Source organism: Pseudomonas orientalis (genome assembly GCF_001439815.1).
Taxonomy (GTDB): Bacteria; Pseudomonadota; Gammaproteobacteria; order Pseudomonadales; family Pseudomonadaceae; genus Aquipseudomonas; species Aquipseudomonas orientalis.
This window is the reverse complement of record NZ_JYLM01000005.1, coordinates 341,584-453,134: the sequence shown is the minus strand read 5'-3', so window position 1 is coordinate 453,134 and position 111,551 is coordinate 341,584. Positions and strand designations below refer to the sequence as shown.

Genomic DNA, 111,551 nt, shown 5'->3' with positions numbered 1-111,551 from the left:
CCGCCTCAACCTGAAATGCGCTCCAAATGTGGGAGGGGGCTTGCCCCCGATAGCAGTGTGTCAGCCAATACACCTGGTAACTGACACTCCGCCATCGGGGGCAAGTCGAATCGTCGCACCGCCCCTCCCACAGTTTTCCGCGCGGCACATTCAGTCTGCGAACCGCATCTCCCGCGTCTCCCCCATCAACAACCCCTGATTCTGCTCCGTCACCTCCCGGATGTAATCCCACAACAACGTAATCCGCTTCAGCTTGCGCAAGTCCTCCCGGCAATACATCCAGAACTACAGGTAGCAAAGGTCCCACCCAATGATTGCGGGGCCTACTGCCATGAAGACCATTACAACGCTCTATCCTGTTACAAGTGCTGTCACAAGTTTGGCTGTACCTCTCAGGCCCACTACAAGGCTCGCTAAGCCCTATCGCTACAGACGCAATGGAATCTACTATCTGCGCCTCAGAGAGACCGGCAGCACCACTCAAGCCACCTCAGTTTCACTCAAGACCACTGACAGAAAGGCCGCTATGGACGCTTCACGACGACTTGCCGAGACCATCAAGGCATTCCACTTGGATCACCCTGAGGCCACTTGGAGTGAGCTTAGAGAGCATCTGCTTTGGGTCGCTGAGGAACTCTTATCGTCTGCCCATGAGGTTCACTCTCTGCGTGACTGGGGAGACCTGTACGAAGACGTTAGGACCAACCTCTCTGAGATAGCAGCTACGATGCCGCTGAGTGTTAATCAGCACGATCACATAGCCAAGGCGAGACAGGTGATGAGCGCTGCTCAGGAGCGGCTACAGGGCGACTCAGTGCCACTGGTGGAGATCATCAGGGATCTTGAAGGGATGCCAGAGACCAGATTGAAGCACGTCAGTGGCGTGCCTCTGCCTCTATCTGTAATAGCTGCTCCAATGACCTTTGAGGTTCTCTCGGGCCTCTATATGGCGGACCGGGCAGGAGAACAGAAAGCCAGCACTCTCAGTTCCACTAAGTTCACTCATGGCGTCCTGTGTACTGAGTTGGGCGCTTTGGACCTGAGGATGCACACAAGGGCGGATCTTGTGGCCTTGAGGGATAGGCTTGCGACCACACGGAAACCATCAACAGTGAATCAGATGCTGATGAAGCTCTCTGCTGTACTGAATTGGTCGGTTGAGAATGGTCATCTCGAAAAGTCATACGACAAGAAACTCAAGTTCACCAAAGGCACTGAGTCGACCCGTAAGGCGTTCTCTCAGGACCAGATAGGCAGCCTAATGGCCTATGCGAACAAGCTCCCCGAGACGACATGGAAACGCTGGCTGCTGGGCCTTGGCATCATCACTGGTGGTCGACTCAATGAAATCTCTCAGTTGAGCGTGAGCGACATTCAGACCCTTGAGTCAGGCATTGTCGTTATCCACATCAATGAGGTGGGTGAGGGTAAGTCAATCAAGAACAAGCGCAGTGAGAGGCTGGTGCCATTGACTGATGGTGCCTATGGGTTCGACCTTCAAGCGTTCCTACGGTATGTCGAGACCTGCAAAGAGAGCGGAAACGATTCGTTGGCTCAGTTCGGCTATAGATCAGCAGGCGAATGGGTCAACCAGCAGGCCATTCCTCAGGCTCTTGGAGAGTCCTATATCAGGGGCTTGGTGTTCCACTCATTGCGCCACTCGTTGGCTTCCCTCATGCAGGCTAAAGGGGTCCCTACGACCCATGCTCAAGCTGTCATGGGCCACGCTTCAGGAACTATTACCTTTGACACATACGGTTCAGGTGTTCCGGTGGCGGTAATTGCTGAGATGCTCGTTAAAGCCTTCAGCCTAATAAAATAAATCTTGAGGTTCCTCACAATGGAAATAAATACTCCCACGCTCGAACTGAAATTAGATAACGGGAAGACACTGAGCGTAGAAGTGGTTAGCTACCATCTTAAGTTCAACGAAAAGCTGCATGTCGGCGTTACAGGAAAAATACACAAAATCGGAACATTCAAAATAAATAGCTCGGCCTATAAGAGCTGGGGTCCTGTCAAGGCAATAAAATATGCCACTGGTGAATGCTCAGTAGTGACGGGGCATCCTCCTAAAATGACCCTGAGGACCATTACTTACAAGATTAGTCAGGACTTTTAAACACTGGTACGTGGCAGTGATAGTGGGATACCGCTATCCAAACGCGCTCCTACGTGAAATCTAATCCACTCGCTGGGTCCTGGCCTTGCTCCGGGAGCGTAGGAGCGTGGCAGTTAACCTCAAGATTCCTTGAAGTCCCGTGTTTGCTGGTCGAAAGTAGCTGTCGTTAAAAACCCTCACTGTGGCTAACCCACCACACGAGGACCCTTCCAATGACCAGCTACGACCCTGCCCAACACGAGGCCATCACTACCGCATCGCTCGCCATCCCCAAGCGTGGCCGAGGCCGACCAACCAAGGTCATCACCAACCCGTTCCACGGCTTCATCGGGCCGACCACTGACTACGGCCAATATCCTCCCTTCGGCATGGACATCCTCGAGGGCATCGCAAGGCTGGACTGGCACGACCGGCCTATCGGGTCTGGTGGCTCATCCAAGCCTCTGTCCGTGAAGCGCCTTGTAAGCATCCTTGCGGAACTTGAGGTCGTCTCAGCAGCCACCATCATGGCTCAATACAGGCTGGGTCTCCGGCAGGCTCAACGCTACGTGAAGGCCATTGAGCTGGCGATGCCGTACCTTCTTAAAAGTCGCCCCGATGACCTGACCCATGAGATGCAATATGGCTTCCTTAAGACCACCCGTGTCGATGACTGGGAAGACGAACTGGAGCCTCCACGACCTGAGGTTCTCGCCAAGCTGCGCCACGACCTGAGGACGCTGGGAGCCGAGACCACTGATTAAATGCCGCATACTTATAAGAACCATTAGGACCTCTCAACGACCTTGAGCTATCGACCAGCTCATCGACCAGCCTCAGAGGGAGAGGGGTAGTGATGATAATTACCCCTGCCTTTCATTCATCTCATCGACATCTTTAAGGAGACCCAGCATGACCAGCTATCGAGCCACCGATACGCTTACTGAAGACGACCTAATAACCCTGTCTCGTGTCTTCCCCACGCCTTCGCGTCCCCAATTGGTCATCGTTAAGAACCTGCTCAATGACCGCCGTGCCACCTACAGGACCAATGAGAACGGTACGGTCTCCTTTGACGTTGACGCTCTGATCAAAGAGGTCTCCTTTCGAGGCTCCTCAAAGACTGCCGCTCGGGTCTCCGAACTGGTCTCCCTGGGGGTCAGTCTCCAGGCGCTCGCCATGTCCCGCTTGAACATCCCAATGGTCGGCAAGGAGCTGATAACGCTCAGGCTTGAAGGCATTCGTCAAGGTGTCGTTTAAAACCCCTCACTATTGGGACAGACACCTAATCAGATAAAAAAGATTCGTCGCCTATCTTTCTGCTGTAACCGTTAGCTGCTCGCCAGCTCACAACCCGCTGCACCGACCGTCGCCACGGTTGCCCTTTCAGATGCTCTTTCAGGCTTGCCATGTCCTGTGATCAGCATCAGCCACAAACCCAAACCAAGAACCTTTTGATCGACCTTGGAAGATGCCCATGCGGCTCCCTCCTTGCCGTCTTGTCGTGCGTGTCTATGGCGCCAAGGTCGATCAAAGGGTCACCTCATAGGAGATCCAAACCCATGAAAATCGCCATCACCAAAGTCCTGAAGAACGAAGTAACTGTGTCGGGCCAGACCCTCAGTCGCGAGTACGTCGAGAACGTCATGTTGCCCATGCTGGTAGCTCAATGCGGCACCGTTAAGAGCCGCCAATTCCAGATCATCCAAGTGTTCGATGAGGCCGGTCTTTCGCTCAAGGCGATTCCTGATGTCGCCCGTGAGTACCACGGAGACAAGGCCGCAAAGGCATCTGAGCGAGCGCGTCAGCAACGTGAAGCTGATGCCCATGCTGAGCGCTGCCGTGAGTGGACACCTCGTGAGTTGGCCCAGGCTAAAGCCGATAAGGAAGCCCGCGCTGCTGCCATCCGTGAACAGGGTGAACGTGTCCGCGCTGCATCCCGCGGCAACTCCGGCTGGTAACACCGAGCCATCTTTCAATCATCTAATTCAGGAGAACTTCAATGAAACCTAATCAATACGTAGCACCGCATGTAGACACTGTTAAATGGAATATCAACGCCATTGACGATAACAACGCTTCGATCCACTTCCACACCGCCGATGTTCGTTCAGAGACGCTCGCGGCTACTGATCCCTCTGTCTATGTGGAGGCCCTCATTGAGGCCGCTGAGGAATACCTCAATGGTGATGAGTGGCGTGAAGCTGCCATGGAGAAAACTCCCTGTGAGTTCCGTCCCACTGGTGCAGAGGCGACTGGTCAACAGATCATCGTTATGGCTGACCGCACTGTCACCTTCGACCCTCGCAAGAACTGGGATAACCAGACCATCGAGAAAGGCGAAGTGCTGGCCGGGTCGATCATCTTTACGGAGCCAACGGATACCGCTTTGGTCATTAGCCATCGCGTAACCATCCTTGATCACAATCTGATCGCTGGCTTTACTGAAGACTCCTTAGCTCAGACCGCTGACAAGATCCTGCGTGATATTGAGCTGAGTGCTGCTGGCAAGATCGCTGGCATCCTCTCCACTGCCCCAAGCACTGAGGCTATCTCTGAAATCAAGCCAACCGGCAAGCCAGTTGAGATCGCTGAGGACCTCATTGACCTGCTTACAACCCACATCAACCAGACTGTAGGCACCTCGCTGGCTGACTTCGTGGTCCTGCTGCCTGTGTCTCTGGTGGCCGTGCTTGAGCGTGCTGCTCAGCGTGCGGGTGTGGGAGACATTGAGGATCTCATTGGCGCCTCTGTACAGCCTTACAGCGGTACTGACTACGGCCTGTTTCTGTTGCCCAAGATGTTTACCTCTCTGAGCTACCGTGAGAACCGTGAGGGTGACATTTGGAAGATCCAGGCGACACGCAACGGCAATGCCCAAGCGTGGGACATTGAGATTATGACTGTTGTGGACATCGTGGCTAACGGCAAGGTCAAGGTAAAGCTGACTGAAGATGGTCTTCAGACTGAGACGGTAGCCTTCCCGATGATCACCAACTTGAAGCTGTTTACTCCGGTGTCTGGCGTATCCCTCAAGAGCGCCTCTAAGGATCTCGTGGTCGGCGCCTCGTACACAAACATTGCTACCGTTGCCCCTGCGAATGCCACCAATCAAGGCGTAACCTGGGCCACTTCGGACGCTTCTGTGGCCTCTGTGTCTACTGCTGGATCCGTTAAGGGCCTTGAAGTAGGCGAGGCGACCATTACAGCTACAACCGTGGATGGTGGTTTCTCTGCCTCGTATGCGGTGAATGTTACTGCCGCTGCTTAAGAAATCTTGAAGTATGACCCGTAAGACCGGCCCGAGAGGGATCGGCAGGGTCACTGCTATATATCCCCGCCCGTCGCTGGGCAATCAACCAATCCAGTCTTTCTGATAGTGCCTTTCATGCCACGCCGGGTCCCTTTGTCGGGGGCTGGATGCTCGGCTGTGGGTGCGACCTGAAGGGCACTACCAAAAGGAAATCGACACTATGAACGTGAATAACATCGTAACCATGACCACCGTTGAAATCGCTGAATTGACTGGCAAGCGGCACGACAACGTTCTCCGAGATGCCCGAGGGATTGTTGCTCAAGTAGGTGCCCTCAGATCTGAGGAGTCCTCCGTGACTTTCACCGAGGCAACCTATAAGAACAACCAGAACAAAGACCTGCCGATGCTGGTCCTCGACAAGCACCTAACCTTCACCCTCATCACTGGCTATGACACTGGTCTTCGCTACAACGTGGTGGGGCGCTGGATTGAACTGGAGCAAGTCGCTAACCCAACCTTTGCTGCTCAGGCCATCACCGAGACCCTTAAGGATCTACAGAGCCGAGTCAATGCAATGGCCCCTGCCTTCGATGAGCATGTCCGTAAGGGTCGTACAGTTGGTTATAGCTGGCGTGAAGCCTGCCGCCTCGCTGAAATCGACCATCCCGATAAACTTTTAGCCCTGCTGATCGACACGGGGAACGCCCGTAAGACAACCCAAGGGCACACACAGCTTAATCCCAAGTACGAGCAAGCCGGTTTCATCAAGACCCTCAAACCGTCCAATCTGGTCGTATCCAATAATGGCGGACACCTGTTCAAGATCACCCATAAGGGCCTCAATGAGTGGCTCAAGGACAAGGCTGAGAGCATGAACAATGCTGTCAACAAAGCTCAGGACAAGACCGACCGCTGGGGCCGAATCACCAAGTAACCCTCAAGGGGAACCTCATGGACACGCTACACGCTGCCTACTGGGTCTGTGTGGCTGTTCATGTGGCCTTCTGGCTATACGGTCGCTTCAAGGGCCCTTGATGAGAATCTGACAGAAAAATCTGAGACACCACCTCATTGCTTCTACACAGCATGTTCCCCCGTAGGCCCTCGCTCGGGCTTGCACAGGCACCTTCATGGGGCCTTGTCGCGCCTGTGTGCGCCACTGTTAGAACCCATCCGACTGTCACAAGTAGTGTCACAACTGCTGTCACAAGTCGTTGCCAAGATCCTTCTAAGGTCGTTAGGATGAGCTTCCTTTGCTCCCTGTAGACCCTCAGTCTGTGAACAGTAGGACTCGCGTTTCGCCCAGCAATAACGGGCGGTTTAGCTCCGTCACCTCACGGATGTAATCCCACAACAACGTAATCCGCTTCAGCTTGCGCAAGTCCTCCCGGCAATACATCCAGAACTGCCGCGTTATCGCGATCTGCTCCCCCAGCACCGGCAACAGTCGCGGATCCTGCGCCGCCAGAAAGCACGGCAATATCGCCATCGACCGTCCCTGCTGCGCCGCGACGTACTGCGCAATCACACTGGTACTGCGCAAGCTGGCGCTGGCGCCCGGCACCACATTCGCCAGGTACAGCAGCTCCGAGCTGAACGCCAGATCATCCACATAGCTGATGAATGGATGCTCGGCCAAATCCGCCGGGCGTTGGATCGGTGGGTGTTGGTCGAGGTAGTCCTGGGTCGCGTACAGCTGCAGTTTGTAGTCGCACAGCTTGCAGCACACATAAGGCCCATGTTCCGGGCGTTCCAGGGCGATGACGATGTCGGCTTCGCGCTTGGACAGGCTGATGAAATGCGGCAGGGGCAGGATGTCCACCGAGATCGCCGGGTAGGTGTCGACGAAGTGGCTCAGTTGCGGGGTGATGAAGAAGCTGCCGAAACCTTCGGTGCAACCCATGCGCACATGCCCGGACAAGGCCACGCCGGAACCGGAGACTTGCTCGCACGCCATGTGCAAGGTGCTTTCGATGGATTCGGCATAGCCCAGCAAACGCTGGCCCTCGGCGGTGAGGACAAAACCGTTGGTCCGGGATTTTTCGAACAGCAGGGTGCCGAGCGACACTTCCAGTGAGCTGATGCGCCGCGACACGGTGGTGTAGTCCACTGCCAGGCGCTTGGCGGCGACACTGGCCTTACGGGTGCGGGCCACTTCGAGGAAAAACTTCAGGTCATCCCAGTTCAGGGAGCCCAGCGATGTGATGTTTTTTTGCATATTGGACCGGCTTTTATGTGCGTTCTTATTAGAGATTTGCACATCTATACTCCAAAAACAGCCCGAACGCCTGCTTCTTCAAGGCGATTCAACTCCTGCATAACAACAAGATTCCGGAGACCCCATGAACGCATCTGCCGATATTTCCGTTAAACAGGTCAAGTTGCTGATCAATGGCGAGTGGGTCGAGTCCAAGACCACCGAATGGCAAGACATCGTCAATCCGGCCACCCAGCAAGTGCTGGCCAGAGTCCCTTTCGCCACGGCCGATGAGGTCAACGCCGCCATCGACGCCGCCCATCGCGCCTTCCAGACCTGGAAGCTGACGCCGATCGGTGCGCGCATGCGCATCATGCTCAAGCTGCAAGCCTTGATCCGCGAACATTCCAAGCGCATTGCCGTGGTCCTCAGCAACGAGCAGGGCAAGACCATTGCCGATGCCGAGGGCGATATTTTCCGTGGCCTGGAAGTGGTGGAGCACGCCTGTTCCATCGGTACCCTGCAAATGGGCGAGTTCGCCGAGAACGTCGCCGGCGGCGTGGATACCTATACCCTGCGCCAGCCCATCGGCGTGTGTGCCGGCATCACCCCCTTCAACTTCCCGGCCATGATTCCGCTGTGGATGTTCCCGATGGCCATCGCCTGCGGTAACACCTTCGTGCTCAAGCCGTCCGAGCAGGACCCGCTGTCGACGATGCTGCTGGTGGAGCTGGCGCTGGAAGCTGGCGTACCGCCGGGCGTGCTCAACGTGGTGCACGGCGGCAAGGACGTGGTGGATGCGCTGTGCACCCATAAAGACATCAAGGCGGTGTCCTTCGTCGGCTCGACCGCTGTGGGCACGCATGTGTACGACCTGGCCGGCAAGCACGGCAAGCGCGTGCAATCGATGATGGGCGCCAAGAACCACGCCGTGGTGCTGCCGGATGCCAACCGCGAACACACCCTCAATGCCCTGGTCGGCGCCGGTTTCGGCGCGGCGGGCCAGCGCTGCATGGCCACCTCGGTGGTGGTGCTGGTGGGGGCGTCGAAACAATGGCTGCCGGACCTCAAGGCCCTGGCACAAAAGCTCAAGGTCAACGCCGGCAGCGAAGCCGGTACCGACGTGGGCCCGGTGATCTCCAGGCGCGCCAAGACACGCATCCTGGAGCTGATCGAAAGCGGCGTGAAAGAAGGCGCCAAGCTGGAGCTGGACGGCCGCGACATCAAGGTGCCGGGCTTCGAGCAAGGCAACTTTGTCGGCCCGACGCTGTTCTCTGGCGTGACCACCGACATGCGCATCTACACCGAGGAAATCTTCGGCCCGGTGCTGGTGGTGCTGGAGGTCGATACCCTCGATCAAGCCATTGCGCTGGTCAACGCCAACCCGTTCGGCAACGGCACCGGCCTGTTCACCCAGAGCGGCGCGGCGGCGCGCAAGTTCCAGAGCGAAATCGATGTGGGCCAGGTCGGCATCAACATTCCGATCCCGGTGCCGGTGCCGTTCTTCAGCTTCACCGGTTCCCGTGGTTCCAAACTCGGCGATCTCGGCCCGTACGGCAAGCAGGTGGTGCAGTTCTACACCCAGACCAAGACCGTCACCAGCCGCTGGTTCGATGACGACACGGTCAACGATGGCGTCAACACCACCATCAACCTGCGCTGACCTGGGAGACGACCATGAAGATTGCATTTATCGGCCTGGGCAACATGGGCGCGCCCATGGCCCACAACCTGATCAAGGCCGGGCACGCGCTGAACCTGTTCGACCTGAACCAGACCGTACTCAAGGAACTGGCCGAGTTGGGCGGCCACATCAGCGACTCACCGCGTGACGCGGCCCAGGGCGCCGAGCTGGTGATCACCATGCTGCCGGCCGCCGCGCATGTGCGCAGCGTGTGGCTGAATGAAGACGGTGTGCTCGCCGGCATCGGCAACGGCATTCCCGCCGTGGATTGCAGCACGATCGACCCGCAGACCGCCCGTGACGTCGCGGCGGCCGCCGCCAGGCAGGGCGTGGTGATGGCCGACGCCCCGGTGTCCGGTGGCACCGGCGGGGCGCAAGCGGGCACGCTGACCTTCATGGTCGGCGCCACGCCTGAACTGTTCGCCACTCTGCAACCGGTGCTGGCGCAGATGGGCCGCAACATCGTGCACTGCGGCGAGGTGGGCACCGGGCAAATCGCCAAGATCTGCAACAACCTGCTGCTGGGGATCAGCATGGTCGGCGTCAGTGAGGCGATGGCCCTGGGCGATGCCTTGGGTATCGACACCCAGGTGCTGGCCGGGATTATCAACAGCTCAACCGGGCGTTGCTGGAGTTCGGACACCTACAATCCATGGCCGGGCGTGATCGAAACCGCGCCGTCGTCGCGTGGCTATACCGGCGGTTTCGGCGCCGACCTGATGCTCAAGGACCTGGGCCTGGCCACCGAGGCGGCGCGCCAGGCAAAACAGCCGGTGATCCTTGGTGCGGTGGCCCAGCAGTTGTATCAATCGATGAGCCAGCGTGGGGAAGGGGGCAAGGACTTTTCGGCGATTATCAACAGCTATCGCAAGCCTGAATGATGGTGTAGGAGCGAGCTTGCTCGCGAAGAACTCACAGACGCCGCGTGCTTCCAGGAAACACGCGTTAGCGTTGACGTTTTTCGCGAGCAAGCCCGCTCCTACAAACGATATCGGGCGAGCCCGTTCACCGTAGGAAAGCCGCTTGCTGTAGAGATAGCTCAAGCAAACACAAAATACTTACGCACCGTCTCCACCACCTCCCACGTCCCCTTCATCCCCGCCTCCACCACAAAGATATCCCCAGCCCGCAGGTGAATCGGCGCCATGCCTTGCGGGGTGATGATGCAATAGCCTTCCTGGAAGTGGCAGTACTCCCATTTTACGTAGTCCACGTACCACTTGCCCGGCGTGCAGATCCAGGTGCCCATGATCTTGCTGCCGTCCTCGCTGGTGTAGGCGTTGAGGTTGACGGTGTGCGGGTCGCCTTCGAGCTTTTCCCATTTGCAGGCATCCAGGACCGGCAAGGGATGGGTGTCGCGCAGTACGGTGATGGGCTGGGACATGATGACTCCGAGGCAAGGGAAGAAGAGTCGAACCCTATAGCGTCGCTGCGGGGGCTGGTGGTCTGGACTCGACATCGGTATGCCCAGAAGCGCAGGCAAAGACGATGTTATTGGTACGGCGAGGTCAATGTGGGAGGGGGCTTGCTCCCGATGGCGGAGTGTCAGCCAACTTCTGATTGACTGGCCCACTGCTATCGGGGGCAAGCCCCCTCCCACATTGATTGCTAGTGGCCGCATCACTGTGTTCAGAGGTATTTCTGCGCGTAAATTAGGAATTTTCTCGCAGTAACTGCGAAAGAATTCCCTCCTGGCGCCAGAATTCGCAAGAAAATTCACATCCGGCCCTCGTATCATTCACTCAGGAATGAGTGAGAGCCGTGAACATGAACCCGATAACAACGTGGTGGGACATCAGCCCGCCCTTGAGTGCGGCGACCCCGACCTGGCCGGGCGATACGCCGTTCCAGGAAGAGCGCGTGTGGCAGCTCGGGCCGGAGTGCCCGGTGAATGTGGGACGCGTGACCCTGTCGCCGCACACCGGGGCCCATGTGGATGCGCCGCTGCATTACAGCGCCGACGGCGCGCCGATTGGCGAGGTGTCCCTGGACGTCTACATGGGCCCGTGTCGTGTGTTGCACTGCCTCGGCAGCGGCGCCCTGGTGCAGCCGCATCAATTGCAGGGGCGTGTGGATAACTTGCCCGAGCGCGTGCTGCTGCGCACTTATCCACAAGCGCCGCTGACGCAATGGGATTCAGACTTCACCGCCATCGCCCCGCAAACCATCGATCTGCTCGCCAGCCTCGGCGTGCGCCTGATCGGGATCGACACGCCGTCCCTGGACCCGCAACAGTCCAAGACCATGGACTCGCACAACGCCGTGGCGCGCCATGGCATGGCGATCCTCGAAGGCATCGTGCTCGACGACGTACCGGAGGGCGACTATGAACTGATCGCGCTGCCGCTGCGTTTTGCCCACCTGGACGCCAGCCCGGTCCGCGCAATCCTGCGTCCGCTCAAGGAGCCCACGCGATGAGCCAGTGTCCCTTCTCTTCAGACTATAAGCCTGCCGACCACCAACCCGCGGAAGAATGGCACAACGCCGAGCTGAATTTTTCCGAGTCCATGAGCTACGGCGACTACCTGGACCTGGGCAAAGTCCTCAGCGCCCAGCACCCGCTGTCGCCGGACCATAACGAAATGCTGTTCATCATCCAGCACCAGACCTCTGAGCTGTGGATGAAACTGATGCTGCACGAACTCAAGGCCGCCCGCGAACACGTGCGCCTGGGTGAGTTGCCGCCAGCGTTCAAGATGCTGGCGCGGGTTTCGCGGATCTTCGATCAATTGGTGCATGCCTGGGCGGTGCTGGCGACCATGACGCCCTCGGAATACACGGCGATCCGCCCGTTCCTCGGGCAGTCGTCGGGGTTCCAGTCATTCCAGTACCGCGAGATTGAATTCATTCTCGGCAACAAGAGCCCGGCGCTGTTGCGGCCCCATGCCCATCGACCGGAGTTGTTGCAGCAATTGCAGGTGGCGATTGCCACGCCGTCGCTGTATGACGAGGCGATCAACCTGATGGTCAAGGCAGGTCTGGCGATAGACCCTGAACGGGCCGAGCGCGACCCCACGGCGGCAACGGTTCACGATGAATCGGTGGAAGCTGCGTGGCGTGAGGTCTACCGCGATCCGAGCCGTTATTGGGACTTGTATCAGTTAGCCGAGAAGTTCATCGACCTTGAGGATTCGTTCCGTCAGTGGCGTTTTCGGCATGTGACCACGGTGGAGCGGATTATCGGCTTCCAGCCGGGGACTGGTGGTACCGAAGGCGTGGGGTATTTACGCAAGATGCTCGACACGGTGCTGTTCCCCGAGTTGTGGCGGGTGCGTTCCACCCTCTGAACAAAAAAGCCCCGGACTACCGGGGCTGTTCATTTGGAATGCAGTTAAAAATGTGGGAGGGGGCTTGCCCCCGATAGCGGTGGGCCAGTAGCCATATCAGTGGCTGACCCACTGCAATCGGGGGCAAGCCCCCTCCCACATGGGTTACTGCGCTGTCACGACCTTCGCGTTTCGGACGCGCAACCGATACGCCACATAAATAATCCCCACCCACACCGGCATCGCATACACCGACTCACGAATCCCTGGAATCGCCAGCATCACGCTGATGATCATCAGCATGAACGCCAGGCACAGGTAATTGCTGAACGGGAACCAGAAGGTCTTGAACGACGGCGTCACGCCTTGCTCGCCCATGGCCTTGCGGAACTTGATGTGGGTAATGCTGATCAGCGCCCAGTTGATCATCAGCGAGGCAACCACCAGGGCAAACAGCAACTCCAGGGCACTCTGCGGTGCGATGTAGTTGACCACCACGCACAGCATCGTCACCAGCGCCGAAATCGCCAGGGCGCGCAACGGCACGCCCTGCTTGTTGAGCTTCATCAGCGCCTTGGGCGCGTCGCCTTGCTCGGCCAGGCCGAACAGCATGCGGCTGTTGCAGTACACGCCACTGTTGTACACCGACAGCGCCGCGGTCAGCACCACGAAGTTGAGGATGTGCGCAGCGGTGTCATTGCCGATCAGCGAGAAGATCTGCACGAACGGGCTGCCGCTGTAAGGATCGCCCGACGCGCCGAGGGTTTGCAGCAGTTGGTCCCACGGGTACAGCGACAGCAGCACGGTGAGGGCGCCGACGTAGAAAATCAGGATCCGGTACACCACCTGGTTGATCGCCTTCGGGATCACCTTGCGCGGCTCGCTGGCCTCGGCGGCGGTGATACCCACCAGCTCCAGGCCACCGAACGAGAACATGATGAACGCCATCGACATCAACAGCCCCATGCCGCCGTTCGGGAAGAACCCGCCATGGCTCCACAGGTTGCTGACCGATGCCTGCGGTCCGCCGGTGCCGCTGAACAGCAGGTAGCAGCCGAGCACGATCATGCCGACGATTGCCACCACCTTGATGATCGCGAACCAGAATTCGGCTTCACCGAAGAACTTCACGTTCAGGGTGTTGATCAGGTTCACCGCGACAAAGAACACCAGCGCGCTGACCCAGGTCGGGATCTCGGGCCACCAGAACTGGATGTACTTGCCCACGGCCGTCAGTTCGGCCATGCCCACCAGCACGTAAAGCACCCAGTAGTTCCAGCCCGCGAGAAAGCCCGCGTAACCGCCCCAGTACTTGTGCGCAAAGTGGCTGAAGGAGCCGGCCACCGGCTCTTCGACGATCATCTCGCCGAGCTGGCGCATGATCAGGAAGGCGATGAAACCGGCTATCGCATAACCCAGGATCATCGACGGCCCCGCCGACTTGAGCACCCCGGCCGAGCCGAGGAACAGTCCCGTGCCAATCGCCCCTCCCAAGGCGATCAGTTGAATGTGCCGGTTCTTCAGGCCGCGCTTGAGGCCCACCGGGTTTACCATGTCATCCGCCATTAACAGTCCCTTCTACTTGTTTTTCTTAAGGGTGAGTGCAGGCGCATCAGCCCCTCAGAAGTGCTGAGGGTCAGATATTACTCTGCGTAAACTTTTCGTAATACAGCTGAACGCCATCAAGTGCCTGATCCGCCAGCCATTGTTGGATCGATTCGACCATCGGCGGCGGCCCACAGACATACATATCCACCGATCTGTCGCGCAAGCAGGCCAGGTCGAAATGTTCGGTGAGGTAGCCGCGCTTGCCCGTCCATTCTGGTGAGGCGTCGCTGAGGACTTCGGTGTAGCGAAAATCGGCGATTTTCGAGGCGTAGCTGCGGATGCGTGCCGCTTCGCACAAGTCCTCTGCACCGCGCACGCCGTAATAGAGATGCACCGGGTGTTCGCAGCCGTCGGCCGCCAACTGATCGAGCATGCCCAGCAGTGCCGACAACCCGGTGCCACCGGCGACCAGCACCAGCGGTTGGCTGACGTGCCGCAGGTAGAACGCCCCCAGCGGCGCCTCCATCAATACCTCGTCACCCACCTGGCAGCGCTCGCGCAAGTAGTTGCTCATCACTCCGTCGGGCAGCAGGCGCACCAGAAACTGCAACCGATGGCCCGGCAGGTTGGCGAAGGAATAGGAACGCCAGCTGTCAGTGCCGGGTACCGACAACCGCGCATATTGACCGGGCAGAAAATCCAGCGGTGCGTCCACTTGCAACTGCAGGACTGCCGTACTGGCCGACACCACCTGCACCTCGCTCACCGTGCCGCGCACCTGCGCCGGCCCCGGCGCGTTGCACAGGCTTGAATCGAAGTCGAAGTAGAAGGTCGCATCGGACTGCACCCGCGTCTGGCAACTGAGCATTTTGCGCTGTTGCAGGTCGAGGCCGGACAGCGCTTCTTCGTCGACATAGTCCTGGGTGTAAGCGCCGGATTCGCAGCGTCCCTGGCAAGTGCCGCACACGCCTTCGCGACAATCCAGCGGGATCTTGATGCCGTTGCGCAGGGCGGCATCCAGCAGGATTTCATGGGCGCTCACCGGGAAGAACAGGGTCTTGCCGTCGGCAAAACTGAAGGCCACTTTGTGGTTCATTCACATGACTCCGTGATAGGTATGAACCTTGTAGGAGCGAGCTTGCTCGCGAAGAACGTCAACGATGACGCCATCCAGCCTGGATGCACGCGGTGTGCTTGAGTTTTTCGCGAGCAAGCTCGCTCCTACAGGGGAATGCGCCACCGTCACAGGTGGTAGAAATCCAGCACCGAGTTGATGGTGTCGTTGAGCAGCAGCGCGTGCTTGCGGGTGATCAGCCAGCTGTCGCCCGCAGGCTTGAGACGGTAGGTTGCGGGCCCATAAAACTGCTCGGACGTCGCCAGCCGATAGAACAAGGTGTGCCAGTTCAGCTTCACTTCCAGCATGCCGTCGGCCTGTTCGGCAATGCGCACGTTATTGATCAAATGCAGCGTGCGCGGCATTGGCGTGGCCGAAGCCGCCTTGCCGGTGCGCAGGCGGAAGACGCGGTCCTCCAGCCCCGAGCGGTTGGCGTAATAGATCAACGACATTTCGCGCTTGGGGTCCTGGGTGTAGACATGTTCCGAGTCCCATTGCGGCAGGTGGAACTCGCTCTGTGGGTCGAACAGCTGCACATAGGCATCCCAGTCCTGGGCGTCGCACAGTTCGGATTTGCGGTAGAAGAATTGTTCGATCCGGTACTGCAACTGGGCATTCATCACTTCACCTCCCGCAGTTGCAGCGCCTGCCGGTCCAGGCCCTTGAGCAAAAACTGCTGCCAGTTGCGGTGCTGGTTGACGTACAGGCCTTCGTGGGTGAATTCGGTGCCGGTCATGGCGGGCTGGATACCGATGGCTTCGCTGTTCGGCGTCGGCCCGGTCTCCCAGCGATGGCTGCCGCGCGAGATGTCACTCCAGCGCTCCAACCGGCCCTGGAAACCGCGCTGGGCCTCGCGAAACTCCACCAGGTCATCCGGTGTGCCCATGCCTGAGACGTTGAAGAAGTCTTCGAACTGGCGAATACGGTTTTCGCGGTCGGCGGCGGACTCGTTCTTCACCCCCAGGCACTGGCTGATGATTTCGGTCTTGTTCCACGCCAGCGGGCGGATGATGCGCAGTTGCGAACTGATCTGGTCGAGAAAGAACAGGCTGGGGTAGATATTCAGGTTGCGCAGGCGTTGCATCATCCATTCGGCTTTCTGCTGGCCGTGTTCGGCCACCAGGCGCGGCATGATGGTGGCGTAGCCCGAGCGCACGCTGGGGTTGGGCATGTCGCTGAACAACAGGCTGTGGCCGTTGTTGAAGGCAAACCAGCCGTCATCGGTGTTGGCGTCGCCGGCGCCGAGCTTGCTGTAGTCCAGGGTGGTGCCGGCACTTGCGCCATGTTCGCTATTGACCTGCTGGCGATGCTGCACCGTGGCCACGTAGTTGTAGTGCACAGTGCTGACGTGATAACCGTCCAGGCCGTTTTCGTTCTGCAGTTTCCAGTTGCCGTCGTAGGTGTAGGCGGACTTGCCCGGCAGCACTTCCAGCTCGCCGGTGGCCGACTGCGCCACCATCATGTCGAAGAACACTTTGGCGTCACCGAGGAAATCTTCCAGGCTGTCGGTGCCGTTCACGTCGAGGCTGATGAATACAAAACCCTTGTAGCTGTCGATGCGCGCCTTTTTCAGACCGCGCGTGGCTTTGTCGAAACCTTCCGGGTATTCCCCCGGCGCCTTGACCTTCACCAGTCGGCCATCACTTTTGTAACACCAGGCGTGGAACGGGCAAGTGAACGTGGACTGGTTGCCCTTGCCCACGCGGGTTAGGGTGGTGCCGCGATGCTGGCAGGCATTGATCAGCGCGTTGAGCCGACCTTCGCCGTCGCGGGTGATGATCATCGGCTGGCGCCCGGCGCGCATCGTCACGAAATCGTGGTGATTGGCCAATTCGCTTTCGTGGCAGGCGTAGATCCAGTTCTTCTCGAAGATCAGTTCCATCTCCAGATCGAACAGTTCGGGTTCGGTGAACATGTCGCGGGCGATGCGGAACACCTCATCCGCCGGGCGAAAGTCCAGGCAACTGTCGATAAAGGTTTTCCACTGTTCGACGTTTCTTGCACCACTCATGGCAGGCACCTTTTGATCAGGGCTAATCGGTGATGCATTAGAGGCAGCGGGGCAGGGCGCGGGCTATCCGCTTAATGGGGGAAGGCAGGCCGGATAATTGGGCAGCAAATACCCAACCCGGTGCGCGGCGGTGACGGGATGCGCTACTGTCTGGCAGGGCAACGGCCTGAAAAGTCGGCGTCTTATCCACTTAATCGGCAGTTGCTATCCACCTGGTGGCCATTTCGCCGGCGTGGCGCATTACTTGCTGTCCAACCCTGACGACGCGCCGTCAGAGCGCGCAAACGCCTAACCGCCGTGGGTGCACCTGATGAGCAGCCAAACGATTCAACGCTTCGACCTGGAAGGCGCGCGTAGCTGGATGTCCGGCATCTGCGGGCCCCATCGCCTGGCCACCGCCACGCCCGAACGCCTGCGTTTTCACCACAGCGCCAACATGTTCAAGTCCCGCGCGACCACCCTGGGTGTGATCGAATACGGCACTGATGTGACCATCGACATCGAAGATGCCGAGCACTTCAGCAGTTACAGCCTGAGCCTGCCCCTGGTGGGCGAGCAGGAGTTGAGTAAAAACGGCGAACGGCTCAGTTCCAACCGCGACCAGGGCGTCATCATCTCGCCCAACGAGCATCAGGTGCTGGCGATTTCCGGCGACTGCCGCAAGTTGCAGGTGGTGATTACGCGGGCGGCGATGAGTGAGTCACTGGAGAATTTGCTACAGCGCCCCATCGAGGCGCCGTTGCGCTTTGAGTCGGTAATGGACGCGGTGGACGGCGCTTCGGCGTCGTGGTGGCGCATGGCGCGTTACGTCATTGCCGAACTGGAACACGGCAGTGAGTTGTATGAGCAGGCCGCGTTTACCCGTGATCTGGAAAGCTCGTTGATCAAGGGGCTGATCCTGGCCCAGCCGAACAATTATTCCGAAGAGCTGCGCGACGTACTGGGTGTGAAACTGCCCCACTATTTGATCCGCGCACGCCAGTACATTCACGCTAACGCCCGCGAAGCCGTACACCTGGAAGACCTGGAAGCGGCTGCCGGAGTGTCGCGGTTCAAGCTGTTCGATGCCTTTCGCAAATATTTTGCGCTGTCGCCGATGGCTTATCTGAAGAAGTACCGGCTGAGCGCCGTGCGCCAGGAGCTTCTTGAGCTTGGCGCCACACGAACCATCTCCGAGATCGCCCTGGGTTGGGGCTTTACCCATCTGGGGCGGTTTTCGGCGGAGTATCGCAAAGTGTTCGATGAATCCCCCAGCCAAACCTTACAGCGCAAGCGCCTGCGCAGTATTTGAAATAATCAATGGAGATCAAAATGTGGGAGGGGGCTTGCCCCCGATAGCAGTGTGTCAGTCAACACATGCATTGACTGAGCCACAGCAATCGGGGGCAAGCCCCCTCCCACATTGGAATTGCAGTGTATGGACGGTTTCAGATCAGCTCTTCAACCAATTGCAGGCAATGACTGAGCCCCGGCGATTGGTCATTCACTCGCCGGCTGAGGATGATCGGCGAGGTCGCGGTGGCTTCCACGACCGGCGTGTAGCCGATATCCGCCCGGTGCAGCACCTGCACCGACGCCGGCACCAGTGTCACGCCCATGCCGGCGCCCACCAGGCCGATGGCGGTCTGCAACTCGTTGGTCCACTGCGCCACCTTGAGGCTCAAGCCGTGGGCGTCGAACAAGGCGATGACATGGTCGGCATAACTGGGGCGCGGATTGCCGGGGTACAGCACAAAGGGTTCGGCGGCCAACTGGGCGAGGGTGGCGGGGGCGCCCAGCAACGGATGGCCGCTGGGCAGCACCGCCACCAGCCGGTCCTGCACCAGGACACGCTGGACGATGGCTGGGTCGTCGATGCGGATCCGCCCGAAACCCACATCGATGCGCCCGGCCTTGAGCGCCTCGACCTGCTGCAAGGTGGTCATCTCCGACAGCCCCAGTTCCAACTCCAGCGTCACATGGTTGCGCAGGCGCCGAATCAATTCCGGCAGCACGCCGTACAAGGTCGACGGCGCAAAACCGATGCCCAGCCAGGTCTTCTGACCCAGGCCGATGCGCCGGGTGTTGTCGCAGGCTTTACCCAGCTGTTCCAGCAGCACATTGGCGTGTTCATAGAAAAATCGCCCGGCCTCGGTCAGCCGCAGCGGGCGGCCGCGCTCGAGCAGCACCACGCCCAATTCGTCTTCCAATTGCTGGATTTGCCGACTCAACGGCGGCTGGGCGATGTGCAGGCGTTCGGCGGCGCGGGTGAAGTTGAGGGTCTGTCCCAGTACCTGGAAATAGCGCAGGTGACGCAGTTCCATGTTGGCTCCTTTAATACCTTCAAGGTATCGAACCAGACCAATTCTATATTGGAACCTTTCAACCATGGGAAACAGAATCGACGCAAACCTATAAAGAACCCAACGGGTATTGCCATGTCGATTTGCCCCATCGTGTCGATCGAGACGGTCATCGTCGACCTTCCCACCATTCGCCCGCATAAGTTGGCGATGCATACGATGCAACACCAGACCCTGGTGATCATCCGCCTGCGTTGCGCCGATGGCATCGAAGGCCTCGGTGAAGCCACCACCATCGGTGGCCTGAGTTATGGCAACGAAAGCCCCGAGAGCATCAAGGTCAACATTGACCAGCACTTCGCGCCGCTGCTGATCGGCCAGGACGCGAGCAATATCAACGCCGCCATGTTGCGCCTGGAGCGCAGCATTCGCGGCAATACCTTTGCCAAATCGGGCATCGAGAGCGCGTTGCTCGACGCCCTTGGCAAGCGCCTGAAGCTGCCGGTCAGCGAACTGCTCGGCGGCCGTGTGCGCGATGCCTTGCCGGTGGCCTGGACCCTGGCCAGCGGCAACACCGCACAGGACATCGGCGAGGCCGAGAAGATGCTCGACCTGCGCCGCCATCGCCTCTTCAAATTGAAAATCGGCGCCGGTGAGGTCGACAGTGACCTGGCCCACGTGATCGCGATCAAGCGCGCGCTGGGCGAGCGCGCCAGTGTGCGGGTCGACGTCAACCAGGCCTGGGACGAGGCCGTGGCCCTGCGCGCTTGCCGGGTGCTGGCGGACCACGGTATCGACCTGATCGAACAGCCGATCTCGCGCAATAACCGCGGCGGCATGGCGCGGCTGAACCTGTCGAGCCCGGCGCCGATCATGGCCGATGAATCGATTGAATGCGTCGAGGATGCGTTCAACCTGGCCCGCGAAGGCGCGGCCTCGGTGTTCGCCCTCAAGATCGCCAAGAACGGTGGCCCGCGTGCGGTGTTGCGCACGGCGGCGATAGCGCAAGCGGCGGGCATCGGCCTCTACGGCGGCACCATGCTCGAAGGCGGCATCGGCACCCTGGCGTCGGCACACGCCTTTGTCACGCTGGACACGCTGGCGTGGGGCACCGAACTGTTCGGCCCGTTGCTGCTCACCGAAGACATCCTCACCGAGCCGCCGGTGTACCGTGATTTCCACCTGCATGTCTCCGCCGCACCGGGCCTGGGCCTGGCAATCGACGAAGAGCGCCTGGCGTTCCTGCGGCGTGACAACCACTAAGAGGCACCTGCCATGTTGTTCCACGTAAAGATGACCGTGAACCTGCCGCTCGACCTGCCCGCCGAGCGCGCCGCCAGCCTCAAGGCCGAAGAAAAGGCCCTGGCGCAGCGCCTGCAACAGGAAGGTAAATGGCGCCACCTGTGGCGTATCGCCGGGCACTACGCCAACTACAGCGTGTTCGATGTCGAGAGCGTGCAGGCGCTGCACGACCTGCTGATGCAACTGCCGTTGTTTCCCTATATGGCCATCGAAGTGAATGCGCTGTGTCGGCATCCATCGTCGATCCATGCGGACGACCGCTGAGCCTGTTCGCACCCAATAATTACAAGATGAGGATTGCACCATGTCCATTCGACTGTCCCAGACTGCCCACGCCCAGCAGTTTCTCGAAGACGCCAGCGGTCACCGAAGCGAAGGCGGCAACCCGCGCGCCAAGGCGCTGATCTATCGGATCCTGCGCGACACCGTGAACATCATCGAAGACCTGGAAGTGACCCCGCAGGAGTTCTGGACGGCGGTCAACTACCTCAACGAGTTGGGTAAGCACCAGGAAGCCGGCCTGCTCGCCGCCGGGTTGGGCCTGGAGCATTACCTGGACCTGTTGATGGACGCCGCCGACATCGAGGCCGGCAAATCCGGTGGCACGCCGCGCACCATCGAAGGCCCGCTGTATGTGGCCGGTGCACCGTTGTCCACCTACGAAGCGCGCCTGGATGATGGCAGCGACGATGCCGTGCCGCTGTTCATGCGCGGGCAGGTGCGCGACACCCAGGGCAAGCCGTTGGCAGGGGCGATTGTCGATGTGTGGCAGGCCAACACCGGCGGCACGTACTCGTGGTTTGACCCGACGCAATCGGAGTTCAACCTGCGCCGCCGCATCGAGACCGACGCCCAGGGCAACTATCGTTTTCGCAGCATCGTGCCGTCCGGCTACGGCTGCCCGCCGACCGGGCCGACCCAGCAGTTGCTCGACCAGTTGGGGCGCCATGGGCAGCGTCCGGCGCACATTCATTTTTTCATCTCGGCGCCTGGCCATCGGCACCTGACCACCCAGATCAACCTGTCGGATGATCCGTACCTGCACGATGATTTTGCCTATGCCACACGTGATGAGCTGATCGCCGAGATCCGCTTCAGTGACGATCCGCAACTGGCACGGGAGTTTGGCGTGCAGGGGCGGTTTGCGCAGATTGATTTTGACTTTGAGTTGCAGCCCGCCACAGCGCCGATAGAGCAGCAGCGCATGCAGCGAGTGCGAGCCCTGGAAGACTGATCAACGTGGTCAAAAAATGTGGGAGGGGGCTTGCCCCCGATAGCGGTGGATCAGTCAGTAAATAGGTAACTGACCCACTGCAATCGGGGGCAAGCCCCCTCCCACATTTGAATGGTGTTGCAGGTGCTATTTGCGCACCACCAGATCCAGCACCTCGTCCCGATCCTTGATCTTCTGCAACACAATCTCCGAACGTATATCCATCACCCCCGCCGTGCGGTTCAGGTGGTTCACGATAAAGTCCGAAAAATGCTTGAGGTTGCGCGCCTGTACCCGCAGCACATAGTTGCTGGCGCCGGTGATCACATAGGCACTGGCCACCTCCGGCCAACCCTGCACTTTCTTGATGAACGTCTCGTGCCAGTCTTCCACATCCTGGCGCAGGGACAGATGCACGATGGCCTCAAGCTCAATGCCCAATTGCTCGGCATTGAGCACCGCCCGATAGCCGCTGATCACCCCTTCGCTTTCCAGCAGGCGCAAACGGCGCAGGCAGGCCGAGGGCGACAGCGCGACTTTTTCCGCCAGTTCCTGGTTGCTGATACGCCCATCCTGTTGCAGGAAATGCAGGAGGCGCAGGTCGGTGGCGTCAAGAATCATGGTTTGAATAAATCCGCGTGTTTGGGAGTTAAATTCGAATTTCCTACAGCTTAAATAGCGCTTCACCTACCACTTTGCACGAAAATTCTCTAAAACTTCGTTCATTATTTGGTCCATCCTCCCGTATAAAAACCAGGACAGACCATGACCACCCGAAGCCATTGCCAAGCCCTCGACGCCCAGGACCCGCTCGCGCCGTTGCGCGATCAGTTCGCCTTGCCCGAGGGTGTCATCTACCTCGATGGCAATTCCCTCGGCGCACGTCCGCGGGCGGCGTTGGCGCGGGCGCAACAGGTGATCGCCGAAGAATGGGGCAACGGCTTGATTCGCAGCTGGAACAGCGCCGGTTGGGCGGACCTGTCCCTGCGCCTGGGCAACCGCCTGGCACCACTGATCGGCGTCGGCGAGGGCGAAGTGGCGGTCACCGATACCACGTCGATCAACCTGTTCAAGGTGCTCAGCGCGGCGCTGAGCGTACAGCGCGAGCGTGCGCAGACGCGCAAGGTGATCGTCAGCGAAGCGAGCAATTTTCCCACCGATCTCTACATCGCCGAGGGCCTTGCCGAGCTGTTGCAGCAGGGTTACGCGCTGCGGTTGGTCAACAGCCCGGATGAACTGCCCAGCGCCATCGACGAGGATGTGGCCGTAGTAATGCTCACCCACGTCAACTACAAGACCGGCTATATGTACGACATGCACGCACTCACCGCCTTGAGCCATGAGTGCGGCGCGTTGAGCCTCTGGGACCTGGCGCATTCGGCCGGCGCGGTGCCCATCGACCTGAACGCGGCCGGGGCCGATTATGCGATTGGCTGCACCTACAAATACCTCAATGGCGGGCCGGGCTCCCAGGCGTTCGTGTGGGTCAGCCCGGCCTTGGTGGACCTGGTGCGCCAGCCGCTGTCGGGCTGGTTCGGGCATACCCGCCAGTTCGCGATGCAATCGAGCTACGCGCCCAGTGCCGGCATCGCCCGCTACCTGTGCGGCACCCAGCCGATCACCTCGCTGGCCATGGTGGAATGTGGCCTGGAGATATTTGAACAGACCGATATGGCCAGCCTGCGCACCAAATCCCTGGCATTGACCGATCTGTTTATCGAGCGGGTCGAAGCACGCTGCGCCGTCCATGGCTTGAAGCTGATCACCCCGCGTGAACACGCCAGGCGCGGCAGCCATGTGAGTTTCGAACACCCTGAAGGTTACGCGGTGATCCAGGCGCTGATCGCCCGGGGCGTGATCGGTGACTACCGTGAGCCGCGCATCATGCGGTTCGGTTTTACCCCGCTGTACACCCGCTTCACCGACGTGTGGGACGCGGTGGAAATCCTCGGTGACATTCTCGACAACAGCACCTGGGACCAGCCGCAATTCAAGGTGCGCAACAGCGTTACCTGATAGCACCACAAAACCAGTGTGGGAGGGGAGTCAATTAAGGATTTTTGTAGGAGCGAGCTTGCTCGCGAAAAACTCACAGACACCGCGTTCATTCAGGAAGCACGCGTTATCGTTGACATTTTTCGCGAGCAAGCTCGCTCCTACAGAGGGCAAGGTACGCTTGACTGACTGGCATTAGGACTTGCCCCCTCCCACAGGGGATTTGTGACAACAGCAGCAAACACAATAATAAAAGGGGCACGCCACGTGAACACGCCAGAAGACAACGGCTTTGCAGAAATCACCCACCGCGAACTGGGGCTCAGGCGCCAGCTCACGTCCGGGCAAATGAGCATGATCGCCATCGGCGGCGCCATTGGCACCGGCCTGTTCATGGGCAGCGCCTACGCCATTGGCTATGCCGGGCCCAGTGTATTGCTCAGCTACGCCATCGGTGCGTTGATCACCTTGATCCTGATGGGCTGCCTGGCGGAGATGACGGTGGCCCATTCCACTTCCGGCTCTTTTGGCGCCTACGCGGAGTTTTACATCAGCCCGCTGGCCGGGTTCCTGGTGCGTTATGCCTACTGGGCGGCGATTGTGCTGGCCGTCGGGGCCGAGGTGACGGCGGTGGCGATGTACATGAAGTACTGGTTCACCAACGTGCCGGAGTGGGTGTGGATCCTGTCGTTCTCCAGCGTGTTGATCCTGCTCAATGCGATCAGCGTGAAGACGTTCGGCAACTTCGAATACTGGTTTTCCACCATCAAGATCAGCGCGATTGTCGGCTTCATCATCCTGGCGGTGTACGTGGTGTTCGGCTCGGGCAACCCGGCGTATGGCGTGCAGAACTACACTGCCCACGAGGGGTTTTTCCCCCATGGGTTGAGCGGCATGTGGATCGCGGTGATCGTGTCGATCTTCAGCTACTTGAGTGTGGAGATGATCGCAGTGGCTGCCGGTGAAGCGGCCGACCCGGAGCGGGCGGTGAAGAAAGCCTTTCGCGCGACGATTGTGCGTCTGGTGGTGTTCTACCTGCTGACCCTGGCGCTGATGCTTGCCATCGTGCCGTGGAACCAGGCCGGCCAGGCCCAGAGCCCGTTCGTCACGGTGATGCAGACCCTCGGCATTCCCGGCGCCACCGGGGTGATGAACTTCGTGATTCTGATCGCGGCGCTGTCGGCGATGAACAGCCAGCTCTACATCACCACGCGCATGATGTTCAGCCTGTCCCGCGCGGGCTTTGCGCCCAGGTCCATGGGTGCATTGAGCAAGAGCGGCATCCCGCTCAATGCCTTGCTGCTGTCCAGCTCCGGTATTGCATTGGCGACTCTGCTCAACGTGGTGTACCCGCAAAGCGCGTTCACGCTGATGATGGCGATCTCGATGTTCGGGGCGATCTTCACCTGGTTCATGATCTTCCTCACGCACCTGTTTTTCCGGCGCTATCGCAAGCGCCATGGCGGGCCGACGCTGTCCTTCGAGCTGCGCCTGTTTCCATACAGCACACTGCTGGGGCTGGTGCTGATGGGTGCGGTGATGATCACCACGTATTTCACTGACGCGTTCAGGATGACCCTGGTGTTTGGCGTGCCGTTCCTGCTGATCCTGAGCGCGGTGTATTACGGGTTTTTCCGCAAGGGCAGGGCCAAGGCATCGAACAAGGCCCTGGCATAACCCGGCAGGTGTTCGAACGAGCGCGCGCAGAGCAGCAGTCGGCGACAGGCCCAGTCCTCCTTGAGCGGCTGGGCCTTGATGCGATCTTCCTGCGGCCAGCGGTCCAGGGCGGCCTGCGGTACGATGCCCAGGCCCGCACCCCGGGCGACCATGCGAATCACCCCATCGAAACCCTCGGCGCGAATGCGCGTTTGCAGGCGATAGCCTGCGTGCAGGGCCTGTTCCTCCAGGTACACCGCCAGCGCGCTATTGGCTGCCAGGCCTACATGGTCGTATTGCAGGCTGTCGATGAAATTTGCGGTTTTCAGCGGATGGTCGAAGGGCATGATCAGCACCAGCGGGTCGTCGCGAAATGCCAGTGTCTGCAAGCCGTGGGTATCCACTGCATCGGAGATAATTCCGAGGTCCGCCGTGCCTTGGCGCAGGGCCTGGATAATGCGCAGGCTGGGCAACTCCTGCAGGTCGATATCGAGGTTGGGGTGTTCGCGCAGAAAGTCCGCCAGCAGTTCCGGCAGGTATTCGCTCAGCGCGGTGGTATTGCACAGCAGACGCACCTGGCCTTTGACGCCGTTGGCGTATTCCGCCAAGTCTTGTTGCAGGTGCTCGGCCTGTTGCAGCAGCAGGCGGGCGTGACGGCCCAGGGCTTTGCCGGCAGGTGTCGGCGTGACGCCACGGCGGCCACGCTCCAGCAGTTCGATGCCCATCGAAGCTTCCATCGCCCGAATGCGCGCGCTGGCGGCGGCCAGGGATAAATGGCTGCGGGCGGCACCGGCGGTGATGTTGCCGGTGTCGAGGATGTGCAGGTAGAGGCGCAGGTCAATCAGGTCAAAGTGCATGGCTCAAGATTCCCTCAGCCTCATCCAAAACAAGAGGCTGCCTCAGTATATGGCGAATGTTCAACGGCTCGGCAAAACTGCACACTTTCTGCATGATGACTTTCCTGACCTTTTACCAAACCCTCGGCCCCGCCCTGACATTGCTGGTGATCGGTACGTTCCTGCTGGCCGGTACGGTCAAGGGCGTGATTGGCCTCGGCCTGCCCACGGTGGCCATGGGCATGCTCGGCCTGGCTATGTTGCCGGCGCAGGCTGCGGCGTTACTGATCATTCCTTCGACTGTGACCAATCTCTGGCAACTGGCCTTGGGTGGTCACCTGAGCACCTTGCTCAAGCGCCTGTGGCCATTGTTGCTGATGATTGTCCTGGGCGCCGGGCTGGGCACGCTGTGGCTGGGCATGGACGGTGGGCCGTGGGTGGTGCGCGCGTTGGGCGCGGCGTTGCTGGTGTATGCGCTGAGCGGGTTATTTCTGCCGACCTTCAGGGTAGCGCCCCGAACCGAGCGTTGGTTGGGCCCGTTGTGCGGAATGATCACCGGCATCATCACGGCGGCCACCGGCGTGTTCGTGATTCCTGCGGTGCCGTACCTGCAGGCATTGGGCTTGAATCGCGACCAACTGGTGCAGGCGCTGGGGCTGTCGTTCAGCGTGTCGACCCTGGCGTTGGCCGGCGGGCTGGCCTGGCGCGGCGCGCTCGGTGGCGGTGAACTCGGCGCATCGGTGTTGGCGCTGGTGCCGGCGTTGCTGGGGATGTGGTTGGGCCAGGTGGTGCGCCAGCGCATCAGTGCACTGTGGTTCAAGCGAGGATTTTTCAGCGGCATGGCGCTATTGGGAGGCCATTTGTTGCTGAGTGGTCAATAATGAGCCCGAGCCGATAACCAGGACCGCCCGTGAAAGCCCGATCCGATGAACTACAGATCTTTGTCAGCGTGATCGAGTGCGGCTCGATTTCCGCCGCCGCCGAGCAGGTCGGCCAGACGCCGTCGGCGGTCAGCCGCACCTTGTCGCGCCTGGAGGCCAAGCTCGACACCACCCTGATCAATCGCACCACGCGGCGCATGGACCTGACCGAGGAGGGCCGGTACTTCCTTGAGCAGGCCAAGGCGATCCTGGCGCAAATGGAAGAGCTGGAGGAACGACTGTCGTCACGCCGGAAAAAACCGGCCGGGCGGCTGCGGATCAATGCGGCGGTGCCGTTCATGCTGCACGGGATCCTGCCGTACATCGGCGAGTTTCGGGGCCTGTACCCGGATATCCAACTGGAACTGAACAGCGACGACCTGATCATCGACCTGCTGGAGCAAAGCACCGATATCGCCATTCGTATCGGCGCCCTGGCCGACTCCACCCTGCATGCCCGTGCCCTGGGCAGTACGCCGCTGCACATCCTGGCCAGCGCCGAATACCTCAAGCAGCATGGCACGCCGACCACGGTCGCCGAATTGGCCGAGCATACGTTGCTGGGGTTCAGCCACACCGACACCCTCAACCACTGGCCGCTGCGCCATGCCGAAGGCGATCGCTGGCTGATCCAGCCGGGTATTGCCGCGTCCAGCGGTGAAACCGTGCGCCACCTGGCATTGGCGGGGCAGGGCATTTGCTGCCTGTCCAACTTCATGACACACAAAGACATTGAGGCCGGGCACCTGGTGCCACTCCTGGAAACGTTCAACAGCGGCTATCGCCAGCCGATCCATGCGGTGTACTACCGCAACTCGCAACTGGCGTTGCGTATCCAGTGCTTCCTGGACTTTATCCAGGCCAAGCTGGCGCGTTATGCCCGCTGATTCGTGACTGCCGCGCAAGAGTGAATTGGTCAACACGGGGTTATTCGACGCCAGGAGCTGCCTGATACTGGGTTCAACACTTACCCAGTCAGGAGCACTCTCCATGAATGTATTCGTTACCGGCGCAGCCGGTTTTATCGGCGGCTCCATCGCCACCGGTCTGGTCAAGGCCGGTCACGCCGTCACCGGTCTGGTGCGCAGCGCCGAGCAAGCCGCTGAAATGACCGCACTGGGCATCACCCCAGTGATCGGCACCCTCGATGACGCCGCCGTATTGACCAAGCAGGCGCAGCACGCCGATGCGGTGATCAATGCCGCCAGCAGCGACCATCGCGTTGCTGTCGAAACCCTGCTGGCTGCGTTGAAAGGCTCCAACAAGCCATTCCTGCACACCAGCGGTTCGAGCATCGTCGGCGACGCGTCGGGCGGCAAGGCCAGTGATGTCATTTACTTCGAGGACACTCTGCCGCAGCCGACCGCTGACAAGGCCGCTCGGGTGGCAATCGATAACCTGATCCTGGCGGCGGCCAGGGAGGGTGTGAATTCGGCGGTGATCTGTAACACCCTGATCTACGGTCACAGCCTGGGCGTGAAGCGCGACAGCGTGCAATTGCCGCGCTTGCTCAAGCAGGCTCGCAAGAGTGGCGTGGTGCGCCATGTGGGGCCGGGGCAGAACATCTGGTCCAACGTGCATATCGAAGACGTGGTCGCGCTGTACCTGCTGGCGCTGACCAGGAATGTGCCCGGCACGTTCTACTTCGTGGAAAGCGGCGAGGCGGCCTTTATCGACATGACCACGGCGATTGCCCAGGCGCTGAACCTGGGCGAGCCGCAGGACTGGCCGTTGGCCGAGGCTGAAGCCGAGTGGGGGTATGAAATGGCCAACTACGGCCTGGGCTCCAACAGCCGAGTGCGCGGCAAGCATGCCCGTGAACGGCTTGGCTGGGCGCCCAAGCGTACGTCGGTGGTGGAGTGGATTCGCAACGAGATGGTGTGATGTTCGCTTGATACCGAGGTGAAGCTATCGGGGGCAAGCCCCCTCCCACATTTGAACTGTGAATACATTCAAAGTGTGGGAGGGGGCTTGCCCCCGATTGGCCGCGCCTCGGTCCTGAAGGCTAGCCCCGCCCGGCCCAATTCCGTACCATTCCCCGCCTCATCCCCGCAATTCCCTGGTACTCCATGAACCTCACCCGTCTGCGCGCCGACGCCCTGGCCGGTCTCACCACGTCATTTGCATTGCTGCCCGAATGCATCGCCTTCGCCCTGGTGGCCCATCTCAACCCGTTGATGGGGCTTTACGGGGCCTTCATCATCTGCACCCTCACCGCGTTGTTCGGCGGCCGGCCCGGCATGGTGTCCGGTGCGGCCGGCTCCATGGCGGTGGTGATCGTGGCGCTGGTGGTGCAATACGGCGTGGAGTATCTGCTGGCGACAGTACTGCTGGGCGGCTTGATCATGGTCGCGTTCGGCCTGTTGCGCCTGGGCAAGCTGGTGCGCATGGTGCCGCATCCCGTGATGCTGGGGTTCGTCAACGGCCTGGCGATTATCATCGCGCTGGCGCAGTTGGAACACTTCAAACGTGGTGAAACCTGGCTCAGCGGGACAGCGCTGTACGTGATGGCCGCGCTGGTGGCGGTCACCATGGCCATCGTCTACCTGCTGCCACGCCTGACGCGCGCCGTGCCGCCCGCGCTGGTGGCGATCCTCGGTGTGGGCCTGGCGGTATACCTGCTTGACCTGCCCACCCGCACCCTCGGCGATATGGCGCATATCGCGGGCGGCCTGCCGACCTTCGCGCTGCCGCAGATCCCCTGGACCCTGGAAACCCTCGGCATCATCGCGCCCTACGCGTTCCTGATGGCAATGGTCGGCCTGCTGGAAACCCTGCTGACCCTCAACCTCACCGACGAAATCACCGAAACCCGTGGCTACCCCGACCGCGAAAGCGTGGCCCTGGGCGCTGCGAATATGGTCTCGGGCCTGTTCGGCGGCATGGGCGGTTGCGCGATGATCGGGCAAACCGTGATCAACCTCAGTTCCGGCGGGCGCGGGCGATTCTCCGGGGTGTTTGCCGGGGTGATGATCCTGCTGTTCATTCTGTTTCTGTCGCCGCTGATCGAGCGGATTCCGCTGGCGGCGCTGGTGGGAGTGATGTTCGTGGTGTCCCAGCAGACGTTCGCCTGGGCGTCGTTGCGGGTGATCAACAAAGTGCCGCTCAATGACGTGCTGGTGATCATCGCGGTGACGGTCATCACCGTGTTCACCGACCTGGCGACCGCTGTGCTGTGCGGTATCGTTATCGCCGCGCTGAACTTCGCCTGGCAACAGGCGCGTGAGCTGTATGCCGATGAGCACCTGGAAGCTGACGGCAGCAAACTGTATCGCCTGCACGGCACGTTGTTCTTCGCCTCGACCACGCCGTTCCTGAATCAATTCGACCCGGCCAACGACCCGGCCCAGGTGACGCTCGATTGCCGTCACCTGAGCTTTGTCGACTATTCAGCAATTGCCGCGCTGATGACCCTGCGTGAGCGCTACAGCAAAGCGGGCAAGCATCTGCGCGTGCTGCATCTCTCCGAGCGCTGCAAGAAGCTGCTCAAGCGCGCCAGGGTTCAGCACGACTGATCTTGCGCGAGGCTAGGGCCCGACCAGGTCTTCAAGTTCCTGCGCCCGGGTCTGGGTCATGTCCAGCACGCAGCCGGAACCGTTGACCTGATCGATGGTGCCGCCGGTGGCGCTGCCGGCGAAGGCGCAATTGGCGTCACGGTATTTGATCCACAGGCGCTGCAGGTCCTGCAGTTGCTGCTTGCGGTTGCCTTCCTGGGCGGCCAGTGCGGTCTTGTAGGCCTTGTTCAACCGTGCATCCTGCACCTTGGCTTCCTTGACATTGCAGCCGACCATGTCGGCGGTGGTCTGGGCGCCGTCCATGCATTTTGTCAGCGCCGGGTTGTCGGCGGCGGCGGCAGTGCCGCCCACAGCCAGAAGCAGGGCGCCGACGGCGAGTGTGGTGCGAATCATCAGTGTTTGTCCTGGCATCAATGGATGTGCAGTGTATGACTCGACCGCGCTCGTTGAGTTTCCAGCCTTTATCCGAAGGTCATGTAAGAACACCCCCTGAATTTTCATGCGGCGGCGTCGGGCATATCCCACGGCGACAGCGCTTATCCCTGCGCGAAAATTACTTTCATGAAAATTGAAAAATCACCTCGGTAATGATTTATGAGTTTCACAACCAATTCGACGTGACCCTTTCCGAGGAGTACCGCATGGCCGCATCACCGGGCTTCGGGCTGTTGGCATACGCTGCCATCGCCATCATTGCTTTGATCGTGCTGATCGCGCGTTACCGGCTCAACCCGTTTATCGTCATCACCCTGGTGTCCATTGGCCTGGCGCTGATGGCCGGGATGCCGGCGGACACCATCATGGGCTCTTATGAGGCGGGCGTCGGCAAGACCCTGGGGCATATCGCCCTGGTCGTGGCGCTGGGCACCATGCTCGGCAAGATGATGGCCGAGTCCGGTGGCGCGGAGCAGGTGGCCCGTACGTTGATCAACCGTTTCGGCGAGCGCAACGCCCACTGGGCCATGGTCTGCATCGCGTTCCTGGTGGGGCTGCCGCTGTTTTTCGAGGTGGGCTTTGTATTGCTGGTGCCGATCGCCTTCACCGTGGCACGGCGCGTGGGCGTGTCGATCCTGATGGTCGGTCTGCCGATGGTCGCGGGCCTGTCGGTGGTGCACGCGCTGGTGCCGCCGCATCCGGCGGCGATGATGGCGGTGCTGGCGTATAACGCCTCGGTCGGGCAGACCGTGCTGTATGCGATCCTGATCGGCATTCCTACGGCAATCATCGCTGGCCCGGTCTACGCCAAGTTGATCGTGCCGCACATTCACCTGCCAGCGCAAAACCCGCTGGAACGTCAGTTCATCGAGCGCGAACCGCGTACCCGTTTGCCGAGCTTCGCGCTGACCATGGGAACCCTCCTGTTGCCGGTAGTGCTGATGATGATCGGCGGTTGGGCCAATGTGATGTCCACGCCCGGCACCGGCTTCAACCAGTTCCTGTTATTTATCGGCAACTCGGTGATCGCACTGCTGGTGGCGACCCTGGTGAGTTTCTGGACGCTGGGCCTGGCCCAGGGCTTCAACCGTGAGTCGATCCTCAAGTTCACCAATGAATGCCTGGCGCCCACCGCGAGCATCACGCTGCTGGTGGGGGCGGGCGGTGGCTTGAACCGGATCCTGGTGGACGCCGGTGTCACAAACGAAATTCTTGGCCTGGCCCATGCGTTCCAGCTGTCGCCGCTGGTGATGGGCTGGTTGTTCGCCGCGCTGATGCGGATCGCCACGGGCTCGGCCACGGTGGCGATGACCACCGCGTCCGGTGTGGTCGCGCCGGTCGCCCTGGGCCTGGGTTATCCACACCCTGAATTGCTGGTACTGGCGACCGGTGCCGGTTCGGTGATCTTTTCCCACGTCAACGATGGCGGCTTCTGGCTGATCAAGGAATACTTCAATATGACGGTGATCCAGACCTTCAAGACCTGGACCGTGCTGGAAACCCTGATCTCGGTGGTGGCCTTCGGTCTGACCTACGGTCTGTCCTGCCTTTTGTAGCCGGGAGCCGCCATGGACATCCTCTACCAGATCCGCGCCCGCCAGGGTTCCTTCAGCGCCGGCGAAGGGCGTATCGCCAGGCTGATGCTCGAAGACGTGGGCTTTGCCGCGTCGGCCAGTCTGGAAGCGCTGTCGCAACGGGCCGAGGTCAGTACCGCGACCTTGTCGCGCTTTGCCCGCAGTGTCGGTTGTCGCGATTTGCGTGACTTGCGCCTGCAGTTGGCGCAGGCCAGCGGGGTGGGCAGCCGCTTCCTCGACCCGGCGGGGCTGCCGGAACAGTCGGCGTTTCATCGGCAGATTCTCGGTGATATCGAAGCGACGCTGCGCCAGCACCTGTCTGGCTTCAATCAGGACAGCTTTGTCGATGCGGTGAGCCTGCTCGGCAAGGCACGCATGATCCACGCGTTCGGCATGGGCGGCCCGTCGAGCCTGTGCAGCGATGAGTTGCAGGTGCGGCTGGTGCGCCTGGGCTACCCGATTGCGGCCTGCCACGACCCGGTGATGATGCGGGTGACGGCCGCGACCCTGGGGCCGGAGCAGGCGCTTATTGTGTGCTCGCTGACCGGCCTTACTCCCGAGCTGCTGGACGTGGTGACCCTGGCGCGCAACTACGACGCGCGCATTGTCGCCATCACCCTGGCGGATTCCCCTCTGGCCGGGCTGGCGGACGTGCTGCTGCCGCTGCAACCGGCTGAAACCCATTTTATCTACAAACCTACGGCTGCGCGCTACGGCATGCTGCTGGCCATTGACCTGCTGGCCACCGAGCTGGCGCTGGCCATGCCCGACGCCAACCAGGAACGCCTGCGCCGGATCAAACTGGCCCTGGACGATTATCGCGGCGGCCCTGACAGCCTGCCGCTCGGAGACTGAAATGACGTACGACACGCTGATTCGCCAGGCGCTGATCATTGATGGCGGTAACACGCCCGGGTATCTCGCCGATGTTGGCGTGCGCAACGGGCGTATCGAGACGATCGGCGACCTCTCGGCGGCGAGGGCCATGCATGACGTCGACGCCACCGGCTACGTACTGGCGCCGGGTTTTGTCGATGTGCACACCCACGACGACACCGTGGTGATCCGCCATCCACAGATGCTGCCCAAGCTCAGCCAGGGCGTGACCACGGTGATTGTCGGCAACTGTGGTATCAGCGCGTCACCGGTGAGCCTGCGTGGCAATCCGCCCGATCCGATGAACCTGCTGGGCGATGCCGAGGCGTTTGCCTACCCGCGCTTTATTGACTATCGCGCGGCTGTCGAGCGCGCCCACCCCGCGGTCAATGTCGCTGCGCTGATCGGCCACACGGCGCTGCGCAGCAATCATATGGACGACCTGTACCGCACGGCCACCGCCCATGAAATCGCGGCCATGCGCATGCAGTTGCAAGAAAGCCTCGACGCCGGTGCCCTGGGCTTATCCACCGGCCTGGCCTATGCCAGCGCCTTCAATGCAGACACCGATGAGGTGCTGCAACTGAGCGAAGAGCTGACCGCTTATGGCGCGGTGTACGCCACGCACTTGCGCAGTGAGTTCGAGCCGGTATTGGACGCGATGGACGAAGCGTTCCTGATCGGCCGACATGCCAGGGCGCCGGTGATTATTTCTCACCTCAAGTGCGCCGGTGCGGGAAACTGGGGGCGTAGCCCGCACCTGTTGGCGTCGCTTGAAGCGGCGGCGAAAACCCATCCGGTGGGCTGCGACTGCTATCCCTACGCGGCGAGCTCTTCGACGCTGGATCTCAAGCAGGTCACCGACGCGTTTCGCATCACCATCACCTGGTCCACGCCCCATCCTGAAATGGGCGGGCGTGACTTGCAGGACATTGCCGCCGAATGGGGCGTTGCGCTGATGGACGCCGCTCGTCGCCTGCAACCGGCGGGGGCGGTGTATTACGGAATGGATGAGGCGGATGTGCGGCGCATTCTTGCCCATCCGTTGTCGATGGTGGGGTCGGATGGGTTGCCGGAAGATCCGTTTCCTCATCCAAGATTGTGGGGCGCGTTCCCACGGGTGCTGGGACATTTCAGTCGCGATGTCGGATTGTTCCCGCTGCACACTGCAGTGCACAAAATGACCGGGCTCTCGGCGGCGCGCTTCGGCCTGGCTGAACGTGGTGAAATCCGTGAAGGGCATTGGGCCGACCTGGTGTTGTTCGACCCGCAGCGGGTGCGCGACATAGCGGATTTCAAGGCGCCGCAGCGTGCCGCCGAAGGGATCGAGGGCGTGTGGGTCAACGGCGTGTTGAGCTACAGCGAAGGGCAGGCGAACGGCCAACGAGCCGGCCGGTTCCTGGCGCGCAACGGGGATTTGCGTCGGGGTTTTTCACCCCTATAGTGGCTGCTATCAAACATGGAGCGATCACGATGCACCTAGGAAAAGTCACCCCCATCCTGCGGATTTTCGACGAGGCCAAGGCGCTGGAGTTCTATGTCGACTTCCTCGGGTTCAACGTCGACTGGCAGCATCGCTTCGAGCCCCATTTTCCGTTGTACCTGCAGGTGTCGCTGGGAGAGTGCGTGCTGCATTTGTCCGAGCACCATGGCGATGCGTCGCCGGGCGCGGCGGTGCGGATCCAGGCGCAGGGGGTGGATGCGTACCGGCAGCAACTGCAGGCCAAGGACTATCGTTATGCCAAGCCTGAGGTTGAGCAAATGCCTTGGGGCTCGCGGGAGATGAGTATCAAGGACCCGTTTGGGAATCGTGTGGTGTTTGTCGAGGAGGGCGAGGGCTGAGGTAAATCGCAGGCAATAAAAAACCGCCTTGGTAGGGCGGTTTTTTTTGCAATCCAGTTAGTGGCTTTTTTTCACACTCGGAAATGGCTGACCATCTGCTGCAGCTGGCTACCCAGCCGCGCCAGTTCCACGCTCGACTTGGCGGTCTCGTCACTGGCCGTAGCGGTCTGTTCGGACACGTCGCGCACATTCACAATGCTGCGGCTGATCTCTTCGGCCACGGCGCTCTGCTGTTCGGCGGCCGCTGCAATCTGCTGGTTCATCGACTGGATGTTCGACACGGTGCGGGTGATGTTTTCCAGCGACACACCGGCCTTGCGTGTGAGGTCCACGCTGCTGTCGGTGAGGCTGCGGCTGTTGTTCATCACGTTGGCCACTTGCTGGGTGCCGTTCTGCAAACCGGCGACCAGGCCTTCGATTTCCTCGGTGGATTTCTGCGTACGCTGGGCCAGGCCACGCACCTCGTCGGCCACCACGGCGAACCCACGACCGGCTTCACCGGCACGGGCTGCCTCAATTGCCGCGTTGAGGGCCAGCAGGTTGGTCTGTTCGGCCACGGCCTTGATCACGTCCATCACGCTGCCGATCTTGTTGCTCTCTTGTTGCAGGTGGGCCATGGCGTCGGTGGAGCGTGCCACTTCAGCGGCCAGGCGCTCGATCTGGGCGATGGCTTCGGCAACCACTTTATCGCCCGCGCGGGCCTGACCATCGGCTTCGGCGGCGGCCAGAGAAGCCTGTTCGGCGTTGCGCGCCACTTCCTGTACGGTAGCGGTCATTTCATGCATCGCCGTGGCGACCTGGTCGGTCTCGATCTTCTGGCTGTTGACGCCGGCGCTGGTCTGCTCGGTAACGGCTGACAGTTCCTCGGCGGCGCTGGCGATCTGGGTCACGCCGTCACGAATCCCGCTGATCAGTTCACGCAAGGTGGTGCCCATGCGCTGGATGCCTTGTTGCAACACGCCCAGTTCATCGCGACGGGTGACTTGGATGGTGTGGCTCAGGTCGCCGGAGGCAATGCGCTCGACCACAGCCAGGGTGTCTTGCAGCGGACGGGTGATCTGGCGGGTGATGACCCAGGCCGCGATGATGCCCACCAGCAGCGCCAGCAACGTGCTGATCAATTGAAGGCTGCGGGCCTGGGCACTTTCGGCGTCGCGGCGTTCCAGCTGGATGTCGTAGAGCTTGTCGCTGAGGGTGACGATATCGGCGCCTTGGGTGGTCATTTCGGCACGGGCGGTCACGATGTTGGCGTTGGCGGCCTTATAGCTTTGTACGGCGCTGCGATAGGCCCCCAATGCGGTTTCCAGCGAGCCCAGCGCGTTCTGTTGGCTGCTGCCGAAGACGGCGTTGAGTTTCTTCAAGCCGGCGATGGCTTTCTCGATTTGTGCGGCGGCACGGGCTTCGTTTTCTGCATTGACGTTGTTGGTGTAACCACGCACTTCGTAGCGCGCCAGCAGGAACTCTTCCTTGGCATCCGTCACGGCCTGGAACTGTGCGAAACGTTCCGGGCTGTCGGGCATCTGCTGCACGTTGGTGTCCAGTGCATCGATTTGTGCGTTGGCGATGTCGGCTTTGTCGCCCATGACCTGGCGTGCGGCGTTGCCGTTGCGGTAGGCCTCGCGCATTTTGTTCAAGGACTGCTGATAGGCCGTAATGACGGCTTTCTGTTGATTGAGCAGCTTGAGGTTTTCAGGGCTCTTGAAGCTGTCCAGCAGCTTTTGTTGCTGGGCGGCAAAGGCGTCAAGGCTGGTTTGCACGTTCTGCGCCACGGCTTCATCGCCGTTGGCCAGCATATATTGCAGGCGCACGATGCGCAGTTTGGTCAGCGAGGCGTTGAGCTGAGTGATGTCGCTCATCCAGTTGCTGCGGTCGATCAGGCCGCCCAGGCTGGTCCAGCCGGTGAGGGCCAGGATCGAGGTGAGGACAAGCACCAGGCCGAAGCCCAGGCCCAGTTTGAGGTTGACGCTGATGTTACCGAACCAGCTGTTCATCGAATGCTCCGCAAGAGTAATGTCTGTTCGCTGGACGGTGTTGTTGTTGGAGCCAGCCAAAGTGTGTAGCGCTGTATCGGCGGCAGGGCGTGAATCTGAAATGCTTTTCTCGGCGCTGTGACGAAGAGGGGGCTGGTGGGGTAATGGAAGCCGGCGTGCGGGGCTCATCACGGGTCGGACTTGTGTGCTAGTCTGCGGGCCCTTTTAGTTTTGGATGGCGCAGTAAACAGCGTTGTCCTACAGCGGAGCCTTTTCATGTCCGAAGTTAATCTGTCCACCGACGAAACCCGCGTCAGCTACGGTATTGGCCGTCAGTTGGGCGACCAACTGCGCGACAACCCGCCACCGGGCGTAAGCCTGGACGCGATCCTGGCCGGCCTGACCGACGCGTTCGCGGGCAAGCCAAGCCGTGTTGACCAGGAGCAAATGGCGGCCAGCTTCAAAGTGATCCGCGAAATCATGCAAGCCGAAGCCGCTGCCAAGGCTGAGGCCGCCGCTGGCGCGGGCCTGGCATTCCTGGCTGAAAACGCCAAGCGTGACGGCATCACCACACTGGCTTCGGGCCTGCAATTTGAAGTGCTGACGGCCGGTGATGGCGCCAAGCCAACCCGTGAAGATCAAGTGCGCACTCACTACCACGGCACGCTGATCGACGGCACTGTGTTCGACAGCTCCTACGAGCGCGGCCAGCCTGCGGAATTCCCGGTTGGCGGCGTGATCGCCGGCTGGACCGAAGCCCTGCAACTGATGAACGCCGGCAGCAAATGGCGCCTGTACGTGCCGAGCGAACTGGCTTACGGCGCACAAGGCGTTGGTAGCATTCCGCCGCACAGTGTTCTGGTATTCGACGTCGAGCTGCTCGACGTTTTGTAAGACCTGTACCTGTAGGAGCGAGCGTGCTCGCGAAGAACGTCAACGATAACGCGTAAAGCCTGGTTTAACGCGGTGCCTTTGTTATCTTCGCGGGCAAGCTCGCTCCTACATTGGCTGTTGTTTCTCATGGATGGAACTTGCCACTAAGCTCCGTCGCCGGGCGCAACGCCCGGGCATAGCAGAACAGAAACAGATTTCTCACCACTTCCTTCAGCACGCCAGGCTCACTGGAACTCAGGCCGTTCACGTCCAGATCGCCCTGGTCCTGCAATTCATTCAGCGCTTCTTCTTCTAGCACCGCACAGACTTCGCCGGTTTCCCGATGCAGGATCCGCAGGTACGGGTGTGGGCGGTCCAGCCAGGCATCTATCAAATAAGTCATGGTCGTTCTCCTTGATGGGTTTCAATGAGAATAATTCTTATTCGTAGAATAGCAAGTGTCTATTGGCGGTTTGCGATTTTTTGTGTGGGTATTTGAGGCAGATCAACGGGAGGGCGAAGCGCCATCCCGCAACGGACGCGGGATGGATGCAGCCGGTTCAGACCTTGCGCACGAACTCGGACTTGAGCTTCATCGGGCCGATGCCGTCGATCTTGCAGTCGATATCATGGTCGCCGTCGCACAGGCGGATATTCTTGACCTTGGTGCCGACCTTGACCACCAGGGAGGTGCCCTTGACCTTGAGGTCCTTGATCACCGTGATGGTGTCGCCGTCCTGCAGGACGTTGCCTACAGAGTCTTTCTTGACGGTTTCGTCGCCCGCCACTTCGGCCTCGCCATTGGCGGACCATTCATGGGCGCATTCCGGGCAGACCAGTTGGGTGCCGTCTTCGTAGGTGTATTCGGAATTGCATTTCGGGCAGGGTGGCAACGTGCTCACTAAAGCTCCTTAAAGGGCAGGATGGCTAAAAGTCGCACATTATATAGGGTTTTGTGGTCTTGCAGGCTGTATGAAATCCAAATGTGGGAGGGGGCTTGCCCCCGATTGCGGTATGTCAGCCACCTTATACATTGGCTGACCTACTGCTATCGGGGGCTTGCCCCCTCCCACATTGGTCTGTGTTTGCAGGTCTGATTTTAGTGAGTACGGGCGACCGCAAACTCACTCAGCTCAACCAGGGCATCCCGATACTCGCTGGCGGGCAGGGCTTCCAGGCACTTGATCGCACGGGCCACGTAGTCACGCGCCAGTTGCGCGGTGTACTCCAGGGAGCCGGACGCTTCCACGGCGGCACGGATGGCCTCCAGGTCTTCGATCCCGCCTTTCTGGATCGCCTTGCGCACCAGGGCGGCCTGTTCCGGCGTGCCCTCGCGCATGGTGTAGATCAGCGGCAAGGTCGGCTTGCCCTCGGCCAGGTCGTCACCGACGTTCTTGCCCAGGGTCTCGGCGTCGCCCTTGTAGTCGAGCAGGTCGTCCACCAGTTGGAACGCCACGCCCAGGTGGTCGCCAAAGGTGCGCAGGGCTTCGGCCTGTTCGGCGGTGGCGCCACACAGCGCGGCGGCGCTGTGGGTGGAGGCTTCGAAGAGCATCGCGGTTTTGCCGCGAATCACTTCCATATAGGTTTCTTCGGTGGTGCTGGCGTCGCGTACCTTCGACAGTTGCAACACTTCGCCTTCGGCGATGATGCGCGTGGCCTGTGAAAGAATTTTCATCACCGGCATTGAGCCCAGTTCGACCATCATTTCGAACGAGCGCGAGTACAGGAAATCGCCCACCAGCACGCTCGGCGCATTGCCCCACATGGCATTGGCGGTCTCGCGGCCACGGCGCATGCCGGACATGTCGACCACGTCGTCATGCAGCAGGGTGGCGGTGTGCAGGAACTCAATGGTGGCGGCCAGCAGGCGCAGGTCATCGCCTTCGCGGCCCAGGGCCTTGCCGCACAGCAACACTAATAAAGGACGCAGGCGCTTACCGCCGGCCGACGTAATATAGTCGCCAATTTTGGAGACCAGCGGCACTTTAGACGTCAGCTGCTGCTTGATGATGCCGTCGACGGCGCTAAAATCGTCCGCGACCGCGCGGTAGAAAGCTTGGGGTTGCATCAGCGACAGTCGCTCCAGAAGGGTTGCGCGGCATGCTAGGACCCTGACCCCCGGGTGTCAAGGCGCGATGGACGGCCACTTGCAAGGCCTCAATAGCTTGCGTACAATCGCGCACCCTGAACTTCCTGGGCAGCACCTGCCTTACGCAATTGCATTCGGGACGTCCATCCCATGCAGCCATGCCAGCCAATACCTCTTCTTATAAAGCGCTGGGTGAGCAGGATTATCGGAGAAATACCATGTCGTACGCAGTAATTGTTACTGGTGGCAAGCAATACAAAGTCGCCCCAGGTGAATACCTGAAGATCGAAAAACTGGAAATCGCTACTGGCGAATCCGTGACTTTTGATCGCGTTCTGTTGGTCGCCAATGGCGATGACGTGAACATCGGCGCTCCAGTGGTTGCTGGCGCTACCGTTGTGGCTGAAGTGATTTCCCAAGGTCGTCACGATAAAATCCGCATCATCAAGTTCCGTCGTCGTAAGCACCACATGAAGCGTATGGGCCACCGCCAGTGGTACACCGAGATCAAAATCACCGGTATTCAGGCTTAATTTCAGCCTAATTCCTCACTAGGAGAATTGACTCATGGCACACAAAAAAGCTGGTGGTAGTACCCGTAACGGTCGCGACTCAGAAGCCAAACGCCTTGGCGTTAAGATGTATGGCGGCCAGAAAATCATTCCGGGCAACATCATCGTGCGTCAGCGCGGCACCCAATTCCACGCCGGTTACGGTGTAGGCATGGGTAAGGATCACACCCTCTTCGCTAAAATCGAAGGCGTGATCAAGTTCGAAGTAAAGGGCGCGTTCAACCGCCGTTACGTGAGCGTTGTCGCAGCTTAATTGCGAGATCGCTGGAAAAGCCCTGTCTCGCGACGGGGCTTTTTCGTTTGTGGGGTGAGTCTCTTGCAAAGCTGTTTGTGATGGGCTCCGGGGCTGGATTTGCGGTCGCTGATTGAGGTCGCTACGCTCATTTTTGCAAGAGTCTTATGTCTTGGTTTTTTAAGCTCGTCCGTGCGGCGAGAGGCGTTTTGTTATGAAGTTCGTTGATGAAGTTTCCATCCGAGTAAAAGCAGGCGACGGCGGTAACGGTTGCATGAGTTTCCGCCGCGAAAAGTTCATCGAAAACGGTGGCCCCAACGGCGGTGACGGCGGTGACGGCGGTTCCATCTACCTGATGGCCGACGAAAACCTCAACACCCTGGTCGACTACCGTTACACCCGGCACTTCGATGCCGAGCGTGGCTCCAACGGCGGCAGCACCGACTGCACCGGTAAAAAAGGTGAGGACATGGTACTGCGCGTACCGGTCGGCACCACGATCATCGACTCCGCTACCCAGGAAGTCATCGGCGACCTGACCAAGGCCGGCCAGAAGCTGATGGTGGTGCAGGGTGGCTGGCACGGTCTGGGTAACACCCGATTCAAGTCCAGTACCAACCGTGCACCGCGCCAGACCACCCCTGGCAAGCCGGGCGAGCAGCGCGATCTCAAGCTGGAAATGAAAGTTCTCGCCGACGTAGGCCTGCTGGGCCTGCCGAACGCCGGCAAAAGTACCTTCATCCGCTCGGTCTCGGCCGCCAAGCCGAAAGTCGCCGACTACCCGTTCACCACCCTGGTGCCAAACCTGGGCGTGGTCAGCGTCGACCGTTGGAAAAGCTTTGTGATCGCCGACATTCCAGGCCTGATCGAAGGGGCTTCCGACGGCGCCGGCCTGGGGATTCGCTTCCTCAAGCACTTGTCGCGTACCCGTTTGCTGCTGCACCTCGTCGACATGGCACCGCTGGATGACACCAGTGCAGCCGACGCCGCCGAAGTCATCGTCAGCGAGCTGACCAAGTTCAGCCCGGCCCTGGCCGAGCGTGATCGCTGGCTGGTGCTGAACAAGTGCGACCAGATCCTTGAAGAAGAGCACGAAGAGCGCGTCAAGGAAATCGTCGACCGCCTGGAGTGGGAAGGTCCGGTCTACGTGATCTCGGCCATCGCCAAAGAAGGCACCGAACGCCTGACCCGCGACATCATGCGCTACCTCGAAGACCGTGCCGACCGCCTCGCGGCCGACTCGGTATTCAAGGCCGAGCTGGCCGAACTCGATCAGCAGATCGAAGACGAAGCCCGTGCCCAGTTGCAGGCCCTGGACGACCAGCGTGCCCTGCGCCGCAGCGGCGTGAAGTCGGTCCATGACATCGGCGACGATGATTGGGACGAAGAAGACGTGGATGACGAAGACGGTCCGGAAATCATTTACGTGCGTGACTGATTCGTTGCGATAAACTTGAACGCCGCTCCTTTGGAGCGGCGTTTTGGTATCCGGGTATAACGTTATGGGCGGCGCTGGGTCGCGCGGCCCTCACTCTAAGGTTGAAGATGATGCGGAGCAAAGTGACAGGTGCGCAGCGCTGGGTCGTAAAGATCGGCAGCGCGTTGTTGACGGCCGATGGCAAAGGGCTGGATCGCGCGGCCATGAGTGTCTGGGTCGAGCAGATGGTGGCCTTGCATGAGGCCGGTGTCGAGTTGGTGCTGGTGTCGTCCGGTGCGGTTGCCGCCGGGATGAGCCGCCTCGGCTGGACCGCGCGACCCAGCGCGATGCACGAGCTGCAAGCCGCCGCCGCCATCGGCCAGATGGGCCTGGTGCAGGCCTGGGAATCCAGTTTCGCCGAGCACGGCCGCCACACGGCACAGATCCTGCTGACCCACGACGACCTGTCCGACCGCAAGCGCTACCTCAATGCCCGCAGCACCTTGCGCGCATTGGTGGAGCTCAAGGTCATCCCGGTGATCAACGAAAACGACACCGTGGTCACCGATGAGATCCGCTTCGGCGACAACGACACCCTGGCCGCCCTGGTGGCCAACCTGGTGGAAGCCGACCTGCTGGTGATCCTCACCGACCGCGACGGCATGTTCGACGCCGACCCGCGCAACAACCCCGACGCCCAGCTTATTTACGAAGCCCGCGCCGATGACCCGGCGTTGGACGCCGTGGCCGGCAGTGTCGGCGGCGCATTGGGCCGTGGCGGCATGCAGACCAAGTTGCGTGCCGCCCGCCTGGCCGCGCGTTCCGGGGCCCATACCATCATCGTCGGCGGGCGCCTTGCGCGCGTGCTGGACCGTCTCAAGGCCGGGGAGCGCATTGGGACGCTGCTGTCGCCGGAGCGCGGCATGCTGGCGGCGCGCAAGCAGTGGCTGGCCGGGCACCTGCAAACCCGTGGCACCCTGGTACTGGACGCCGGCGCGGTGTCGGCGCTGTCCCAGGGCAACAAGAGCTTGCTGCCGGTAGGCGTCAAGTTGGTGCAGGGCAGCTTCCGCCGAGGTGAGATGGTGGTGTGCGTGGCGCCGGATGGGCGTGAGATCGCTCGCGGACTGGCGAACTACAGTGCCCTGGAAGCGCAAAAGATTATTGGACAATCGTCCGACGCGATTGTCGGACTCTTGGGTTACATGGCCGAGCCGGAACTGGTTCACCGCGACAACCTGATCCTGGTTTAAGCAAAGGAATACACGATGCGTTTAGTGAAGGGATTGCTCGGCCTGCTGCTGGCCATGCCACTGCTGGCCTCGGCCGAAGAAGTCGGCCAGGTGTCGACCGTGTTCAAGTTTGTCGGCCCCAATGACCGGATCGTCGTCGAAGCCTTCGATGACCCCAAGGTCGACGGCGTGACGTGTTACCTGTCGCGCGCCAAGACTGGCGGCGTGAAAGGCGGCCTGGGCCTGGCCGAAGACCGCGCCGAAGCCTCGATCGCCTGCCGCCAGGTCGGCCCGATCCACTTCAAGGGCGAACTCAAGGACGGCGACGAAGTGTTCAAGGAGCGCACCTCGCTGGTGTTCAAGACCATGCAGGTGGTGCGTTTTCTCGACAAGAAGCGCAATACCCTGGTTTACCTGGTCTACAGCGACCGCCTGATCGAAGGCAGCCCGCAGAACGCGGTGACGGCGATTCCAATACTGCCGTGGCCAACCGCTCAGTAACCGGCGGGCGAGTTTTTTAATCGGCATCTATGCTTGCAGGCTTGTGGTCTGTAATCTCGAATGGCTGCAATGCGAAGAACATGGATATCTGGAGTTCGACATGAGTGCTTTCCACGACCTGAAACTCAAAGCGTTGGACGGACAAGAGCTGCCGCTGGCGCCCTTCAAGGGCCACGTCGTGCTGGTGGTCAACGTCGCCTCCAAATGCGGTCTGACCCCGCAATATGCGGCCCTGGAGAACCTCTACCAGCAATACAAGGACCAGGGCTTCACCGTGCTGGGCCTTCCCTGCAATCAATTTGCAGGGCAGGAGCCGGGTACCGAGCAAGAGATTCAGGCGTTCTGCAGCCTCAACTACGGGGTGACGTTCCCGCTTGGCAGCAAGCTTGAGGTGAACGGCCCCGATCGTCATCAGCTGTACCGCCTGCTGGCGGGCGAGGGCGCCGAGTTTCCTGGGGATATCACCTGGAATTTCGAGAAGTTCCTGCTCGGCAAGGATGGCCGTGTACTTGCGCGCTTCTCGCCGCGTACGCCGCCGGAAGATCCTTCGATCATCCAGGCCATCGAAAAAGCCCTGGCCTGAATCCCCTCACTGTAGGAGCGAGCTTGCTCGCGAAAATCGCCAACGGTGACGCGTACTCTGGATTTACGCGCTGCCCTCCGGCTCTTCGCGAGCAAGCTCGCTCCTACAGGTATTCGGTTGCTTTTATCGCCTTAATCACCCAGATCAATAGTGCTACCCAGCGCTGCCTGCCCTCCATATTATCTGCATCATAAATTCAGTCTTTCGTGGAGTGCCCCCATGCCTGTCCAAGCCTTGTTCAAACCTTTCCAGCTCGGTGCACTGCAACTGTCGACCCGCGTGGTCATGGCACCGATGACGCGTTCGTTTTCACCCGGCGGCGTACCCAATTCCAAGGTGATCGAGTACTACCGCCGGCGCGCCGCCGCCGGTGTGGGCCTGATCATCACCGAAGGCACCGTGGTCGGCCATCCAGCCTCCAATGGCTACCCCAACGTGCCGCATTTCTACGGCGAAGCGGCGTTGGCCGGCTGGAAGAAAGTGGTCGAAGCGGTCCACGCCGAAGGCGGCAAGATTGTTCCGCAGTTGTGGCATGTAGGCAGTGTGCGTCGTATCGGGACAGAACCTGACGCCAGCGTGCCAGCCTATGGCCCGATGGAAAAACTCAAGGAGGGCGCCGTAGTCGTCCATGGCATGACCACCCAGGACATCAAGGACGTGATCAATGCCTTCGCCCAGGCGGCCAAGGATGCCCAAAGCATCGGCATGGACGGTGTGGAAATCCACGGCGCCCACGGCTACCTGGTCGACCAGTTCTTCTGGGAAGGCAGCAACCAGCGCACCGACGAATACGGCGGCAGCCTGGCCAATCGCTCGCGCTTCGCCATCGAACTGATCCAGGCCACCCGCGCTGCGGTCGGCCCGGACTTCCCGATCATCTTGCGTTTTTCCCAGTGGAAGCAACAGGACTACACCGCGCGCCTGGTGCAAACCCCCGAGGCGTTGGGCGAATTCCTCAAGCCGTTGTCCGACGCCGGCGTGGATATTTTCCATTGCTCCACGCGCCGGTTCTGGGAGCCGGAGTTCGAAGGTTCCGACCTCAACCTGGCCGGCTGGACCCGCCAGCTTACGGGCAAGCCGACGATTACCGTGGGCAGCGTCGGCCTGGACGGCGAGTTCCTGCAGTTCATGGTCAACACCGACAAAGTCGCACAGCCGGCCAGCCTGGAAAAACTGCTCGAGCGCCTGAATAACGACGAGTTCGATCTGGTCGCCGTGGGCCGTGCGCTGCTGGTGGATCCGGACTGGGCAGTGAAGGTACGTGAAGGCCGAGAGGCCGACATTCTGCCGTTCAGTCGTGAGGCGTTGACGAGCCTGGTGTAAATGGCGGTGCTCCCCGTGAACGTCACGGGGAGCCGGTCTGCAACCTCAGTACTCCAACCCTTTCTTCAGCTCTCGGCTGTGATCGGTCCTTTGCCCGTCCTTACGTGCAGATTGGTCGTAGGTGGGGGGCTCGGCCCTGGACTTGTCCAATATCTGTTGCTGGCGCGTCCACTCCGCCGTCGGCATGTTGACGCCGTTGCGCACACCCATTCCATAAGTTGACATTTTCATTGTCTCCACTGATTTGAAGGACCCGCCAGAGATGGCAGGTATCAATGGTTGGTAGTTCACTGAAAGGCGTTCCTCATTTAAATATCAGGTAATCCTTACCCGACCTTGCACTACCCATTTACGGGAAGGCGTTTCAACGCACGCACGTTTGGACGGGGGTAACCAATTGCTCGCCGCATGCGCCTCGCAGTTGGCTCTCGAATTGCTCGATAATCGCCGGCCACCCTTGGCGACTGGCGTGCTGGCGGGCATTCAAACGCGCACGGCGCAGCGTCTCGCGTTCCTCCAACAGCCAGACGGCCGCATCGCAAAATGCGTTCTCATCCCCGGGCATCGCCAGCACCCCGTTGTAGCCGTGGCGAATATGCTGGGTGGCGGCCGCCTGGTCGTACGCCACCACACCCAGCCCGGAAGCCATGGCTTCCAGCACCACATTGCCGAACGTCTCGGTCAGGCTGGGAAACAGGAACAGATCGCCTGAGGCGTAATGCCGTGCCAGCTCTTCGCCGCGCTGGGCGCCGCAGAACACCGCTTCGGGCAAGTCGCGCTGCAACAGGGCGCGCTGCGGGCCATCGCCGACGATGACCAACTTCAGCCGCCGCGAGGGGTAAGTGCTCTGCAGCGCATCGAAACAGCGTTTAAGCAGCCCGAGGTTCTTCTCCTGGGCGAGGCGTCCTACGTGCAGCACCACAATATCGTCGCTCTCCAAGCCCCAGCTTTCGCGCAGGCTGTAGTCGCGTTTCGCCGGGTGGAACAGTTGGCTGTCCACCCCCCGGGACAGCATCCCGAGACGCTCGAAATGCCGACGCTCCAACTCCAGACGTTGACTCGCGCTGGGAACCAGGGTCAAGGTCGAGCGGTTATGAAACCAGCGCAGGTAATGGGTGACCAGGCGACTCAACAGACTCAAGCCGTACTGGTTCGAATATTGTTGAAAGTTGGTGTGGAAGCCGCTGACCACACTGATGCCCAGACGCCGCGCGGCGCGCAGTGCCGACAGGCCCAACGGCCCCTCGGTGGCGATGTACAACACATCCGGACGCTGGCGGGTCCAGCGTCGCAGCAGTTTGTGCATCGACGATTGGCCCCATTGCAGCCCTGGATATCCCGGCAACGGCCAGCCGCGGCACAGCAGCAACTCATCGTCGCTCGACCGGCTCTGGTCGACACCCTGGCGCGGGCGCACCAGTTCGATTTGATGGCCGCGCGCGCGCAAACCGTCGCACAGGCGGCCAAGCGTGTTGGCCACCCCGTTGATTTCCGGCGGGAAGGTTTCGGTGATCAGGGTGATGTGAAGCGAGGCTGTCGTCATGACCCACAGTGTCGCTGCGGGCCATGTCTTCATTGTGTCACTGGGATGATGGATTTATGACCGGGTCACCCGTTGCCCCGCCATCGCCTCGGCACCTTGTTCCCGCACCCAGAACAACGTGGCCCCGGCGACCGCCGCCGGCATCATCAGCAGGTTGACCACCGGCACCAGCAGCACCAGGTAAACGATGCCGCCAAAGCTTATGCTCTGCCAGCGTTTCTGGCGCAGCCAGGCGAGCATTTCGTTCCAGCCCAGCTTATGGTTGTCGGCCGGGTAGTCGATGTACTGGATCGCCATCATCCACACGCCGAACAGCAGCCACAACGGCGCGGCAATCAGGTTGACCACGGGAATGAACGACAGGATGAACAGGCCGATGGCCCGCGGCAGGAAGTAGCCCAGCTTGCGCATTTCCCGGGCCAGGGTACGCGGGACCATCGCGATCAGCTCGCCCCAGCTGAAAGGCGGGAAGTCGTCGGTGCCGCGTACTACCACTTCGACTTTCTCTGAAAGAAAGCCATTGAACGGTGCAGCGATGATGTTGGCCAGCATGGTGAAGGTGAAAAACACCATCAGCACCACCAGCACCACAAACAGCGGCCAGATCAGGTAATTCAGAAAGCTCAGCCAGCTTGGCAGCGTCGGCATCAGATGGTCGACCCATAGGCTGAACTGATGACCGGCGAAATAGATCAAGCCCACGAACAGCACCAGGTTGATCGCCAGCGGCAGCAATACGAACAGGCGCAGGCCAGGGCTCAACACCAGTTTGAGGCCTTCACGCAGGTACTGCGGGCCGGAAAGAACAGGGGCGGGCATGGAGGACTCCGAGCAAAGGGACGAACGCGCCGACCTTACCGGCTTTGCTTCTTGGGCGAAAGCGGCAACATCAGCAGTAACAAACCGGTCGATCAACCGGGGCGACTGCATAGAGACCTCCTATGAGCTGGATTGTTATTGCGTATTTCCTTAATCTTGCCCCCCTCTATACGCTGCACCCATTATTTTCAGGATCCGCGAGTTCAAGCCTTCCCCAAGTGCTTCGCGGTCCTTTTTTATTCCAGCCGTCTTGTGGTCCGGGCGGTCGATAGGAGTGAGTCATGTCTGATACCCGTCATTCGCGAGTGATTATTCTCGGTTCCGGCCCTGCCGGTTACAGCGCTGCCGTCTACGCTGCCCGGGCCAACCTCAAGCCGCTGCTGATCACCGGCATGCAGGCGGGCGGTCAGTTGACCACCACCACCGAAGTCGACAACTGGCCGGGCGATGTCCATGGCCTGACCGGTCCGGTATTGATGGAGCGTATGAAAGAACACGCCGAGCGCTTTGAAACCGAGATCGTGTTCGACCACATCAACAAGGTCGACTTCTCCAACAAGCCTTACAGCCTGACCGGCGACAGCGGCGTGTACACCTGTGACGCACTGATCATCGCCACCGGCGCCAGCGCCCGTTACCTGGGCCTGCCGTCTGAAGAGGCGTTCATGGGCAAGGGCGTTTCCGCCTGCGCAACGTGCGACGGTTTCTTCTATCGCAACAAGCCGGTGGCTGTGGTCGGCGGCGGCAACACCGCCGTGGAAGAAGCGCTGTACCTGGCCAACATCGCCAGCACCGTGACCCTGGTGCATCGCCGCGAGACCTTCCGCGCCGAGAAGATCCTGATCGACAAGCTGCACGCCCGTGTCGCTGAAGGCAAGATCATCCTCAAGCTCAACGCCACGCTGGACGAAGTCCTGGGTGACAACATGGGCGTGACCGGTGCTCGCCTTAAGAACAACGACGGCAGCTTCGACGAGTTGACAGTCGACGGCGTATTCATCGCCATCGGCCACACTCCGAACACCTCGTTGTTCGAAGGCGTGCTGGAAGCCAAAGACGGCTACCTGGTGGTGCAGGGCGGGCGTGAAGGCAATGCCACCGCGACCAACATCGAAGGTATCTTCGCTGCCGGTGACGTGGCTGACCACGTGTACCGCCAGGCCATCACCTCGGCCGGTGCCGGTTGCATGGCGGCCCTGGATGCCGAGCGTTACCTCGACGGTCTGAAAGACGCCTCGTTCTAAGCAGCACTGCAAAACAAATGTGGGAGGGGGCTTGCCCCCTCCCACATTTTGATTTGTGTGTGACTCAGGATTTGCGCGTCAGTGGCTGTGCGGTGAATTTCACGCCGGCCAGGCCATGGGCGATCAACGCCCGAATATTGCCATGGTCACTGCCTTCAGGTGTCGCCACCACCGAACGGTAGTGTTCGCCAAACGCCAGCAACGCTTCCTGATCGCTCAGCCCTTCCAGCAACGCCAATCCCAGGGTCTTGCACGAACCTTCGTTCTGGCCGGCGGCATTTTCCACCTCGCCGTTGGTGAAGGCTTGCGGCTGGTAGTCATAACCTGCGGCAACAAAGGCCAGGGTATCGGCAAAAACGTGTTCGCCGCTGTTGAGGCTGGCGCGCAGGGTGGTCAGGTCAGTCATGGGGTTTTCCTTGGACAAACGCCGCTTGCTGGTCGACGCTGGCTTCTTTCTGGTAGTGGGCTTTCCACTGCGCGTACGGCATGCCGTACACCACTTCACGGGCGTCATCGAGGCTCAGCTCGATCCGGCGCTCATCGGCCTCGGCCTTGTACCACTTGGACAGGCAGTTGCGGCAGAAGCCGGCCAGGTTCATCAGGTCGATGTTCTGTACATCCTTGCGGCTGTCCAGGTGGGCTACCAGCCGGCGAAAGGCAGCGGCTTCGAGTTCGAGGCGTTGTTGGTCGTTCATAGGGCTCACTTGAGTATCAGCGGCTGGCCGCCAGAGTGATCGAAACCGACTCGGCAAAGCGCAGCGCGTGGGGCTTGTCCACTTCGACTTCGGCATACAGCACCGATTCGTTGCTCATCACCAGGTCCAGCAGCTCCTGGGTCAGGCGTTCGAGCAAGGCAAAACGGTTGCCTTCGACGTGGGCGATGATCGCCTTGGTGATGGTGCGGTAATTCAAGGCATGGTCGATGTCATTGTCGCGCACGGCTTCCTGGGCGGCATACAGGATGGTGAGGTTGATCAGCACATCCTGCTTGTTGAGGATTTCGTCCTCGTTGATGCCGATAAAGGTGCGCAGGCACAGGTCCTTGACCCGGATGCGCGCCATGCCTGGTTGAAGTTGTGGCATTGCTACTTGCTCCGTCCAATCAGTTGCAGGAACTCCATGCGCGTGGTGTTCGACTCGCGGAAGGCGCCGAGCATCACCGAAGTGTTCATGGTTGAATTCTGTTTCTCCACGCCGCGCATCATCATGCACATGTGCCTGGCTTCGATCACCACGGCCACGCCGGCGGCCTGGGTCACGTCCTGGATGGCGTCGGCGATCTGCCGCGTGAGGTTTTCCTGGATCTGCAGGCGCCGGGCGAACATGTCGACGATGCGCGCCAGTTTCGACAGGCCCAGCACCTTGCCGGTCGGAATATAGGCCACATGGGCCTTGCCGATAAAGGGCAGCAAGTGGTGCTCGCACAGCGAGTACAACTCGATGTCCTTGAGGATCACCATCTCGTCATTGTCGGAGGCGAACAATGCGCCGTTGACTATTTCCTGCAGGTTCTGCTCGTAGCCATGACACAGGTACTGCATCGCCTTGGCGGCGCGCTTGGGCGTATCGAGCAGGCCTTCGCGCTCAGGATCTTCACCCAGGCCCTTCAAGATCTCGCGGTAATGGTGGGGCAGGGACAAAGTCATACAACATCCTCACAAACGGCTTACTTGATGTGCCGCCCGCCGTTGACGGTCAGGGTGGTCCCGGTGACATAGGGGTTGTCCAGCAGGTAACGCACGCTCTGGTAGATCACTTGCGGCCCGGGCTCGATGCCCAGGGCCGACTTGGCCAGGACCCTGGCGCGATAGGCCGCGTCGTCGCCTTCATTGAACATCACCATGGCCGGCGCGATACCGTTGACCTTGATCAACGGCGCGAACTGCGCGGCAAACGACAGCGTGAGGCTGTCGAGCCCGGCCTTGGTGGCGCAATAGGCGATGTGCTGACGGCTGCCCTTGCGCACCACATCGTCGCTGATATGCACGATGTCGGCCGGTGTCGAGCGTTGCAGCAGGGGTGAACAATGCAGGTTGATCAGGTACGGCGCAAGCATGTGCACGCTGAACATGTCGATAAAGGCACGGCTTTCGTCGCCCGGGGTTTCTGCAACCCAGGCTGAGGCATTGTGGATGATCGCGCGCAGCGCGTCGGTATGGGTCTTCAGCTCAGCGATGAACGCCAGGATCCCCGCCTCGCTGGAAAAGTCGGCAAACAGGCCGACCGCGCCGCGTTCGCGCAGTTGCTGCACACCTGGGCGTTCGCTGCGGTAGCTGAAGATCACCGGTTGCCCTTCGTCCAGCAGGCGCTCGGCGCAATACAGGCCGACACGCTGGCCGGCACCGGTGATCAGGATCGGGGCGTTGGTTGCAGTCATGGGAGGCTCGAGTCGCTGGCAGATGCAAACTATACCAGCGACCCGCCCCCCTGTACTCAGGCTGCGGCTTCGCCGGCCTTGCGGGGAGGCGTCGGATGCAGCCAGTTCGCCAGTAGATGAGTCGATAACGGGATAAAGAAGTAAACCATCAACGGTGTGAGCGCCAGGGTGCTGACCAGCACCCGGCTGAACAGGTCCAGCTCGCCGAGCAGGGGGGCCAGGCCGAAATTGAACAGCAGCGACACCGGGAAAAACGCCAGCCAGATCGCCACCGCCTGTTTCCAGCGCGGCGGGCGTGCGCCGACGGCGCCGAACCAGCCATCGATGCCGCTGACACGGTGCTCGGACGGGTCGGCAAACAGCTCGCTGCCACGGCTCAGCCAGGCACTGCGCGACGCGGAAAATTCCCAGGCATGCAGGGTCTTTTCATCGGCGAAGCGGAAGATAATCTGGAATTCATCATCATGGGGTGGGGGTGCCAGCACGCCGGAGCCCAGGTAACCGGGAAAGTCCGTGGCCAGTTGCTCGCCTTCGCGCAGCCAGGCCATCAGTTCTTCGTAGCGACCTTTGGCCACACGGCGCGCAACCATCAAGGTGACGGGGGAGGTAGACATTGTGTATCTCCAGATAAACGGGTGCGCTTGACCGGGTAGGCGGCGCACGAGCGCAGCGGCGGGTAGTGCCACTGCGCTGAAAAAACAGGCAAGGATTATTCCTGTTTTGAGAAAATACGCCAGTGACATTGATTCGAAGGCGGCAGGCCTTGAAAAAGACAGGTCTAAATGCGTTTAATGCGGTTCCATTCCTCGTGATTTTTGTCAGAAATAACGTGATTACTGCACCGACTGAAAGCACTTTGCAGGTTGAATCGATTGATTCGGAGCAACTGTTCCCCATTCGGGAAGTCGCGAGATTGACAGGCGTCAATCCGGTCACGCTGCGGGCGTGGGAGCGGCGTTATGGGCTGATCCGGCCCGTGCGCACCGAAAGCGGGCACCGCCTCTACTCCCGAACCGATATCGAGACCATCAATCGTATTCTCGAATGGACTGAACGCGGCGTCGCAGTGAGCAAGGTAGGCAAGCTTCTGGCGCGTGACAGCCAGCAGGCCGACAGGATTCGCGCCGAGCGTGACGCGGTTGAGGACAGCGAATGGCCGCAGTGGCGGGCCCGGCTGATGCAGGCCGTCAGCGCTTTCGACGATCGCCAGCTGGAAAGCGTTTATGGCCAGATTTTCTCTACCTATCCCTTGAGCGTCTCCTTCCAGGACATCCTGATGCCGCTGTGGAACGACCTGCTGCGCCATCAGGGCCGTTTCGGCCAGGCCAGTGAGTGGCTGTTTTTCGACGCTTTCCTGCGTGTGCAGACTTTCCTGCGCCTGCAGGTGGCGAGCGCGTCGCCGGCCCCGCGCGTATTACTCAGCGCCATGCCTGGCGAGTGCCGGAAACTGGAGCTACTGGTGGCGGCGCTGTTGATGAGCAGGCAGGATTTGACCGTGAAGGTGCTCGGCCTGGGCCAGCCGGTCGATGAGTTGACCCTGGTCTGTGAAAAGATGCGCCCCCAGGCATTGATCATGTTCTCCAACCACTCGCACAAGCAGGAACTGGATGCGCGCTTGAACCGCCTGGCATTGACCCTGAACTGCCCGCTGTTTCTGGCAGGCGCTGCATCGGACCTGTTGCAGGCCGATCTGGCCGGTACTTCGATAGGTTGCCTGGGCAGCGAAGGGCGCCAGATGCAGCAGCGTCTGCAGCAGTTTCTCAATGGCGGCCTGGATACCTGATCTCAGGCATGTACTTGCGGATGCACCAAACGATGCTGGTGCAGGATGAACTGGCGCAGACGCTCGATTTCATCCGCGTCACTCTGGTTCAGGCGGTAAGCGAACAATCCCCGGGCGGTTTCCCGCTCCAGCGTGCCGCGCAGCGCGATGCGTTCATAGCCGGACGGGCTGAACCACAACGAAAAGGTTTTCGGCGGTCTGGCTCGGCCACGCCCTTCTACCAGCACACCCTTGAATGACACTTCATGCACCCACAGCGAGCTGGCGTAGCCCTTGCTGTTCTCCAGGGCCACCGGGGCTTCAAGGGCCAGGCGCCACGGGCGAATCATCGGCCCGTCTTCAAAAATACTCGGCACGCCCAACCGAAGATGCACCGCATGAAACTCATCCTCTACCAGATGCAACGGGAAGGTCAGTTGCTGGTTGTCGAACTGTGCCTGGAGGGTAACTTGGTCGTGAGCTGCCAACCGGGTCAGCAGATCGCGAATCTGTGCACCGCCATTTACCGTCAGGCTCGACCACGCGTCCCGCAGATTGAGCTGCGGGTTGTGCTGCATGTTCTGGATAAAATCCAGCTCGTCCTGAGTCAGTAGAGCATCACGGCGCATTGATATGGCTCAAAGGTTGGGCATTAAAAGGCCATTATCGCTCTAAAGAACGCATTTTTTACAGCTTGTTAACGCCGCTCGTTGACTTGAGCGCCGCCAGCTCGGCTTTAAGCTCGGCTACCTCGGCTTCCAACTGTGCCACGCGTTGCTGTGCTTTGACCTGGGTGGTGACGTCTTTTTGCACGCCGACGAAATACGTCTGCTGGTCGGCCGCGTTGTACACCGTCGACAGTGAGAGCTCGTTCCAGAAGTGCGTGCCGTCCTTGCGGTAGTTGCGCAGGATCTCCCGGCAGGCGCCGCCACTGTCGAGCGCCTCGCGGACCGCCATCAGGGCCGGCTGGTCGCGATCACCCGCCTGCAGGAAACGGCAATCCTGATAGAGAATCTCGTCCAGGGTATAGCCGGTCAGCCGTTCGAAAGCCGGATTGACGTAGATCAGCGGCTTCTCTTCGCCCTCGCGTTCGGCAACGACGATGCCGTCGTTGGATGCGTTGACAACCATCTGCAGCAGCTTGGCGTTAATCATGAGCGTTCCATGGCTTGTTTTGACGATGCAAGTTTATGACAAATCCTGAAGGTTGCACGGCTCGCACTGAAACGGTGGTGCAACTGCTAATATCCTACGCTTTCGTTCAATGACAGGATCAGATTGATGAAAGTCGCCATCCTTTCCGGCTCGGTCTACGGCACGGCTGAAGAAGTCGCCCGCCACGCCCAAAGCATTCTTGAAGCAGCGGGTTTTGAGGCCTGGCACAACCCGCGCGCCACGCTGGCGGACGTGCAGGCCTTCGCCCCCGAGGCGTTCCTGGCGGTCACATCGACCACCGGCATGGGCGAGTTGCCCGACAACCTGCAGCCGCTGTATTCGAGTATTCGCGACCAACTGCCCGCCGCCTGGCGCGGCCTGCCCGGTGCGGTCATTGGCCTGGGCGACGCCAGCTACGGCGATACCTTCTGCGGCGGCGGCGAGCAACTGCGCGAACTGTTCGGTGAGTTGGGCGTACGCGAAATGCTGCCGATGCTGCGCCTGGACGCCAGCGAAAGCGTGACTCCGGAAAGCGACGCCGAGCCGTGGCTGGCCAAGTTTGTGACTGCACTGAAGCCGTGACACGTGCGTGCGCTATCTGTGAACGCACTGTCCAGCGTGCTTTTATTGACGGCGCATCTCTGACACCGATTTGTACTATTCTTCTGGCTGACTCGCTCAGTCATCAAGCTGGCTGCGAAGGCAACTCCGCAAGCCAGGGCGTCTGACTAGACTGGCCCATCACTTAAAAAACAATAATAAGTGCGCCAAGGAGGTCAATATCGTGAGCCTAGCCCCGGTTCTATCGCCACAGAATGTCGACGCCAAGTCGATGGTGGCAGCTGTCACAAAAAGTGCCCAAGGTATGGGCGGCGCGCTGGCCTGGCCGGCGCTGCTGCGCACATTGGATCACCAGGATCCTGGGTATAAAAGCTGATGCCACTTGCCGAAATACCGCTCAGCGTCTGGCGCAAGCGCAGCCAGGACTTTGTCTTTCGCGGCCACGCCATTCGTTACTGGGTGGCCGGGCAGGGCGAGCCGCTGCTGCTGATTCATGGCTTTCCCACGGCCAGTTGGGATTGGCATTACCTGTGGCAGCCCCTGGCCCAGCACCATCTGGTGATTGCCTGTGACATGCTCGGCTTTGGCGACTCGGCCAAACCGCTGGATCACGGTTACTGCCTGCTGGAGCAGGCGGACCTGCAGCAGGCGCTGCTCGAGCACCTGCGGGTGACGAAACCGGTGCATGTGCTGGCCCATGACTATGGCGACAGCGTGGCCCAGGAACTCCTGGCCCGGCATTACGAAGGCCGCTTCCAGATGGCCAGTTGTGTGTTTCTCAACGGCGGGCTGTTCCCCGAAACCCATCGCGCAACCCTGGTGCAGAAGTTATTGCTCAGCCCCCTGGGCTGGATGATTGGCCGAGCCTCTGGACGAAGCAGCCTGGCCGGCAGTTTCAACCAGATCTTTGGTCCCCGCACGCGCCCCAGCGAAAGTGCGCTGGATGATTTCTGGAGCCTGATTGAACGCCACGGTGGCCCGCGCATCCTGCACAAACTGATCAGCTATATCCCTCAGCGCCGTCGCCTGCGCGACCGCTGGGTGGCGGCGATGCAACGCGACGACATACCGTTGCGCGTCATCGACGGTGAGGTCGACCCCATTTCCGGCGCGCATATGGTGGAGCGCTACCACCAGCTTGTGCCGCATGCCGATACGGTATCGCTGGCCGGCATCGGCCATTACCCGCAGATCGAGGCGCCGGTCCAAGTGCTCAAGCATTACCAGGCGTTTCGTGAGCGTATTGGTCAGCAGTCGGCGCGTGCGGCCTGTTCCTGAGCCTGGAGCCTACGCCATGCATCATCCCGCTGCCTTATCGAGCACCATTCAGCGTCGGGCGTATTTATTGTGACCAAAGGCGCTGTGCATGACACTCTGGCCATTGCCATTGTCGCCAGAGGAGTTCGGTATGAATCAGTCAGTGCAGTTGCAGGACAAGGTCGTGATCGTCACCGGTGCCGGCGGCGGATTGGGCCGGGCCCATGCGCTGCTGTTCGCCCGGCACGGGGCCAAAGTGCTGGTCAATGACCTCGGTGGTTCGACCCAGGGGGAGGGCGCCAATGCCTCGGCGGCCGACCGGGTAGTGGCCGAAATCCGCGAAGCCGGCGGCATTGCCCAAGCCAATCATGATTCCGTCACCGATGGCGACAAAATCGTACAGAACGCCCTGGACGCATTCGGCCGTATCGACGTGGTGGTGAACAACGCCGGTATTCTGCGCGACAAGACCTTCCACAAAATGGATGACAGCGATTGGGACCTGGTTTACCGGGTGCATGTGGAAGGCGCCTATAAAGTCACGCGCGCCGCCTGGCCGCATCTGCGCGAGCAGGGTTATGGCCGGGTGATCTTCACCGCGTCCACCTCGGGTATCTACGGCAACTTCGGCCAGTCCAACTACGGCATGGCCAAGCTCGGCCTGTATGGCTTGACCCGAACCCTGGCGCTGGAAGGGCGCAAGAACAACATCCTGGTCAACGCGATTGCCCCCACCGGCGGCACGCGCATGACCGAAGGGCTGATCCCGCCGCAGGTGTTCGAGCGCCTCAAGCCGGAACTGGTCAGCCCCCTGGTGGTGTACCTGGGCAGCGAAGCCTGCCAGGAAACCTCGGGCCTGTTCGAGGTGGGCGGCGGCTGGATCGGCAAGACCCGCTGGGAGCGCAGCCTGGGCGTGGGCTTTGATCCCGAAGCGGGCTTTTCGCCGGATGACGTGGCGGCGCACTGGCGGCAAATCTGTGACTTCGAAGGGGCGGCGCACCCCAAGGACACTATCGAGGCGTTGAAGGAGATGATGGCCAACTTGCAGAAGTTCAGCCTCTGATCGTTGCTATAACTTCAGTGAATCTCACGGGGCGTCGACGGCGCCCCGTTTTTATTCCAGGCATAAAAAAGGCCGCTGCACAGGCAGCGGCCGAAGTAAGACGTTGGATCAAGGAGCGATAAATCAACGTCAGTGAACAGGGTTAACAGATTGAAAATAGTCACAATCGGCTGAATTCACGCTTTTCTCCCCAATGCGGGAGCGGGCCGTTTGCCCTGAGAGCGAGGCAAGAATAGTCGGTTGTAACAGAATGAGTAATAGCCGTTCAGGACAAGGACTGTTACCAAAACGACAACAATTGCCCGGCCACCATCGATTCCTCTGATAAGCCGCCATCCATCCAATCCATGACCCGTGCCGAAACCTCGGCCGGCGCGGCCCGTCATCCTTTCGAGCGACAACACGAATACCTCCTTGGTGCGCTTATCGCTCCTCATGGTCGGCAGTAGGGTGGGGCCTTCTGTCACTCACCGGGGAAGACGCATGACAAAAACAACAATGCGCGCCATCTTCACGCCACAGGCGCTGGCCGCTGCGGTTGCCTTGGGCTGCTGTGCCCAGGCACAGGCTGTTTCGTTCAACATTGGCGAGATCGAAGGGCAATTCGATTCCTCGCTGTCGGTCGGTGCGAGCTGGGGCACGCGAGATGCCGACAGAGGCCTGGTCGGCACCGTCAACGGCGGCACGGGTCAGGCGTCCACCGGGGATGACGGGCGGCTGAACTTCAAGAAGGGCGAAACCTTCTCCAAGATCTTCAAGGGCCTGCACGACCTTGAGCTGAAATACGGCGACACCGGTGTGTTCGTGCGCGGCAAGTACTGGTACGACTTCGAGCTCAAGGACGAAGACCGCGAGTTCAAGCCGATCAGTGACCACAACCGCAAGGAAGGCGCCAAATCCAGCGGTGCGCAGATCCTCGATGCGTTCGTCTACCACAACTATTCCCTGGGCGATCTGCCCGGCACCGTGCGCGCCGGCAAGCAGGTGGTCAGTTGGGGCGAAAGCACCTTCATCGGCAACTCCATCAACAGCATCAACCCGATCGATGTGTCGGCGTTCCGTCGTCCAGGTGCCGAGATCAAGGAAGGCTTGATCCCGGTGAACATGCTGTTTGCTTCCCAGAGCCTGACCAATCAACTGACCGTGGAAGGTTTCTACCAGCTGGAATGGGACCAGACCGTGCTGGACAACTGCGGCACCTTCTTCGGCGGTGACGTGGCGGCGGACGGCTGCACCAATAACTACACCGTAGGCAGCCCGGCGATCCGACCGCTGCAACCGGTGGCGGCTGCCTTTGGCCAAGGGTTTGGCGTCACCAATGAAGGCGTGATCGTGCGGCGTGCCGGTGACCGCGATGCGCGCGACTCCGGCCAGTTCGGCGCCGCCCTGCGCTGGCTGGGCGATGACACTGAATACGGCCTGTACTTCATGAACTACCACAGCCGCACGCCAACCGTCGGTACCCTTACCGCCAACACCAACCTGGCCACCCTCGGGCGCATTATTAATACCGCCAATGCCATTGCGCCGGGTTCCGGGGCCGGTTTGGCGCAAAGCACGATGCTTGGCCGTGGCCAGTACTACCTGGATTACCCGGAAGACATCCGCCTGTTCGGCGCCAGTTTCTCTACCACCTTGCCCACGGGCACCGCGTGGACCGGCGAAATCAGTTATCGCCCCAATGCGCCGGTGCAACTGAACACCACTGACCTGACCCTGGCCTTGATCAACCCGATCGCCGGCCAACTGGCCTCACCCATCCGCAGCAATTTCGGCGATGACAACAAGGGCTACCGCCGCAAGGAAATCACCCAGATCCAAAGCACCATGACCCAGTTCTTCGACCAGGTGCTCGGCGCCGAGCGCCTTACGCTGGTGGGTGAAGCGGCCGTGGTGCACGTCGCCGGCCTGGAAGATAAAACCAGACTGCGTTATGGCCGCGACTCGGTGTACGGCGCCTATGGGTTCCAGGGTGACACTGACGGTTTCGTCACCTCAACCTCCTGGGGCTATCGCGCGCGGGCAATCCTTGATTACAACAACGCGATTGCCGGGGTGAACCTCAAGCCCAACCTGTCCTGGTCCCATGACGTCGCCGGCTACGGCCCCAACGGGATTTTCAACAAAGGCGCCAAGGCCATCAGCGTCGGCGTGGACGCGGACTACCGCAGCACCTACACCGCCAGCCTCAGCTACACAGACTTCTTTGGCGGCGACTACAACACCCTGACCGACCGCGACTTCCTCGCCCTCAGCTTCGGCGTGAACTTCTGATCTGGCTAAAAGAAGGACAAGAACTTATGCGTAAGACAATTGCAGTGCTGGCCCTGAGTCTGTTGGCCGCCCACGTGATGGCTGCGGTATCGCCGGAAGAAGCCGCCAAGCTTGGCACTACACTCACCCCGGTCGGTGCCGAAAAAGCCGGCAACGCCGATGGTTCGATCCCGGCCTGGACCGGCGGTATCCCGAAAAACGCCGGCGCGGTGGACAGCAAGGGCTTTCTCGCTGACCCGTTCGCCGGTGAAAAACCGCTGTTCGTGATCACCGCCGCCACGGTCGACAAGTACAAGGACAAGCTCTCCGACGGCCAGGTGGCGATGTTCAAGCGCTACCCCGAGACCTACAAGATACCGGTGTACCCGAGCCACCGTACGGTCAATCTGCCAGCGGATATCTATGAGTCCATCAAGCGCAGCGCACTCAACGTCAAGGCAATCAACGACGGCAACGGGCTGGAAAACTTCACCGGTAACCGTTACTACGCGTTCCCGATCCCGAAAAATGGCGTGGAGGTGTTGTGGAACCACATCACCCGTTACCACGGCGGCAACCTGCGCCGCATCATCACCCAGGCCACGCCCCAGACCAACGGCAGCTACACGCCGATCCGCTTCGAAGAAGAAGTCGCGGTGCCCCAGGCCATCCCCGACATCGACCCGGCCAAGGCGGCCAACGTGCTGAGTTATTTCAAGCAATCGGTCACGGCACCGGCGCGACTGGCCGGCAACGTGCTGCTGGTGCACGAAACCCTCGACCAGGTGAAGGAGCCACGCCTGGCCTGGATCTACAACGCCGGCCAGCGCCGTGTGCGGCGGGCGCCGCAGGTGTCGTACGACGGGCCGGGCACCGCATCCGACGGCCTGCGCACCACCGACAACTTCGACATGTTCTCCGGCGCGCCTGATCGCTATGACTGGAAACTGGTGGGCAAGAAGGAACTGTACATCCCTTACAACAGCTACAAGCTCGATTCGCCCACCCTCAAGTACGACGACATCATCAAGGCCGGGCATATCAACCAGGACCTGACCCGCTATGAGCTGCATCGGGTCTGGGAAGTGGTCGGCACCGTCAAGCCGAGCGAGCGGCACATCTACGCCAAGCGCCACATGTACATCGACGAAGACAGCTGGCAGGTCGCTCTGGTGGACCACTACGACGGTCGCGGCCAACTGTGGCGCGTCGCCGAAGGCCACGCACAGTTCTATTACGACCACCAGGTGCCGGCCTACACCGTGGAAACCCTGTACGACCTGATCGCCGGGCGCTACCTCGCGCTGGGCATGAAGAACGAGGAGAAGAGCAGCTTCGTGTTCGGCTTCGCGGCCAAGGCAGCGGATTACACCCCGGCGGCGCTCAGGTCTGAAGGTGTGCGCTGATTTCGGATGTTGTGATCGTTCCCAAGCGGAGCGTGGGAACGATCAATCAAATGTGGGAGGGGGCTTGCTCCCGATGAGGGAGTGTCAGTCAATGGATGGTTGACTGATACACCGCCATCGGGGGCAAGCCCCCTCCCACATTGGGTTTCGTGCATGTCCTTCAATCATTGTGCTGAATACTTCTTCAACAACCGCCCACCACAGGTCTAGGGTTGCATCACAATAAAAAAGCAGGATGCAGCAATGACCGCCATGACACGCTGCCTGGACCGTCCTGGATTCATGCCTCGGCTGTCCGCTCACCATGTGCTGCGCCCGCGCCTGGCCGCACCGTTGCTCGCGGCGCAGGCGCGCGTGAAGTTGTTGTGCGCGCCTGGCGGCAGTGGCAAGAGCGCGCTGCTCGCCGAGTGTGCACTGCAGGCGCCGCCCGGGTGCCAGGTGTACTGGCTGGCGCTCAATGGTGGCGTGGCATGCCCTGTCGATTTCTCCCGGCGCCTGGCGCACAGCCTTGGGCTGCCTTATACCGATGAAGCCACATTATTGCTGGACTTGGGGCGTTGGCAGCACCCGGCGTGGGTGTGCCTGGATGATTTCTGCCGCACGCCCGCTCCCGAACTGGACGCCTTGCTGGACCGATTGCTCACCGCCAGCAGCCCGGCGCTGACCTGGTGGTTGGGCGCGCGGCGCCGGCCATCGTGCAATTGGCCGCGGCTGTTGCTCGATGACGAATTGCTGGAATGCAGCAGCGCTGAGCTGGCCTTCAACGCTACGGAAATCCAGGCTTTGCTCGGCCCCGGGCGGAGCGTCGAGAGCGTCATGCAGTTCAGCGCGGGCTGGTGCGCAGGTGTGCGCATCGCGCTGCTCAATGACGGCCATCCCGATAAGACCGTGCTTGATTATCTGCAACACGAAGTGTTCAACGGCTTGCCGTCGGAGCTGGCCGAAGCCTGGCGGGTGCTTGCCAATCTGCCGCGCTTCAATACGGGCCTGTGTGAGCACCTGTTCGGCGCTGGTGACGGGGCTCAGTATCTGCGCGAGCTTCAAGCGCTCGGTGCGTTTATCCAGCCCTGGGAAGGCAGCACCGATTGGCTGCAGGTATTTGCCCCCCTGGCGTGCTTGCTGCGCGAAGAATCCTGGCCGGCCAGGCGCGCCTGGCACCGGCGCGCTTGCCAGTGGTTCAGCGCCGAGCAGGACTGGCAGGCCGCCTTCGAGCAGGCGCTGTTGGCGCAGGAATACGAAGCGGCGGTGAGCCTGTTGCAGCACTTCAGTTTCGAAGACTTGTTTCGCGGGCAAAATGCCCTGCTGCTGTTGCGCCTGCATGAGCAGCATGGTGATGAATTGATGCTCGGCTCGGCGCAATTGGTCGGGCTGGTCACGGCCGCACTGCTGTTTGCCGGGCGCTTCGAGCAGGCGGCGGTGTGCATCGACCAGTTGGCTCGATTCGCGCCGCGACCGACGGCGTCGGCGCAGCGTCATCTGGTGGCGCGCTGGCAGGCGCAGGCCGGCTGGCTGCTGCACCTGAGCGGCGATGCCGAGGGTTCCCGCGCGCATTTCCTCGAGGCGCTGCAAGCCTTGCCCGAGAGTGCCTGGACATCGCGTCTGATGTGCCTGTCGGGCCTGACCCAGCAAGCCTTGCTGCGCGGTGAGCTGGACGTCGCCCAGACCGTCAATCGTGAAGCGCTGTGCCTGGCCCGCGCCCACGGTTCGCTGGTGCTGGAGGCCTTGCTGGAGCTGGATCACGCCCAATTGCTGGAACAGCGCGGCGCGCCTTACCGGGCGCAAAGCTTGTTGGAAGGGGTGCAGGCGATGCTGGTCGAGCAGCGTTTGCAGGCGGGGCCACTGATGGGGCGTATCGCCCTGCGACGCGGGCATCTGGCATTGCGTCAAGGGCAGGACGCCCTGGCGGGTGAATGTTTCGAGGTCGGTATGAACATCTGCCTGCACAGCCAGGACAAACGGGTGCTGTACGGGTTTCTCGGGCTGGCGTTGCTGGCGGCCAATCGCGGTGATTACGCTCAAGCGTTTATCCAGTTGCGCGATGCCGAACGGCTGATGCAGCAGCGCCACGTCCCCGTGCTGGTATACCGCGCGGTACTGTTGTTGGTCAGCGGGCATTTCTGGTTGCAGCAGGGGCGCGCGGAATTGACGGTGGAAGCGATGCGCCGCGTACTGCGCCACTTTCATGGGCCCTGCGCCAAGCAGGCGCCGCCGGCTACGCTGGAATTGATCCCGCGTCTTGAGTACCTGCTGGTGCTGGCCGAAGTCAGGCTGGGCTGCGCTGAACAGCCGCTCGAGCGGCTCGGCGCCTTGCTCGCCAGCACCCGGCAACGCGGCATGCTGTGCCTGGAAACCGAACTGCACTTGGTGCTTGGCGAGGTAGCCTGGCGCCTGGGAGAGCCGGCCCGGGCGCGACTGGCCCTGCAGGCCGGCCTGCAATTGGCGGCGCGTTGCCAGGTGCAGCAGGCGGTTCGCGAGTTGCGTCTGCGCGCACCGGGGTTGTTGAGTGAGTTGGGGCTCGAACCGCAAGCGTCGCCCGTCGGCGTCACGCAAAACCCGTTGAGCCAGCGCGAACTGGAAGTGTTGCAGTTGATCGCCCTGGGCAACTCCAACCTGCAAATTGCCGACCGCCTGTATATCTCCCTGCACACCGTCAAGACCCATGCGCGGCGTATCCACAGCAAACTCGGGGTGGAGCGGCGCACCCAGGCAGTGGCCAAGGCCAAGACGCTGGGCTTGATGGGCTAGGCGCGAAAGGCCTGGCGATAGTCCCCAGGCGCCGCCCCCATGGCCTGGCGAAAGCGCTGGTTGAAATGACTGGCGCTGGAGAAACCGCACCTCAAGGCGATCTCCCCCACGGCCAGGGCGCTGCCGCGCAGCAGGCTCTTCGCACGGGCCAGCCGGCGCGCCAGCAAATACTGGTGCGGCGGCAGGCCGAAGCTCTGGCGGAACATGCGTGCGAAATGATACTCCGACAGTGCGCACAGGCCGGCCAGTTGGCCGAGGCTGATGGCGTCCTGCAGGTGCTGGTCGATGTACTCCACCAAGCGCCGCCGCTGGTGCGCGGCCAGCCCACCTTTCACCCGCAGTCCGTCGCGAACGCCAACCTGGCTGAGCAGGGTATGACTGAGCATTTCTTGAGCCAGGCTGCTGGTCAGCAGGCGCTCACCGGGCTCGTGCCAATTGAGGGCAATCAACTGGTGAAAGCGTGCGGCCAGGCGGGCGTCTTCGAGGAAGGTGCCTTCGCGCAATTGCAGTTCACGGGGTTCGCGGTCGAGCAGGGTGACGCAGCCGAGGGCAAATTGTTCGGGGCTGAAATACACATGGGCCAGGCGAATCTGGCCATTGATCACCCACGCCGATTGATGCTCGGCCGGCAGGATGCACAACTTGTCGGGACCGCCCTTGACGCCCGGCTGGTCACGGCGAAAGGTGCCGGTGCCGCCGCCGATGTAGCACGACAACGTGTGATGGCTGGGCGCCTGGTAATCCTGGGCGTCGTGGTGGTTGCTCCACAATGCTGCGGACAACCCGTCACCGAGCTCGGCGCAGGCCTGCAGGCGTGCGTTGGGCGAGCCGTTAAGGGCTTGAAAGACTTGCAGGGATTGAAGTGCTGACATCTTGTGTTCTCCGACGTTTGGCATCCTACCCCGCCGTCATGGCGCTGTGATCCCCGCTTCCGACAAAAGCGCAAGAATGTGCAAGAGAACGGCGCGCGGTAACAGCGACACTGGGGCTCACTTGCCGGAGCCCGCTATGAACCTTTCCCTGTATCTACTCACCGTACTGATCTGGGGCACCACCTGGATCGCACTCAAATGGCAGTTGGGCGTGGTGGCGATTCCCGTATCGATCGTTTATCGCTTCGGCCTGGCGGCGCTGGTGCTGTTCGTGCTGTTGCTGCTCAGCCGCCGGCTGCAGGTGATGAACCGGCGCGGGCACCTGATCTGCCTGGCCCAGGGCCTGTGCCTGTTTTGCGTCAATTTCATGTGTTTTCTCACCGCCAGCCAGTGGATCCCCAGCGGGCTGGTGGCGGTGGTGTTTTCCACGGCGACCTTGTGGAATGCGCTGAATGCCCGGGTGTTTTTCGGCCAGCGGGTCGCCCGCAATGTGGTGATGGGCGGTGCGCTTGGATTGCTGGGCCTGGGGTTCATGTTCTGGCCGGAAGTGGTCGGGCATACCGCCAGCCCGCAGACCTTGCTGGGTCTTGCCTTGGCGCTGCTGGGAACCCTGTGTTTCTCGGCGGGCAATATGCTGTCGAGCCTGCAACAGAAAGCCGGGCTCAAGCCGTTGACCACCAATGCCTGGGGCATGGCCTATGGCGCGGCGATGCTGGCGGCCTATTGCGCAGTGCGCGGTATTCCGTTCGAGATGGAGTGGAGCGCGCGGTATATCGGCGCGCTGGGGTACCTGGTGATCCCGGGGTCGGTGATAGGGTTTACCGCCTACCTCACCCTGGTCGGCCGCATGGGACCGGAGAAGGCGGCGTATTGCACGGTGTTGTTCCCGGTGGTGGCGCTGAACGTATCGGCATTTGCCGAGGGCTATCAGTGGACAGCCCCGGCGCTGGCGGGGTTGGTGCTGGTGATGCTGGGCAATGTGCTGGTGTTTCGCAAACCCCGGCCTGCCACCCCGATTTTCAATGCAAAGCAGGTCTAATGTGGGAGGGGGCTTGCCCCCGATAGCGGACTTGCAGTTGGCACATGCATCGACTGACACACTGCTATCGGGGGCAAGCCCCCTCCCACATTTCGGGTTATTTCAGGCCCAGGCGCCTGGCCATGCGGCCGAGGTTGGCGCGGTCCAGGCCCAGCTCGCGGGCGGCGCCGGCCCAGTTGTGTTGATGGCGCTCCAGGCAGGCGCTGATGACCTGGCGCTGGAAGTGCTCGGTGGCCTGGCGCAGGTCGCCGGTGACTTCGGGGGCGGTGGCGAGCGGTGCGTCGACGGCCGCTGCGCCGACATCCGGCAGGTCCAGGTCTGCGGCGCTCAGGCTGAGGATCTTCGGCCGCTCGCGGCTGTGGCCCAGGGCTTTGAGCGCGCTGCGTCCGATCAAGTGTTCCAGCTCGCGCACATTGCCCGGCCAGTCGTAGGCGAGCAGCGCGGCCTGGGCATCGCTGGTCAGACGCAGACTGCCCAGGCCCATGCGTGAGCGGTTGTGCTCCAGAAAAAAACCGGCCAGCAGCAGCACATCGCGCCCGCGTTCACGTAGCGCAGGCACTTTCAGCGGGTAGACGCTCAAGCGGTGGTAAAAGTCGGCGCGGTAGCGGCCAGTGCGCACTTCCTCAGCCAGGTCACGATTGGTCGCGGCAATCAGGCGCACATTCACCTGATGTTCCTTGTCCGAACCCAGGCGCTGCAACTGGCCGCTTTGCAGTACGCGCAGCAGCTTGGCCTGCACGGTCAGCGACAGCTCGCCCACTTCATCCAGGAACAGCGTGCCGCCATTGGCCAGCTCGAATTTGCCCCGGCGTTCATTCAGCGCGCCGGTGAAGGCGCCGCGCACATGGCCGAACAACTCGCTTTCCACCAGCGTCTCGGGCAGTGCGGCGCAGTTGAGGCTGATCAGCGGTTTGTCCGCACGCGCCGACGCAGCGTGGATCGCCTGGGCCACCAGCTCCTTGCCGACCCCGGTTTCACCGGTGATCAGCACGGTCAGGTCACTGCCGCCCACCAGTTTGATTTCCTCCACCAGATGTTTGTGCGCCTTGCTCTGGCCGATCATTTCCTTGTGCTGCTGGCCGCTGGCCTGACGGTAGATCTCGGCACGCTGATGTTCGTCTTCGGCGCGCAACGCCAGGCGTTCAATGCGTTCGGCGACATTGACCGTGGCGGCGGCCAGGCTGGCAAAGGCTTGCAGGGCGTCGAGTTCGACCCGTTCAAAGCGCTCTGTGTCGAGGGCGTCCAGGGTCAGCAGGCCCCAGGGCTGGTCGTCGACAAACAACGGGCAGCCCATGCAGTCGTGAACTTCCAGATGCCCGTGCAGACCCTCCACCAGGCCGTCGTAAGGGTCGGGCAACTGGCTGTCGCTATCGAAGCGGGTAGGGCCGGGGCTGCTCAGCAGCACCTCGAAACGCGGGTGCTCGCTGATCTTGAAGCGTCGGCCCAGGGTATCGGTGCTCAAGCCATCCACGGCCAGCGGCACCAGCCACTCGCCATCCAGGCGCAGCAACGCGGCGGCATCGCAGGGCAGCAGGGCGCGCATGGCTTGCAACAGGCGTCGATAGCGCTCGCCTTCGGGCAGTTCCCGGGACAGGTCGGCAACCAGCGGCAGCAGGGTGGTGAGCAGCGGTTTTGCAGTCATAATGACTCCTTGTAGTCCTTATGACTATAAGATGTAGGAAGTCATACTGACTACATAATATTTAAACTATTGAAAAATAACGTTTTATTGTTTGGCATGATTACTGATTACACAAAAGGCATGAGTGAAAAGACCAGGAGTCTCCCATGCTGAGTGCCCAAGACCGTGCCATCGTCAAATCCACCGTGCCCCTGCTGGAAAGTGGCGGGGAAGCGCTGATCACCCACTTCTACCGCATGATGCTCTGCGAATACCCGGAAGTCCGCCCCCTGTTCAACCAGGCCCATCAGGCCAGCGGCGACCAGCCGCGCGCCCTGGCCAATGGTGTGCTGATGTACGCGCGGCATATCGACCAGTTGGACCAGTTGGGCGACCTGGTGGCCAGGATCATCAACAAGCATGTGGCCTTGCAGATACTGCCCGAGCACTACCCGATCGTCGGTGCCTGCCTGCTGCGGGCTATTTCCGAGGTGCTGGGCAGCGAGATAGCCACCCCTGAAGTGATGAGCGCCTGGGGCGCGGCGTACGGCCAACTGGCGGATATCCTGATCGGCGCCGAAGCGGCTATCTATGACGAGAAAGCCCAGGCGCCTGGCGGCTGGCGCGGTGCGCGACCGTTCGTGCTGGTCAAGCGCGTGGCGGAGAGCGACGAGATCATCTCGTTCTATTTCGCCCCGGTGGACAACGGCCCGATCCTCAACGCCGCTCCCGGTCAGTACATCGGCATGAAGCTGGCGCTCGATGGCGAGGAAGTGCGGCGCAACTATTCCCTGTCGGCCCTGAGCGACGCCGGCCTGTACCGCATCAGCGTCAAGCGCGAAGCCGGTGGGCGGGTGTCCAACTACCTGCATGACCACCTGCACGTCGGTGCGACCATCGACCTGTTCCCGCCTGCCGGCGAGTTCACCCTGGCCGCCAGCGACAAGCCGCTGGTATTGATCAGCGGCGGCGTGGGCATTACGCCAACCCTGCCGATGCTTGAAGCGGCCCTGGCCAACGAGCGCCCGGTGCACTTTATCCACTGCGCGCGTAACGGCGGGGTGCATGCGTTCCGTGACTGGGTGGACACCCTGGCGGCCAGGCATCCGCAGCTCAAGCGCTTCTACTGCTACGCCGAGGACGACGGCGTGAGCCCGGCGGCGGACAAGGTCGGCCTGCTGAGCCAGGAACAACTGGCGGCGTGGTTGCCCGAGGAGCGCGATATTGATGCGTATTTCCTGGGGCCCAAGGGTTTCATGGCTGCGATCAAACGGCACCTGAAGGCGCTGGGTGTGCCCGAGAAACAAAGTCGCTACGAGTTCTTCGGCCCGGCGGCATCGCTGGAATAGGTTCTTCGCAGCAGCAGTGAGCCAATGTGGGAGGGGGCTTGCCCCCGATAGCGGTGGATCAGTCAGCTTGTTTTTCACTGACACATCGCATCGGGGGCAAGCCCCCTCCCACATTGGGTTCTCCATTTTTCTTGATTAATCCGGTGTTAACCCTTCTCTGTTTTAACCACTGCCTGTGTGTAAACTTGTTGCCATCAGGCACAAAACAAAGGAAACCGGAGATGAGTGACGAAATGCGTTTAGGCAGGGAGCGGCGCTTTCTGGTGTTGCTGGGCATCATCTGCCTGGCGCTGATCGGCGGCGCGCTGTACATGCAAGTGGTGCTGGGCGAAGCGCCATGCCCGCTGTGCATCCTGCAACGCTACGCCTTGCTGCTGATCGCGCTCTTTGCGTTCATCGGGGCCGCGATGCGCACCAAAGGAGCGGTCACGTTCTTTGAAGGCCTGGTGGTGCTCAGCGCCGTGGGCGGTGTGGCGGCTGCCGGTCACCATGTGTACACCCAGTTCTTCCCTCAGGTCAGTTGCGGCATCGATGTGTTGCAGCCGATCGTTGACGATCTGCCCCTGGCCAAAGTGTTTCCCCTGGGCTTTCAGGTCGACGGCTTCTGCAGCACGCCTTATCCGCCGATCCTCGGCCTGTCCCTGGCGCAATGGGCCTTGGTGGCGTTCGTGCTGACCGTGATCCTGGTGCCGCTGTGCATCTATCGTAATCGCCACCCCAAAGCCTGAATCCAACCCACAAAACGCCCCGGTCTGCTTGAGTGAAGGCCGGGGCGTTTTTGTTTGCCGGGATTTGTGAAAGCGCCGTGACGAGCGGCAACGAAAGCGCTGCGCAGCGTGCGACATGTTGTCACACGGAGGTTGTCGCAGGCGGTTCGAAACCGGCCGAACCAGCCCCTGTATTTGCATCCGGTGTGCAAACTGTGCTGTCAGTTCGTGGTTTGAAAGACACCGCCAGGCGCGTGGAGTTCGAGCGCCGGACGGGTCTGCGAATGCCTTGTTTTCTGGGGACTTTACCGCGTTTACCTTACCCTTACAGTGCGTAAGGGGAGTGGCAATCTGCCCAATGACAACGCAGTTTTTGTGGTTTTTGTTGAGAATTGAACGCGATAACATCGCGAACCCTTGCAGGAATGGTGAAGTATTATTGCTGTAATCGATAAAAATTATTTCTTTATCAGACATGGTTTATACATCGCTAGCTAACTACAATCGCCCGCACTGAATGTCCGGTGCTGTTCAATATTTGAGCATTGGAGCGGTCGAGGAGCAGATGGAAGGCTCTGTGCGATCCCAGGTTCCGGCAGCCTTTCAACTATCCGCACCAAATGGAATTGGTCTGTAACAAGGCCTTTAGCCACGAAATCGAATAAGAACTCACCGCAGGTCCGTGAAACGTTCCTTTATGACGTGATGGGCAGGCTCTTATTCAATCGAAGAGAAATGCCAACCCTTGGCAGGGTGAAGTGTTGGCGATCAAAACCCAACTGCATTGCGCAAGCTGCTTTAGAGGTCGTGAGATGAGTAAAAACAGGTACCCCCGATTACTAGGCTTTTTGCCGCTGCTTGGCATGATGTTAATGCTGGGAGGCTGCAAGTGGACCTTGCTCGACCCAAAAGGACAGGTCGGTCTGGATGAACGAAACCTGATCATCACCGCCACCCTGCTGATGCTGCTGGTCGTGGTGCCTGTGATCATCATGACGTTCGCCTTCGCCTGGAAATACCGCGCGTCGAACACCAGCGCCACCTACGCGCCGAAGTGGTCGCACTCCACCAAGATCGAAATCGCGGTGTGGCTGGTCCCGATCCTCATCATCATTGCCCTGGGTTATGTGACTTACAAGTCCACCCACGCACTGGACCCGTACCGTCCGCTGGAATCGGACGTCAAGCCGATCAACATCGAAGTGGTCGCGCTGGACTGGAAGTGGCTGTTCATCTACCCGGACCTGGGTATCGCCACCGTGAACCAGATCCGCTTCCCGGAGCACACCCCGCTGAACTTCAAGATCACCTCCGACGCCGTGATGAACTCGTTCTTCATCCCGGCCCTGGGCGGTCAGATCTACGCGATGGCAGGCATGCAGACCAAGCTGCACCTGATCGCCAACCAGAAAGCTGAAATGGAAGGCATCTCCGCCAACTACAGCGGCGCTGGCTTCACCGGCATGAAATTCAAAGCGATCTCGACGAGCCAGGAAGACTTCAACGCCTGGGTAGCCGAAGTCAAGGCCGCACCTAAACAGCTTGATCAAGCTGAATACGACGCCCTGACCAAACCAAGCCAGAACAACCCTGTCGCGCTGTACTCCGCGTTTGAGCCGAACCTGTTTCAGAAAATCGTCGACAAGTACGAAGGTATGAAGCCAGGCAAGCCGGTCAAGCACGAGAAGAAAGAAGTGGCCGCGGTTGAAGGTTCTGACACAGGCGCGCATTCAACTGCTGGGGCAGAGGAGTAAACGATGTTTGGTAAATTAAGTTGGGATGCGGTCCCGTTCCACGAGCCGATTGTGATGATTACCATCGCCATGATCGCGCTGGGTGGTCTGGCACTGTTTGCAGGTATCACCTACTTCAAGAAGTGGACCTACCTGTGGACCGAGTGGCTGACGTCGGTCGACCACAAGAAAATCGGCGTCATGTACGTCATCGTGGCCATGGTCATGCTGCTGCGTGGTTTTGCCGACGCCATCATGATGCGTACCCAGCTGGCCATGGCCACCGAGGGTTCGCCTGGCTACCTGCCGCCTGAACACTATGACCAGATCTTCACCGCCCACGGTGTGATCATGATCATCTTCATGGCGATGCCTTTCTTCACCGGCCTGATGAACCTTGCCTTGCCGCTGCAGATCGGTGCGCGTGACGTTGCCTACCCGTTCCTGAACTCCCTGAGCTTCTGGCTGCTGGTGTCGGGCGTGGTGCTGATCAACGTGTCCCTGGGCGTCGGCGAATTCGCCAAGACCGGTTGGGTTGCGTATCCGCCATTGTCGGGCCTGCAATACAGCCCTGGCGTCGGTGTGGACTACTACATCTGGGCGCTGCAGTTATCAGGACTCGGGACGACATTGACGGGGGTCAACTTCCTGGCCACCGTCCTGAAGATGCGCGCCCCTGGCATGAAACTGATGGACATGCCGATCTTCACCTGGACCTGCACCTGGGCAAACGTCCTGATCGTGGCTTCGTTCCCGATCCTGGCCGCTACCATGGCGCTGCTGTCGCTTGACCGTTACCTGGATTTCCACATTTTCACCAATGAACTTGGTGGCAATCCAATGATGTACGTGAACCTGTTCTGGGCGTGGGGTCACCCTGAGGTGTACATCCTGATCCTGCCGGCGTTCGGTATCTTCTCCGAAGTGATCTCGACCTTTACCGGCAAGCGCCTGTTCGGTCACCACTCGATGGTCTACGCCTCGGGCGCCATCTCGGTACTGGGCTTCATGGTGTGGCTGCACCACTTCTTCACCATGGGTTCGGGGGCCAGCGTCAACGCCTTCTTCGGCCTGGCGACGATGCTGATTTCCATCCCGACGGGGGTGAAGCTGTTCAACTGGCTGTTCACCATCTACCACGGTCGTCTGCGCATGACCAGCCAGGTCCTGTGGACCCTGGGCTTCATGGTGACCTTCGCCATCGGCGGCATGACCGGCGTACTGCTGGCCATTCCGGGTGCTGACTTCGTACTGCACAACAGCCTGTTCGTGATCGCTCACTTCCACAACGTGATCATCGGCGGCGCGGTATTCGGTTACATCGCCGGTTTCAGCTTCTACTTCCCGAAAGCGTTCGGCTTCAAGCTGCACGAAGGCTGGGGCAAGGCTGCCTTCTGGTTCTGGATCTCGGGCTTCTTCGTCGCGTTCATGCCGCTCTATGCACTGGGCTTCATGGGCATGACCCGTCGTTTGAACGCTACCACCAACCCTGAGTGGGTGCCGTACCTGTACGTTGCCATGTTCGGTGCGCTGATGATTGCTGCGGGCATCGCCTGCCAGCTGATCCAGCTGTATGTGAGCGTCCGTGACCGTAAGCAGAACGCCTGCGAATCCGGTGACCCATGGAATGGCCACACCCTGGAATGGTCGACTTCGTCGCCGCCACCGTTCTACAACTTCGCCGTGATTCCTACCGCGAATACCATTGATGCGTTCACCGAAGCCAAGGAAGACGGTACCGCGTACCAGAAACCTGCGCACTACGAGCCGATCCACATGCCGAACAACACCGCCACCGGCGTGGTGATGGGTGCGCTGTTGACCGTGTTCGGTTTCGCGATGATCTGGCACATCTGGTGGCTGGCGATCGTGGGCCTGGTGGGCACTATCGGTTACTTCATCATTCACGCTGCCCGTGATGATCAAGGCTACATGGTGCCGGTCGAAACGATCGAACGCATCGAAGCCGAGCAGCACGCTCGCCTGGTAGCCGAGAAGAAGATTCCGGCCAACCGTGTAGAAACCTCGTTGGAACAGGCTTAAACCATGTCGAACTTAGTGACCAATGCTGGACACGCCCATGTCGATGACCATGGGCACGATGACCATCACCACGACTCGGGGCCAATAACCGTCTTCGGTTTCTGGCTCTACCTGATGACCGACTGCATCTTGTTTGCGTCGATCTTTGCGGTGTACGCGGTACTGGTAAACAACGTAGCGGGTGGCCCGTCGGGCCACGACATCTTCGAACTGCCTTACGTGCTCGGCGAAACCGCCTTGCTGTTGTTCAGTTCGATCACCTACGGCTTCGCCATGTTGGCCTTCTACAAGGGCAACAAGAAAGGCGTACTGAGCTGGTTGGCACTGACCTTCCTGTTCGGCCTGGGCTTCATCGGCATGGAGATCAACGAGTTCCACCTGCTGATCTCCGAAGGCTACGGCCCGCACCGTTCCGGTTTCCTGTCGGCGTTCTTCACGCTGGTCGGCACCCACGGTCTGCACGTATCCGCCGGCCTGCTGTGGATGGCGGTGATGATGTATCAGGTCAATAAGCACGGCCTGACCAACACCAACAAGACCCGCCTGAGCTGCCTGAGCCTGTTCTGGCACTTCCTGGACGTGGTCTGGATCTGCGTATTCACCGTCGTTTACTTGATGGGGACTCTGTAATGGCTAATGCACACTCCCATGACAGCCACGATTCAAGCCACGGCAGCGTAAAGTCTTACGCCATTGGCTTCATCCTGTCGGTCATCCTGACCCTGATCCCGTTCGGCCTGGTGATGTACCCAACCCTGCCGAAGTCGATCACCTTGATGATCGTGTTGGCGTTCGCAGTGATTCAGGTCCTGGTTCACCTGGTGTACTTCCTGCACCTGGATCGTTCCAAAGAGCAGCGCGAGAACGTGATTGCGTTCGTGTTCGCAGGCCTGGTGATCGTTCTGCTGGTTGGTCTGTCGCTGTGGATCATGTTCAGCATCCACACCTACATGATGGCGAAGTGAGGTAAAACCCGATGTCGCTTAAGCACTTTATCCAAATCACCAAACCGGGGATCATTTTCGGTAACGTGCTTTCTGTGGCGGGCGGTTTCTTCCTGGCCTCCAAGGGGCATGTCGATCTGGCCATCTTTCTGGCTGCAATGATCGGCACGTCCCTGGTGGTAGCTTCCGGATGCGTGTTCAACAACTGCATCGACCGTGACATCGACATCAAGATGGAGCGCACCAAGAATCGCGTGCTGGTCCAGGGGCTTATCTCCCTGAAACTGGCACTGATCTTTGCGACCGTCCTGGGTGTTGCGGGCGTGGTGTTGTTGTACAAGGTGGCCAACCCGCTGGCGGCGCTGTTTGCCGTGATCGGCTTTGTCATCTACGTCGGCCTCTACAGCCTCTACCTCAAGCGCAAGTCGGTGCACGGCACGCTGGTGGGAAGTCTGTCGGGGGCGATGCCGCCGGTGATTGGTTATGTGGCTGTGACCAATAGCTTCGACATGGCCGCGCTGGTGCTGCTGGTGATGTTCAGCCTGTGGCAGATGCCGCATTCCTACGCCATCGCAATTTTCCGCTTCAATGACTACCTGGCTGCGTCGATTCCGGTTCTGCCGGTCAAGCGTGGCATTCAGGTAGCCAAGAAACACATCCTGCTCTACATCCTGGCCTTCCTCGTGGCGACCTTGATGTTGACCTTCAGTGGCTACGCCGGCATGAGCTACCTCGCCGTCGCCGCGGCCATGGGCATGTACTGGTTGTACATGGCCTGGACCGGCTACAAGGCGGTGGATGACACCGTCTGGGCGCGCAAGCTGTTCGTGTTCTCGATCTTCACCATCACCGCGCTCAGCGTGATGATGTCCCTGGATTTCCAGGTACCGAAAGAGCTGTTGCTGACCTACGCACACTGAGTGGTCTGAGCAGTAAAGGCCCCGCCTTCGCAAGAAGCGCGGGGTTTTTTATGGTATGCCCTTTATGATCGCGAGCAAGCTCGCTCCTATACCCAATTCTTCGAATGCAGGAAGCAACGCAATGAGTAAAAAAGCCGTTATGGTCTTCAGTGGCGGGCAGGACTCGACCACCTGCCTGATCCAGGCATTGAAGCAGTATGACGAAGTGCACTGCATCACCTTCGATTATGGCCAGCGCCATGTGGCGGAGATCGACGTGGCCCGCACGTTGGCCAAGCAGTTGGGCGCCACCGTGCACAAGGTGATGGATGTGTCCCTGCTCAATGAGCTGGCGATCAGCAGCCTTACCCGTGACAACATCCCCGTGCCCACGGTGAACAGCTCAGGGGAAAGCCTGCCGAGCACCTTCGTGCCGGGGCGTAACATCCTGTTCCTGACCCTGGCCGCGATCTACGCCTATCAAGTGAAGGCCGAGAGCGTGATCACCGGCGTGTGCGAAACCGATTTCTCGGGTTACCCGGATTGCCGCGACGAGTTCGTCAAGGCGCTGAACCAGGCCCTGAAGCTGGGCATGGAATACGATGTGCGCCTCGATACCCCGCTGATGTGGCTGAACAAGGCCGAGACCTGGGCCCTGGCCGATTACTACGAGCAGTTGAAGCTGGTACGCGAGCAGACGCTGACCTGCTACAACGGCGTCATAGGGACAGGCTGCGGCAACTGCGATGCGTGCAACCTGCGCGCCCGGGGTTTGAATGAATATCTGCAGAACAAGGCGGATGTCATGCACAGCCTCAAGCACAAGCTGCAGTTGACGTAACTCGATCAGGAGCCAAGTGAGGTCAAAATGTGGGAGGGGGCTTGCCCCCGATGGCGGTGTGTCAGTTAAAAATGCGCTGACTGACACTGCCTCATCGGGGGCAAGTCGAATCGTCGCACCGCCCCTCCCACAAAGTTATCCATCAGCCAATGGTCAGGCGTTGGCGCTGGTCAGATAACGCTTGAACAACGACCGCGCCCCATAGGCCGGCAGGATATTGAAAAACGCAAAGCCGACTTTGATCGCGATCTGCACATAGATCATGCTCAGGATATCGCTGGTCTGCATCACGCCATAGAAGGCGATAAAGCAGAACAGGACGCTGTCGATAATGACCGCAAAGAACGTACTGAGGAAAATCCGCAGGTACAGGTACCTGGAGTTGGTCAGCTCCTTGATTTTGCACAGCAGATAAGAGTTGATGTTCTCCGACACCAGGAACGACACCGACGAGGCGATCAGCACCGACGAGACCTGCAGGATCACGTCGTTGTACGGCCCATCGAGTTTCCAGCCCGGCAGCCCGGGCAGAAAGGTCGAGCCGTAGAGCAGGATGATGATCATCGCGTTACTGGCAAACGCAAACAGAATCGCCCTGCGCGCCAGGCGCAGCCCGAAGTTTTCATTCAGCAGGTCCACGATCAGAAAGGTCAGGGGATACAGGAACGTGCCCGGCGTCACGATGATGCCCATGGATTCCAGATAGATCGGTTTGGTCGCGGCAATACTGGTAAAGATATAAAACGTGAACAGCAGCAAATTCAGGATGATGTAGATCATCCACGAGTTTTCATTGCGGTCGTTCATGTCATACGCCGTGAGTGCACCGCCTTGTGAATAGAACTTCTTGTAGAGGTTCTTGATTTCCATCCGGTTGAAGTTGTCCATCATTTCGCTGTTGAGCACGTCACTGAGCTTGATCTTGATGACCTTGCCCGTGGCAATCACCATGATCACCGCCAGGCGCTTGTCATTTTCAAAGCCCAGCAGCTTGTATTTGCTGTTTTCAACCGGTGCTTCAAGCATGCTCATTGAAGCGCTCCTCGAGGATATCGCCGATGACACACAGGCGGTCTGAGTTCGCACAGGGTTCGAGGGTAATGAAGAGTTTGGTGGTGGCGCGGTCGTACACCAGCTTTTCCTTGTCGTCGCTGCACGCGCCTTTTTGCACGATCAGCACGTCCCCTGGCTCGTTGAGGCCGGGAATGGCGTGTTCCAGCAGTACGCCGATCAAGTTGCAGGACAGGCCGAAGTAGTATGTCAGGGGGAAAAGCGTGGACAGCTCACCGATACGCTTGCCCAGGTGCTGCATGACCAGGCTTTCCTTGAGCACAGGCACCGCCGCCGGGTTCATATTGCCCAGGGGCGAAACATGGCTCTCGATGATTTCCTTGGCCTCGAAATCGATGGTCTCGATTTCTTCGTAGGAGACACCGAAGAAGTCGGAGATTTTTCGCAGGGTCGACTGTTGTACGTTGGCGACCTTGCCTTCCAGGATGTTGTAGATGGTGGTCCTGGTCAGGCCGGCGGCGCTGCTTAACGAAAGCTGGGTTTCGCCGCGACTTTTGATCAAGTACCTGATGTTGCTCTTCAGGTGCTCGGTTTTTTCCCGTCTGTGCATCACGTGCTCACCCGCTCCTTTTAGTCATGATCGTCCATTTTTCCTTTGCGAAACCGCCGATTTAGAGCCCGCCATGGGGCTATTCAGCTTCGCGATCGGGAGTGTTACATGCGTGTTGCTCAACAATAAAGCGCTAAATCAGGCGGCATTTTCCTCGTCATACTTCTCTGTACGACCCGTACGAATCCCACGTTCGTCTACAAGGAGTAGTTGCCATGGTCAGCGTCAGTCGTCGATCTCTTCTCGCCTTGGGCGCGGCCTTGCCGGTGCTGGGGCACCTGGATTGGGCCGCCGCAAGCCCCGCGCCGGCGGCCTCTGACAAGGTATTGCTCAACTACAACGAAAGCCCCTACGGGCCGTCGACGGCGGCGCTTGAGGCGATGCAGCGGGGCAGCGCGGAATCGGGGCGTTATCCCTATCGGCATATGTACGCGCTGGCTGCGCTGTTTGCCCAGCAGCAAGGTATTAGCGAAGAGAGCGTGGCAGTGTTTGCCGGCTCCATGGCCGCGCTGCGCTATGCCGTGTTGGCATTCACCCGCCCAACCCGTGGCCTGGTGATGGCCACGCCGTCCTACGAAGTGCCGCGCCAGGCAGCCGCGTCGAATCAGGCGCCGGTGCGCGAAATCAACCTCGATACCGGGCACGCCCATGATGTACCGGCCATGCTCGCGGCTGATCCCCAGGCCGGCATGCTGTACCTGTGCAACCCCAACAACCCGACCGGCACCCTGACGCCAACCGAAGCCATCCGCCAGGCGCTGGCGAACAAACCCAAAGGCAGCGTACTGGTGGTGGACGAAGCCTATATCGACTTCTGCGATGCCCCCAGTTGCGTGAGCTGGACCAGGGACCACGACGACCTGCTGGTGCTGCGCACCTTTTCGAAAATCTACGGCATGGCCGGTGCGCGCCTGGGCCTCGCTGTCGGCCATCCGGCATTGCTGGAGCAGTTGGCCGTGTTCGGCGGCGACAACGTGCCGGCCGGTGCCAGCCTGCTGGGCGCCCATGCCAGCCTGGAAGACGTCAAGCTGCTGGGCCAGCGCAAGGTGCTCAATGCCACATTGCGTGATGAGACTATCGCCTGGTTGAAGGATCAGGGCTTCAGATGCACGGCGTCGCAGAGCAACTGCTTCATGATCGACGTCAAGCAACCCGCCGAGCAGGTGATCGAACGGCTGGCTGCACAGAATGTGCTGGTGGGGCGTGTGTGGAGCAACTGGCCGCAGTGGGTGCGGGTGACGGTGGGTAACCGCCAGGAGATGGAACGGTTTCGCCAGGTGTTCGCCACGCAGATCGTGGGTGTGGGCTGAACCGCATACAAAAGGTGGGAAAGGGCAAGCCCGTTCCCACCTTTCAGTCCTGCTGCGTGACCGGCAATGCGTTACTGCTGGGCGATGCTGTAGCCGTCAAAGGCCGTCTGCTGTTGCAGTGCAGCTATCACGCTCTTGCGGCTCAGCGGCTGTTCAGTGCCGGCGTTATCCACAAAGCTTTCCACCTCCGGCTCGGCTTCATCGCCCTCACCGACAAAGTTGAACCCCAGGAATTCGAACGCTTCACGGTCCACATTGAGTCTGGAGCGCGGCGTACGCAGTGGCAGGGTGACGCTGGCGCCCTCCTTGCTGATCACAAACACCTCGGCTTCTTTCTTGGCGCGCGCGGCCTTGCCCTTGCCTGCGCTTGGGTTGCTGATGGCCTGGTGCGACTGGTTCAGCACTTTGAGGGCCAAGCCGTAGACCAGCTCCTGAAACTCGGGATCGTCCTTGAAGCTGGACAGGATACGACTGATGGAGAACTTGCTGCTCAGGTCTTCCAGGGCAGCGTTATCGGCGGCTTCGGCGTCTTTCAATTGTTTGAGCTGGCCCATCAACTCGTAGGCCTTGTCATCGTCGAAAGCGTCGTGGGCCTGACGGATAGCCACGCGCAACTCGCGGATCTGGTCGCTTTCCTTGGAGGTGTGAAACGCGTCCAGCACCATTTCGCTGATGATCTTGGCCGCTGGCACATGCTGTGAAAGATTGATGGCGTTCTCGTACTCGGCTTTGGCGTGCAAGGCGGTTACGGAGGCTTCGGCGGATTCAGCGGTGTAGGAATCGGACATTGAAATTTCACTACTTCAGTAAACGGGGAGAGACAAAAAACGTCGGGCATTTTCAGGGGGCAGGGGAGTCAGGTCAAGGCAACTGCGAAGGTGAACCGGTCAGGTCAGGTTGCCGGCGAGTTATTCCGACACGCCATTCTTACCCGCCGCCTTGGACCGATACAGCGCCTGATCGGCACGTGTCATCAGAGCGGCCGGTGACTCGCCCAGCCGGCGCTCCACTACACCCAGGCTCAGGGTTATCCTGGCGTCACCCACGGCGGGCATTTCCTGGATTTTATGACGCACCCGTTCGGCCAGCTCTTTCGCCGTCTGCAGCGTACTGTTGGGCAAGACCAGCATGAATTCATCGCCGCCCCAGCGCGCCAGCAAGTCACCGGCACGTACGCAAGCTTCCAGGCCTTCCACGACCCGTACCAGCGTCTGATCGCCTACGCCATGGCCATGTCGGTCATTGATCGGCTTGAAGTCGTCGATATCCATGGCCACCAGCGCCAGTGGCAGGCGAAAGCGTTCGGCGCGGTCGCACTGTTCGAGCAGTACTTTTTCCAGGCGATAACGGTTGGCGATGCGGGTCAGGGCGTCCCGTTCGGCCAGGGAGCGGTTTTCGTCCAATTGCAATTGCAGCTGCTGATTGACGCGCGACAGTTCAAGGGTGCGCTCGACCACCAGGGCTTCGAGGGACTGGTTACGCTTTCGCAGGCGTTCCAGGGAGCATTTGCGCGTATGGATATCGCGGTGCACGCCCACCATGCGCGCGACCGAATTGTCGGGGTTACGCGCGATGATGTAGCCACGATCTTCGATCCAGAGGTAGGTGCCGTCGTGCTTTCGACAGCGGTATTCGGCTCGGTAATGAGGGGCGCGTTGGCAGATATAGTCATCAAAGTCGGCCATCACGCGGGGGTAATCCTCAGGATGGATCAGGTTTTCCCAGGTGAATACGCTGTTTTCCAGGGCGTGGCACGAATAGCCCAGCATCTCGTACCAACCGGGATTGCGGTAGACGAATCCGGTATTGGCATTCCAGTCCCATATCCCGTCGCTGACCAGCTCCATGACGGCATGCAACAGGTCGGTGCTGAGGTCGGAAAAATCATTACGCGGTGCTTCGTTACCGGCTGTATCGTCCATCGACGCGCTTCCTGCGTGAGCTGTGGTTGACGCCGATACTCCGTGGCTGACGCTACTGTATAACGCGGCCCATGCGCTTTGAATAGGTCAGATGTGCGGTCAAGGGTGCGGTGCAATCATTTTCGTCCGAGGCTTGCCGTCTGCATTGTGTTGATAAATTGCCTCAGGTTGGCCCTGATCGTTGAAAAATACCTGACCGATCCCGGCTGAATTCCATAACCGTTCCCCTGCCTCGGCATGTTCCGGAATGTGCGGCACCACCTGCATGGTCCGGCGCCGGGTAAACCAGTTGAGCGGCGAGCGCGGTGAGTAGAGCCAGCGGTTGAGACGGTCGAACCATTCCAGCAGGCGTGGCGGGAATTCGTTCTTGATACCGCTGCTGGTGATCTGCCAGATCCTGGGGCCCGCATTGCGGTGGCGAATCAGCACCTCGTAGACGAACGAATAATGCACGTCACCCGACAGAATCACGTAGTTACCCGGTGTGCGCGAGTGGCGGAAGATGTTGAGAATCACCTGGGCGCTGCCCCGATGGGCCATCCAGTTTTCGGCGTCCACCAATAAGGGGTGGCCGCACCAGCTGAAGATTTTCTGCACGGTCTCGATCAGCTTCACGCCAAAGATTGGCGCGGGCGAGACGATGATGGCCGAAGGGTGGTCGAGCAGTTCCTGTTGCAGTTCGCTCAGGGCTTCCCAATCCAGCAGGCCGGAGGGTTGCTTGAGGGTGAACTCGCTGCGCCAGCGCCGGGTGCGGGTGTCGAGCACCACCAGCGCGGGGGTGGTCGGCAGTACGTAGTGCCAGTGCTGGAATTTCAACAGCGCTTGCACCAGCTCATCCTGCGCGCTGGCGTCGAGGTGACTGTGGCGTGTCGTGGCGGTCAGGGCCTGGGTGCGTTTCACCAGCTCGCCAAACACCTGCGGTTGGTTGCCCCAGCCCTGGCACAGCATATAGGCCAGCAAGGCATTGCCGATGATACGTTTGGAGAACGGGTGGCCGTAGGCGGTTTCCTCCCATTGGGCGCTGAGGTTCCAGTCATCGGTGATGTCGTGATCGTCGAATATCATCAAGGTCGAGAGATGGGCAAAGACCCGTGCAACGCCCGGCAGGCCGTCACGAAACCGATCGATCAGCACTTGCTCGCGGGCGTAACGCTGCCGTTCCTCAAGGCTCAAGTGCGGCGGCTGGGGCGTGATCAGCGTCCAGGGCGTGGGAGACCAGGCCAGCAGGTACATCGCCAGGACTTCGGCGAAGCTCACGAGGTGATTGTCTGCGGTGCTGCTGGTGAAAATCGGCTTCTTCACCCCGCCGAAAAACCGCTCGCGCAGGGTCTCGTTGCTGTCCAGCGCGGGCAGCAGGTCGGCCCTGTGGTAATAGCTGGCACGATGCTCATAGAGATTGGCGCTGTCGTCTACCACCGCGCCCTCCAGATACTCGTCGAACAACTCCAGGCGTGCAATCAAGGCATGAATTGCGCGCAACATCGGCCCGGCGACGTCATCGGCGTAGATCTGGTCGCCGCTCATCATCAGCAAGGCCGGGCGGTCGGTAGGGGGCGGCGCAGTCGCGAGCAGCCGGTCCACGCACAGCAGGCCTTCGTCTGCACGGTGATGGGGTTTGCGACACGAACCATGCACCAACTGATGCAGGCGGCTATGCAGAACGAAGTTCGCAGTGCCGGCTTCAGGGTACAGAAGATGCGCAGCCCACTGTGCAATGCCTTGGGTATCGATCAGCAGGTCGTAGCCGATGGCGACGTCCTGGGGCAGTTCATGGTCCAGTGCGACGTCGATCAGGTGGATGAAGGCGTGACGTCCAACGGCGACGACTTGGCACTGGTGTTCGTCCAGGACGATCTCCAGCGTTTCGCCTTGAGGCACATGCAGCTTCAACGTCAAGGCCAGGGCGCGGCTTCCCACCAGCCACATGACCAGTCGCCGGGGTTCCAGGCGCCGAAGAAGGGGGCCCGCAATGACGGCGGGCAGGGTGTCGGGTTGGGGCATCAGCAATGCCGCTCATGCAAAGTAGAACGGGGAAGCATAACGCCCGGGATGTCAGTGTTTTGTTAAGAGCGTGCGACGCCGGGCGCAGCATTTCTTGCAAAGGATCGGCAGCGGTTCAAGTCAGGAAGCCCTGTCCGAGAGGATCCAGATTCGAGTTGTTTTTTGTCTGTTGGGTTTGCCGCTGTTGGCTGGCGTCCACCGGGGGAGCCGGCTGCGCGGGACTGACCGGGGCAGACGTTCCCGGCCAGCGGTATCGCAAGATGTCGCCGCGTTTATTTCAGCTCGGCTTTGGCACCGTGAACCGGAACTCACTGCCGCGTCCCACTTCACTCTCGGCAACGATCTGGCCGCCATGGGCCTGGACGATGCCCTGGGTGATGTACAGCCCCAGGCCGCTGCCGGTGGGGTTGTTTTCGGTTTTCGTCCAATAGCGCTCGAACACGTGAGGCAACTGGTCCGGCGCAATGCCTTCGCCTGAGTCGCGCACCGAGAACACGATTTCTTCACCATTGCTCATGGCGCTGATGCCGATATTGCCCTGGCGGGGAGTGAACTTGATGGCGTTGCCGATCAGGTTCGACAGCACCTGGAACAAGCGCTCCGGGTCGGCATTGATCAGCAGCCCGGGTTCGGCGTTGAACGACAGGTCGATGCCTTTTTCCATTGCCAACGGGGCAAGCAACGAATAGGCCTCATCGAACATTTGGCTGACATCCAGCGCCACAGGTTTGACGACATAGCGCCCGGCCTCGATTTTCGACGTGTCGAGCAAGTCCTCCAACAGCACATTCATGCGCGCGGCGGCCTGTTGCATGGTGTCGATGGCCGAGGAGATGCGCCGTGAGGTGTGCGGGCCCTCGGAGCTGAAGGCCTTTTGCATCATGCCGCAGAGCATGGAGATGACGGTCATGGGGTTACGCAAGTCGTGGGACACCACGGCCACCAAGTCATCGCGCGCACGCACGGCCTGTTGCTCGCGCTTTACCTGGCGTGCCAGGTCGTTTTCCAGGGCCGAGCGGCGCAGGTCGTTGGCGGCAAACAGATCGCCATGGCTCCATTTGGTGGAGATGCCGGCCATTTCGACCTTCCAAATTTCAAACGACGTGCGTGGGCGCAGGCGCAGGCCGGCGTCGGAGTTTTCCAGATCCAGCGGTTTTTGCGGATCACCGCTCCAGTTGATGTTCTCTTTGACTTCCGGGCGGAACCACAGCACGCCGTTATCCACAGGCTTAGGCAGTTGCAGGGCCAGGACGCCGCTGGCGAGGGCCTGGAACTCGGCGGCCGGAGGGTATAGCGAAACCAGATTGTGGCTGGCCAATACCGGTTCGTCGCGTGCTTGCAGCCATTTGTGCAGCGCACGGATCTGCGCCGGTTCCGGGCAGTTACCGTGACGGTGCAATTGCTTGTCCTCGATGATCGCCACGCCGCCTGCCCGTGTCAGGTCCATCAGCAACTGGCCTTGTTGGGCCAGCCCATCGAACACATTGTCGTCCGAGGCCTTCATCGCTTGATCGAGAAGGGCCAGCGCCTGAAGTTTTTCATCACGCTGGCCGCTCAGCTCCAGCGCTTCCATGGCGCTGATCTGCAACGACAGCACCTGGCCAATGGTCTGGCAGGCAATGCGCAGGTCATTGGGCACCAGCAGAGGTTCGCGGTTGCCGCAACTGATCAAGCCCCAGAGTTTATCGCCGCTCATCAGCGAGATACTCATCGACGACAGCACGCCCATGTTCTGCATGTACTGGCAATGAATCGGCGACACGCTGCGCAGGGTGGCGAAGCTCAAATCCAACGGTTCGCCGGTGTCCGGCCGCAGCTTGGGCAGAAGCGGCACCGGCTCGTAGGCCGCATTCGGGATGATGCGCAGCCAGTTGGTGCGATACAGCTCGCGAGCCTGCTCCGGGATGTCGGACGCGGGGAAGAACAGCCCGTTGAACAGCTCCATGGATGGCGCCGACGCTTCGGCGATTACCTGGCCATGGCCTTCGTCTTCGAAGCGGTAGATCAGCACGCGGTCGTAACCGGTCATGGCCTGGATTTCATTCACGCTGATTTCGTACAGCGCCTGCAGGGTTTTCGCCGCCTGCAAACGTTGCAGCATCTTGCCCAGGTTACTGGTGCGACCGTTCACGGCGCGTGGGCGAAAATCCTTGAGTCGCGGCTCGAACTCCAGCACCAGCACGTTCTGGTGTCGATGCAGCAAGCCTTCGAAATCCGCGCCGTTCAGGGTGACGTGCAAGGGTGGCATGTCGAAGAAGGTATTGGTTCGGGCCATGGCCTGTACGGCCTGGGCGTGTTCGGCGCCGATCAGGCTGTGCAGCGGCTGGCCGAGCAGCGTTTCGGGCGCGTGACCGAACAAGGTGCCGACGTTGGCGCTGACCTGAATGATCTCCAGGCCGGGTTCCGACAGGGTCAGCAGTACACCGTGAGGCTGGATCGCCCCCGGAAAGCGAATGGGCTCGTTGGCGCAGTTGGCAAGCAGCTCTTCAAAATCTTCGGGTTTCATAGCGTTACCTCCTGGCTGTCGAGCCATTGCTCAAAACAGCTGAATGTCGAGCGGGCGGCGTCCACGGCGCGCAGCTTTGCGGGCGCGTCCAGCGGCTGGTCGCCCAGGTAATCAAGAAAATCTTTCCAGCGCCGCCCGGTCTCTGCTCCATAGATATCGAGAAAAGCGCCGCCGGTGTCGGCATCAACGTCCAGGCGCCGAGCCATTTCACGGCGCAGCACCTGGCCGCCCAGCGTCGCGCCCTCCAGTACATAGAGGGCGCCGAGGCAGGCAGCGGGGGTGTCGAGCGTTGGTAGTTGCGGGCAACGGGGCAGGGTGTCGATGGCATGATCGTCCAGGCCCAAGGCATAGAGATCACTGACCAGTGTCGGTGTTTTCACACGCATTGCCGTATCGAGGCCTTGGGGAATCAAGCTACTGTCGTACAGTGCCGCTTCCATAGGCTGATAAAAACCGAAGTATGCCTGGAGCAGGCGGCGATACCACTGCGCATCGAGGCGCTCGGAGAAAAACGGCAGACGCTTTTCCAGCGTGGCATGCAGCGAGGCCGTGCCTGTGCGCAACGCTTCCAGCAGTGGGGGCGCATCGACGTCATGGGCCTGAGAATGCATTCAGTAAGCTCGAACTGTGGGCCTCTCGGCCATGAATGACGCGCGGAAAATGGGCGACGATTCTACACAACTCGTAGTCGGTAACTAAACGCGCGAAGCGAAAAGGCTGACTAACGGATCAGAAATGTCGCTCCTTGCATCATCCATGGACCAACGAGCTCACCGGGAAGTTCGCTCAAGATGATATCGCGACGCTATCAGTGCATGGCCAGACCCTGCTGATTCAGCGCTGTCTGTACGCAGTCAATCAAATGCTGGGTGCTCCAGGGCTTGGGCAGGAACCGCACCGAACCGCCCAATTGCGCCGCCAGATGGGTATTGCCTGAGGTCAACACCACCTGCACCGTCGGCCAGCGATGCGCAACCACCTTGCTCAGGTCGAAGCCATTGAGCAACCCCGGCATCTGAATATCGCTGACAATCAGGTCCACCGGGTCATCGCCCCGTTCCAGGTAGATCATTCCTTCATCCGCTGACGGGAACGACGTCACCGATGCGCCGAAGTCCTCCAACACATCCACCATTAACGCCCGAATGATCTCGTCGTCTTCCAATACTAAAATCGATGGCTGAGCCATGATTCCTTACTCCACCATCAGGGTTCAGTCAGTTGAGTGGAGCGAGGTGGCATAGGTTCGATCGGCGCAGCGCTTAAACGATGGGTGGTGCCTGAACGGGTCCAGGTTGCGCACTTGCCGGCAGGTGCGGCACGATGCCAGCGCGCCTTACAAGCAGGCCAGATTGCCCGCAACAGCCGATGTGGAGTTCACCATGAAGTACGCCTTGTTCACCCTCGCTATGATCCTCAATACCCATGCGGCGCTTGCCGCCGGCGATGCCGAGGCGGGCGCCAAGCTCTTCAGCAAGACGTGCGGTGGCTGCCACAGCGTTGGCGACGACGCGCGCGGTGGTTTCGGGCCACAACTCAACGGCATCATCGGCCGGCCGGCGGGGACTACCACGGATTACCAATATTCCGACGCGATGAAGAACTCAGGCGTGGTCTGGACCCGCGACAAACTTGCGGCCTATATCGAAGCGCCGAAAAAGGTGGTGAGCGGTACGCGGATGATCTTCTGGGGCATCAGTGATCGGGAGAAGATTGAAAATATATTGGCGTATCTTGAGACGTTTCAGCCCAAATAACCCTGTTTAATCGCAAGTCAGGTCATCAGCCCCTCACACCGATAAGGACATTCCCCGTGAAGCGAATCGCGCTGCTTTTCCTCATCACCCTCACCCTGTGCGCCTGCCAATCCAACCAACGCGACTCATCGCCCAGCCTGTTCAAGGATGGTGTGCAGTTGCGTCAGGAAACCGTTGCCGTGGACGCCGAACACGCCAAGTCATCATGAAGGCCTACGGCGGCACCAACCCCGTCGAATTCGCCATCCTGCGCGAGGGCGACCCCGACCAGCGCATGGAAACCCTCGGCACGTGGTGGACACCGGTGAAGGCCGCATTTTCAACTGGATCGCCAAGCTGAACCAGACAGTGCCAGCGCGACCTTGAAGCGTTTTCCGCAGTTGGAGATCCAGGCGGATCCTGGCAAGAAACTCACCGTATCCGGCTCGGCGGGCAGTATAGGCAATGGCGCTTACTACAGATGCGGGCCGTTGGTGAGTAGCTTCAGCCCGCAGAAGGCGAAGGTGTATCTGGTGGATTTTCAGTTCAAAGGCACTAATTCGGCATGTTCGCAGCAGGTGTTTGATATTACGGATCCGGCGAATCGGGTGTTGCTTGAAGGAAAGAAGGAGGGTTGAGCGCAGTTGATTGAACAGTGGGTGTTGCCAACCGTTCGTGCGGTAAAGCCTGTGCGAATACCACACCGTTGAAGGTGTGGGTGCAGCAGTCGCAAGAGGGTTTCATAAGTTCGGGCGTTAGATGCGGGTTGACCTTTTGCAAGAGGCCGGCCTCGTCCACCCACAAGCCGCTGTAATAGGTATTCTCATCCGTTCTCACGTATTCCTGCTTGTCGCTTTCATGCAGCGCAACCAGCCAGAACACCGGCTCCGGACGATCCAACCGGGCGTTGGCTTCGCTGAAAACCTTGCTCCATGGGTGGCCGACTTTGGAGAGGAGAAAGCGGAATAGCGGTGTGTAATCAAACCCGTGTCGTAGGTGACTGTGCATGGAGCCTCGATTTGCCAAGGTGTTCCGTTCACCTTTTGTGTTCCGTTCATACCGATAAGCGCGACAGCTGCCGTGACGCACACTGTGGGTTCGGGTATTGACGGAGCGATAGAGAGGAGGCTTCTGCAGTGTAGGTCTCATTGCATCAGATCCCCGTCTTAGGTTGCTTTGGAGGAGGTGGCCACGCGCCTTGGTGACGGAAGGAAATCTGGTAGTCGAGGTGTGCGGGTTCAATCACGTGTTGGAAATACGGCTGAATAATCGTTGTCCAGTCAGCCAGCATGTCGAATACATCTGCATATATCGCAGTTTCCCCGCCTAAACCCAACGCTTCAAAAACACTGTCTGAGTCCTCGATATCCGCTGAATACTCATCTGCTTTCAAGTCATTGCTGTGTTTTTCGTACCACCGCAATCTGATTTTCATCACCATTTTCCGCGTTCCTCTTTATCTGTAAATTCGGCGTTTTGGATCCGCCGGTCCTCGACGTTCGGCGGTGTAAGGGTCAAACGCGCCGAGGTGTTCCAAATCACTGTTTCGATAGACTTCCAGCTCGCCTTTCTTGGCATCCCATTCAAAAATTTTTCGTCCTTTTGCGTCTATCCATCGTTCACGTAAGCCCGCTCCATTTTTTCTTCGTGTCACAGGCTTTTGGGGAATAAGACCAGGGAAGCCTGTTATGTCTTCGGTTTCGGGGGCAGGGAAGTAATCATGGTCTGGGTTTCTTAGCCCTTTCCTTGGCTTGTTAACCACCAGATACAGCGGCCGAACCCCCGACTCCACCGGGAACACCAGAATAAAATCCCGATACTCCGGCGGATAAACCGGGTTCACCAGAATCTGCGCGGCTTTCTCCGTCGGCGGGTAAATCCAGATGACCGGCGCTTGCGGTGCTGCCTCCAATGCCGGAATACCCAGCGTGTCCTGCGGATCAACGGCAGGCGTCCAGATCAACTCGACACCCTCACCCAACTCCGCGACAAACTGATCGTCGCGGGCTTGGAACTGCACCACATCGATCATCTGCCAGCTCGGATCGTTGCCGGTGTAAAACCCATACCCATTGAGCGTACCGTCCGCGCGTTGCTCGATATGCAACCGCATCTGTGACCGCGCCCGCGCCATCGAGCGTAACTGCTCCTCGCTGTAGAGCGCGCTGTCACCCAACTCCGACGGCCAGGCCAGCGCCACCAAACCTGTCAACAGGCCACTGGCGACGGAACCGACGGCAGTCGCCGCCGACTCCCACACTGCCGAACGCAACGCCAACTGCCCCAAGCCAGCGGGCAATGCGCTGCCGCCGATCTTGCGCAGCGCCACCGCGCCCTTACCGTCCACCTCACGTCCGCCCAACAGGCTGAAATGGGCGTACTCCTTGATCAGCTCCAGCGGGACATAACCGGTGGGGTCAGCGTAGCGGGTGAATCCGTCCGGCAGTTGGCAGGGCTTGATGAACACGCAGCCGTGAGGTTTGGCTGGCGTTGGGGCTGGGGCAGGGGAGGGCTCGAATAAATCAATCGCCGGCGAATAGGGCGCGCGCGATGGTTGCGGCGTCAGGATTCGTTGCCTGCGTTGTTCTTCTTCGGTAAGGGGGTAAAAGCGTTCTGACATGACCGGCTCACTTCCTTGTGCGAGGAAGTGAGCCTACGGGGGGCGATCAGGGGGCTGGAATTGGCATTGTTCGACCGTGAGTGTGGGAAAAGTAAACAGGATCTCAGGAGTTGGGATTGGGGTATGACGAATGAGGTGTTCGCCTTTCACTGCAGCGGAATCTGTACATACAAAAGCTCCCTTTCACGACCGAATCTTTGGGATTACGTTGTGGCCGTCGTCACTTCACGACGACCGGGCCTGGAAACCCGTGGGTATAGGCGCACAGGCGCCACCATTTATCACGACTGCTGGCGCCTTTTTGTGCCAGCATATGCGTGCTATGGCGGCTGTGCGTGGGAGACTCTTGAGTCTGCCGGGTTTGCCTATTACCCCCGGTTTCCAGCCTGCGCGCAGCTGCCACCATTCGCCTGGAAACGAATGAGGCAGCTCTCTTTGAAAAAATGGGAGCTATACCAATGAGCGTTTCTGAAAGGTCGTACCCTCGCAACACCGCAACCCACACTCCGGCTCAAGTCGGAGGTGCCCTATGATCAACCCACCCCTCAACAAAACCCTCGGTGTCATCACCTTTTCCACCTGCGGCAAACAGCCCAACCTCCACCGTCTATTTCGCGTCAATTCCGGCGTGCCCATTCGCGATGCCCTGCATCACGCCTCCGAGTTGCTGCACTGTTCCAAACTGCTGGCGTTGGATGCAGCCATGGACACGGGCGCGGATCGGTTTGCCTGGGCGGCGCATTATCTGGGGGAAATGGCGAAGGCGGTGGTGGATGATTTGGCGAATGGAATGTTGCCCAACGGGGTGGCTGAAGAGGGTGAGGCGGTTGGTGTGTAGGCGGGTGGTTTGATGGTGTGGCGGCTGGCGTCTTCGCAGGCAAGCCAGCTCCCACATTTTGATCGGGGTACATCCGTTAAACCGTATAGGCAGTAAAAAGACCTTGGGACGTCAAGGTCTTTTTTTATCCGCTGATCAAGTGAGCAGATGCTTTGAAATCAACCGTGAAATCTCGACAATCGCAGTCTTCCCCGTGAACTCAAACTTCACCTTCCCCAACGACGAAAAGTAAATCTCCAACTCCGAATCCAGATCAAACGTCCCCGACGTCTCCACCGAATATGCCACGATATTCTTGTACGGCAGCGACGTGAAATCCTTCTTGCTGCCGGTAATCCCCTGAACATTCACCGCAATGATGCGCTGGGTGGTGAACACCACGCCGTCGCGCATGGCCTTGTACGCGTCCACCACTTGCTCGCCATCGAGCAGCAATGACGCCACGCGTTCGGCGTACTCGTTGTTTTGTTTGAGCTTGAAGAAGCCTTTGTTGTTGAAATCAATCATGTGCCTGCCCTCGGGTGAACGGTGCGGTCGGTGTATGACGTTTTGATCACGGATCTGTATCTGACGCGCGCATTTTGAACGCTCTACCATGGCGTCCAACGCCACAACGTTGACCAAATGTTTCGCGTCGACGGAACAACCTCCAGAGGACCCAACCATGCCCGAACTGTCCAGCTGGCTTGCCTATGCGCTGATATCCCTCGGCATGGTGCTGACGCCCGGCCCGAACATGATTTACCTCATTTCACGGTCGATCTGCCAGGGGCGCGCGGCCGGGTTTATTTCCCTGGGCGGCGTGGCGTTGGGCTTTCTGGTTTACATGCTGTGCGCGGCCTTGGGGATTACCGCGTTGGTGATGGCGGTGCCCTTTGCCTACGACGCGCTGCGCTTTGGCGGGGCGCTGTACCTGGCTTATCTGGCCTGGCAGGCGGTCAAGCCGGGTGGGCGTTCGCCGTTCCAGGTGCAGAATTTGCCCCAGGACGGCCCGCGCAAATTGTTCACCATGGGCCTGGTGACCAACCTGCTGAACCCCAAGGTGGCGGTGATGTATTTGTCGCTGCTGCCCCAGTTCATCGACCCGAATGGCCAGGGCAGTGTGCTGATGCAATCGCTGGTGCTGGGCTTCACGCAGATTCTTATCAGCGTGAGCGTCAACGCGCTGATTGCCACGCTGGCGGGGTCCATCGCTGTGTTTTTTGTTACCCGGCCGGGGTGGCAGGTGGTGCAACGCTGGCTGATGGGGTCGGTGTTGATGGGGTTGGCGGTGCGGATGGCGGTGGAAGGGCGGCGGTAATCGCGGGTTACAGGATGGCCTTCAGGTAATCCTTGAGTGCGTCGAGCGGGGCATTGAGGGCTTCCAGCGTCGGCGCTTGGCGCACATGCAGCGCATGCCATTGCAGCTCGCGCCCCATCACGGTCGTTGCGCCGCCCAGGGACTCAAGCGCCAGCGTCAGGCACTCATCGAGCTTCAACTGGATTCCCGCCAAATCCCCCTGACGCACCAGCAACCCAAACACCTCGCGGTCATACGCGTCCATCACCGGATCATCCCGCAAAACCGGGCTGCCGCCGTCCGTCTCGTGCGAAAGCTTCAGTGCAAAGAGCGCAACCGCTTCCAGCGTCAATTCCATGGTTTGGGTTCCTGGGGCTTTGGGGGAGGGCGATGATCAGTGGACGTTATCGCGCGGCTCTGAATTCAAGCCCGCCGCACTTTGCCGGCGAGCCAGGATAGCGCTATCGCCGGAATCGAGAGAATAGCCGCATACAGGATGCCAACTCCCAGCAACGGTGAAGCACCGGAGGCAACCAACATCACCGGGATCTGAGCAAGCATTACCACGGCACCTGCGGACCACTGGGCGCTTTTTAGCACGGCTCCAAGCATTGCTGACAGAGCAAGCGCGGCGGGATAGATGAGGATCCAATAACTGGCCAAGTCCCAAGGTTCCTTGGTTCCTGTAATTGCTGAAACAATAATCCAAAAAAACAGGGACACAACGCAGGTAGCAGTGAATGCCATGATTTTCCTATTCGACTTCGTCGAAAGACCGTTGGACGCATTCGCAAACGCGAAAAGGGGACCGCGAAAAAGGGACGGAATTAATTTTCCTGGGCTTCAAATGATCAATTTTTTTGAATTCGCTGCGCTACGTCGCAAAGCCACCGGCGCAACAGCTGTGCTGCCTCACCCAGCACCACATCCTTGGCCTGAACCAAATAATAGCCCTTGCCAGTCTTCAGTACAGCGTCAAACACAGGTACGAGAAGGCCTCTTTCTACATCTTCCTCAACCAGCCAAGGGCTGGTGAGCACTAAACCCTGATCGCGGCGCGCCGCGTCGATTGCCAGCTCAGACTGATCGAACTTGAGGCTGCTGGAGAAGCTATCGGGGGACATACCGACCGATGATAGCCATTGAGACCAGTGAGCATGAGACGTCGTATAGATCAAGGTTGCTCCCGGCAAACAATCAAGGCTATGCAACTGGAGCCGTTCGCGGTAAGCCGGGCTGGAATAGACCCTGACCTCGTCTGGCAAGAGCAGTTCTGCGTTCACGTCACTGCTATATCCATCGAAATGCCGCACCGCCAGGTCGCAGGTAGCGTCATGGAAATCCACGTTATCGGTGGATGCGCTCAAGTGCAGTTGCACTTCTGGATGCCGCTCCGTGAACGATGGCATCCGCTTTGCGAACCAGGAGTTCGCGAACGCCGGCGGCAAGCTTAACCGTACCTGCCTGTCTCTAAGACCCCGCACGGCCAGGTTGGCTGTCTCCAGCTGGCGAAGCGCCGGCTTGACCTGCTCCCAGTAGCTCAGCGCCTGCGCCGTGGGTTGCAGCCTGCGCACATTGCGTATGAACAGTGGCGTTCCCAGCCAACCTTCCAGCTTGTGAATCTGTTGCCCTACCGCTCCCGGCGTCACGAACAACTGGCTTGCAGCAAGGCTGACGCTGCCGGTGCGCATGACCGCGTCAAAGCATGCGATGGCCCTGAGGGGCGTATCAGCTCTCATGGCGTAGTTTTTCTCTTCTATAGATCGAAAACATATGATTTGTAGCGGCTTGCGTACTTTCCCACAATCGAATTTCGCCATCGGCTGTTTGGCCAGCCGAGTGAGAAATAAATTGTTGTCCAAACCAATGATAAAAGGTGCCGAAAAGTGAGGAAGTCAGTAGACGGGGCTGCCACGGCGGTAATGGTGTTGCTGTGTCTCATCTGGGGCGCCCAGCAGGTGGCAATCAAGGCGGTTGCCGGTGACATAGCACCGCTCATGCAGGTCGCCGTTCGCTCCGGAGTCGCTGCAGCCTTGGTCTGGCTGATCGGAAAATCGATCATGCGGGAAGTGTGGTTACCCGGCGTCTGGTGCCGCTCCGGATTGGTCGTGGCCGTACTGTTCGCGAGTGAATTTCTGTTCATCGCGCAAGGGTTACGCTGGACAAGTGCTTCGCATATGGCGGTTTTCCTTTATACGGCGCCCTTATTTGCCGCCATTGGTCTGCACCTGCGCTTGCCGGAGGAACGGCTTAGCGCGATTCAGTGGTTGGGTATGTCGCTGGCGTTCGCAGGCATTGCCATCACCTTCCTCATGCCACGCGATGGAACAGCCATTCAAACCTCTAACACAAACAGCCTGCTGGGTGACCTGCTGGGCTTGTGCGCGGGCGCTGCCTGGGGATTTACGACGGTAGCGGTGCGTACGAGTCGCCTAAGTGAAGCACCCGCAACCCAGACCCTGTTTTACCAACTGGCAGGGGCCTTTCTCCTTCTGCTGCCTTTGAGCCTGCTAGCGGGCCAAAGCGCAATGAGTTTTTCAACCGGTGCAGTGGCCAGCCTGGTTTTCCAGACATTGATCGTGTCAGTGGCAAGCTACTTGATCTGGTTCTGGATGCTTCGTCGCTACCTCGCGGCTCGCCTGGGAGTGCTGGCCTTCATGAGTCCGCTGTTTGGCGTATTGATGGGTTACCTGTGGCTCAAAGAGCAGACGAGCATCGGGTTTCTGCTGGGCGCAAGCCTGACTATTGTCGGCCTGCTCGTGGTGAGTCTCAGCAAAGCGGTCGGACAGAATCGGGGCGATAGACGTTATCCAATATCGAAAAACCGCAAAGAGAGGCTGCAGTTATGAAGACGTTAATCGTATTGGCGCACCCGGAACCACGCTCTTTCAACGGTGCCCTAAAGGACGTAGCTGTTGAAACGCTGCGCGAACTCGGCCACCAGGTTCAGGTGAGCGATCTCTACGCGATGAATTGGAAGGCTGAGCTGGGCGTTGGTGACTTCCCCGATAATCGCGCCGATCCTGACTATCTCAATCTTCCCCGCGAGCAAGAACATGCGTTTGCAAACAACGCTCACACCGACGACGTCAAAGTCGAGCAAGCGAAAGTCATGTGGGCTGACCTGGTGATTTTTCAGTTTCCTGTGTGGTGGTTTTCGATGCCGGCCATTCTGAAAGGCTGGGTAGACCGGGTGTTAAGTCGCGGGTTCGCGTACTCATCGGGGCACAAGTATGGATCAGGCCTACTCAAGGGCAAGAGGGCCATGCTTTGCCTGACCACGGGCACCGCGAGCAGCCTTTATACACCTGCTGGCATTGATGGCGACTTGCATCACATACTCTGGCCTATCCATAACGGCATTTTGGCTTATACCGGTTTCACCGTTCTTCCGCCGTTTGCTGCATGGATGCCGGCACAGCTCAGCGATGACGAACGTCAGCAATATCTGAATTCATATGCTGACTACCTGCGAAGCTTGGAAGCGGTGCAGCCGCTGTTTTTTCATCCACATGAAGACTATGACGACAACCAGCAGCTGAAACCCGGGATTGAAGCCCGCTCTGGTGTGCAGTGGAATCCACGTGCAGGACAAAGTTTTGAACAGGCTGCATCCCGTTTCTCAGGGCAGCCTAAGTCTAAAATCTAGCTCTCATGCTGGCCGGCACCGGAAAAACGCTGTACCACGAGCCCTAACTAGCCGCCGCAATCAACCCGCGTCGTTGCAAAGCCACTTGCGCCTCCTCTGGATTCATCCGCACCAAGTTCACCGGGATGGATTTCGCCGCCGGTGTGTTACTGCGGCTATCCCGATTCGCCAGTGGCAGCAGGCCGTTGGTCTCCGGGTAGTACGCGGCGCAACAGCCTTGCGGTACGTCGAAGGGAATGACCTTGAAACCGGGCGCACGACGCGGCGTTGTCACGTCCAGCGCCGTCTGGAACTCGACATAATCCCCCGCCTTGAGCCCCAGGCGCTCGATGTCCTGCGGGTTGAGCATCACCACCATACGGTCGCCATAGATACCCCGGTAACGGTCATCGTTTGAATACACCGTGGTATTGAACTGGTCATGGCTGCGGATCGTCATCAGTTGCAAATGATCAGCGCCCGGTGGCGTGTCGTCCTCATCAAAAACCCCTTCAGGAAAGAGAAAGTTGGCCTTGCCTGACGCGGTGTTCCACGTGCGCTCGCTGGCGCCATTGGGCAGGCGGAAACCGCCGGGCTCCTTGATGCGCTGGTTGAAGTCATAAAACTGCTCGGGCAACACTGCTTCGATCTTGTCGCGAATGCGCGCGTAATCGTTCACGTAGCTGTCCCAATCCACCTTGGAGTTGGACGCAAGCGTCGCCTTGGCCATACCGGCGATGATCGCCACTTCGGAGATCAGGTGTTTCGACGCAGGTTCCAGCATGCCGGTGGAGCCGTGCACCATCGACATCGAGTCTTCGACCGTCACGGTTTGCGCCACACCGTTCTGCATGTCCAGCTCCGAGCGGGCGATGCACGGCAGCAGAAAGGCTTTCTGGCCATGCACCGTTGCACTGCGGTTGAGCTTGGTATTGACCAGCACAGTCATTTTCAAGCGGCTGACGGTGGGACAGACCACATCGATATCCGGGATGGCCCGGAAGAAATTGCCGCCCATGGAAATAAACGCCTCGACCTCACCGCGCAGCAGTGCTTCACAGGCTTCGGCCACATCATGCCCACCTTTGCGGGACGCCTCGAACCCGAACACCTTGCTCATACTGGCCAGGAACGGCTCGCCGGCTTTTTCGTAGATGCCCATGGTGCGGTCACCCTGCACATTGGAGTGGCCGCGAATAGGGCAAGCACCCGCGCCCAGCTTGCCGATGTTGCCGCGTAACAACAGCAGATTAATGATCTGCTGCATCGCGTCGCCACCGCGCTTGTGCTGAGTAATGCCCATGCCCCAGCAACAGATCACCCGCTCCGAACGCATGTACACCGCCGCCACATCCTCCAGCGCCTGACGCGTCAGACCCGAATGACGCTCGATGATTTCCCACGGCAGCTGTCGGCAGTAGTCGGCGAACGGCTCAAGGCCGTGGGTGTGCTCGTCGATGAAGGCGACATCCAGCACACGGGGCAGCCCTTCACGCTGAGCCGCATCGTCCGCTTCAATCACCGCCTTGCAGATGCCCTGCACGGCAATCATGTCGCCGCCGATCCTGACCTGATGGTACTGGGAGCTGATCTTTACCCCGCTGCGACTGAGCATGTCGCGCGGGTCCTGGGGTGATGCAAAACGCACCAGGGCTTTTTCGCGCAACGGGTTGAACGAGATGATGCTCGCGCCACGGCGTGCGGCGGCATGCAGCTCCGACATCATGCGCGGGCTGTTGGTCCCGGGGTTCTGACCGAAGATGAAAATGGCGTCGGCGTTCTCGAAGTCCTCCAGCGTCGTGGTGCCTTTGCCCACGCCGATCGACTCGGGCAGCGCCACACTGGTGGTCTCATGGCACATGTTCGAGCAGTCAGGAAAGTTAGCCATGCCATACAGGCGGCCAAACAACTGATACAAAAACGCCGCCTCGTTCGAGGTACGCCCCGAGGTGTACAACTCCAGCTTCCACGGGTCGCTCAGCTGGCGCAGCTCCTGCCCGATCTCGGCGAAAGCCTCGTCCCAACTGACGGGCAGGTACTTGTCGCTGCCCGCGTCATAGCGCATCGGCTCGGTGATACGGCCCTGGTCTTCCAGGTCGTGATCGCTCCAGGTGGCCAGCTCACTGACCGTATGCTGAGCGAAGAACTCCGGCGTGACGCGTTTTTTGGTCGACTCCCAGGCCAGGGCCTTGGCACCGTTCTCACAGTATTCAAAGGTGTGCGGCTTTTTTGGGTCTGGCCAGGCACAGCTGGGGCAGTCGAAGCCGTCCGGTTTGTTCATGGACAGCAGGGTGCGGTTGCCTTTGAGCAGGATGTGCTGGTGGAGCAGGTGCTTGTTGACGGCGTTTAGGGCAGGCCAGCCGCCGGCGGCCGAGCCGTCGGACTGGGAGCCTTGCAGCTGGGGATTTTTGGGTTCAGACATTGCGGGGGGTCTCCCTGTTGACGTCCGTGGAGGCGTGGTGCGTATGGTTGTGATGCATACGGGTAGGGAGAATTCGGCTTGGTCGACGAGCGTTAGCGACCAGGTGGATGGGTGGGAGGTTCAGTCAGGGGGCAAGCTGTTCAGACAAAGCTCAACCCCCCGATACAGTCGCTCCAGAACGAAAAGTGGACTGATTTATTTTATCCTTGGATAAATCCGTCCCCTTTTTTTCACTGCATAAATGACCAGGCTACCGTTACTATCATCAACGCTGCGAAGCTTATGTTGAGTACTCGGCTCCAAGTGGGGTGGATGAATAATTTGCGCAGCGTACTCCCTGCCAAAAGCCAGAAAAAATCGAACACTACACAGACTAATAGACAGATAGATGCCTTGGTAAATATCTCCCATGTTGGCGTAACGCCTAGTGTAAAGCTGCCTAGTAAGGCGGCAAAGGCGGCATAGGCTTTGATGTTCGCTACTCCTAGCACAAAGCCCGCACCCAGCCCCGGGCTTATTGCTGCTTGCTCGTCGTTGATCGGTGGGGCAGTAGCAATGGCAAAGGCCAGATAAAGAATATAAAGGATGGATACGCCAGCGAGCCCCACGCCCAATAAGGGAAAGCTATGTAAAAAAACAAACAACCCCGAGGAGACTAGCGCCATGGCTATGATCAGCCCCACGGTAATGCCCGCGAAGAACCGGACTGAGCGTCTCATGCCGTAGGCAGCGCCGTTCGCGGCCAAGGCCAGTGTGGCCGGACCAGGACTGGCAAGTAGCGCGATGGCGGCAACAGCGAACGTAAACGTCGCTTGATAGACAGAAAACAGAGTTTCGGGCATTTGCGCTTTCCTGTCAGGCAGAATAATGGTGGGCTATTGGGGTAATCCATGTTCGTGGCAGTAGTACACCGTTCTGTAATTTTTCATGAAGTCGATCACACTATTGGCTACCGCCATTGGATCTTCCCGGTGTAGTAAAACTTTTGCGATCTTCTCGGCGATCCACTCCATTTCCATCTCTTTCATCCCCAAGCGGGTAACTTCGATGGTGCCTAGTCGAATGCCGGATTCCCTGTGAGGATCAATGTCCCAGGGCAAGGGCATTTCATTGGCAATGATGTTGGCTGCCTCCAGCCGCTGAACAGCATCGCGACCGCACTCAAAAGGTTTTGAATCAATAACGATCTGATGCGTTTGGGTATAACCCTGCTCTCGATAAAATGCCGTCACTCCTAGGTTATCCAGAGACTTTGCAAGCGCTTGGGCGTTGCGAACCACCTGTGTCATATAGGCGGTGCCGAACTCAAGCATTTCGGTTGCCGCCACTGCGAGTGCGGCCACGCGATTGATTTGGTGACTGCCGGTCAGGGTTGGGAAAATTGCCGTGTTGATGGGGGCTGTCAAATCAGGATCATTCCAGGCGATGATTCCACCTTGTGGGCCGCTGAACGTTTTTCCGGAAGATCCAGTCATCAGGTCAGCCCCCTCTTTAAGGGGATTCTGAAAAAGACCTGAACTGATCAACCCGAGTTGATGGGCAGCGTCGAAATATACTTTTCCACCCCAAGGCGAAACAATACCTTTTATATCATTGATAGGAAGTGCAAACAGTGTGAGCGTCATCCCCAGCCCGATGACCGCTGGTTTCAACTCCTGGGCAATCTCACTGAACCGATTGAGGTCGACTTCGCTGGTTTTATGAATAAAGGGTATATCCCAGATCTTCAACCCCCTCACACCCGGAGGTCCATTCGTTCTGTTGCTGGTATCTCCACCCCTTATAACGGGTACCGTCATGATATTGTCTTCGGGTCGAGTTAATGCAGTGTAAGCTGCGAGTACTGCCGCCATTCCGCCCATTAATCTATGGTCAGCATACCGCGCATCAAATGTCATCTTCAGCAGTTCTACGCACAACGATTCCAGTTCGTCGATATTCTTCATTCCCGAAAAAAAACGGTTGTCACGACCGATATGCCCGCCCGATGCGCGTATACCCACTTCACTGGAAAGAAGCGCCCGCACGGACGGGCTAGTCGGTGACTCGGCCGCCACGAGATTGATGCACTGTTGCCCACGCCACTGCTCATTTCGTGCGACGGCGGCTCTTACCAGGTCGGCCATGGCGGAGTGTGACTGAGCTTGTTTTAATAACGCGCTGGCGTTCTGAAGGCATTGGGCATCGTGCATAGTCTTAATCCCGTGGGGCCTATGGATAGTGGGCGGGCGTTTCAAGTCAGGCTTTTAGCAGCCTCTGCATGCTGGTTCTCCCACCACCGATCATTACCGTGCAGGTTCTTATCGAGGTATTTTTCATCCGCCCATGTCATGTTCAATATGATTCTAGTGGCATCTTCATTGAGTGGGATGGTGCGATGGAGCGTCGTATCGGTACGCAGAAAATAGATATCTCCCGTTTTAAACCCATATGTGGCAATCGGGTTATTGCACAGGATTTCATGGATTCTGGGATTGGATTTATCCCAAGAGGTATGAGGAACGCATTGCAGCATCCCACCCTTGGAAATGGGGGGTGTCTCGATAATCCAGATCAGTGCGAAACTGTAATCGCCCCAATGCCAGCCATGAGTGTCGCCTTTACGCTCCTGCTTGGTGATCAGGTATTCTTCATCCTTGGAGACTGAAGCAATAATTTTGGTATCTGCAATCAGCGACAATGTATCGAGTAGGATTTCACTTTTTGACAGTGCACTAATGAGCTCACTGTTTTCTGCGATAAACTCGCTGCGCACCACACTCATATATCGAGGCGTATTATCGGTGGTCGCCAGATGTAGATCCCGCCGTTCAATCTGGCGATCAATCAGCCCGTTGACTTCATTGGTGATCTGCTGGCGCAGGACGTCGTCTACGATGTCACGCACCTTTATAAATCCATTTCGAGCGAACTCATTGCGCAGTGAGAATATTCTCTGCTCAGGAAAGTGCTCATCATAATGTTTCTGCAGAATAGTATTGTTAAGTGCGTAATTCATTTCAATTCTCCTGAAAGCAAATTAAGCGGATGTGGGGCTGTTATAGCTGGCAGTGCAGCGCGTAACCTTTCGAAAAAAACAATAGAAGCGAATTTTAGAAAAATCTATTATTTTTTCATGAATCCATGGTATGTAATATTTTCTTGTGATTTCTTCACGTTTTGTAAGGTCCGCTGTATGAAAAAGCTTACAAAGAGCGATCGAAAATTAGATGCTATTGACCGCGCCCTTGTTTTTGCGCTCTACGAAAACTCTCGGACCTCCATCCGTGCGCTCAGCCGCCAAGTGGGCTTGTCTGCTCCCGGTTGCAGCGAGCGTCTCAAGCGCCTGGAGGTAGCGGGTGTCATTACCGGGTTTAGTGTAGAGCTGGATGCACACGCTTTGGGATTTGCGCTACAGGCACTGGTACGGGTAAAACCATTGCCGGGGAAGTTTCAAGAGGTTGAAGGATTGATCAAAAAACTTGAAGAGTGTGTGGTTTGCTACAAAATCACGGGTGACGATAGTTTTGTCTGTCATCTTTATATTGATTCGGTGCAGCACTTGGATCAGACGTTGCAACAAATAACGCAGTTAGCCGACACTAATACTTCAATAATAAAGACTGTTGAGCGCAAGCTGCCCGCTTTATGAATAATCTTATATGTAGGCCAAAAAAATTATTGTTGTACGATGCGGTCGGGTAGTTACGAATTCAATTGAACCAGCCGCAACTGCCGCTGGGGGGGTTCCTGAAGGTCTGCGTGGATAAGCGATGCAGGTATACCGACAGGTTCGACGCGTATGGATGGAAATAGTCGTTGATATGGGCCGGTCCGTAGCGATTGACGCTTGCGGTTTCGCTGGTGTAATGGAAGTGAAAAGCCTTCGACTGGTGAGCATTGCAGTCACGGCAGCCCCGCCTTTCGGTATTGCGCTAATGAGAGTCAGTTTCCGTTCAAACCGCTATCGCGAGTCAGCAAACGGCGTTTCCAGCGGATTTCCTTCAGCATCATTTCTTCCTTGCCGGTGTGCTTGTCTGCGATTTCAAGGATGCTGAACCTGAAATTCTCCGCGAAATCCTTGCCGCGCTTCGTATGCAGATTTCTGATTCGAACGTTTCCACCATGCCCGCTATTAGCGTAGTTCGACCATCGATCCCATAGGCCGCCCGTACCGGTCGCTGAGCCGACATAAAGCTGTTCTTCATCCTTCGTGCGGTCAGAAATCAGGTAGACGCCCGCCACGCTGGACAGGGCTGTCTGCCAGGATTCCAAGGCTTGGTTGACGATGATTTTCAACTCAGCGTGGGACACGTCCACTTCCTTGAAACCGGGGAACCTGCCAACCGTCAGTGGTTTTTCCAGAATGGAGGACACGACCATGCTTCTGAGGCAGGTATCCAGCCAAAGGTAATTGCCTCGGGGCTTTGTGTAGTCGAGGATCAAGCGTCCTTCCAGTTCGGCAAACTCAGGTACACGGCGGTAGTCGTAAACGAAGTCCCGATTCTCCTTCTTGGCCTTCGTGTCATTGAGCTTCAAAGAGTCGTACACGCCTGCCAGAAGCCATTTCTTCGTGCCCGGTAGTTCGACCAGACCGATCACATACTCACACTCAAAATTGCGTCGAGACTGCCACGATTGCCACTCGTCAAAATTCCCTGCCAGGTACACGTCCATTGGATGTTCAAGTCCGTTGTGCTGGGCGAGATGCACCTTCGTGTTTGGGACTTTGAGAGAGGGGAGGAGGCTGGTTAGAAGCTGAATCAGCATGAGGTGGCTCTGGTGAGTTTGTGGAAGGCAACCGTCAAGGATTTGCTCGAATCGCGTAGGGCTTCGAGGAAGGTTCAGGAATGGTTGGTACGTGTACGTGATGAAGTACGTCGAGATAGGCAAAGCGGTTTGAAACTACTCACGTTCTGACCCTGGCCCATCCGCTTCGAAGATTTGGTTCAGGCTGAATGCTACTTCATACTCAAAAAGCGAGACATTCGGCACTGCCACGATAGCGTGACGTAGGTTTGAACTGATGGATTTCGCAACAATGACACCCTTCACCGTCTTCCCTTGCGCAAGATTCTTCTTGATCCAGCCCATGTAGCGGCTGATCTGACCGATAGCACGGTCTGCCACACGTCCGCGTTTCAATTCGAAGATCACGAACGAGTCATCTGAATCCAATGCGAGAATGTCGACTGGACCCACGCCAGTAGGGTATTCAACTCCATCACGACCTTGAGAATCGACGTAGAGGCGAAGGGATTTGCCTTCCAGTTTCAGTGATTCGATGTTGTGAGATATGAAGTCGCGTAGCTGCCATTCCAGTTCAAAAACCGTCTCTCGGTCTGAGTCGGGCGTGTCTTGGTCTTCAAGAGCCAGGTCGTCGTCCTCGATAGTTTGGATAGCGGTTTTAGGTGTGCCGGGATGCAGGACAAGAACCTGTGTTTCAGTTTCCTCAGTGACCCAGCCCATGCGAGTGAATGCACGACGAAGCTGCTGAGAGTTTGTGTTTGGATCGATAGGTGGTGCTTCATTGGGATTCTGACGGCACCATTCTTTCATCGGATAGAGAGTGGGCTCACCATCCAAACCGACCAAAACGACAGAGTATTTCTTGGGTGGCTGCATCTGGGGGCGTCCATGATTGATGATTTACACGGGCAGCGTAGCTGGAAGGGCATAGGACTGCCACGGTGGCGGGGTTGCTTGTCCGATTGAACAAATTTCAGCAATAAAACCGGCGTAACGGTTGTACGAAAAAGGGCCGCAGGCTAGCCCAGTGATTACGGAGATCACTTTTTGAGAGTTTTAGAGGGTGCGAAACATCCAATAATGACGCTGTAAGATCTAATTTTATTGAGTTGATCGCTATTATCTGGCTTAGTGGCTAAGGCGTAAATATCTTAAACTTCATTTGGTGTGCGCCTAACCTAAGCAAGGAGCCACAGTATGGATTGGTACCCAGTATTGAGAGAGCTGCACTTATATGGTGGTGGGCGTGTTCTAAATGGAATGGATCAAAAAGCAGATCTTCGACCCAGTGCAATGAGTGGGAAGATCGCAAGCTTGAATATCAAAAGCTATGGCAGTTTTTATGGTGATGTAAAGCGCCTAGGCTTTCAGATTATTGGATGTGATTTTTTTCATACGGAGGATCAGGCGAAGAGCTTCTCTCCGCCAGAGTGGAGGTGTCTCAATACAGCAGGCTCTCCAACGTGGCTTTGTACGGATCAAGGGCATGATTGGTCCTTTATAGCAAACACCGCATTCTTACAAAGAAGTGGGGTTTTTTACGATATGGCTTCTCGTATTTCCCATCAGATAAAAGCTTGTGAGTGGAGGCTTCGACAGTTATCTGAAGCATACTCTGATCAATTAAATGGGCGTCTGTTCTCTAAAACATTTAAAGCTAATGAGCGCTTTCTTGATGGTCACACCTCTTTGTGCTACTTGGCCCTACAGTCATTTCTGGTCGACGGCTGCACCCTCAGAGATTATCTCTGTGAATTTTATTCGGAGGCGATTATAAGAAAGAAGGACCCTTCTGCTCCAAAAATTACCGCTTTAAGCGGCCTATTAAAATTTTGGCGCTCTAATCCACCTCATGATAAAGCAGGCAAAGAGCTCAGGGCTTCATCTCTGCCTGACAATTGGCTCTATGAGCTAGGTGCATATCGCGATTTAGTCGTACATGTCGCACCTTTGGCAAATGCAGCAAAAACTCTTTTGGCTTTCACAAAGACTATTGAGTTTCAGGGGGAGCTATTGCCTGCTATACAATTACCGATCCCCTTAAAGCCCGCTGAGATAAAGAGCAGTCGCACGACGGGACAATACTTTGATGATCCGAACTTGAATTTTGCGCGAGGCCTTAATTTTATTGAGGATATGGAATCGTCGAGGGATGCACTTGAATATGCTCATATATCTATGCAGCAGCTCGGCGCTTTATGTAGTTCAGTTTCTCATATATCTCCTTTTGCGCCCGAAGTTCCCATCGTCACGCCAATAAACCTGAAAGTTACGAAGGAATGAGATAGCTGTCAAAAGAAAAACGGGGTTTACCTTTAGAGGGCGTTGATTTTGCTCAAGTGATGAAGGTTCCCTATTTATGCAGTCACAGGAGGAAGGGAAGTTGTCTAACGAAATTTGTTACGGGTTTGTGTGCTTTTTTTCATTGGATCCAAATGGGCCAAAGATTTTTGGGCTGTCTGAATTTCTTGCCGGGCTTGCATTAATGGTACTCGCTTGGACCACTGCCGATGTTTTATATCGTTTTCGTATCGCTGCTGCGCCTTGGCCCCTTCGTATAATAACTTTCTATATCGTAGCGGTAGTCGGTATATTGACACTTTTAACTGATCTTTGGCGTGCAGAGGGGTGGTACGTTATTAAAGGAAGTATTTTGTCGCCGCCTTTCTGGCAGGCAATTTTAGGCGGCGTGTATATAGCCACATTTTTATCTTGGGCTTGGTATGCTTTCATAAAACCACCGGTTTTCTCCCGAAAAAATGCAAGGCATTATGCTAGTGCACTTTACAGAGTTATACTCAAAGGCTCGGTAGCGGAGTTGTCCGTGATTTCGGATGAGCTTTCGTTCTCAGCTAAAAATCTTATCACTTATGCCACGAATTTTAACAAATATGGGGGTAAACCAGAAAAAACAATACAAAAAAAGCCGGAGGAAGCTTATGCGGATATCTTGCTATTGCTGATTGCTGATAAGAAGTTCTGCAGAGCTATAGTCCAATCTGCTCCGGGTACCGCATTGTCTTTTTTTGAGGAAATAGGAAAGCAAAAGAAATATGGCGTTCAAGTAGAAGCGTTTGCTAAGAATATTGTATTTGAAGCAATAGCAAATAAAGATTCATTTTTGTATCACGAAGGTAATGGTTATGAGTCTGGACTATTGGGTTACCATAAACCTCTCAGTCAAGCTATGTTTTCTGACTCTGCATTAGTTGATGGCGTAGGAACGCTTTTGAATCCTGACCCCCTAGGGCAGTGGAAGTGGGAGGCGTATAAATGGGAGGTTTACTCTCGAATCGTTTTAATGGTATTCGAAGATAAAGTACACAAAGATTTCTGGGGGCAGTCATCTGCTCTTTCAGAGGCGTTGCGCCATATTGGGGAGGCGGTATCAGGTCTATACCAAATTAATGGTGCCGAAAAATACATAAGAGGCGAATGTGAGCAAGAGAAGCTGCGGATTGTGGTTGATTTCATAAGCGACACTGTCCGAATTCTTGATGAAAAAGGAGTGCCCGAGTTTTTGCCAATGAAAACTTCCAGTTTAAGGCAAGGGGAAACCATTTATGACGAAGTGGCGAGGTTGGCTTTTGCCGTGATTTTAAATGCAGCCAAAATTAAATCTCCAGCAACGTTATGCTGGATGGTTCAATACAACGCAGTTTGGGGAGAGCTGGCAGGCTATAAGTTTAGTGGGTCGGCTGGAAAGATAGTGCAGTATAAACTGCGACGACTTCTATATGATGAGATGGAGAATATGAGTAAATTTCCGAACTATAAAAGCGCTCTTATTTTTGGGTTCCTTTTGAATGTTGTAGCTTTTTTTCCTAAGGGGAGTGTTGTAGGTCATGAAAAAATTCTAAAAAAACTTACTCGCGGATGGTTGAAGAAAAACTATGCTTCTCTCCGTATTCATAATCCTACAGTAGCTGATGCTTGTCTTGTTGATGGGATTACTTATGATGTGGATAAATTCAGGCTTGTAAAGGTATATAGTGTAAATGCTCTTAGAAAAAAACCACGATTTGTTTATTTACAACTAGATTCTCCTCGTCCAAGTTTTGACATTATTTAATGGGCAGTGAGAAACGACGGGTTTTTTCCTAGTTGATCGAACTAATCGTATTACACGGAAATTTTTCGCGACAGATACTGACTTTCTGCCCCGCACGCTTCTGAGCTACCTTCCCACCGTCGCTGCAAATTCAGTGACCGGGCCTGATAACCCGTGGAACAATAGGCGCTCATGCGTCTCCAGCACCATGCCGACGCTTTTTTTGCGTCCGCACAACCATGTTATGGCGGCTGTGCGCGGGAGGCCTTCGGGCCTGCCGGGTTCCTATTGTCCCGGTTTATCAGCCTGCGCACAGCTGCCACCCTTTCGCCTGATAACGAATGTGGCAGCTTCTCGACATTAGGAGCTAAGTCCATGAGCGTTTCTGATCAGTCATACCCTCGCAATCCCGCAACCCATACCTCCACCAACCAGGGAGGTGCCCAATGATCAACCCACCCCTCAACAAAACCCTCGGCGTCATCACCTTTTCCACCTGCGGCAAACAGCCCAACCTCCACCGCCTATTCCGCGTCAATTCCGGCGTCCCTATCCGCGATGCTCTGGAACATGCCTCCGAGCTTCTCCACTGTTCAAAAATGCTGGCATTGGATGCAGCAATGGATAACAGCGCGGATCGCTATGCCTGGGCAGCACATTATTTGGGGGAGATGGCGAAGGCGGTGGTGGATGATTTGGCGAATGGGATGTTGCCGAATGGGGTGACGGAGGAGGGGGATTCGGTTGGGGTGTAGGCAGGTGGTTTGAGGGTGTTGGGGCTGGCGCAATCGCAGGCAAGCCAGCTCCCACATTTGGAGCGTGTTTCAGGTTGATGGTGTGCGGTGAAGGTGAGTCAGCTGACTGCCACTTTTCTACAGACGAAAAAAAAGACCTTGAATTTCAAGGTCTTTTTTTAAGATGGTGCCCCGAGGGAGAATCGAACTCCCACTTCTTTCGAAAACGGATTTTGAATCCGCCGCGTCTACCAATTCCGCCATCAGGGCTCAATGGCGGCGAAGTATAGAGATGAGATTACCGTTGGTCAATCACGTTTCATGGTCAATTTTAACTATTTCCGCTAGACTTCCCGGCCCTGCTAGACGAACCCCATCATGCGCGTTGCTGACTTTACTTTTGAGCTCCCTGATTCGCTGATCGCTCGCCACCCGTTGGCCGAGCGTCGCGCCAGTCGACTGCTGACCCTGGACGGGCCGAGCGGTGCCCTCGCACACCGTCAATTCACTGATTTGCTTGAGCATTTGCGCCCGGGCGATTTGATGGTGTTCAACAATACCCGGGTGATTCCGGCGCGGCTGTTTGGCCAGAAAGCCTCCGGCGGCAAGCTGGAAATTCTGGTGGAAAGGGTGCTGGACAGCCATCGTGTGCTGGCCCATGTGCGCTCCAGCAAGTCGCCGAAACCGGGGTCGAGCATCCTCATTGATGGCGGTGGCGAGGCCCAGATGGTCGCGCGCCATGATGCGTTGTTCGAGCTCAGGTTTGCCGAAGAGGTGTTGCCGCTGTTGGAGCGTGTCGGCCATATGCCGTTGCCTCCTTATATAGACCGCCCCGACGAAGACGCGGACCGCGAGCGCTATCAAACCGTGTACTCCCAGCGCCTCGGTGCCGTGGCCGCGCCGACGGCCGGGTTGCATTTCGATCAGCCGCTGCTGGATGCGATTGCCGCCAAGGGCGTCGAAAGCGCCTATGTGACCCTGCACGTGGGGGCCGGGACGTTTCAGCCGGTGCGTGTGGAGAACATCGAAGACCACCATATGCACAGCGAGTGGCTGGAAGTCAGCCAGGACGTGGTGGACGCGGTCAATGCGTGCAAGGCGCGCGGCGGGCGGGTGGTGGCGGTGGGCACCACCAGCGTGCGCTCGCTTGAGAGTGCGGCGCGTGATGGCGTGCTCAAGCCGTTCAGTGGCGACACCGATATCTTTATTTTTCCAGGCCGGCCGTTTCATGTGGTCGATTGCCTGGTCACCAATTTCCATTTGCCGGAATCCACGCTGTTGATGCTGGTGTCGGCCTTTGCCGGTTACCCGGAAACCATGGCGGCTTATCAAGCGGCCATCGCCAACGAGTACCGCTTTTTCAGCTACGGTGATGCGATGTTTATCACCCGCAACCCGGCGCCGCGCGGCCCAGAGGAACAACTATGAGTCGTATGTCGTTTGAATTATTGGCCACCGACGGCAAGGCCCGTCGTGGTCGCGTGACCTTCCCGCGCGGCACCGTGGAGACCCCGGCGTTCATGCCGGTCGGTACCTACGGCACCGTCAAGGGCATGCTGCCGCGTGACATCGTCGCCACCGGCGCCGAGATCATCCTCGGCAATACCTTCCACCTGTGGCTGCGCCCGGGCACGGAAGTGATCAAGAAGCATGGCGACCTGCATGACTTCATGAAGTGGCAGGGCCCGATCCTCACCGACTCCGGTGGTTTCCAGGTGTTCAGCCTGGGCGCCATGCGCAAGATCAAGGAGGAGGGCGTGACCTTCGCCTCGCCGGTGGACGGTTCCAAGGTGTTCATGGGCCCGGAAGAATCGATGCAGGTACAGCGCGACCTGGGCTCCGACATCGTGATGATTTTTGACGAGTGCACGCCGTACCCGGCTGACGAAGACGTCGCGCGCGTCTCCATGGAGCTGTCGTTGCGCTGGGCCCAGCGTTCGAAGAACGCCCACGGCGACAACACGGCGGCGCTGTTCGGCATCGTTCAGGGCGGCATGCACGAAAGCCTGCGCAAGCGCTCGCTGGAAGGCCTCGACAAGATCGGCTTTGACGGCCTGGCCATCGGCGGTCTGTCGGTGGGCGAGCCCAAGCACGAGATGATCAAGGTGCTCGACTACCTGCCGGGCCTGATGCCCGCAGACAAACCTCGTTACCTTATGGGCGTTGGCAAACCGGAAGATCTCGTAGAGGGTGTGCGCCGCGGTGTGGACATGTTCGATTGCGTGATGCCAACCCGTAATGCCCGCAATGGGCATCTGTTCATCGATACAGGCGTGCTGAAGATCCGTAACGCGTTCCATCGCCATGATGATTCGCCGCTCGATCCGACCTGCGATTGCTATACCTGCCAGAACTTCTCCCGTGCTTATCTGCACCATCTGGACAAGTGTGGGGAAATGCTGGGTAGCATGTTGAATACCATCCACAATTTGCGCCATTACCAAGTCCTGATGGCTGGTTTGCGCGAGGCTATTCAACAGGGTACATTGGCCGCCTTCGTCGATGCCTTCTATGCCAAGCGCGGGCTCCCTGTGCCGCCCTTGGACTGAGTTTCCCGACCCTAAGATTCACTATTTGCAACTGGAGTGCTAAATGAGCTTTTTTATCTCTAACGCCATGGCTGACGCCGCTGCGCCTGCTGCTGCCGGCCCGATGGGCGGTGGTTTCGAGTGGATTTTCCTGGTCGGCTTCCTGGTCATCTTCTATCTGATGATCTGGCGTCCACAGGCCAAGCGCGCCAAAGAGCAGAAGAACCTGCTGGGCAGCCTGCAAAAAGGTGACGAAGTTGTGACCACTGGCGGCATCGCCGGCAAGATCACCAAGGTTTCCGATGCTTTCGTGGTTCTGGAAGTCTCCGACACCGTAGAAATGAAGTTCCAGAAGGGCGCCATCGCCGCCACGCTGCCAAAAGGCACGCTCAAAGCGATCTAAAGTAACAACCTTTACCAATCGACGGGGCGCGCAAGGCGCCCCGCGTTATAAGCGGGCGGCGTGATGCTGAACAAATACCCTCTGTGGAAATACGTACTGATCCTGGCGGTGCTGGCGATCGGTTTTATTTATTCCGCTCCCAATCTCTATCCTGATGACCCGGCGATCCAGATTTCTGGTGCCAGCACTTCGCTGCAGGTCAATCAGGCTGATCTGGACCGTGCGAGCAAAGCGCTCACCGACGCGGGCATCCAGGTTAAAGCGGCAACCTTGGCAGCTGGTTCCAAAGGCGGCTTGTTGCGCCTGACCAAGCAAGAAGACCAATTGCCGGCCAAGGATGTTGTACGTAAGGCTATGGGTGACGACTACGTTGTCGCGCTCAACCTGGCACAGACCACGCCACAATGGCTGCGCAGCATTGGCGCGCACCCGATGAAGCTGGGTCTGGACTTGTCCGGTGGTGTGCACTTCCTTCTGGAAGTCGACATGGACAAGGCCCTCGACGCACGCCTGAAAGTCTATGAAGGCGATGTGAAGAGCCTGCTGCGCAAAGAGAAACTGCGTTATCGCAGCCTGCCG

At 59.1% G+C, this 111,551-nt stretch carries 110 protein-coding genes, 1 tRNA gene and 5 pseudogenes (1 of these 116 running past the window's edge); 65 read left to right on the top strand and 51 right to left on the bottom strand.

Features of this window, described 5'->3' with window-relative positions; genetic code table 11:
• Positions 1-150 precede the first annotated feature (150 nt).
• Positions 151-285 (bottom strand): annotated as a pseudogene (locus TU82_RS27950) (LysR family transcriptional regulator); the annotation flags it as partial.
• A gap of 46 nt (positions 286-331) precedes the next feature.
• On the opposite strand from TU82_RS27950, the gene TU82_RS15750 reads away from it, so the two are divergent.
• The 6 genes from TU82_RS15750 to TU82_RS15720 all read left to right on the top strand — a co-directional run bounded on the left by TU82_RS15750 (position 332) and on the right by TU82_RS15720 (position 6,291).
• Positions 332-1,822: a tyrosine-type recombinase/integrase gene (locus tag TU82_RS15750; RefSeq protein ID WP_231982781.1), complete on the top strand. Its 1,491-nt coding sequence runs from the start codon at positions 332-334 to the stop codon at positions 1,820-1,822.
• Between the two features lie 512 nt (positions 1,823-2,334).
• Positions 2,335-2,865: a hypothetical protein gene (locus tag TU82_RS15740; RefSeq protein WP_057724063.1), complete on the top strand. Its 531-nt coding sequence runs from the start codon at positions 2,335-2,337 to the stop codon at positions 2,863-2,865.
• Positions 2,866-3,013: 148 nt separating this feature from the next.
• The gene (locus tag TU82_RS15735) at positions 3,014-3,361 is read left to right on the top strand and encodes a hypothetical protein (protein ID WP_057724062.1); all 348 of its coding nucleotides are present in this window, start codon (positions 3,014-3,016) and stop codon (positions 3,359-3,361) included.
• 302 nt (positions 3,362-3,663) lie between these two features.
• Complete coding sequence (locus TU82_RS15730; RefSeq protein ID WP_057724061.1) at positions 3,664-4,062, top strand: hypothetical protein; 399 nt, start codon at positions 3,664-3,666, stop codon at positions 4,060-4,062.
• A 41-nt stretch (positions 4,063-4,103) separates the two neighbouring features.
• Positions 4,104-5,372 carry an Ig-like domain-containing protein gene (locus TU82_RS15725; RefSeq protein WP_057724060.1) on the top strand — a complete coding sequence of 423 codons (1,269 nt, stop codon included), beginning with the start codon at positions 4,104-4,106 and terminating at the stop codon, positions 5,370-5,372.
• 202 nt (positions 5,373-5,574) lie between these two features.
• Positions 5,575-6,291, top strand: a complete 717-nt coding sequence (locus TU82_RS15720; protein ID WP_057724059.1) for a Rha family transcriptional regulator — start codon at positions 5,575-5,577, stop codon at positions 6,289-6,291.
• Positions 6,292-6,627: 336 nt separating this feature from the next.
• On the opposite strand, the gene TU82_RS15715 is transcribed toward TU82_RS15720, so the two are convergent.
• On the bottom strand, positions 6,628-7,575 hold the full coding sequence (locus tag TU82_RS15715; RefSeq protein WP_057724058.1) for a LysR family transcriptional regulator: 948 nt from the start codon (positions 7,573-7,575) through the stop codon (positions 6,628-6,630).
• A gap of 124 nt (positions 7,576-7,699) precedes the next feature.
• On the opposite strand from TU82_RS15715, the gene TU82_RS15710 reads away from it, so the two are divergent.
• The gene (locus TU82_RS15710) at positions 7,700-9,217 is read left to right on the top strand and encodes a CoA-acylating methylmalonate-semialdehyde dehydrogenase (protein WP_057724057.1); all 1,518 of its coding nucleotides are present in this window, start codon (positions 7,700-7,702) and stop codon (positions 9,215-9,217) included.
• Positions 9,218-9,231: 14 nt separating this feature from the next.
• A complete protein-coding gene (gene mmsB / locus TU82_RS15705; protein WP_057724056.1) occupies positions 9,232-10,119 on the top strand; it encodes a 3-hydroxyisobutyrate dehydrogenase in 888 nt (295 codons plus the stop codon).
• A 158-nt stretch (positions 10,120-10,277) separates the two neighbouring features.
• Here the strand turns inward: mmsB and TU82_RS15700 are convergent, their stop codons facing one another.
• Positions 10,278-10,622, bottom strand: a complete 345-nt coding sequence (locus tag TU82_RS15700) for a cupin domain-containing protein (RefSeq protein ID WP_057724055.1) — start codon at positions 10,620-10,622, stop codon at positions 10,278-10,280.
• 383 nt (positions 10,623-11,005) lie between these two features.
• Between TU82_RS15700 and kynB the strand changes: the two genes are divergently transcribed.
• Positions 11,006-11,656 (top strand): arylformamidase, encoded by a 651-nt coding sequence (gene kynB, locus TU82_RS15695; RefSeq protein WP_057724054.1) that lies wholly within the window; start codon positions 11,006-11,008, stop codon positions 11,654-11,656.
• Positions 11,653-12,525, top strand: a complete 873-nt coding sequence (gene kynA / locus TU82_RS15690; RefSeq protein WP_057724053.1) for a tryptophan 2,3-dioxygenase — start codon at positions 11,653-11,655, stop codon at positions 12,523-12,525. Before kynB ends, kynA begins: the two co-directional genes overlap by 4 nt.
• A gap of 144 nt (positions 12,526-12,669) precedes the next feature.
• On the opposite strand, the gene TU82_RS15685 is transcribed toward kynA, so the two are convergent.
• From TU82_RS15685 to antA, 4 genes are all read right to left on the bottom strand, one after another.
• Positions 12,670-14,070, bottom strand: coding sequence for an amino acid permease (locus TU82_RS15685; RefSeq protein ID WP_057724052.1), 1,401 nt, complete (start codon positions 14,068-14,070; stop codon positions 12,670-12,672).
• Between the two features lie 70 nt (positions 14,071-14,140).
• Positions 14,141-15,148 (bottom strand): anthranilate 1,2-dioxygenase electron transfer component AntC, encoded by a 1,008-nt coding sequence (antC, locus tag TU82_RS15680; RefSeq protein ID WP_057724051.1) that lies wholly within the window; start codon positions 15,146-15,148, stop codon positions 14,141-14,143.
• A gap of 146 nt (positions 15,149-15,294) precedes the next feature.
• Entirely contained in the window at positions 15,295-15,786 is a 492-nt protein-coding gene (gene antB / locus TU82_RS15675; RefSeq protein WP_057724050.1) for an anthranilate 1,2-dioxygenase small subunit, read from the bottom strand.
• Complete coding sequence (gene antA / locus TU82_RS15670) at positions 15,786-17,177, bottom strand: anthranilate 1,2-dioxygenase large subunit (RefSeq protein ID WP_057724049.1); 1,392 nt, start codon at positions 17,175-17,177, stop codon at positions 15,786-15,788. Before antA ends, antB begins: the two co-directional genes overlap by 1 nt.
• Before the next feature lie 310 nt (positions 17,178-17,487).
• Here antA and TU82_RS15665 point away from each other — a divergent pair, with 310 nt between their 5' ends.
• A complete protein-coding gene (locus TU82_RS15665; RefSeq protein ID WP_057724048.1) occupies positions 17,488-18,468 on the top strand; it encodes an AraC family transcriptional regulator in 981 nt (326 codons plus the stop codon).
• Positions 18,469-18,604: 136 nt separating this feature from the next.
• On the opposite strand, the gene TU82_RS15660 is transcribed toward TU82_RS15665, so the two are convergent.
• Positions 18,605-19,480: a LysR family transcriptional regulator gene (locus TU82_RS15660; RefSeq protein ID WP_057724047.1), complete on the bottom strand. Its 876-nt coding sequence runs from the start codon at positions 19,478-19,480 to the stop codon at positions 18,605-18,607.
• A gap of 114 nt (positions 19,481-19,594) precedes the next feature.
• On the opposite strand from TU82_RS15660, the gene TU82_RS15655 reads away from it, so the two are divergent.
• From TU82_RS15655 to catA, 3 genes are read left to right on the top strand one after another with little or no spacing between them, the layout of a single operon-like run.
• Positions 19,595-20,722: a muconate cycloisomerase family protein gene (locus tag TU82_RS15655; protein WP_057724046.1), complete on the top strand. Its 1,128-nt coding sequence runs from the start codon at positions 19,595-19,597 to the stop codon at positions 20,720-20,722.
• 12 nt (positions 20,723-20,734) lie between these two features.
• Positions 20,735-21,025, top strand: a complete 291-nt coding sequence (gene catC, locus TU82_RS15650) for a muconolactone Delta-isomerase (RefSeq protein WP_057724045.1) — start codon at positions 20,735-20,737, stop codon at positions 21,023-21,025.
• A 40-nt stretch (positions 21,026-21,065) separates the two neighbouring features.
• Entirely contained in the window at positions 21,066-21,995 is a 930-nt protein-coding gene (gene catA / locus TU82_RS15645) for a catechol 1,2-dioxygenase (protein ID WP_057724044.1), read from the top strand.
• Between the two features lie 126 nt (positions 21,996-22,121).
• Here the strand turns inward: catA and TU82_RS15640 are convergent, their stop codons facing one another.
• Positions 22,122-22,595, bottom strand: a complete 474-nt coding sequence (locus TU82_RS15640; protein ID WP_017531067.1) for an Lrp/AsnC family transcriptional regulator — start codon at positions 22,593-22,595, stop codon at positions 22,122-22,124.
• A gap of 144 nt (positions 22,596-22,739) precedes the next feature.
• Here TU82_RS15640 and kynU point away from each other — a divergent pair, with 144 nt between their 5' ends.
• Positions 22,740-23,990: a kynureninase gene (gene kynU, locus TU82_RS15635; RefSeq protein WP_057724043.1), complete on the top strand. Its 1,251-nt coding sequence runs from the start codon at positions 22,740-22,742 to the stop codon at positions 23,988-23,990.
• Between the two features lie 246 nt (positions 23,991-24,236).
• A complete protein-coding gene (locus TU82_RS15630; protein WP_057724042.1) occupies positions 24,237-25,646 on the top strand; it encodes an amino acid permease in 1,410 nt (469 codons plus the stop codon).
• Here the strand turns inward: TU82_RS15630 and TU82_RS15625 are convergent.
• Positions 25,592-26,482, bottom strand: a complete 891-nt coding sequence (locus tag TU82_RS15625; RefSeq protein WP_057724041.1) for a LysR substrate-binding domain-containing protein — start codon at positions 26,480-26,482, stop codon at positions 25,592-25,594. The genes TU82_RS15630 and TU82_RS15625 overlap by 55 nt on opposite strands.
• A gap of 92 nt (positions 26,483-26,574) precedes the next feature.
• Between TU82_RS15625 and TU82_RS15620 the strand changes: the two genes are divergently transcribed.
• The 4 genes from TU82_RS15620 to TU82_RS15605 all read left to right on the top strand — a co-directional run bounded on the left by TU82_RS15620 (position 26,575) and on the right by TU82_RS15605 (position 30,896).
• Positions 26,575-27,342: a sulfite exporter TauE/SafE family protein gene (locus tag TU82_RS15620; protein WP_057724106.1), complete on the top strand. Its 768-nt coding sequence runs from the start codon at positions 26,575-26,577 to the stop codon at positions 27,340-27,342.
• 29 nt (positions 27,343-27,371) lie between these two features.
• Positions 27,372-28,268, top strand: coding sequence for a LysR family transcriptional regulator (locus TU82_RS15615; RefSeq protein ID WP_057724040.1), 897 nt, complete (start codon positions 27,372-27,374; stop codon positions 28,266-28,268).
• 103 nt (positions 28,269-28,371) lie between these two features.
• Positions 28,372-29,265: an NAD-dependent epimerase/dehydratase family protein gene (locus tag TU82_RS15610; protein ID WP_057724039.1), complete on the top strand. Its 894-nt coding sequence runs from the start codon at positions 28,372-28,374 to the stop codon at positions 29,263-29,265.
• A 185-nt stretch (positions 29,266-29,450) separates the two neighbouring features.
• Positions 29,451-30,896 (top strand): SulP family inorganic anion transporter, encoded by a 1,446-nt coding sequence (locus tag TU82_RS15605; protein ID WP_057724038.1) that lies wholly within the window; start codon positions 29,451-29,453, stop codon positions 30,894-30,896.
• 12 nt (positions 30,897-30,908) lie between these two features.
• Here the strand turns inward: TU82_RS15605 and TU82_RS15600 are convergent, their stop codons facing one another.
• Positions 30,909-31,289: a lysozyme inhibitor LprI family protein gene (locus TU82_RS15600; protein WP_057724037.1), complete on the bottom strand. Its 381-nt coding sequence runs from the start codon at positions 31,287-31,289 to the stop codon at positions 30,909-30,911.
• 248 nt (positions 31,290-31,537) lie between these two features.
• Between TU82_RS15600 and TU82_RS15595 the strand changes: the two genes are divergently transcribed.
• From TU82_RS15595 to TU82_RS15580, 4 genes are read left to right on the top strand one after another with little or no spacing between them, the layout of a single operon-like run.
• Complete coding sequence (locus TU82_RS15595; protein ID WP_197678326.1) at positions 31,538-32,887, top strand: GntT/GntP/DsdX family permease; 1,350 nt, start codon at positions 31,538-31,540, stop codon at positions 32,885-32,887.
• Between the two features lie 12 nt (positions 32,888-32,899).
• Positions 32,900-33,760 carry a MurR/RpiR family transcriptional regulator gene (locus TU82_RS15590; RefSeq protein WP_057724035.1) on the top strand — a complete coding sequence of 287 codons (861 nt, stop codon included), beginning with the start codon at positions 32,900-32,902 and terminating at the stop codon, positions 33,758-33,760.
• A 1-nt stretch (position 33,761) separates the two neighbouring features.
• A complete protein-coding gene (locus TU82_RS15585; RefSeq protein WP_057724034.1) occupies positions 33,762-35,225 on the top strand; it encodes an N-acyl-D-amino-acid deacylase family protein in 1,464 nt (487 codons plus the stop codon).
• Positions 35,226-35,254: 29 nt separating this feature from the next.
• On the top strand, positions 35,255-35,623 hold the full coding sequence (locus TU82_RS15580; protein WP_057724033.1) for a glyoxalase superfamily protein: 369 nt from the start codon (positions 35,255-35,257) through the stop codon (positions 35,621-35,623).
• A 71-nt stretch (positions 35,624-35,694) separates the two neighbouring features.
• On the opposite strand, the pseudogene TU82_RS29590 reads toward TU82_RS15580, so the two are convergent.
• Positions 35,695-36,288 (bottom strand): annotated as a pseudogene (locus tag TU82_RS29590) (methyl-accepting chemotaxis protein); the annotation flags it as partial.
• 261 nt (positions 36,289-36,549) lie between these two features.
• Positions 36,550-37,614, bottom strand: a pseudogene (locus TU82_RS29585) (methyl-accepting chemotaxis protein); the annotation flags it as partial.
• Positions 37,615-37,869: 255 nt separating this feature from the next.
• Between TU82_RS29585 and bamJ the strand changes: the two are divergent.
• On the top strand, positions 37,870-38,487 hold the full coding sequence (bamJ, locus tag TU82_RS15570; RefSeq protein WP_003176055.1) for a BamJ family beta-barrel-assembly machinery protein: 618 nt from the start codon (positions 37,870-37,872) through the stop codon (positions 38,485-38,487).
• A 124-nt stretch (positions 38,488-38,611) separates the two neighbouring features.
• On the opposite strand, the gene TU82_RS15565 is transcribed toward bamJ, so the two are convergent.
• The 3 genes from TU82_RS15565 to TU82_RS15555 form a co-directional block, all read right to left on the bottom strand.
• Entirely contained in the window at positions 38,612-38,869 is a 258-nt protein-coding gene (locus TU82_RS15565) for a PA4570 family protein (RefSeq protein ID WP_057724031.1), read from the bottom strand.
• A 157-nt stretch (positions 38,870-39,026) separates the two neighbouring features.
• Complete coding sequence (locus TU82_RS15560) at positions 39,027-39,368, bottom strand: zinc ribbon domain-containing protein YjdM (protein ID WP_005791320.1); 342 nt, start codon at positions 39,366-39,368, stop codon at positions 39,027-39,029.
• A 197-nt stretch (positions 39,369-39,565) separates the two neighbouring features.
• On the bottom strand, positions 39,566-40,534 hold the full coding sequence (locus TU82_RS15555) for a polyprenyl synthetase family protein (protein ID WP_057724030.1): 969 nt from the start codon (positions 40,532-40,534) through the stop codon (positions 39,566-39,568).
• Positions 40,535-40,773: 239 nt separating this feature from the next.
• Here TU82_RS15555 and rplU point away from each other — a divergent pair, with 239 nt between their 5' ends.
• From rplU to TU82_RS15520, 7 genes are all read left to right on the top strand, one after another.
• Complete coding sequence (gene rplU / locus TU82_RS15550; RefSeq protein ID WP_003230856.1) at positions 40,774-41,088, top strand: 50S ribosomal protein L21; 315 nt, start codon at positions 40,774-40,776, stop codon at positions 41,086-41,088.
• Between the two features lie 34 nt (positions 41,089-41,122).
• Positions 41,123-41,380 (top strand): 50S ribosomal protein L27, encoded by a 258-nt coding sequence (gene rpmA / locus TU82_RS15545; protein ID WP_003176049.1) that lies wholly within the window; start codon positions 41,123-41,125, stop codon positions 41,378-41,380.
• Between the two features lie 193 nt (positions 41,381-41,573).
• On the top strand, positions 41,574-42,797 hold the full coding sequence (gene cgtA, locus TU82_RS15540; RefSeq protein WP_057724029.1) for an Obg family GTPase CgtA: 1,224 nt from the start codon (positions 41,574-41,576) through the stop codon (positions 42,795-42,797).
• A gap of 110 nt (positions 42,798-42,907) precedes the next feature.
• Positions 42,908-44,026: a glutamate 5-kinase gene (gene proB / locus TU82_RS15535; RefSeq protein WP_057724028.1), complete on the top strand. Its 1,119-nt coding sequence runs from the start codon at positions 42,908-42,910 to the stop codon at positions 44,024-44,026.
• Positions 44,027-44,041: 15 nt separating this feature from the next.
• Positions 44,042-44,506: a CreA family protein gene (locus TU82_RS15530; protein WP_057724027.1), complete on the top strand. Its 465-nt coding sequence runs from the start codon at positions 44,042-44,044 to the stop codon at positions 44,504-44,506.
• A 100-nt stretch (positions 44,507-44,606) separates the two neighbouring features.
• Positions 44,607-45,089 (top strand): glutathione peroxidase, encoded by a 483-nt coding sequence (locus tag TU82_RS15525; RefSeq protein WP_057724026.1) that lies wholly within the window; start codon positions 44,607-44,609, stop codon positions 45,087-45,089.
• A gap of 219 nt (positions 45,090-45,308) precedes the next feature.
• A complete protein-coding gene (locus TU82_RS15520; RefSeq protein WP_057724025.1) occupies positions 45,309-46,412 on the top strand; it encodes an NADH:flavin oxidoreductase in 1,104 nt (367 codons plus the stop codon).
• Positions 46,413-46,457: 45 nt separating this feature from the next.
• Here the strand turns inward: TU82_RS15520 and TU82_RS15515 are convergent, their stop codons facing one another.
• The 3 genes from TU82_RS15515 to cysZ all read right to left on the bottom strand — a co-directional run bounded on the left by TU82_RS15515 (position 46,458) and on the right by cysZ (position 48,774).
• Entirely contained in the window at positions 46,458-46,637 is a 180-nt protein-coding gene (locus TU82_RS15515) for a hypothetical protein (protein WP_057724024.1), read from the bottom strand.
• Positions 46,638-46,776: 139 nt separating this feature from the next.
• Positions 46,777-47,955 (bottom strand): glycosyltransferase family 4 protein, encoded by a 1,179-nt coding sequence (locus TU82_RS15510; protein ID WP_057724023.1) that lies wholly within the window; start codon positions 47,953-47,955, stop codon positions 46,777-46,779.
• A gap of 54 nt (positions 47,956-48,009) precedes the next feature.
• Positions 48,010-48,774 carry a sulfate transporter CysZ gene (gene cysZ / locus TU82_RS15505; RefSeq protein WP_057724022.1) on the bottom strand — a complete coding sequence of 255 codons (765 nt, stop codon included), beginning with the start codon at positions 48,772-48,774 and terminating at the stop codon, positions 48,010-48,012.
• Between the two features lie 281 nt (positions 48,775-49,055).
• Between cysZ and trxB the strand changes: the two genes are divergently transcribed.
• Positions 49,056-50,018, top strand: coding sequence for a thioredoxin-disulfide reductase (trxB, locus tag TU82_RS15500; RefSeq protein ID WP_057724021.1), 963 nt, complete (start codon positions 49,056-49,058; stop codon positions 50,016-50,018).
• 64 nt (positions 50,019-50,082) lie between these two features.
• On the opposite strand, the gene TU82_RS15495 is transcribed toward trxB, so the two are convergent.
• From TU82_RS15495 to TU82_RS15470, 6 genes are read right to left on the bottom strand one after another with little or no spacing between them, the layout of a single operon-like run.
• A complete protein-coding gene (locus tag TU82_RS15495; protein ID WP_057724020.1) occupies positions 50,083-50,424 on the bottom strand; it encodes a HopJ type III effector protein in 342 nt (113 codons plus the stop codon).
• On the bottom strand, positions 50,417-50,713 hold the full coding sequence (locus TU82_RS15490) for a DUF1244 domain-containing protein (RefSeq protein ID WP_057724019.1): 297 nt from the start codon (positions 50,711-50,713) through the stop codon (positions 50,417-50,419). The genes TU82_RS15495 and TU82_RS15490 overlap by 8 nt, the downstream gene beginning before the upstream one ends.
• Positions 50,714-50,729: 16 nt before the next feature.
• Entirely contained in the window at positions 50,730-51,101 is a 372-nt protein-coding gene (gene folX, locus TU82_RS15485) for a dihydroneopterin triphosphate 2'-epimerase (RefSeq protein WP_003194073.1), read from the bottom strand.
• 2 nt (positions 51,102-51,103) lie between these two features.
• Complete coding sequence (folE, locus tag TU82_RS15480) at positions 51,104-51,664, bottom strand: GTP cyclohydrolase I FolE (protein ID WP_057724018.1); 561 nt, start codon at positions 51,662-51,664, stop codon at positions 51,104-51,106.
• A 20-nt stretch (positions 51,665-51,684) separates the two neighbouring features.
• Entirely contained in the window at positions 51,685-52,395 is a 711-nt protein-coding gene (gene folM / locus TU82_RS15475) for a dihydromonapterin reductase (RefSeq protein WP_057724017.1), read from the bottom strand.
• 56 nt (positions 52,396-52,451) lie between these two features.
• Entirely contained in the window at positions 52,452-53,009 is a 558-nt protein-coding gene (locus tag TU82_RS15470; protein WP_057724016.1) for a putative antibiotic biosynthesis monooxygenase, read from the bottom strand.
• 242 nt (positions 53,010-53,251) lie between these two features.
• Between TU82_RS15470 and TU82_RS15465 the strand changes: the two genes are divergently transcribed.
• Complete coding sequence (locus TU82_RS15465) at positions 53,252-54,178, top strand: MerR family transcriptional regulator (protein ID WP_057724015.1); 927 nt, start codon at positions 53,252-53,254, stop codon at positions 54,176-54,178.
• Positions 54,179-54,180: 2 nt separating this feature from the next.
• Here the strand turns inward: TU82_RS15465 and TU82_RS15460 are convergent, their stop codons facing one another.
• Together TU82_RS15460 and TU82_RS15455 are read right to left on the bottom strand one after the other, a co-directional pair.
• Positions 54,181-54,786 (bottom strand): hypothetical protein, encoded by a 606-nt coding sequence (locus TU82_RS15460; protein WP_057724014.1) that lies wholly within the window; start codon positions 54,784-54,786, stop codon positions 54,181-54,183.
• A gap of 58 nt (positions 54,787-54,844) precedes the next feature.
• Positions 54,845-55,312, bottom strand: a complete 468-nt coding sequence (locus tag TU82_RS15455) for a PAS domain S-box protein (RefSeq protein WP_057724013.1) — start codon at positions 55,310-55,312, stop codon at positions 54,845-54,847.
• A 126-nt stretch (positions 55,313-55,438) separates the two neighbouring features.
• On the opposite strand from TU82_RS15455, the gene TU82_RS15450 reads away from it, so the two are divergent.
• The 7 genes and pseudogenes from TU82_RS15450 (at position 55,439) to TU82_RS15425 (ending at position 64,597) form a co-directional block, all read left to right on the top strand.
• Positions 55,439-55,894 (top strand): flavodoxin, encoded by a 456-nt coding sequence (locus TU82_RS15450; protein ID WP_057724012.1) that lies wholly within the window; start codon positions 55,439-55,441, stop codon positions 55,892-55,894.
• A gap of 241 nt (positions 55,895-56,135) precedes the next feature.
• A pseudogene (locus TU82_RS27945) lies at positions 56,136-56,249 on the top strand (class II aldolase/adducin family protein); the annotation flags it as partial.
• Positions 56,249-57,151, top strand: a complete 903-nt coding sequence (locus tag TU82_RS15445) for an alpha/beta fold hydrolase (protein WP_057724011.1) — start codon at positions 56,249-56,251, stop codon at positions 57,149-57,151. The pseudogene TU82_RS27945 and the gene TU82_RS15445, both read left to right, overlap by 1 nt.
• 130 nt (positions 57,152-57,281) lie before the next feature.
• A complete protein-coding gene (locus TU82_RS15440; protein WP_057724010.1) occupies positions 57,282-58,193 on the top strand; it encodes an SDR family oxidoreductase in 912 nt (303 codons plus the stop codon).
• Positions 58,194-58,676: 483 nt separating this feature from the next.
• Positions 58,677-60,467: a DUF1302 domain-containing protein gene (locus TU82_RS15435; RefSeq protein ID WP_057724009.1), complete on the top strand. Its 1,791-nt coding sequence runs from the start codon at positions 58,677-58,679 to the stop codon at positions 60,465-60,467.
• A gap of 26 nt (positions 60,468-60,493) precedes the next feature.
• Positions 60,494-61,852, top strand: coding sequence for a DUF1329 domain-containing protein (locus TU82_RS15430; RefSeq protein ID WP_057724008.1), 1,359 nt, complete (start codon positions 60,494-60,496; stop codon positions 61,850-61,852).
• A 243-nt stretch (positions 61,853-62,095) separates the two neighbouring features.
• Entirely contained in the window at positions 62,096-64,597 is a 2,502-nt protein-coding gene (locus tag TU82_RS15425) for a LuxR C-terminal-related transcriptional regulator (protein ID WP_057724007.1), read from the top strand.
• Here the strand turns inward: TU82_RS15425 and TU82_RS15420 are convergent.
• Positions 64,594-65,469: a helix-turn-helix domain-containing protein gene (locus TU82_RS15420; protein ID WP_057724006.1), complete on the bottom strand. Its 876-nt coding sequence runs from the start codon at positions 65,467-65,469 to the stop codon at positions 64,594-64,596. The genes TU82_RS15425 and TU82_RS15420 overlap by 4 nt on opposite strands.
• Before the next feature lie 136 nt (positions 65,470-65,605).
• On the opposite strand from TU82_RS15420, the gene TU82_RS15415 reads away from it, so the two are divergent.
• Positions 65,606-66,508, top strand: a complete 903-nt coding sequence (locus tag TU82_RS15415) for a DMT family transporter (RefSeq protein ID WP_057724005.1) — start codon at positions 65,606-65,608, stop codon at positions 66,506-66,508.
• 97 nt (positions 66,509-66,605) lie between these two features.
• Here the strand turns inward: TU82_RS15415 and norR are convergent, their stop codons facing one another.
• Complete coding sequence (gene norR, locus TU82_RS15410) at positions 66,606-68,150, bottom strand: nitric oxide reductase transcriptional regulator NorR (protein WP_057724004.1); 1,545 nt, start codon at positions 68,148-68,150, stop codon at positions 66,606-66,608.
• Positions 68,151-68,296: 146 nt separating this feature from the next.
• On the opposite strand from norR, the gene hmpA reads away from it, so the two are divergent.
• The 8 genes from hmpA to queC all read left to right on the top strand — a co-directional run bounded on the left by hmpA (position 68,297) and on the right by queC (position 76,645).
• Positions 68,297-69,478, top strand: coding sequence for an NO-inducible flavohemoprotein (hmpA, locus tag TU82_RS15405; RefSeq protein WP_057724003.1), 1,182 nt, complete (start codon positions 68,297-68,299; stop codon positions 69,476-69,478).
• A 221-nt stretch (positions 69,479-69,699) separates the two neighbouring features.
• Positions 69,700-70,206 (top strand): disulfide bond formation protein B, encoded by a 507-nt coding sequence (locus TU82_RS15400; protein ID WP_057724002.1) that lies wholly within the window; start codon positions 69,700-69,702, stop codon positions 70,204-70,206.
• Positions 70,207-70,997: 791 nt separating this feature from the next.
• Entirely contained in the window at positions 70,998-71,939 is a 942-nt protein-coding gene (gene cyoA, locus TU82_RS15395; protein WP_057724001.1) for a ubiquinol oxidase subunit II, read from the top strand.
• Between the two features lie 3 nt (positions 71,940-71,942).
• The gene (cyoB, locus tag TU82_RS15390) at positions 71,943-73,961 is read left to right on the top strand and encodes a cytochrome o ubiquinol oxidase subunit I (protein ID WP_057724000.1); all 2,019 of its coding nucleotides are present in this window, start codon (positions 71,943-71,945) and stop codon (positions 73,959-73,961) included.
• 3 nt (positions 73,962-73,964) lie between these two features.
• Positions 73,965-74,591: a cytochrome o ubiquinol oxidase subunit III gene (locus TU82_RS15385; RefSeq protein WP_057723999.1), complete on the top strand. Its 627-nt coding sequence runs from the start codon at positions 73,965-73,967 to the stop codon at positions 74,589-74,591.
• Complete coding sequence (gene cyoD / locus TU82_RS15380) at positions 74,591-74,926, top strand: cytochrome o ubiquinol oxidase subunit IV (protein ID WP_003194051.1); 336 nt, start codon at positions 74,591-74,593, stop codon at positions 74,924-74,926. Before TU82_RS15385 ends, cyoD begins: the two co-directional genes overlap by 1 nt.
• Before the next feature lie 11 nt (positions 74,927-74,937).
• Entirely contained in the window at positions 74,938-75,825 is an 888-nt protein-coding gene (cyoE, locus tag TU82_RS15375; RefSeq protein WP_003176002.1) for a heme o synthase, read from the top strand.
• A 121-nt stretch (positions 75,826-75,946) separates the two neighbouring features.
• Positions 75,947-76,645, top strand: a complete 699-nt coding sequence (gene queC / locus TU82_RS15370; RefSeq protein WP_057723998.1) for a 7-cyano-7-deazaguanine synthase QueC — start codon at positions 75,947-75,949, stop codon at positions 76,643-76,645.
• 153 nt (positions 76,646-76,798) lie between these two features.
• Here the strand turns inward: queC and TU82_RS15365 are convergent, their stop codons facing one another.
• Entirely contained in the window at positions 76,799-77,677 is an 879-nt protein-coding gene (locus TU82_RS15365; protein ID WP_057723997.1) for a queuosine precursor transporter, read from the bottom strand.
• Positions 77,664-78,266 (bottom strand): helix-turn-helix transcriptional regulator, encoded by a 603-nt coding sequence (locus tag TU82_RS15360; RefSeq protein ID WP_057723996.1) that lies wholly within the window; start codon positions 78,264-78,266, stop codon positions 77,664-77,666. The genes TU82_RS15365 and TU82_RS15360 overlap by 14 nt, the downstream gene beginning before the upstream one ends.
• A gap of 215 nt (positions 78,267-78,481) precedes the next feature.
• Between TU82_RS15360 and ptaA the strand changes: the two genes are divergently transcribed.
• Positions 78,482-79,576 (top strand): pyoverdine biosynthesis transaminase PtaA, encoded by a 1,095-nt coding sequence (gene ptaA, locus TU82_RS15355; protein WP_057723995.1) that lies wholly within the window; start codon positions 78,482-78,484, stop codon positions 79,574-79,576.
• Positions 79,577-79,647: 71 nt separating this feature from the next.
• On the opposite strand, the gene TU82_RS15350 is transcribed toward ptaA, so the two are convergent.
• The 6 genes from TU82_RS15350 to TU82_RS15325 form a co-directional block, all read right to left on the bottom strand.
• The gene (locus TU82_RS15350; RefSeq protein ID WP_057723994.1) at positions 79,648-80,364 is read right to left on the bottom strand and encodes a hypothetical protein; all 717 of its coding nucleotides are present in this window, start codon (positions 80,362-80,364) and stop codon (positions 79,648-79,650) included.
• A gap of 120 nt (positions 80,365-80,484) precedes the next feature.
• The gene (locus tag TU82_RS15345) at positions 80,485-81,498 is read right to left on the bottom strand and encodes a sensor domain-containing diguanylate cyclase (RefSeq protein WP_057723993.1); all 1,014 of its coding nucleotides are present in this window, start codon (positions 81,496-81,498) and stop codon (positions 80,485-80,487) included.
• A 99-nt stretch (positions 81,499-81,597) separates the two neighbouring features.
• On the bottom strand, positions 81,598-83,499 hold the full coding sequence (locus TU82_RS15340) for an alkaline phosphatase D family protein (RefSeq protein ID WP_057724104.1): 1,902 nt from the start codon (positions 83,497-83,499) through the stop codon (positions 81,598-81,600).
• A 277-nt stretch (positions 83,500-83,776) separates the two neighbouring features.
• Complete coding sequence (locus tag TU82_RS15335) at positions 83,777-86,005, bottom strand: ATP-binding protein (RefSeq protein ID WP_057723992.1); 2,229 nt, start codon at positions 86,003-86,005, stop codon at positions 83,777-83,779.
• The gene (locus tag TU82_RS15330) at positions 86,002-86,616 is read right to left on the bottom strand and encodes a biliverdin-producing heme oxygenase (protein ID WP_057723991.1); all 615 of its coding nucleotides are present in this window, start codon (positions 86,614-86,616) and stop codon (positions 86,002-86,004) included. The genes TU82_RS15335 and TU82_RS15330 overlap by 4 nt, the downstream gene beginning before the upstream one ends.
• Before the next feature lie 197 nt (positions 86,617-86,813).
• A complete protein-coding gene (locus TU82_RS15325; protein WP_057723990.1) occupies positions 86,814-87,194 on the bottom strand; it encodes a response regulator in 381 nt (126 codons plus the stop codon).
• Positions 87,195-87,387: 193 nt separating this feature from the next.
• Between TU82_RS15325 and TU82_RS15320 the strand changes: the two genes are divergently transcribed.
• Positions 87,388-87,762 (top strand): c-type cytochrome, encoded by a 375-nt coding sequence (locus tag TU82_RS15320; protein ID WP_057723989.1) that lies wholly within the window; start codon positions 87,388-87,390, stop codon positions 87,760-87,762.
• Positions 87,763-87,818: 56 nt separating this feature from the next.
• Positions 87,819-88,379 (top strand): annotated as a pseudogene (locus tag TU82_RS15315) (hypothetical protein).
• Here the strand turns inward: TU82_RS15315 and TU82_RS27935 are convergent.
• The 3 genes from TU82_RS27935 to TU82_RS15300 form a co-directional block, all read right to left on the bottom strand.
• Entirely contained in the window at positions 88,330-88,749 is a 420-nt protein-coding gene (locus tag TU82_RS27935; RefSeq protein WP_338110595.1) for a hypothetical protein, read from the bottom strand. The pseudogene TU82_RS15315 and the gene TU82_RS27935 sit on opposite strands and share 50 nt — an antisense overlap.
• A 145-nt stretch (positions 88,750-88,894) precedes the next feature.
• A complete protein-coding gene (locus TU82_RS15305) occupies positions 88,895-89,182 on the bottom strand; it encodes a colicin E3-like toxin immunity protein (RefSeq protein ID WP_057723987.1) in 288 nt (95 codons plus the stop codon).
• Positions 89,183-89,197: 15 nt separating this feature from the next.
• The gene (locus TU82_RS15300) at positions 89,198-90,361 is read right to left on the bottom strand and encodes an S-type pyocin domain-containing protein (RefSeq protein ID WP_057723986.1); all 1,164 of its coding nucleotides are present in this window, start codon (positions 90,359-90,361) and stop codon (positions 89,198-89,200) included.
• A gap of 529 nt (positions 90,362-90,890) precedes the next feature.
• Here TU82_RS15300 and TU82_RS15295 point away from each other — a divergent pair.
• Positions 90,891-91,199: a DUF3077 domain-containing protein gene (locus TU82_RS15295; protein ID WP_057723985.1), complete on the top strand. Its 309-nt coding sequence runs from the start codon at positions 90,891-90,893 to the stop codon at positions 91,197-91,199.
• Positions 91,200-91,334: 135 nt separating this feature from the next.
• Here the strand turns inward: TU82_RS15295 and TU82_RS15290 are convergent, their stop codons facing one another.
• Positions 91,335-91,706, bottom strand: a complete 372-nt coding sequence (locus TU82_RS15290) for a PH domain-containing protein (RefSeq protein WP_057723984.1) — start codon at positions 91,704-91,706, stop codon at positions 91,335-91,337.
• 157 nt (positions 91,707-91,863) lie between these two features.
• Between TU82_RS15290 and TU82_RS15285 the strand changes: the two genes are divergently transcribed.
• The gene (locus TU82_RS15285; RefSeq protein ID WP_057723983.1) at positions 91,864-92,499 is read left to right on the top strand and encodes a LysE family translocator; all 636 of its coding nucleotides are present in this window, start codon (positions 91,864-91,866) and stop codon (positions 92,497-92,499) included.
• Positions 92,500-92,506: 7 nt separating this feature from the next.
• Here the strand turns inward: TU82_RS15285 and TU82_RS15280 are convergent, their stop codons facing one another.
• The 3 genes from TU82_RS15280 to TU82_RS15270 all read right to left on the bottom strand — a co-directional run bounded on the left by TU82_RS15280 (position 92,507) and on the right by TU82_RS15270 (position 94,298).
• Positions 92,507-92,836, bottom strand: coding sequence for a hypothetical protein (locus TU82_RS15280; RefSeq protein WP_057723982.1), 330 nt, complete (start codon positions 92,834-92,836; stop codon positions 92,507-92,509).
• Between the two features lie 65 nt (positions 92,837-92,901).
• Positions 92,902-93,225 carry a hypothetical protein gene (locus TU82_RS15275; protein ID WP_057723981.1) on the bottom strand — a complete coding sequence of 108 codons (324 nt, stop codon included), beginning with the start codon at positions 93,223-93,225 and terminating at the stop codon, positions 92,902-92,904.
• 104 nt (positions 93,226-93,329) lie between these two features.
• A complete protein-coding gene (locus TU82_RS15270) occupies positions 93,330-94,298 on the bottom strand; it encodes a LysR substrate-binding domain-containing protein (protein WP_231982780.1) in 969 nt (322 codons plus the stop codon).
• Between the two features lie 102 nt (positions 94,299-94,400).
• Between TU82_RS15270 and TU82_RS15265 the strand changes: the two genes are divergently transcribed.
• On the top strand, positions 94,401-95,327 hold the full coding sequence (locus TU82_RS15265; RefSeq protein ID WP_057723980.1) for a DMT family transporter: 927 nt from the start codon (positions 94,401-94,403) through the stop codon (positions 95,325-95,327).
• Positions 95,324-96,127, top strand: coding sequence for an NAD(P)H-dependent oxidoreductase (locus TU82_RS15260; protein ID WP_057723979.1), 804 nt, complete (start codon positions 95,324-95,326; stop codon positions 96,125-96,127). The genes TU82_RS15265 and TU82_RS15260 overlap by 4 nt, the downstream gene beginning before the upstream one ends.
• 43 nt (positions 96,128-96,170) lie before the next feature.
• Here TU82_RS15260 and TU82_RS15255 read toward each other — a convergent pair whose 3' ends face one another.
• The 4 genes from TU82_RS15255 to TU82_RS15240 form a co-directional block, all read right to left on the bottom strand.
• Positions 96,171-98,528 (bottom strand): FdhF/YdeP family oxidoreductase, encoded by a 2,358-nt coding sequence (locus tag TU82_RS15255; RefSeq protein ID WP_057723978.1) that lies wholly within the window; start codon positions 98,526-98,528, stop codon positions 96,171-96,173.
• A gap of 230 nt (positions 98,529-98,758) precedes the next feature.
• Positions 98,759-99,370: a LysE family translocator gene (locus TU82_RS15250; protein ID WP_057723977.1), complete on the bottom strand. Its 612-nt coding sequence runs from the start codon at positions 99,368-99,370 to the stop codon at positions 98,759-98,761.
• Between the two features lie 33 nt (positions 99,371-99,403).
• Positions 99,404-100,720 (bottom strand): serine hydroxymethyltransferase, encoded by a 1,317-nt coding sequence (locus TU82_RS15245; protein ID WP_057723976.1) that lies wholly within the window; start codon positions 100,718-100,720, stop codon positions 99,404-99,406.
• Positions 100,721-100,761: 41 nt separating this feature from the next.
• Complete coding sequence (locus tag TU82_RS15240) at positions 100,762-101,526, bottom strand: HalD/BesD family halogenase (protein ID WP_057723975.1); 765 nt, start codon at positions 101,524-101,526, stop codon at positions 100,762-100,764.
• Between the two features lie 177 nt (positions 101,527-101,703).
• Here TU82_RS15240 and TU82_RS15235 point away from each other — a divergent pair, with 177 nt between their 5' ends.
• Positions 101,704-102,159, top strand: a complete 456-nt coding sequence (locus TU82_RS15235; protein WP_057723974.1) for an Lrp/AsnC family transcriptional regulator — start codon at positions 101,704-101,706, stop codon at positions 102,157-102,159.
• A gap of 293 nt (positions 102,160-102,452) precedes the next feature.
• On the opposite strand, the gene TU82_RS15230 is transcribed toward TU82_RS15235, so the two are convergent.
• The gene (locus TU82_RS15230; protein ID WP_057723973.1) at positions 102,453-103,277 is read right to left on the bottom strand and encodes a GIY-YIG nuclease family protein; all 825 of its coding nucleotides are present in this window, start codon (positions 103,275-103,277) and stop codon (positions 102,453-102,455) included.
• Between the two features lie 135 nt (positions 103,278-103,412).
• On the bottom strand, positions 103,413-104,132 hold the full coding sequence (locus TU82_RS15225) for an endonuclease NucS domain-containing protein (protein WP_082632023.1): 720 nt from the start codon (positions 104,130-104,132) through the stop codon (positions 103,413-103,415).
• A 321-nt stretch (positions 104,133-104,453) separates the two neighbouring features.
• On the opposite strand from TU82_RS15225, the gene TU82_RS28695 reads away from it, so the two are divergent.
• The 3 genes from TU82_RS28695 to TU82_RS15215 all read left to right on the top strand — a co-directional run bounded on the left by TU82_RS28695 (position 104,454) and on the right by TU82_RS15215 (position 108,062).
• The gene (locus tag TU82_RS28695; protein ID WP_156421664.1) at positions 104,454-105,539 is read left to right on the top strand and encodes a hypothetical protein; all 1,086 of its coding nucleotides are present in this window, start codon (positions 104,454-104,456) and stop codon (positions 105,537-105,539) included.
• Positions 105,540-105,639: 100 nt separating this feature from the next.
• Entirely contained in the window at positions 105,640-107,328 is a 1,689-nt protein-coding gene (locus TU82_RS29005) for a hypothetical protein (RefSeq protein ID WP_197678325.1), read from the top strand.
• Between the two features lie 425 nt (positions 107,329-107,753).
• Positions 107,754-108,062 carry a DUF3077 domain-containing protein gene (locus TU82_RS15215; RefSeq protein WP_057723971.1) on the top strand — a complete coding sequence of 103 codons (309 nt, stop codon included), beginning with the start codon at positions 107,754-107,756 and terminating at the stop codon, positions 108,060-108,062.
• A 164-nt stretch (positions 108,063-108,226) separates the two neighbouring features.
• Here TU82_RS15215 and TU82_RS15210 read toward each other — a convergent pair.
• Positions 108,227-108,311: transfer RNA gene (locus TU82_RS15210), tRNA-Leu, on the bottom strand.
• Between the two features lie 108 nt (positions 108,312-108,419).
• Here TU82_RS15210 and queA point away from each other — a divergent pair.
• The 4 genes from queA to secD form a co-directional block, all read left to right on the top strand.
• Positions 108,420-109,469, top strand: coding sequence for a tRNA preQ1(34) S-adenosylmethionine ribosyltransferase-isomerase QueA (queA, locus tag TU82_RS15205; protein ID WP_057723970.1), 1,050 nt, complete (start codon positions 108,420-108,422; stop codon positions 109,467-109,469).
• 5 nt (positions 109,470-109,474) lie between these two features.
• A complete protein-coding gene (gene tgt / locus TU82_RS15200; RefSeq protein ID WP_162276164.1) occupies positions 109,475-110,590 on the top strand; it encodes a tRNA guanosine(34) transglycosylase Tgt in 1,116 nt (371 codons plus the stop codon).
• A gap of 43 nt (positions 110,591-110,633) precedes the next feature.
• Positions 110,634-110,972, top strand: coding sequence for a preprotein translocase subunit YajC (gene yajC, locus TU82_RS15195; RefSeq protein ID WP_003175975.1), 339 nt, complete (start codon positions 110,634-110,636; stop codon positions 110,970-110,972).
• A gap of 63 nt (positions 110,973-111,035) precedes the next feature.
• Positions 111,036-111,551, top strand: the start of a protein-coding gene (gene secD / locus TU82_RS15190) for a protein translocase subunit SecD (RefSeq protein WP_057723968.1). The gene runs 1,353 nt beyond the window's last position; the window shows 516 of its 1,869 coding nt (coding positions 1-516); it begins with the start codon at positions 111,036-111,038; its stop codon lies off the right edge, out of view.

Bases quoted from the DNA above. Each gene is read 5' to 3' on its own strand.
- TU82_RS15750 (WP_231982781.1), top strand. From the start codon at position 332: ATGAAGACCATTACAACGCTCTATCCTGTTACAAGTGCTGTCACAAGT.
- TU82_RS15740 (WP_057724063.1), top strand. From the start codon at position 2,335: ATGACCAGCTACGACCCTGCCCAACACGAGGCCATCACTACCGCATCG.
- TU82_RS15735 (WP_057724062.1), top strand. From the start codon at position 3,014: ATGACCAGCTATCGAGCCACCGATACGCTTACTGAAGACGACCTAATA.
- TU82_RS15730 (WP_057724061.1), top strand. From the start codon at position 3,664: ATGAAAATCGCCATCACCAAAGTCCTGAAGAACGAAGTAACTGTGTCG.
- TU82_RS15725 (WP_057724060.1), top strand. From the start codon at position 4,104: ATGAAACCTAATCAATACGTAGCACCGCATGTAGACACTGTTAAATGG.
- TU82_RS15720 (WP_057724059.1), top strand. From the start codon at position 5,575: ATGAACGTGAATAACATCGTAACCATGACCACCGTTGAAATCGCTGAA.
- TU82_RS15715 (WP_057724058.1), bottom strand. From the start codon at position 7,575: ATGCAAAAAAACATCACATCGCTGGGCTCCCTGAACTGGGATGACCTG.
- TU82_RS15710 (WP_057724057.1), top strand. From the start codon at position 7,700: ATGAACGCATCTGCCGATATTTCCGTTAAACAGGTCAAGTTGCTGATC.
- mmsB (WP_057724056.1), top strand. From the start codon at position 9,232: ATGAAGATTGCATTTATCGGCCTGGGCAACATGGGCGCGCCCATGGCC.
- TU82_RS15700 (WP_057724055.1), bottom strand. From the start codon at position 10,622: ATGTCCCAGCCCATCACCGTACTGCGCGACACCCATCCCTTGCCGGTC.
- kynB (WP_057724054.1), top strand. From the start codon at position 11,006: ATGAACCCGATAACAACGTGGTGGGACATCAGCCCGCCCTTGAGTGCG.
- kynA (WP_057724053.1), top strand. From the start codon at position 11,653: ATGAGCCAGTGTCCCTTCTCTTCAGACTATAAGCCTGCCGACCACCAA.
- TU82_RS15685 (WP_057724052.1), bottom strand. From the start codon at position 14,070: ATGGCGGATGACATGGTAAACCCGGTGGGCCTCAAGCGCGGCCTGAAG.
- antC (WP_057724051.1), bottom strand. From the start codon at position 15,148: ATGAACCACAAAGTGGCCTTCAGTTTTGCCGACGGCAAGACCCTGTTC.
- antB (WP_057724050.1), bottom strand. From the start codon at position 15,786: ATGAATGCCCAGTTGCAGTACCGGATCGAACAATTCTTCTACCGCAAA.
- antA (WP_057724049.1), bottom strand. From the start codon at position 17,177: ATGAGTGGTGCAAGAAACGTCGAACAGTGGAAAACCTTTATCGACAGT.
- TU82_RS15665 (WP_057724048.1), top strand. From the start codon at position 17,488: ATGAGCAGCCAAACGATTCAACGCTTCGACCTGGAAGGCGCGCGTAGC.
- TU82_RS15660 (WP_057724047.1), bottom strand. From the start codon at position 19,480: ATGGAACTGCGTCACCTGCGCTATTTCCAGGTACTGGGACAGACCCTC.
- TU82_RS15655 (WP_057724046.1), top strand. From the start codon at position 19,595: ATGTCGATTTGCCCCATCGTGTCGATCGAGACGGTCATCGTCGACCTT.
- catC (WP_057724045.1), top strand. From the start codon at position 20,735: ATGTTGTTCCACGTAAAGATGACCGTGAACCTGCCGCTCGACCTGCCC.
- catA (WP_057724044.1), top strand. From the start codon at position 21,066: ATGTCCATTCGACTGTCCCAGACTGCCCACGCCCAGCAGTTTCTCGAA.
- TU82_RS15640 (WP_017531067.1), bottom strand. From the start codon at position 22,595: ATGATTCTTGACGCCACCGACCTGCGCCTCCTGCATTTCCTGCAACAG.
- kynU (WP_057724043.1), top strand. From the start codon at position 22,740: ATGACCACCCGAAGCCATTGCCAAGCCCTCGACGCCCAGGACCCGCTC.
- TU82_RS15625 (WP_057724041.1), bottom strand. From the start codon at position 26,482: ATGCACTTTGACCTGATTGACCTGCGCCTCTACCTGCACATCCTCGAC.
- TU82_RS15620 (WP_057724106.1), top strand. From the start codon at position 26,575: ATGATGACTTTCCTGACCTTTTACCAAACCCTCGGCCCCGCCCTGACA.
- TU82_RS15610 (WP_057724039.1), top strand. From the start codon at position 28,372: ATGAATGTATTCGTTACCGGCGCAGCCGGTTTTATCGGCGGCTCCATC.
- TU82_RS15605 (WP_057724038.1), top strand. From the start codon at position 29,451: ATGAACCTCACCCGTCTGCGCGCCGACGCCCTGGCCGGTCTCACCACG.
- TU82_RS15600 (WP_057724037.1), bottom strand. From the start codon at position 31,289: ATGATTCGCACCACACTCGCCGTCGGCGCCCTGCTTCTGGCTGTGGGC.
- TU82_RS15595 (WP_197678326.1), top strand. From the start codon at position 31,538: ATGGCCGCATCACCGGGCTTCGGGCTGTTGGCATACGCTGCCATCGCC.
- TU82_RS15590 (WP_057724035.1), top strand. From the start codon at position 32,900: ATGGACATCCTCTACCAGATCCGCGCCCGCCAGGGTTCCTTCAGCGCC.
- TU82_RS15585 (WP_057724034.1), top strand. From the start codon at position 33,762: ATGACGTACGACACGCTGATTCGCCAGGCGCTGATCATTGATGGCGGT.
- TU82_RS15580 (WP_057724033.1), top strand. From the start codon at position 35,255: ATGCACCTAGGAAAAGTCACCCCCATCCTGCGGATTTTCGACGAGGCC.
- bamJ (WP_003176055.1), top strand. From the start codon at position 37,870: ATGTCCGAAGTTAATCTGTCCACCGACGAAACCCGCGTCAGCTACGGT.
- TU82_RS15565 (WP_057724031.1), bottom strand. From the start codon at position 38,869: ATGACTTATTTGATAGATGCCTGGCTGGACCGCCCACACCCGTACCTG.
- TU82_RS15555 (WP_057724030.1), bottom strand. From the start codon at position 40,534: ATGCAACCCCAAGCTTTCTACCGCGCGGTCGCGGACGATTTTAGCGCC.
- rplU (WP_003230856.1), top strand. From the start codon at position 40,774: ATGTCGTACGCAGTAATTGTTACTGGTGGCAAGCAATACAAAGTCGCC.
- rpmA (WP_003176049.1), top strand. From the start codon at position 41,123: ATGGCACACAAAAAAGCTGGTGGTAGTACCCGTAACGGTCGCGACTCA.
- cgtA (WP_057724029.1), top strand. From the start codon at position 41,574: ATGAAGTTCGTTGATGAAGTTTCCATCCGAGTAAAAGCAGGCGACGGC.
- proB (WP_057724028.1), top strand. From the start codon at position 42,908: ATGCGGAGCAAAGTGACAGGTGCGCAGCGCTGGGTCGTAAAGATCGGC.
- TU82_RS15530 (WP_057724027.1), top strand. From the start codon at position 44,042: ATGCGTTTAGTGAAGGGATTGCTCGGCCTGCTGCTGGCCATGCCACTG.
- TU82_RS15525 (WP_057724026.1), top strand. From the start codon at position 44,607: ATGAGTGCTTTCCACGACCTGAAACTCAAAGCGTTGGACGGACAAGAG.
- TU82_RS15520 (WP_057724025.1), top strand. From the start codon at position 45,309: ATGCCTGTCCAAGCCTTGTTCAAACCTTTCCAGCTCGGTGCACTGCAA.
- TU82_RS15515 (WP_057724024.1), bottom strand. From the start codon at position 46,637: ATGTCAACTTATGGAATGGGTGTGCGCAACGGCGTCAACATGCCGACG.
- TU82_RS15510 (WP_057724023.1), bottom strand. From the start codon at position 47,955: ATGACGACAGCCTCGCTTCACATCACCCTGATCACCGAAACCTTCCCG.
- cysZ (WP_057724022.1), bottom strand. From the start codon at position 48,774: ATGCCCGCCCCTGTTCTTTCCGGCCCGCAGTACCTGCGTGAAGGCCTC.
- trxB (WP_057724021.1), top strand. From the start codon at position 49,056: ATGTCTGATACCCGTCATTCGCGAGTGATTATTCTCGGTTCCGGCCCT.
- TU82_RS15495 (WP_057724020.1), bottom strand. From the start codon at position 50,424: ATGACTGACCTGACCACCCTGCGCGCCAGCCTCAACAGCGGCGAACAC.
- TU82_RS15490 (WP_057724019.1), bottom strand. From the start codon at position 50,713: ATGAACGACCAACAACGCCTCGAACTCGAAGCCGCTGCCTTTCGCCGG.
- folX (WP_003194073.1), bottom strand. From the start codon at position 51,101: ATGCCACAACTTCAACCAGGCATGGCGCGCATCCGGGTCAAGGACCTG.
- folE (WP_057724018.1), bottom strand. From the start codon at position 51,664: ATGACTTTGTCCCTGCCCCACCATTACCGCGAGATCTTGAAGGGCCTG.
- folM (WP_057724017.1), bottom strand. From the start codon at position 52,395: ATGACTGCAACCAACGCCCCGATCCTGATCACCGGTGCCGGCCAGCGT.
- TU82_RS15470 (WP_057724016.1), bottom strand. From the start codon at position 53,009: ATGTCTACCTCCCCCGTCACCTTGATGGTTGCGCGCCGTGTGGCCAAA.
- TU82_RS15460 (WP_057724014.1), bottom strand. From the start codon at position 54,786: ATGCGCCGTGATGCTCTACTGACTCAGGACGAGCTGGATTTTATCCAG.
- TU82_RS15455 (WP_057724013.1), bottom strand. From the start codon at position 55,312: ATGATTAACGCCAAGCTGCTGCAGATGGTTGTCAACGCATCCAACGAC.
- TU82_RS15450 (WP_057724012.1), top strand. From the start codon at position 55,439: ATGAAAGTCGCCATCCTTTCCGGCTCGGTCTACGGCACGGCTGAAGAA.
- TU82_RS15445 (WP_057724011.1), top strand. From the start codon at position 56,249: ATGCCACTTGCCGAAATACCGCTCAGCGTCTGGCGCAAGCGCAGCCAG.
- TU82_RS15440 (WP_057724010.1), top strand. From the start codon at position 57,282: ATGAATCAGTCAGTGCAGTTGCAGGACAAGGTCGTGATCGTCACCGGT.
- TU82_RS15435 (WP_057724009.1), top strand. From the start codon at position 58,677: ATGACAAAAACAACAATGCGCGCCATCTTCACGCCACAGGCGCTGGCC.
- TU82_RS15430 (WP_057724008.1), top strand. From the start codon at position 60,494: ATGCGTAAGACAATTGCAGTGCTGGCCCTGAGTCTGTTGGCCGCCCAC.
- TU82_RS15425 (WP_057724007.1), top strand. From the start codon at position 62,096: ATGACCGCCATGACACGCTGCCTGGACCGTCCTGGATTCATGCCTCGG.
- TU82_RS15420 (WP_057724006.1), bottom strand. From the start codon at position 65,469: ATGTCAGCACTTCAATCCCTGCAAGTCTTTCAAGCCCTTAACGGCTCG.
- TU82_RS15415 (WP_057724005.1), top strand. From the start codon at position 65,606: ATGAACCTTTCCCTGTATCTACTCACCGTACTGATCTGGGGCACCACC.
- norR (WP_057724004.1), bottom strand. From the start codon at position 68,150: ATGACTGCAAAACCGCTGCTCACCACCCTGCTGCCGCTGGTTGCCGAC.
- hmpA (WP_057724003.1), top strand. From the start codon at position 68,297: ATGCTGAGTGCCCAAGACCGTGCCATCGTCAAATCCACCGTGCCCCTG.
- TU82_RS15400 (WP_057724002.1), top strand. From the start codon at position 69,700: ATGAGTGACGAAATGCGTTTAGGCAGGGAGCGGCGCTTTCTGGTGTTG.
- cyoA (WP_057724001.1), top strand. From the start codon at position 70,998: ATGAGTAAAAACAGGTACCCCCGATTACTAGGCTTTTTGCCGCTGCTT.
- cyoB (WP_057724000.1), top strand. From the start codon at position 71,943: ATGTTTGGTAAATTAAGTTGGGATGCGGTCCCGTTCCACGAGCCGATT.
- TU82_RS15385 (WP_057723999.1), top strand. From the start codon at position 73,965: ATGTCGAACTTAGTGACCAATGCTGGACACGCCCATGTCGATGACCAT.
- cyoD (WP_003194051.1), top strand. From the start codon at position 74,591: ATGGCTAATGCACACTCCCATGACAGCCACGATTCAAGCCACGGCAGC.
- cyoE (WP_003176002.1), top strand. From the start codon at position 74,938: ATGTCGCTTAAGCACTTTATCCAAATCACCAAACCGGGGATCATTTTC.
- queC (WP_057723998.1), top strand. From the start codon at position 75,947: ATGAGTAAAAAAGCCGTTATGGTCTTCAGTGGCGGGCAGGACTCGACC.
- TU82_RS15365 (WP_057723997.1), bottom strand. From the start codon at position 77,677: ATGAGCATGCTTGAAGCACCGGTTGAAAACAGCAAATACAAGCTGCTG.
- TU82_RS15360 (WP_057723996.1), bottom strand. From the start codon at position 78,266: ATGCACAGACGGGAAAAAACCGAGCACCTGAAGAGCAACATCAGGTAC.
- ptaA (WP_057723995.1), top strand. From the start codon at position 78,482: ATGGTCAGCGTCAGTCGTCGATCTCTTCTCGCCTTGGGCGCGGCCTTG.
- TU82_RS15350 (WP_057723994.1), bottom strand. From the start codon at position 80,364: ATGTCCGATTCCTACACCGCTGAATCCGCCGAAGCCTCCGTAACCGCC.
- TU82_RS15345 (WP_057723993.1), bottom strand. From the start codon at position 81,498: ATGGACGATACAGCCGGTAACGAAGCACCGCGTAATGATTTTTCCGAC.
- TU82_RS15340 (WP_057724104.1), bottom strand. From the start codon at position 83,499: ATGCCCCAACCCGACACCCTGCCCGCCGTCATTGCGGGCCCCCTTCTT.
- TU82_RS15335 (WP_057723992.1), bottom strand. From the start codon at position 86,005: ATGAAACCCGAAGATTTTGAAGAGCTGCTTGCCAACTGCGCCAACGAG.
- TU82_RS15330 (WP_057723991.1), bottom strand. From the start codon at position 86,616: ATGCATTCTCAGGCCCATGACGTCGATGCGCCCCCACTGCTGGAAGCG.
- TU82_RS15325 (WP_057723990.1), bottom strand. From the start codon at position 87,194: ATGGCTCAGCCATCGATTTTAGTATTGGAAGACGACGAGATCATTCGG.
- TU82_RS15320 (WP_057723989.1), top strand. From the start codon at position 87,388: ATGAAGTACGCCTTGTTCACCCTCGCTATGATCCTCAATACCCATGCG.
- TU82_RS27935 (WP_338110595.1), bottom strand. From the start codon at position 88,749: ATGCACAGTCACCTACGACACGGGTTTGATTACACACCGCTATTCCGC.
- TU82_RS15305 (WP_057723987.1), bottom strand. From the start codon at position 89,182: ATGGTGATGAAAATCAGATTGCGGTGGTACGAAAAACACAGCAATGAC.
- TU82_RS15300 (WP_057723986.1), bottom strand. From the start codon at position 90,361: ATGTCAGAACGCTTTTACCCCCTTACCGAAGAAGAACAACGCAGGCAA.
- TU82_RS15295 (WP_057723985.1), top strand. From the start codon at position 90,891: ATGATCAACCCACCCCTCAACAAAACCCTCGGTGTCATCACCTTTTCC.
- TU82_RS15290 (WP_057723984.1), bottom strand. From the start codon at position 91,706: ATGATTGATTTCAACAACAAAGGCTTCTTCAAGCTCAAACAAAACAAC.
- TU82_RS15285 (WP_057723983.1), top strand. From the start codon at position 91,864: ATGCCCGAACTGTCCAGCTGGCTTGCCTATGCGCTGATATCCCTCGGC.
- TU82_RS15280 (WP_057723982.1), bottom strand. From the start codon at position 92,836: ATGGAATTGACGCTGGAAGCGGTTGCGCTCTTTGCACTGAAGCTTTCG.
- TU82_RS15275 (WP_057723981.1), bottom strand. From the start codon at position 93,225: ATGGCATTCACTGCTACCTGCGTTGTGTCCCTGTTTTTTTGGATTATT.
- TU82_RS15270 (WP_231982780.1), bottom strand. From the start codon at position 94,298: ATGGCGAAATTCGATTGTGGGAAAGTACGCAAGCCGCTACAAATCATA.
- TU82_RS15265 (WP_057723980.1), top strand. From the start codon at position 94,401: ATGGTGTTGCTGTGTCTCATCTGGGGCGCCCAGCAGGTGGCAATCAAG.
- TU82_RS15260 (WP_057723979.1), top strand. From the start codon at position 95,324: ATGAAGACGTTAATCGTATTGGCGCACCCGGAACCACGCTCTTTCAAC.
- TU82_RS15255 (WP_057723978.1), bottom strand. From the start codon at position 98,528: ATGTCTGAACCCAAAAATCCCCAGCTGCAAGGCTCCCAGTCCGACGGC.
- TU82_RS15250 (WP_057723977.1), bottom strand. From the start codon at position 99,370: ATGCCCGAAACTCTGTTTTCTGTCTATCAAGCGACGTTTACGTTCGCT.
- TU82_RS15245 (WP_057723976.1), bottom strand. From the start codon at position 100,720: ATGCACGATGCCCAATGCCTTCAGAACGCCAGCGCGTTATTAAAACAA.
- TU82_RS15240 (WP_057723975.1), bottom strand. From the start codon at position 101,526: ATGAATTACGCACTTAACAATACTATTCTGCAGAAACATTATGATGAG.
- TU82_RS15235 (WP_057723974.1), top strand. From the start codon at position 101,704: ATGAAAAAGCTTACAAAGAGCGATCGAAAATTAGATGCTATTGACCGC.
- TU82_RS15230 (WP_057723973.1), bottom strand. From the start codon at position 103,277: ATGCTGATTCAGCTTCTAACCAGCCTCCTCCCCTCTCTCAAAGTCCCA.
- TU82_RS15225 (WP_082632023.1), bottom strand. From the start codon at position 104,132: ATGCAGCCACCCAAGAAATACTCTGTCGTTTTGGTCGGTTTGGATGGT.
- TU82_RS28695 (WP_156421664.1), top strand. From the start codon at position 104,454: ATGGATTGGTACCCAGTATTGAGAGAGCTGCACTTATATGGTGGTGGG.
- TU82_RS15215 (WP_057723971.1), top strand. From the start codon at position 107,754: ATGATCAACCCACCCCTCAACAAAACCCTCGGCGTCATCACCTTTTCC.
- queA (WP_057723970.1), top strand. From the start codon at position 108,420: ATGCGCGTTGCTGACTTTACTTTTGAGCTCCCTGATTCGCTGATCGCT.
- tgt (WP_162276164.1), top strand. From the start codon at position 109,475: ATGTCGTTTGAATTATTGGCCACCGACGGCAAGGCCCGTCGTGGTCGC.
- yajC (WP_003175975.1), top strand. From the start codon at position 110,634: ATGAGCTTTTTTATCTCTAACGCCATGGCTGACGCCGCTGCGCCTGCT.